Raw genomic sequence first — 113315 nt, forward strand, 5'->3', positions numbered from 1 at the left:
GCGCGACCGCTCACCGTGATGCCGCCCGCCGTCGGGATGTCGACCGTGAGCTCGCCCGGGCGCCCGACGTGGCGCCCCTGCTCGATGACGATCCGGGTCGGCGTGGCGACCGCGCCGAGCGCGCGCAGGTAGCCTCCGACGGCCGCGGCGGCCGACCCCGTCGCCGGGTCCTCCGTGATGCGGCCCACCGGGAACAGGTTGCGCGCCTCGAAGCGGAGCTGGCCCGCGGCATCCGCCTCCTCGTCGCGTTCGCCGTGGCCGGGTGCGATGGGGTGCAGCACCGTGATGGTGGCTGGCCAGCCCTGCTCGTCCATGAGCGCGCGCACGGCGACCGGGTCGAACGCGAACCCGTCGAACGCACTCGCGTCGTCGACCACGAGCACCGGGTGCCAGTTGCCCGCGAAGGCGAGGCGCGGCGGCAGCTCGGTCGAGAGGGCCGACGCCTCGAGCCCGAGCAGCCCGAGCACGCGAGCGAGCGTGGCGGGCTCGAACTCGGCGAGGTCGGTGCCGACGCTCGTGAACGCGGCGGTGATGCCACCCGGTGCACGCTCGGTCGCGATCTCGATCGGCCCGACGGGCGTGCTGAACCGCAGCGCCCCAGCCCCGGCGTCGCCCGCCGTCGAGCGCTCGGCGAGCGCGACCGCGGTGGCGACCGTCGCATGCCCGCAGAACGGCACCTCGGCGATCGGCGAGAAGTACCGCACGACGTAGGCCTCGCCGTCGCGCCCGGTGACGAACGCCGTCTCGGCGTAGTCGACCTCGGCGGCGATGCGCTGCATCTGCGCGTCGTCGAGGCTCGACGCGTCGAGCACGACCCCCGCCGGGTTGCCGCCCGTCGGCAGGTCGGCGAAGGCGGCGTAGCGGAGGATCTCGGGCGCGCTGGTCATACCTCGATCGTCGCACGGGCGGCGCGGCCTCGCCGATCCGGCGGCCACCGCAGGGCTCTCGGGCGAGCGGATGCCGCGGGCGGCCCTCATGCGATGGGCGCGCGCCGCGGCATCCGCTCGCCCGACTGCGCGGGTCAGGGCTGCTGCACGGGCTCCTGCTGTGCGGGCTCCTGCTGCTCCTGCTCGGCGCCGAACCGTTGCCGCGCGTCGACCGGGATGAGCGGTCGAGCCGCCCTGGCCTTGAGCTGCTGCACGGCCCAGGAGTTGCCGTCGGGGTCGGAGAAGCCGAAGAACGTGCCGCCGTCGCGCTCGTCGAACACGGTGATCGGGCCGGCGTCGACCCCGCGCTCGATGAGCTCGGCGCGCGCGGCCTCGGCATCGGCGACGACGAGCTGCACGCCGCGCAGCGAGCCGGGCGCCATCTCGTTCTGCGAGGGCAGGCTGCCGATGACGATCGAGCAACCCGAGCCGCGCGGGGTGAGCTGCGCGATGTGCATGTGCTCGTTGCGGGTGTCGTGGTCGAGCTCGAACCCGACCTGGTCGCGGTAGAAGGCGATCGAGCGGTCGAGGTCGCTGACCGGCACGATGACGACTTCGAGGGTCCAGTCCATGATGTCGGGCCTCAGCTCAGCAGTCCGTCGAGGCGCTGGTACCCCTCGGTGAGGCCCTGCTCCATGTTCGATGCGATCATGCCGTCGCGTGCCTCGACGCTCGGGTACGTCGAGTGGATGCGCAGGCGCGTGCGCCCGCCGCCCAGGTCTTCGAACGCCATCGACTCGATCGCGACGACGTCGGGGAAGCCCTCGTACTCGAAGGTCTGGATGGCGAACTCGTTCTCGCGCACCGTGTGGAAGGTGCCGTTGAACGCGTACGCCTCGCCCGACGGGTCGACGTGCAGGTAGCGGTAGCCGCCCTGCGGGACGAAGTCCCAGCGCTCGACCTGCATGTCGTAGCCGTTCGGGCCGAGCCAGCGCTTGACGAGCTCGGGGTCGCGGTGGGCTTCGAAGAGCGCGCTCACGGGTGCGTCGAAGTCGCGGACGATGTCGATGAAGGGCAGGCCCTCAGGGGCCGTGATGGTCACGGCGTTGGTGGTGGTGCCGGTGTCGGCGGGATCGGTGGTGGTCATGATTCCTGTGCCTTGCGTGCGGGACCGGCGTCATGCGCGGTCGCTGCGGGTGCGGCGGCTGGGTCGTCGTCGCGTTCGGTGGCGAGCAGCGCGTCGAGAGAGCGGAATCGCTGCTCGTGGATCAGCCGGTAGCGGTCGATCCACGCGGTGAGTGCTTCGAGCTGGGCCGGCGCCAGGTGCACGGGGCGACGTTGCGCGTCGCGCGTTCGCGTGACGAGCCCCGCCGCCTCGAGCACCTGGATGTGCTTCGACACGGCCTGCTTCGTGATCCGGAACGGTTCGGCGAGCTCGTTGACGGTCGCCGATCCGCGGCTGAGCCTCGCGATGATGCCCCGGCGGACCGGATCGGCCAGCGCCATGAATGCGCGGTCGAGCCGGTCGTCGGCGCTCGGATCGAGGATCATGCGGTGTAACCAACCGTTCCATTGATCAACTGTTTGATTGATTACAAGGTACGCCGCAACGACGAGCGGGTCAAGTGTTCTTCGAGAATTCCTCGCGTCGCCGCGGCATCCGGAGCAGAATCGACGACGAACCCACGACCGATGACGATCTGGAGCACGCCATGCCCGTCACGCTGAACCCCTACCTCAACTTCCGCGGCACCGCCCGCGAGGCGCTCGAGTTCTACCACGCGATCTTCGGCGGCACGCTGAACATCAGCACGTTCGCCGACTTCCAGGCCTCCGAGAGCCCCGCCGACGCCGACCTCGTGATGCACGGCCAGATCGATGCGCCCGACGGGCTCACGATCATGGCGGCCGACGTGCCGGCGCACATGGAGTACCACGGCATCTCGGGCGTCTCGGTGTCGATCTCGGGCGACGACGACGCGACGATCCGCGGCTACTGGAACGGACTCTCCGACGGCGCGACCGTGCTGCAGCCGCTCGAGGTCGCGCCCTGGGGCGACGCGTTCGGCATGCTGCTCGATCGCTTCGGCGCGAGCTGGCTGGTCAACATCTCCGGCACCGCGGCGTAGCCCTCGCCTCCGGGACCACGGCGGGCGCGTCGCGCACGCTCGTCAGGCCGACGCACGCTCGTCAGGCCGACGCACGCTCGTCAGGCAGACGCACGCTCGTCAGGCCGGCGTTGCCGAGATCGTCCTGAGCCGGCGACGTCCTCCTGAATCACGGGTTTCCTCGGCTCACTGGGCGTGCAATCCGACGGGAGGAGTTCGGCGCGAGCGGAGGACCGTTCGCGCGAAGGCCTCCTCCGCCCGCGCCGATCTCCTCCGCTCCGATGACGGACGACGGACGGGTGCCGCGGCCCGGCGGCGTGCGTCGCGCACCCGTCGCGGGTCGCGGGCGCGTCGCGCACCCGTCCGCCCGTCGTGCACGCGGCGCAGGTCGCGGTCGGGTCCGCACGCGGCGCAGGTCGCGCGGGTCAGCCCGCGGCGACCGGCAGCGCGATCGCGTGCAGCGCCTCGACGACCGGCGCGAGCTCGGGCTGCGCCTGCGCGTCGGCGAGCACGCGCTCGAGCGTCTCGTCGTGGATGGGCCGCGCCTTCTCGTACAGCGCCCGCCCGGCGTGCGTGAGTTCGGTGTAGATGCCGCGCCGGTCGTCGGCGCAGAGCACGCGGGTGAGCAGCGCCCGGTCTTCGAGCCGGTTCACGAGTCGCGTGGTCGCGCTCGGGCTGAGCGCGGTCGCGCGGGCGAGCTGCTGCATGCGCATGTGCCAGCCGTCTTGGCGGTTCAGCGCGTCGAGCACGGTGTACTCGACGACCGAGAGGTCGACGGAGGCCGAGAGCGCCCGCTCGAGCTCGCTCTCGATCAGGCCGTGCAGCGCGGCCAGTGTGCGCCAGCCGTGGGCGCGAACCTCGACGGCGTCGTCGGCGATGCCCATGTCGTCTCCTGATCTCGCGGTGCGGTTCGATGCGGTGCGGTTCGATGCGGTGCTGTTCGATGCGGTTCGATGCGGTGCTGTGCGGTGCGGTTCTGCGCCCCTGACGGGCTCCGGAAGCGCCGTCGCGGCACGCCCGGGAAAAGTAGTTGCTTGCGCTAGGTAATTGCGTGTGCAACTATTGACCCTGCGTTCGCAATAGTCGGCGCGTGCAACTACTTTCCTCAGTGTACAGGAGAACCTCGCAATGCCACTCGGACTGCTCGCCCTCGCGATCGGCGCCTTCGGCATCGGCCTGACCGAGTTCGTCATCATGGGCCTGCTGCCCGACCTCGCCGCCGACTTCGGCGTCACCGAGGCCGCGGCCGGCTGGTTCATCTCGGGCTACGCCCTCGCCGTGGCCGTCGGGGCGATCGCCCTCACGGCGGCCGCCACCCGCCTCCCCCGCAAGCCGGTGCTCATGGGGCTGCTCGGGCTGTTCATCGCGGGCAACGCCATCTCGGCGCTCGCACCGACGTACGAGGCCATGCTCGTCGGGCGCATCGTCGCCGCACTCTGCCACGGCGCCTTCTTCGGCATCGGCGCGGTGCTCGCGGCCGACCTCGTCGCTCCCGCGAAGCGCGCCGGAGCCATCGCGATCATGTTCACCGGCCTCACGGCCGCGAACGTGCTCGGGGTGCCCTTCGGCACGTTCCTCGGGCAGCAGTACGGCTGGCGCTCCACGTTCTGGGTCATCTCGGCGATCGGCGTCGTCGCGCTCATCGGCATCGCCGCGCTCGTGCCGAAGTCGGTCCCGGCAGCGGCGACGGCGACCGCCCCGAGCCTCCGCCGCGAGCTCGGCGCGTTCCGCTCCGGCCAGGTCTGGCTCTCGCTGACCGTCACCGTGCTCGGTTTCGGCGGCATGTTCGGCGCGTTCACGTACATCGCCTACACGCTCACCGAGGTCAGCGGATTCGCCGCGACCGACGTGCCGTGGCTGCTCGTGCTCTTCGGCGCAGGGCTCGTCGTCGGCAACTGGATCGGCGGCAAGCTCGCCGACCGCTCGATCGACGGCACGCTGCTCGGCTTCATCGCCGCGCTCGTCGTCGTGCTGGCCCTGCTCGGCTGGCTCGCGGCATCCCCCGTCGCCGTGATCGTGCTGCTCGTGCTCATGGGCGGGTTCGGGTTCGGCACGGTGCCCGCGCTGCAGAGCCGCGTCATGCGGTACGCCGACCAGGCGCCCACGCTCGCCTCGGGCGCGAACATCGCCGCGTTCAACGTCGGCAACGCCCTCGGCGCCTTCGCGGGCGGCCTCGCGATCTCGGCCGGCCTCGGCTACACCTCGCCCATCTGGGTCGGCGCGATCATCACGGCCGCCGCGCTCCTCGTCATGGTCGTCGCGTGGGCCACGGCCCGGGCCGGTGCGCCGCGCATCGAGCGAGCGGATGCCGCGCCTCGCGTCACGACCACGACCGGGTCCGTCGCGACATCCGCCCTCTGATCCCCCTCCTCAACCCCTCCCGAAAGGAACACCCATGACCGCCACGGTCCCCACCATCACCCTGAACAACGGCGTGCGGATGCCGCAGCTCGGCTTCGGCGTCTTCCAGGTGCCCGACGACGAGACCGCCGCGGCCGTGACCACGGCCCTCGAGGTCGGCTACCGCAGCATCGACACGGCCGCCGTCTACGGCAACGAGGCAGGCGTCGGACGGGCCATCGCCGAGTCGGGCCTCGCGCGCGACGAGCTGTTCGTCACCACGAAGGTCTGGAACTCCGACCAGGGCTACGACGAGACCCTTCGCGCGTTCGACGCGAGCGCCGCGAAGCTCGGGCTGGAGCAGCTCGACCTCTACCTGATCCACTGGCCGACGCCCGACCGCGGCCGCTACCTCGACACGTGGCGTGCGCTCGAGCGCCTGCTCGCCGACGGCCGCACGCGCGCGATCGGCGTCTCGAACTTCGAGCCCGAGCACCTCGACCGACTCGTCGAGGCGAGCACCGTCGTGCCCGCCGTGAACCAGGTCGAGCTGCACCCCGCCATGGCCAACCGCGCCGTGATCGCCGCCGATGCGAGGCACGGCATCGCGACCGAGGCGTGGAGCCCGCTCGCGCAGGGCGCCGTGCTCGGCGAGGCCTCCGTCGTCGAGATCGCCGAGCGCCACGGCCGCACCCCCGCGCAGGTCGTGCTGCGCTGGCACCTGCAGCAGGGGCGCATCGTGATCCCGAAGTCGGTCACGCCCCGCCGCATCGCCGAGAACTTCGACGTGTTCGGCTTCGAGCTCGCGGCCGACGAACTCGCGGCGATCGACGCCCTCGACCGCGACGGACGCACCGGACCGCACCCCGTCGAGTTCCACGCCGCCTGAGCCGGCCCGGCACCTGGCGCAGGCACCTCACGCCGGCGCCGCACGACCCGCACGACCCGCACGACCCGCACGACCCGCACGAGAAGGGAACCACTCCATGAGCGACATCCTCATGATCGTCACCGCCGCCACGAGCCTCACCATGAAGGACGGCACCGAGCACCCCACCGGCTTCTGGGCCGAGGAGCTCGTGACCGCGCACCGCGACCTCGTCGCCGCAGGGCACACCGTGACCATCGCGACCCCGGGAGGCGTCGCGCCCACCGTCGACGCGGGCAGCCTCGACCCGTCGCAGACCGGCGGCGAGGCGCGCGCCCGCGAGTTCGCGGACTACCTCGACGCGATCGCGGGCGAGCTCACCTCCCCCGTCGCGATCGCCGACGTCGACGCGGCCGAGTACGCCGCCGTCGTGCTGCCGGGCGGACACGGCCCCATGAGCGACCTCGCGTCCGACGCCGCGACCGGCCGTGTGCTCGTCGCCGCGAACGAGGCCGGCACGATCATCGCGCCGTTCTGCCACGGACCGGCAGCCCTGCTCTCGGCGAGCCTCGCCGACGGATCCTTCGCGTTCGCAGGCCGCCGTCTCACCGTCTTCACCGACGAGGAGGAGCGCACGGGCGGCACGGGAGAGAACACCCCGTGGTGGGTCGAGAGCCGCCTCCGCGAGCGCGGCGCCCTCATCGACTCGGCCGCACCCTGGAGCGACCACGTCGTCGTCGACGGCAACCTCATCACCGGCCAGAATCCGCAGTCGAGCGCCTCGGTCGCCCGCCGCGTGCTCGAGGCCCTCGCCGCGCGCGGCTGACCTCGGTCCGTCCGGGTCCTCTCGCGGGGCGCCGAGCTCAGGCGAACGGCCGCACCTCAGGACGCGATCCCCGCGATCGTCCTGACCGGCGGCCGTTCGCCTGCCCCGGCGTCGACATCCAGCTGCCGAAGCACCCGGCCGACGACGGATGCCGCGGCGCCGCGCCCGTCATGAGCGCCGCGCCGCGGCATCCGTTCGTCGTCTCGGCCGTGGCCGACCGCCGTCAGTCGAAGAGGTCGGACAGCCAGTTGTCCTTCTTCTTCTTGCGGTAGCCCTGGTCGCCGTAGCCGCGGTTGTCGTACCCGCGACCGTCCTGACCGCGGTTGTCGTACGGCTGCTGGCCGTACGCGGGCTGGCCGTACTGCGGCTGCGCGGGCGGCTGCTGGCCGTACGCGGGCTGGCCGTACTGCGGCTGCGCGGGCGGCTGGTAGGCCGGCGGAGCGGGCTGCTGGAACGCCGGCTGGGCGGGAGCGGGGGCGGCCGGAGCTGCACCGCTGTCGTTCGCGGCGCGCTCGATGATCTTGTCGAGCTCGCCTCGGTCGAGCCACACGCCGCGGCAGGTCGGACAGTAGTCGATCTCGATGCCGCTGCGCTCGCTCATCACGAGCACGGCTCCGTCGTTGGGGCACTGCATGGGGGCTCCTCGTTCGGGGTTGCAAGGGGTCCCGGCCGAGCCTAGGCAGCGAAGCTCCGAGGACGCCCAGACCGGCACCGACCCGCGCCGAGCCCTGCCGTTCGCCCCCGGAAACAGGACGAGCGGATGCCTCGGCGCGCGCCTCACGAAGAGGCGGGCGACCGTGGCATCCGCTCATCGACCGGCGCGAGGCGCCGATCAGTGCGTCGGAGAACTAGCCGATGACTCGGATGTTCTCTGCCTGCGGGCCCTTGGGTCCGCGGGCGGTGTCGAATTCGACCTTCTGGTTCTCGTCGAGCGAGCGGTAGCCGTCTGATGCGATCGCGCTGAAGTGCGCGAAGACGTCAGCCGTGCCGTCGTCGGGAGCGATGAAGCCGAAGCCCTTGTCGGCGTTGAACCACTTGACGGTTCCGGTAGCCATGTTGTATTCCTTCATTCATTCCGCACCCACCGAAGCGGGCGCGGTGTGCACGGCCTGGCCGTGCGTGTTCCGGTCGCGAAATCCGCCACCGGAGGTTCTTGGTCGTCAGACCCGACGGAACTGGTTCACCATCGGGCAGTCGAAGGGGTCGCGGGCCGAGAGGCCCACCTGGTTGAGGTAGCGGATCACGATGCCGTACGACTGCACGAGCGTGGTCTCGGTGTAGGGCACGTCGAGGGTCGCGCAGTGCTCGCGCACGATCTCGCGCGCCTTGGCGAGGTGGGGGCGCGGCATGTTCGGGAACAGGTGGTGCTCGACCTGGTAGTTGAGTCCGCCGAGCAGGGCGCTCGCCCAGAGCCCGCCCGAGATGTTGCGCGAGGTGAGCACCTGCTTCGAGAAGAAGTCGAGCTTCGAATCGGCCGGGATGAGCGCCATGCCCTTGTGGTTCGGCGCGAACGAGGCGCCCATGTAGACGCCGAACACGGCCATCTGCACGCCGATGAAGGCGAACGCCATGCCGAGCGGCAGCACCCAGAACAGGGCGCCGAAGTAGACGATGAAGTGCACGGCGATGAGGCTGAGCTCGATCCAGCGGCCCTTGACCGGGCGGCGCTCCATGAGCGTGGCGATCGAGCGCATGTGCAGGTTGAGGCCCTCGAGCGTGAGCAGCGGGAAGAACAGGTAGCCCTGCTTGCGCGTGATCGCGGCGAGCAGGCCCTTCTGCTTGGCGGCATCGGTCTCGGTGAACGAGATCGTGTCCCACTCGATGTCGGGGTCCTTGCCGATCTTGTTCGGGTTCGCGTGGTGACGCGTGTGCTTCGTCATCCACCACGAGTAGCTGATGCCGACGACGCCGGCGGCGAGGATGCGGCCGACCCGGTCGTTGGCCGGGCCCGACTCGAGCACCTGCCGGTGCGAGGCCTCGTGCGCGAGGAAGGCGAACTGCGTGAGGATCAGGCCGAGGGCTCCGGCCATGAGCAGCTGGAACCACGAGTCACCGAGCAGGATGAACCCGGTGATCACACCGCCGAGGGCCAGAAGGAGCGTGCCGACGAGCGCCGCGTAGAACCAGCGGGTGCGGGCCAGCAGACCGGATTCGCGAACGACCCGGGAGAGGGCGGTGAAGCTGCGGGTGACGTCAAGGGAGCCGGTGCGAGGCTTGGTGGCCCGGATCGCACCGAGGGAATCGGCGTGAGAGATGATGGGGGTCCCAGCTGGTCATCGACTTCCCAGCCGTGGGTCACGGGCGATCACCCGCTGAAGATGGGTCGAACGCTATGGCCTGAGCATGTGAACGGGCTGGGAATACGACCTCGACATATTCCTGACGCGGAATCTATCGGGTAGTCTCTTCGGCTCGATCCCTGGCTGCAAGACTGTTCCGATGCGCATCATCGTCACCGGAGGATCCGGAAAACTCGGCCGCACGGTCGTCGCAACACTCCGCAACGAGGGCCACGAGGTCGTGAACCTCGACCAGCACGGCGAGCGCGGCACCCTCGTGCGCGTCGACCTGACCGACTACGGGCAGGTGATCGACGCCGTCGCGGGCGTCGACGACCAGCACGACGGGGCCGATGCGATCGTGCATCTCGCCGCCGTGCCGGCGCCCGGGCTCATGAGCGACGTCGCGACGTTCCGCAACAACATGCTCGCCACGTTCAACGTCTTCCAGGCCGCCAAGCGCCTCGGCATCACGCGCATCGTCACGGCCTCGAGCGAGACGGTGCTCGGCCTGCCGTTCGACGTGCCGCCGCCGTACATCCCCGTCGACGAGGAGTACCCGGCCCGGCCCGAGTCGACCTACTCCCTCGTGAAGCACCTCGAGGAGACCATGGCGATCGAGCTCGTGCGCTGGAACCCCGAGCTCTCGGTCACCGCACTGCGGTTCTCGAACGTCATGGACCCCGACGACTACGCCGCGTTCCCCGACTTCGACGCCGACGCGACCCTGCGCAAGTGGAACCTCTGGGGCTACATCGACGCCCGCGACGGCGCCCAGGCCGTGAGCCGCGCACTGGCCGCCGCACGCCCCGGATTCGACCGGTTCATCATCGCCGCGGCCGACACCGTCATGTCGCGGCCGAACGCCGAACTCGTCGCCGAGGTCTTCCCCGGCGTCGAGGTGCGCGGCGACCTGGGCACCAACGAGACGCTGCTCTCGATCGACAAGGCCCGTCGCCTGCTCGGCTTCGAACCCGTGCACTCCTGGCGCGATCAGGTCGGGGCGGATGCCGCGGGCGGGCCTCGACCCGCCTGATCCGGCTCGCACGGGTCGCCCGGGGGCCGCCGCCGAGCCCACGTTCAACGGAGGTTCACCGAACGGACACTCCGCATCCGTTCGGGAGAACCGGGTCGCTGGCATGGTGGCCGTGCGTCGCGGTCGCGCGTCGCAGGCCGACGAGGAGGACCCGCCGATGACCCTGATCCACGAACCTGCGAGCAGCCGCGACGAGCGCGTCTCGGCGGCCGACCGCCCCATGCTCCCGCTGCTGGCCATGGACGGGCACACGTTCGGCAAGCGCAGCGCCGTCACCTGCCACCTCAAGTGCGGCGACGCCTGCTTCCACCCCGTGCCGAACACCACCACGAACGAGTACTTCCGCGACATCGCGAGCGCCGGCCTCAGCCGGCGGGCGCTCCTCGGCGGCGGCGTCGCCGCTGCGGCCGCGATCGTGATCGGCGCCGGGGTCGGCGGCGACGCTCCCGCGGCATCCGCGGCCACGCTCGGAACGAAGATCGGGCAGACGATGCCGTTCACGCCGATCGCCCCCGTTGCGGCATCCGTCGACGCCTTCACCGTGCCCGCCGGATACCGCTGGTCGTCGATCATCCGCTGGGGCGACCCGCTGTTCTCGAAGAACGACCGGTTCGACCCGAACGCGCAGACCGCGGCGCTGCAGGCCCGCCAGTTCGGCTACAACAACGACTACCTCGACATCATCGAGGGCCCGCTCGGCCTCACCGCCGTGCTCGTGGCGAACCAGGAGTACACGAACGAGAACATCATGTTCCCGCCGACGACCGACCCGGCCGCGCTGAACGAGCAGCGCCGCATCGGGCAGGCCGCGCACGGCATGGCCGTGGTGCAGCTCTACCGCACGCGCCGCAACGGCCCGTGGAAGTACCTCGTCGGTGCACCGCTCAACCGCCGCATCACCGCGCACACGCCGTTCACCTTCTCGGGCCCGGCCGCCGGTCACGCGCTGCTGCAGACGCAGGACGACCCGACCGGCCGCAGCGCGCTCGGCACGCTCGGCAACTGCGCCGGCGGCACCACGCCGTGGGGCACGGTGCTCTCGGGCGAGGAGAACTTCAACCAGTACTTCGTGAGCCCCGGCGACACCGCAGCCGAGAAGCGCTACGGGGTCGGCACGAGCGGCGACACCCGCGGGTGGCGCGCCGTCGACCCCCGCTTCGACGCGGTGACGAACCCCGGCTACCGCAACGAGCCGAACCGCTTCGGCTGGATCGTCGAGGTCGACCCCCTCGCACCGAACGACCCGCCCGTGAAGCACACGGCGCTCGGCCGCTTCAAGCACGAGGGCGCGAACGTGATCGTCGGTCGCACCGGGCACGTCGCGGCCTACATGGGTGACGACGAGCGCTTCGACTACCTCTACAAGTTCGTCTCCAAGGACAAGTTCAAGAAGGGCGTCGGCGGCGGCGCGCGCAAGCACAACAAGTCGCTGCTCACCGCGGGCACGCTGTACGTCGCGCGGTTCAGCGGTGACTCCCCTGCGGCCGAGATCACCGGCACCGGAGCGCTGCCCTCCGACGGCGCGTTCGACGGCACCGGCACCTGGGTGCCGCTCGTGGTCGACGGCGTGAGCAAGGTGCCGGGCTTCACCGCGGCCGAGGTGCTCATCAACACCCGCCTCGCGGCCGACGCCGTCGGCGCCACCAAGATGGACCGCTGCGAAGACGTCGAGCCGAACCCGAAGACCGGTCGCATCTACGTCGCCTGCACGAACAACACGTCGCGCGGCACGGGAGCGAACGAGACCGCTACCGAGGTGAACCCCCGCAACGTCAACCGCGACGGCCACGTGATCGAGATCACCGAAGCGGGCGACGACGCCACGGCGACGAGTTTCGGATGGAGCATCCTGCTGCTCTGCGGCGACCCCGCGAAGAACCCGACGACCTACTTCGCCGGCTTCCCGCCCGAGCAGGTCTCGCCCATCTCGTGCCCCGACAACGTCGCGTTCGACTCCGAGGGCAACCTCTGGATCTCGACGGATGGCGCGCCGAGCACGATCGCGTACGGCGACGGCCTGTTCAAGGTGCCGCTCGAGGGCCCGGAGCGCGGCCGCGTGCAGCAGTTCCTGTCGGTGCCCGCCGAGGCGGAGACCTGCGGACCGGTCGTGCGCGATCGGCAGAACATGGTCTACGTCGCCGTGCAGCATCCGGGCGAGAACGGCTCGTGGGCGGCGCAGCGTTCGATGTTCCCCGACTACGTCGCTCCCGGAACCCTCGCGAACGGTGCCTGGGGCGGGCCCCGACCCGCGGTCGTGCAGGTCTGGAAGGGCTGATCGGGCGCTGACGGTTCGGGTCGGTCGCGCGTCGGCCGGCCCGGACTCGTCGGTCGGGCGCGGTCAGGCGCGGTCAGGCGCGTCCCGCACACGACGGACATGCCCGGACACGTCAGGCACCCGCCCGGAAACGACGAACGCCGCCGTCCCACGTGAGTGGGGCGGCGGCGTTCGGTGATGCGAACGTCGCGGGTCAGAGACCGCGGATGTTCTCCGCCTGCAGGCCCTTGGGGCCCTGGGCGACCTCGAACTCGACCTTCTGGCCCTCATCGAGCGAACGGTAGCCGTTGCCCGTGATGGCGCTGAAGTGCGCGAAGACGTCGGCCGAGCCGTCGTCCGGAGCGATGAAGCCGAAGCCCTTTTCGGCGTTGAACCACTTGACGGTTCCGGTTGCCATACTGCTGTCCTTCTGTCTTGCGGGCCGCACGTGCGGACCCGATGCGATCGACTCTCGATCGCGACCTCGACGACTCGGTGCCGACGAAGTTTGGGGCGAGGGACGGGGGTGCTTTACGGCATCCGTCGCCTCTAATCGGGTCATGCCACGCGGAAAATCCGCCTCCGGGCAATCAGTCAAAATCACGGGCGAGCGCCCGCTTGATGGAGGAATCGTGTGTTCAGCCTACCGGGTTCTCCCTGAGAGTACAGAGCACGAGACCACTTCGTGATATATGAGGTAACCGGACGGGTTCTGTGAACATGCTCCGGATGGCGCCCGGAACCCGGCGAACGGGTGGAGAATCGTGGGATGAACCGCCGCCCCCTGCGATTCGCCGCCGTCGTGCTGACGTTGGGCGTGCTCTGGCTGACCGTCGGCCCCGCGCCCTGGAGCACGTCGGGGCACGAGTTCGCGGGCGGCGTGCTGAACCCCGAGGCCTGGACCTCCGACGTCACCTGGTCGACCGGGTACATCAGCGAGATCGCCTTCAACGTCGCCATGTTCGTGCCGATCGGCGTCCTCGCCGCGCTCCTGCTGCACCGACGTCACTGGCCGCTCGCGTTCGTCGCGGGCTTCGCGCTCACGACCGTCATCGAGCTCGTGCAGCTCCTGCTGCCCGACCGCGTCTCCGACCCGCGCGACCTCGTGATGAACACGCTCGGGGCGAGCCTCGGCGTGCTGCTCGTGATGGCCGCGCGCGGCGTGCGGCGTGCGGCGGCGGTCGCATCCGGCCCGGCGCTCGGCACGGCCGACGGCAGCACGGCGACGGGCGCGGCCGCCGCGGCCGCGGCATCCGCTCGCTCCGATTCGGCCCCGCACGTGAAGGTGCCGTTCGACGAGCTCGTCGGCGCGGGCGACCGCGCGGCCTGACCTCCCGACCACCGCGGGCGTCGTGCGACCCGGCGACTACAGTGGGCTGGTGCCCTCCCCCGCCACGCCAGACGCGACCGACGCGCCCGCGTCGTCGCGCCGGTACCTGGCACTCGCCCTCGTCGGCGCCGCGGGCGGACTCCTGTCCGGCGCATTCGGCGTGGGCGGCGGCATCCTCATGGTCCCGCTGCTCATCGTGGCCGCCGGCATGGACCAGCGGCGGGCCACCGCGACCTCCCTCGCCGCGATCGTGCCCGCCTCGATCGCCGGCTCGATCACGTACCTCGCGAACGGCCAGGTCGACCTCGTCGCCGCCCTCATCATGGCGCTCGGCGGCATCATCGGGTCATGGTTCGGCGCCTGGCTGCTGCGACGCCTGCCCATCACGTGGCTGAGGTGGCTGTTCATCGCGCTGCTCGTCGCCGTCGCCGTGCGCATGCTGCTCGTGGTGCCCGAGCGCGCGGGCGGGCACGTGGGCTTCGACCTGCTGCCGAACCTCCTGCTCTTCGGCATCGGCATCGTCGTGGGCGTCGCGTCCGGCCTGTTCGGCATCGGCGGCGGAACGATCATGGTGCCCGCGTTCATCGCGTTCTTCGGCATGGGCGACCTCATGGCCAAGGGCACCTCGCTCGCGGTCATGATCCCCACCGCCATCAGCGGCACCGTCTCGAACTCGCGGGCGAAGCTCGTCGACCTGCGCGAGGCCCTCGTCGTCGGCATCGCGGCGACCGTCGCCTCGTTCGCCGGCGTCGCGATCGCGTTCGTGCTCTCGCCCGAATGGTCGGCGCGCCTGTTCGCGGCGTTCATCGTGATCGCCGCGGCGCAGCTCGCCGTTCGTGCGGTGCGCGCGCAGCGACGCGAGTCGGGCCTCACCCGCGGTGACGACCTTGCCTGAGTCGCGACGCGTCGCCGGTTGGTACGACGACGAGGCGGATGCCGCGGCGCTCCGCTACTGGGACGGCGCCTCGTGGACGCCGCACACCGTCGCGCGCGCCGATGCGGCGAGCGCCTTCTCCGACGACACGACGCTCGCCGCCGATGCCCCGCCCGCCGAGACGATGTCGATCGGCGTGACGGCGCTGCGCGGCGCGGGCGCACGAGGCGGCTGCACGGGCGGGCGCGGCGCAGCGCATGGGCGCGGTACGGCGAGAACGCGCGGCGCGAGCACGACCCCCGTGCCCGTCGACACGCTCGTCGACGACTTCTCGATCAGCGAGATGACGAGCATGCGCGCCGGGGTGACGCCGTCCGTCACGCCGATCGCATCGGGACCGGCGCCGGTCGCCACGGCGCCGCCGTCGTTCCCAACGGCACCGTCGTTCCCCGCGGCGCCCTCGTTCGCCGCCGAACCGTCGTTCTCGACCCCACCGTCGTTCGTGCGCATGCCGTCGGCACCGAACGAGCACACGACGGTGCCGCTGCCGCCCACCGGGTTCCGCGCGGCATCCGCCCGTCAGACCACGGCCGGCGATCCGGCGTACGTGCCGGCCGGCCGGCCGTCGTACCGCCGCATCGCGTGGATCGCCTCCGCCGCCGTCGTGCTGGGCGCGGGCGTCGTGGTGCTGCTCGCCAACCTCATCGCGGGTGTCGGCGCGCCCTGATCCCCGTCGGCCCGGCCGGGCGCTCGCACCGGGCGCTTCCGCTCTGGAAGACTCGTCGTGGCGCGGACCGGCGCCTCACAATGCCTCGAGGAGCATGAATGCCAGCCGATTCGCCCACTGCACCTGAGATGGGCGCGGGTCTCGAGCCGGATCCCGTTCGCACGACCGACCGGGTCGCGCGCACCTTCTGGGTGGGTCTCGCCGCGGCCGCCGTCTACGTGCTGCTCGCCGCCGGCCTCGGCAACCTCATGGACGTGCTCGTGCCGACGGACTCGCCCGAGCTCGAGTTCGCCCTGTCGCACCTCGTGCCGCTGCCGGTCGCGATCGCGCTCGGACTCTGGTTCGCCCGCTGGTCCGGATGGTGGAGCGACATCTGGACCCAGACCCCGGTGACGGCCGAGCCGCCACGGCGGCGCTGGATGCTCGCCATCCCGATGCTGCTGCTCGTCGGCCCGGTGCTCGGACTCTTCGACGTGCCGTGGAGCGAGCGCTCGATCGGGCTCGTGCTGCTGCTCGCCCTCGGCTGCCTGCTCGTGGGCCTCGGCGAGGAGCTGTTCTACCGCGGCATCCTGCGCGTCAGCCTGCGCGCGCACCACGGCGAGCTCGTCACCCTCGTCGTCACCTCACTGCTCTTCGGACTCAGCCACTCGCTCGGCAGCCTGCTCAACGGCGTGCCCGCCGGCACGATCGCCTTCCAGGTCGCCGTCACAGCGTTCGACGGCGCGCTGTACTACGTCGCGTTCCGTGCCACCGGACGGCTGTGGGTGCCCGTGCTGATCCACGCGATCACCGACTACGCCCTCTACCTGCAGGGCGACGAGTGGAGCGCGGCGACCGGCCATGCGGCGCCCGACCCCGGCCCGGTCGCCATCGGTGCGCAGTTCGTGCTCTGGGCGCTGATGATGGCGGTCGTGGTCAGCTTCGCCCTCGAGGATGCGCGGGCGCGCCGCCGTCGCCGCGACGCAGCCCCCGAGCCTGGCTCGACCACGACGACGGACGCATGAGGTTCGAATTCACGTCGCCGCTCTGGGAGTGGACGGCGCGCGCCGAGTGGTACTTCGTCACGGTGCCCGACGAGGCGTCGGCCGACATACGGGAGATCCCGCGCCCGCCGCGCGGATTCGGCTCGGTGCGCGTGCGCGTGCAGGTCGGCGGGTCGTCGTGGGCGACCTCGATCTTCCCGGACTCGACGGTCGGCTGCTACGTGCTGCCGATCAAGAAGTCCGTACGCGTGGCCGAGGGGCTGGTCGAGGGCGGCGAGGTCGCGGTCTCGCTGACGGTGCTCGACCTCTGAGCGCGGCGGCCCGAGCGCGGGCGCTCGTCAGGCCATGCGGTCGCGCAGCAGCTCGCCCCACTCGAAGCCGCACTCGCGGCAGTCGAAGAGGGGCGCGTCGTCGCTCAGCGTGACGCCGTCGGCCACGCGGACCGCGGCCGAGCCGCAGCGCGGGCAGAGTTCGACGGCCGGGGCCGGCACGAGGGTCTGCTGCATCAGCTTCGTCATGGCAGACACGGTACGCGCGGCATCCGACATCCTCGGATGCACACGCCCGGAGCCGGCCGACCGCGATCCCCCGTCGACCGTGACGCCACGTGCCCCGGGCCGATTCGCGCGCACGCGTGTCGGCGGCGACGGCTAGCGTGAGCGCATGGTCGAGACGAGCGCGGGCATCCTGCTGCATCGGCGGCGGGCCGCGGCATCCGGCCCTCGCGATGGCGAGCGCGGCGCCGAGCACGGGCTCGAGGTGCTGCTCGGGCACATGGGCGGCCCGTTCTGGCAGGGGCGCGACGAGGCGGCGTGGTCGATCCCCAAGGGCGGCTTCACCGATGAGGCGCCGCTCGACGCGGCCCTGCGCGAGTTCGCCGAGGAGCTCGGCGCGCCGGCGCCCGACGTGCCGTACGTCGAGCTCGGCGTGTTCCGCTACACCTCGGGCAAGACCGTCGCCGTGTTCACCGGCGAGGCCGAGTTCGACGCGTCGGCGATCACGAGCAACACCTTCGAGCTCGAGTGGCCGCCGCGATCCGGTCGCCGCCAGTCGTTCCCCGAGTTCGATTCGGCCGCATGGATGCCGGTGGCCGACGCCCGCGCGCGACTCGTGAAGGGCCAGCGGCCCGCGCTCGACGCGCTGCTCGCCCACCTGGCCTGAGCCGCGGCACCCGTTCGACCCGCTGGCGCGGTGACGTGGCACCATGCAGACGCATGAGTTGCGCTGGCAGCGATATCAGCCGCTCGGGTGATGTCGGCGGTCCCTGAGACGATGCACAATATTGCGATGCAGCCCCGAGCTCTGCTCGGAGATCGCGCACGCTGGCCATCGAGACCCGCTCACCTCGTTCCTTCGGAGAATCATGCTCGGCAGACTTCTGATCCGCTATCTCAAGCCCTATTCGTGGTTGCTCGTCGGGGTGCTGGTCTTCCAGATCCTCTCGGCGATCGCCACATTCAACCTCCCCGACCTCAACGCCAAGATCATCGACAACGGCGTCGCCAAGGGCGACACCGAGTACATCTGGTCGACCGGCGCCGTCATGCTGCTGATCTCCCTCGGGCAGATCACGGCCTCGATCATCGCCACCTACTTCGCCGCGAAGGCCGCGATGCGGCTCGGTCGAGACATCCGCAACGACGTGTTCGAGAAGGTCAGCGGGTTCTCCGAGCGCGAGGTCTCGAAGTTCGGCCCGGGCTCGCTCATCACGCGCAACACGAACGACGTGCAGCAGGTGCAGATGCTCGCGATGATGGGCGCCACGATGCTCGTCACGGCCCCGATCCTCGCGATCGGCGGCATCTACTTCGCGCTCCGTCAAGACGTCGGGCTCGGGTGGATCATCGCGGTCGCCGTGACCGTGCTGCTCGTCATCGCGATCCTCATCATCAGCCGCATGGTGCCGCTGTTCCGCAGCTTCCAGCACAAGCTCGACAACGTGAACCGAATCATGCGCGAGCAGCTCACGGGTGTGCGCGTCGTGCGCGCCTTCGTGCGCGAGCCCATCGAGGAGGAGCGCTTCCGCGAGGCGAACACCGACATCATGATCGTCGGCCGCCGGGTCGGATCCCTGTTCGTGCTGCTCTTCCCGCTCTTCATGCTCGTGCTCAACGTCACGATCGTCGGGGTCGTCTGGTTCGGCGCCTTCGCCGTCGACTCCGGCGATGCGCAGATCGGCACCCTGTTCGCCTTCATGCAGTACGTGATGCTGATCCTCACGGGCGTGCTCATGGCGAGCTTCATGACGATCATGATCCCGCGCGCGGCGGTCTCGGCAGACCGCATCGCCGAGGTGCTCGACAGCACGAGCACGCTCGAGCGCCCGGCGAACCCCATCCACGAACTGCCGACGCCCGGAACGATCGAGCTGACGGATGTCTCGTTCACCTACCCCGGCGCCGAGCACCCCGTGCTCGACGGCATCAGCTTCAGCGCCGCGCGCGGCGAGACCGTCGCCATCGTCGGGTCGACGGGCGCCGGCAAGACGACGCTCGTCTCGCTCATCCCGAGGCTCTTCGACACCACGGGCGGCTCGGTCGCGGTCGGCGGGGTCGACGTGCGCCAGGCCGACCTCGACGTGCTCTGGGACTCGATCGGCCTCGTGCCGCAGCGGCCGTTCCTCTTCAGCGGCACCGTCGCATCGAACCTCAGGTACGGGCGCGAGGAGGCAACCGACGAAGAACTGTGGCACGCGCTCGAGATCGCGCAGGGTCGCGACTTCGTCGAGGAGATGGAGGGCCAGCTCGGCGCGCGCATCGCGCAGGGCGGCACGAACGTCTCCGGCGGCCAGCGGCAGCGCCTCGCGATCGCCCGCGCGATCGTGCACCAGCCCGACGTGCTCGTCTTCGACGACTCCTTCTCGGCGCTCGACCTCACGACCGACGCCAACCTGCGGCACGCGCTCTGGCGCGAGCTGCCCGACGTGACGAAGATCGTCGTCGCCCAGCGCGTCTCGAGCATCACCGATGCCGACCGCATCATCGTGCTCGACGACGGCGCCATGGTCGGCGTCGGCACGCACGAGCAGTTGCTCGAGACATCCGACACCTATCGCGAGATCGTCGAATCCCAGCTCGGCGCGGAGGCAGCCCGATGACCACCGAACCCACCCAGATCTCCGAAGAGGAGCAGTACGAGCTCGAGCTCGCCGAGCAGGCCCGAGTGAACTCGGGCGACTGGGACAGCGTCGCTCCGGGCAAGGCCTCGAAGTTCGGCCCCAGCTTCCGTCGGCTCATCGGGCGGCTGAAGCCGCACGCGGTCGCCTTCACGTTCGTCTCGCTGCTCGGCGCAGCAGGCGTCGTGCTCGCGGTCATCGCGCCGAAGGTGCTCGCAGAGGCCACGAACGTGCTGTTCGCCGGCTTCATCGGCGCCCAGCTTCCCGCCGGCCTCAGCAACGAGCAGGCGGTCGAGATGCTGCGCGCCGAGGGCCAAGACGACTTCGCCAACATCGTTCAGACGGCGAACGCGGTGCCCGGCGAGGGCATCGACTTCGTCAAGCTCAGCCAGATCCTCATCGCCGTGCTGCTGCTCTACGTGGTCTCGGCGATCCTCACGTGGGTGCAGGGCTACGTCGTCAACGTGATCATGGTGCGCACGATGTGGAAGCTGCGCGAAGACGTCGAGGCCAAGCTCAACCGCCTGCCGCTCAGCTACTTCGACAAGGTGCAGCGCGGCGAGCTCATCTCGCGCGTGACCAACGACATCGACAACATCACGCAGACCATGCAGCAGTCCCTGTCGGGGGCCATCACCGCGGTGCTCACCGTGGTCGGCGTGCTCATCATGATGTTCTCGATCTCGTGGCAGCTCGCGATCGTCGCGCTCGTGTCGCTGCCGCTCATGGCCGTGATCTTCGGCGTCATCGGCCCGAAGTCGCAGAAGGCGTTCGGCATCCAGTGGCGAAAGGTCGGTCGGCTCAACGCGCGCGTCGAGGAGTCCTTCTCCGGCCACGCGCTCGTCAAGGTGTTCGGTCGCGAGGCCGACTCGCACGCGAAGTTCAAGGCCGAGAACGAGGAACTCTACGAGGCCTCGTTCAAGGCGCAGTTCCTCTCGGGCATCATCATGCCGGGCATGATGTTCATCGGAAACCTCACCTACGTGGGCATCGCGGTGCTCGGCGGGCTCATGGTCGCGAGCGGCCAGCTGCGCCTCGGCGACGTGCAGGCGTTCATCCAGTACTCGCAGCAGTTCACGCAGCCGCTCTCCGAGCTCGGTGGCATGGCCGCGGTCGTGCAGTCCGGCACCGCCTCGGCCGAGCGCGTGTTCCAGCTGCTCGACGCCGACGAGCAGGACCCCGACGCGGTCGACTCCCCGAAGCCCGCAGAGGGCGACGGCACCATCGAGTTCGAGCACGTCTCGTTCTCGTACAGCCCCGAGCACCCGCTGATCCGCGACCTGTCGTTCCGGGTCGAGCCGGGGCAGACGGTCGCGATCGTCGGGCCCACCGGCGCGGGCAAGACGACGCTCGTGAACCTCATCATGCGGTTCTACGAGCTCGACGGCGGTCGCATCCTGCTCAACGGCCAGGACATCTCCGAGCTCACGCGACGCGACATGCGTGCGAAGACCGGCATGGTGCTCCAGGACCCGTGGCTGTTCGCCGGCTCGATCCGCGAGAACATCCGCTACGGGCGCGAGACGGCGACCGATGAGGAGATCCTCGAGGCGGCCCGCGCGACCTACGTCGACCGCTTCGTGCACTCGCTGCCCGACGGTTACGACACCGTGCTCGACGAAGAGGCGTCCAACGTCTCGGCGGGCGAGAAGCAGCTCGTCACGATCGCCCGCGCCTTCGTGGCGCAGCCGTCGGTGCTGATCCTCGACGAGGCGACGTCCTCGGTCGACACCCGCACCGAGCTGCTGCTGCAGCACGCCATGGCCGCGCTCCGCGAAGGACGCACGTCGTTCGTGATCGCGCACCGGCTCTCGACCATCCGCGACGCCGACCTCATCCTCGTGATGGAGCACGGCGACATCGTCGAGCAGGGCAGCCACGACGAGCTCATCGCTCGCGAGGGCGCGTACTGGCGCCTGTACAACTCGCAGTTCGAGCAGGCCGCGGCCGACTTCGATGCCGAGGCGGCGGCCCTGGTCGCCGACGGCGCGGCCGAGGCCGGCACGAATCCGCTCGAGGCTCGAGTCGAGGCGGCCGCCGAGGCTCTGGAACCCGAGCTCTGATCGGGTAGCCCTCGAACACCACGAGCCCGGGTGGGGCGTCTTCGGATGCCGCACCCGGGCTCCGTCGTTCGCTAGGCTGCCTCGCATGTCAGCCGATCAGCCACTCGTGCTCTGCTGCCTGCTCTGGGCGCACCCCGGCCAGGAGGCCGCGATGACGGCGTACGAGGATCACGTGCTCGCCCTGATCGCCGGTCACGGCGGCGAGGTGCTCACCCGCCTGCGGGGCGACGGCGCGGCCGGGCACCCTCACGAGGTGCAGACGTACCGGTTCGCCTCGCAGGCATCCCTCGACGCATACCTGAACGACCCGGAACGCCTCGCGCTGGCCGACGAGCGCGATCGCGTCGTGGCGCGTACGGAGTTGTTCCCAGTCGAACGGCTCGCGTAGCTCGCGGCCGTTCGGCGACGGCCGCGTCAGGCGCGAGCGTTCGCGCCGAGCGCGGCGTAGACCGCACGCGTGTAGGCGTCGGATCGCGGCGAGCCGATGATGCCCGGCGACATCCGGTTCATCACGTAGGCGAACGTCGTGCGCCGATCGACGTCATTGACGACGATCGACCCGCCCCAGCCACCCCAGAAGGCGACGCGGCCCTCGGGGATCCAGGGCGTGCTGGCCGGGTTCGACACCGCGAACCCGAGGCCGAACCGCAAGGGCAGGCCGAGCACGAGGTCGACGTTGTCGGTGTGCTCGGCGAAGATCCGATCGATCGTCGCGGGCGACAGCAGGCGCACCCCGTCGAGCTCGCCGCCGTTCGAGACGAGTGCGTTGATGCGCGCGACCGAGCGGGCGTTGCCCTGGCCGCCGGCCCCACCGACGCCCGCGGCGCGCCATTCGCGTGTCCAGGTCACCTCGGCATCGAGCGGCGGGCCGCTGTAGGTCTTGAACGCCGGCGACTCGGGCGGCATGGCCGAGACGTCCAACTGGATTGGCGGCGGCGGCACGACGTTGCTCACGCGGTGATCCTCGGAGGCGGGGAGTCCGAGCCAGAAGTCCGCGCCGAGCGGCCCGGCGATCTCGTCGGCGACGAAGCGTCCGAGCGAGCGGCCGGTGATGCGGCGCACGAGCTCGCCGACCAGGTGGCCGTAGTCGAGCAGGTGGTAGCCGGAGGCCGCGCCGGCCGGCCACCACAGCGGCTGCGCGGCCAGGCGCGCGGCCGCGGCATCCGTGTCGAGGATGTCGGCGCCGGTGATCGGCTGCGCCCATCCGGAGACGCCCGACGTGTGCATGAGCACGTGCTTGACGAGCACGCCCTCCTTGCCGGCTGCGGCGAACTCGGGCCAGTAGTGGGCGACCGGGAGTTCGGGGTCGAGTTCGCCGCGGTCGAGGAGCACGAGTGCGGCGAGCGCCGTGACGGTCTTCGAGATCGACCACACGTTCGTGATCGTGTCCTGCTGCCATTCGGCCGCATGCTCGGGGTCGGACCAGCCGCCCCAGAGATCGACGACCGGCTCGCCGTCGACGATCACCGCGAGGGAGGCGCCGAGTTCGGCGCCCGAGGCGAGTCGGCGTTCGAACTCGTCGCGGAGTCCCGCGAAGTCGTCGTGCACGTGTCCGTGGATGGGAAGGCTCATCGTCGAGGCTCCTCGGGTCGAGTGGCGGTCGGGTGCGTGCCGCGAACGGCGGGTTCCCGGTTCGATTCGCGAGCATACCGCGCGGTCGGTATGCTTGTCACGCGCGGTGTCGCCACGACCCGCTCGGCCGTCGAGGAGGACGTGCATGCAGATCATCGGGGCGGTGCTCGAGACATCCGGCGCCGAGGCGCCATTCGCGGTTTCGCGCCCGTTCACGGTCGGGCCGCTCGAGCTCGATCCGCCGGGCCCCGGCGAGCTCCTCGTGCGCATCGAAGCCGCGGGCGTCTGCCACTCCGACCTCAGCGTCGTCGACGGCAACCGCCGCAGGCCGACGCCGATGCTGCTCGGGCACGAGGCATCCGGCATCGTCGAGCAGACGGGCGACGGCGTCACCGACCTCGCCATCGGCACACGCGTGGTCATGACGTTCCTCCCCCGCTGCGGCGACTGCCCCGAATGCGCGAGCGACGGACGCCTGCCCTGCCGAACCGGCAGTGCTGCGAACGCCGTGGGCGCGCTCGTCGGCGGCGGCATCCGCCTGCAGCGCGACGGCACGCCCGTGCACCACCACCTCGGCGTCTCGGCGTTCGCGAGCCACGCGGTCGTCAGCCGCACCTCGGTCGTGCCGGTCGACGACGACGTGCCGGCCGAGATCGCCGCACTCCTCGGCTGCGCGGTGCTCACGGGCGGCGGCGCGGTGATCAACGCCGGCCGCCCCGCACCCGACACGCGCGTGACGATCGTCGGCCTCGGCGGCGTCGGCATGGCCGCGCTGCTCGTCGCCGTCGCCCTCGGCCACGAGGTCGTGGGCGTCGACGCGCTGCCCGCCAAGCTCGCGACCGCGATGGAGCTCGGGGCGAGCGCGGCCTACGCGCCCGACGAGGCGCTGCGCGCGACATCCGAACCCGCCAACGGCAACGGCGACGGCCAGTCGGATGCCGCGGGGCTGGCCCCGCTCGTCATCGAGGCCGCCGGCTCGGCCCGGGCGTTCGAAACCGCGCTCGCGCTCACCGCGCCGGGCGGCACGACGGTCACCGTCGGCCTGCCGGCGGCCGACGCCCGCGCGACGATCTCGCCGCTGACGCTCACGGCCGAGGCGCGCACCGTCATCGGCAGTTACCTCGGCTCGGCCGTTCCGGCACGAGACATCCCGCGCTACGTGGAGCTCTGGCGGGCGGGGCGCCTCCCGCTCGAACGGCTCGTGTCGTCGCGCATCCGCCTCGACGAACTCGACGCGGCCATGGATCGCCTCGCCGCTGGCGGGGAGCTCCGACAGCTCATCACGCTCGACTGAACCCGCTCGACCCGACGTGGTCGACCGCGCTCGCTCACCGCAACCCCCTGAACTTCGCTCGACCGAACTCGACCGAACCCGCTCCACTGCACAGGATCGGCCGGCCCACGGCCGATCACCTCGACGAAAGGAACGTCGCATGACCCGCACCGCCATCGTCACCGGAGCCGCGCGCGGCATCGGAGCCGCCACCGCGAGACGCCTCGCCGCCGACGGGTACGCCGTCGCCGTGCTCGACCTCGACGCGTCGGCCTGCGCCGACACCGTGTCCGCGATCGAGGCCGACGGCGGCCGCGCGATCGCCGTCGGCGCGAACGTGGCCGACGCGGCCGCGGTCGCCGAGGCCGTCGCACGGATCGCCGACGAGCTCGGCGCGCCGACGGTCCTCGTGAACAACGCCGGCATCCTGCGCGACAACCTGCTCTTCAAGATGACCGACGACGACTGGGACGCCGTGCTCGCGGTGCACCTGCGCGGCGCGTTCCTCATGACGCGCGCCGTGCAGGCCCACCAGGTCGAGGCGAAGTGGGGTCGCATCGTGAACCTCTCGAGCACCTCGGCGCTGGGCAACCGCGGCCAGGCGAACTACGCGGCGGCGAAGGCCGGCATGCAGGGCTTCACCAAGACCCTGGCGATCGAGCTCGGACGCTACAACGTGACGGCGAACTCGGTCGCGCCCGGCTTCATCGCGACCGACATGCTGCGCCAGACGGCCGAGCGCATGGGCATCACGAACGAGCAACTGCTCGAGGGCGCGGCCAAGGAGATCCCGGTGGGCCGCGTCGGCCAGCCCGAGGACGTTGCGGCCGCCGTGTCGTTCTTCTGCTCGGATGCCGCGTCGTTCGTCTCGGGCCAGGTGCTCTACGTGGCGGGCGGGCCGAAGGCATGAGCGCGGCGATCGACTCCCCGCTGCGGCTCGCCTCGCCCGAGGCGCTGCTCGACGCCGTCGGCACGGCCATCGGCCCCGGCGAGTGGTTCGAGGTCGACCAGGCGCGCATCGAGCAGTTCGCGGAGGCCACCGACGATCACCAGTGGATCCACGTCGACGTCGACCGAGCCACCGCCGGCCCGTTCGGCGCCCCGATCGCCCACGGGTTCCTCACCCTCTCGCTGCTCACCGCACTCGCGACCCCGCTCATCGAGGTGCAGGGCGTCGCGATGGGCGTCAACTACGGGTTCGAGAAGGTGCGGTTCCTGCAGCCGGTGACGGCGGGCTCGCGCGTGCGAGCCGTCGGAACGCTCGCCTCGGCCGAGCCGACCGGCAGCGGCATCCGGGTGGTGCAGGACCTCACGATCGAGATCGAGGGATCCGAGCGCCCCGCGCTCATCGCCCAGTGGGTCACGCTCCTCGTGCCCGCCTGACCACCGCTTGGCCTCGTGCGCACGAACCGTCCTCAGGTGTGCGGCGCCGGCGTCACACGCGCTCGAGCACGAGGGCCATGCCCTGGCCACCGCCGACGCACATGGTCTCGAGGCCGTAGCGTCCGCCGGTGGCGGCGAGCCCGTTGATGAGCGTCGAGGTGATGCGCGCGCCCGTCATGCCGAAGGGGTGGCCCACGGCGATCGCGCCGCCGTGCACGTTGAGGCGCTCGGGGTCGACGCCGAGCTCGCGCGCCGACGGGATGACCTGCGCGGCGAAGGCCTCGTTGAGCTCGACGAGGTCGATGTCGTCGATCGAGAGTCCGGCGCGGGCGAGTGCCCGGCGCGAGGCCTCGACGGGTCCGAGTCCCATGATCTCGGGCGAGAGCCCGCTGACGCCGGTCGACACGATGCGGGCGAGCGGCTGGAGCCCGAGCTCGTCGACGATGCGGTCGGAGACGACGACCACCGCTGCGGCGCCGTCGTTGAGCGGACAGCAGTTGCCCGCGGTCACGGTGCCGTCGGGCCGGAACACGGGGTCGAGCCCCGCGAGTGCCTCGACCGTGACGCCCGCGCGCGGTCCGTCGTCGGCCGCGACGACCGTGCCGTCGGCGAGGGTCACGGGTGTGATGTCGTTCGCCCAGAAGCCCGAGGCGATCGCCGCCTCGGCACGCTGCTGGCTGCGGGCCGCGAACGCGTCCTGCTCGTCGCGCGTGACACCGCGGAGCTCCGCGACGTTCTCGGCGGTCTGGCCCATGGCGATGTACGCGTCGGGCAGCAGGCCGTCGATGCGGGGGTCGTGCCACGGGCGCAGGCCCGCGGCATCCGCCCCACCGACGGCGCGAGCCTGCGTGCGCGCCTCGGCCTCGTCGAACCTCGGGTTGGTGAGCTTCGCCCCCGGGATGTAGTCGGCCGAGCCGACGCCCATGTTCGACACCGATTCGACGCCCGCCGAGATGAACACGTCGCCCTCACCGGCCTTGATCGCGTGGAAGGCCATGCGCGTCGTCTGCAGGCTCGACGAGCAGTACCGGTTCACGGTCGTGCCGGGCAGCCCGTCGAGTCCGAGCAGCACGGCGACGATGCGCGCCAGGTTCATGCCCTGTTCGCCGCCGGGCTGGCCGCAGCCGAGCAGCAGGTCCTCGATGCGCGCCGGGTCGAGCGCGGGCACCTTCGCGAGCGCGGCCTCGACCATCTGCACGGTCAGGTCGTCGCCCCGGATGCCGGCGAGCGACCCCTTGCGGGCGCGGCCGATGGGCGAGCGGGCGGTGGCGACGATGTACGCCTCGGTCATGCGGTGTTCCTTTCGGGAGTGGTTCGGATGTCGGGGCTCGGCCGGTCGGGTCACGCGGTGAGCGTCGCGAGTGCGCGTGCCATTCGCTGGTCTCGATACGGCGCTGGCGCGCCGACTCGACCGGCGAACCAGCTCAGACGAAGGCGGCGATGCCCGTGATGGCGCGGCCGACGATGAGCGTGTTCATGTCGTACGTGCCCTCGAACGTGTAGACGGCCTCGGCGTCGGCGAAGAAGCGCGCGGCGCCGTGGTCGAGCTGGATGCCGTTGCCGCCCATGAGCTCGCGGCTGCGGGCGACGACCTCGCGCATGCGCTTCGTCGCGAAGGCCTTGGCCATAGCGGAGTGGTGGTCCTTCTGGGCGTCTTCGTCGAGCATCTCGCTGACGCGAACGCAGAGCGCGATCGATGCCGTGATGTCGGCGAGCGAGTCGGCGAGCTTCTGCTGCACGAGCTGGAACGAGGCGATGGGCTTCCCGAACTGCACGCGGGTCTTCGTGTAGGCGAGGGCAGCCTCGTAGGCGCCCACGGCGACGCCGATCGCCTGCCACGCGACATCCGCTCGGGTGAGGCGCAGCACGATCGCGACGTCGCGGAACCCGTGGATCTCCTGGAGCCGATCGGACTCGGGCACGATCACGTCCTCGAGCACGATGTCGGCGTTCTCGACGGCGCGGAGCGACTGCTTGCGCTCGATCTTCGTGGCGGTGAAGCCCGTGGCCGGTTGGCGAACGAGATAGCCCTTGACCTGGTCGTCGGCCGTGTCGCGCGCCCAGATGACGACGACGTCGGCGAAGGTCGCGTTGCCGATCCAGCGCTTGGCGCCGTTCAGCACCCACTCGTCGGTGCCGTCGGCGTTCGTGCGACGAGTGGCCGTGGTCTCGAGGCCCTTCGCGGTGTCGGAGCCGTGCAGCGGTTCGGTGAGTCCGAAGGCGCCGATGAGTTCGCCGCGCGCCATCGGCTCGAGCCACTCGGCCTTCTGCTCGGGCGAACCGCCGACCGCGATCGCGTTCATCGCGAGTCCGGAGTGCACGCCGATGAAGGTCGCCGTCGACGGGTCGACGCGCGCGATCTCGAGGGCGATCCAACCGCGGTAGACGGCGGAGTTCTCGAAGTGCGCGACCTCGGGGATGCCCGAGCCGAAGAGGCCGAGCTCGGCGAAGCCGGGAATCAGGTGCCGCGGGCTCGTCGTCGCCTCCCAGCGGTCGTCGGCGCCGGGCCGCACCTCGCGCTCGAGGTAGTCGCGGATCTCGGCGACCGAGGCCCGCTCGGCCGAGGTGAGCCGACCCATGAAGCCGTAGAAGTCGGCGTCGAGCACGGTGGCGGCCGTCGCGGCCTCGGACTGGGGGTCGAGTGTGAGCGTCATCGCTTCTCCGTTCGTCGGTGAACTCCTCCCACTATGCATCATTTTCGAGAATGTTGCACGCCCGGTGGGCGAGACGAGTAGAGTTCCGGCATGCCGACGACGACCGGAACCACCCACGAGATCGCCGAGGTCGGCCTGCGCGCCGCACCCTCGTGGCTCTCCGACCGCCTGGCCGACGGCGGGCACGCCGACGCGGTCCGCGCGTTCGAGCTCGCACGCGAGACATTCATCAGCGGCCGTCGCATCGACATGGGCTCGCTCGCGACGACCCTCGGCGTCGACCGCACCTCGCTCTTCCGCTGGGTCGGCAACCGCGACGCCCTGCTCTCCGAGGTGCTGTGGTCGCTCGCCGTGCCGACGCTCGTGCTCTCCGAGCACGCGACCGAGAGCCTGCACGGTGCCGAGCGCGTTGCCGAGCAGCTCTCGAGCTTCGCGGGCGCCCTGATCAGTGCGCAGTACTTCCGCGACTTCCTGCGCCGCGAGCCCGCCAGGGCCCTTCGCCTGCTCACGACGACCGAGAGCGAGATCCAGCGCCGCTACGTCGCCACCGCCCGCTGGCTCGTCGAACGCGAACTCGGCGAACGCCCGCTCGGCGGTGCGATCACGGCCGACGAGCTCGCCTACCTGCTCGTGCGCGTCTCGGAATCGTTCACCTACGCCGACCTCATCGCGGGCGACACCCCGAGTGCGGCTCGGGCGCGGCGCGCGTTCCGCATCCTGCTGCGGGCCGACCTCGCCGAGGCGACGGATGCCGCGGCGGAGGATGCCGCGGCGACGAATAGCGCGGAGGATGCCGCGGCCGAGGTCGCGCCGTGACGCACCGCCCCGAGCGCCGCCCGTTCACGACGCGCTGGAACGACAACGACCAGTACGGCCACGTCAACAACACCGTCTACTACGAAGCCATGGACACGGCCGTGAACACGTGGATGATCGAGCACGCCGGCCTCGACCCGCACGGCGAGGAGCCGATCGGCCTCGTGGTGTCGTCGAGCTGCGAGTTCCGCGCATCGGCGTCGTTCCCCGAGCCGCTCGAGGTCGCGATCGGCGTCGAGCGCCTGGGGTCGTCGAGCATCACGTGGTCGCTCGGCATCCACCGCAGCGGCGAGGCCGAGCCCATCGCCGAGGGCCGCTTCGTGCATGTGTTCGTCGACGCCGGGTCGCGTCGCCCCGTGCCGATCCCGACCGGCATCCGCTCCGAGGTCGAGGCTCGCCTGCTCGCGTGAGCCATGGAGGCGAGCGGATGCCGCGGCATCCGTTCCCCAACATACCGACCGCGCGGTATGCTGTCGTGACGGGTCGATGCACGGACCCTCGCGCACCATGGCGGTGCGGGCACCAGGGCGGTGCCGGAAAGGCGATCGACGATGACCGACACCCCAGGGCTGAACCTCGCGGGCTTCTCCGAGTGGCTCTCCGAGGCGCACCCCGACCTCACGGGCTCGCCGAGCGCGAAGCCGACCGCGACACTCATCGCCGGCGGCCGCAGCAACCTCACCTACCGCATCGACGGCCCGCGCGTGCCGCTCATCGTGCGCCGGCCTCCGCTTGGCCACGTGCTCGCGAGCGCCCACGACATGGGGCGCGAGCACCGCGTGATCAGTGCGCTCGAAGGCTCCGGCGTTCCCGTTCCGCCCGCCGTCGACCTCGTCGACGACACCGAGGCCGCACGCGTCACCGGCACCCCGTTCTTCGTGATGCGCGTCGTCGAAGGCGTCGTGCTCGCGAGTCCACGCCAGAACGCCGACTACACGGCATCCGGACTGCACGGCCTCGGACTCGAGTTCGCGGCGACGCTCGCCCGACTGCACACGCTCGACGCGGTATCCGTCGGCCTCGAGGACTTCGGCCGGCCTGACGGATACCTCGACCGCCAGCTGCGCACCTGGCGACGACAGCTCGAGGCCTCGCGCAGCCGGGAGCTGCCCGAACTCGACCGATTGCAGCAGCGACTCGAGGAGCGGATGCCGCCGGCCGGAGACCTGCGCAGCGGCATCGTGCACGGCGACTACCGCCTCGACAACGCGATCATCGCCGGCCCCGGCGACCGCCCACGCATCGCCGCGATCCTCGACTGGGAGATGGCCACCCTCGGCGACCCCCTCGTCGACCTCGGCATGCTCGGCATGTACTGGAACATCGCGTCACTCGCGCCCGACGCCGTCGGGCTCACCCGCAGCGCGGTCGACCCCGCCGCGGGCTACCCGGGGTTCGACGAGCTCGTCGATCACTACGCGCAGGCCGCCGACATCCGCACGCCCGACCTCACCTGGTACCGGGCCTTCGCGGCCTACAAGCTCGCGGTGATCCTCGAGGGCATCCACTACCGCTACCGCCAGGGGCAGACCCTCGGCGAGGGCTTCGACCGCATCGGCCAGCTGGTCGAACCGCTCGCGAGCACCGGTCTCGCGCACGCGACCACGAGCCACGGCATGACGAACCACGGCACCACGAGCCACGCCACCACGAACTCGACGATCACGGGAGCCTGACGCATGGAATTCAGTCACGACGATCGGACGCTCGACCTCATCGATCGGGTCGAGGCGTTCGTGCACGAGCGGGCGATCCCCGCCGAGCCGGTGCTCGACGCACAGCTCGCAGCGACGCCGGGCGAATGGCGGTTCCGGCCGGTCGTCGACGAGCTGCGTGAGGCCGCCCGCGCCGAGGGCCTGTGGAACCTGTTCCTGCCGGGCGAGCTGGGCGCGGGCCTGTCGAACGTGCAGTACGCGCCGCTCGCCGAACGCACCGGCTGGTCGCCGCGGCTGGCCCCGGTGGCGTTCAACTGCGCCGCGCCCGACACCGGGAACATGGAGGTCCTGGCGGACTTCGGCACGCCCGAACAACAGGCCGACTGGCTGCGCCCGTTGCTCGCGGGGAAGATCCGCTCGTCGTTCTGCATGACCGAACCGGAAGTCGCGTCGAGCGACGCCACGAACATCGCCACCCGGATCCGCCGCGATGGCGACCACTACGTGATCACGGGCCGCAAGTGGTGGTCGACCGGGGCGATGAACCCCGACGCGGCGATCTTCATCGTCATGGGGCAGACCGATCCGGATGCCGAGCGCCACCGGCAGCAGTCGATGATCCTCGTGCCCCGCGACTCCCCCGGCCTGAGCATCGTGCGCCCGCTCACGGTGTTCGGGTACGACGACCGCGACCACGGCGGCCACGCCGAGATCGCGTTCGACGAGGTCCGCGTGCCCGCGAGCAACCTCATCGCGGGCGAAGGCGACGGGTTCGCGATCGCGCAGGCCAGGCTCGGACCCGGGCGCATCCACCACTGCATGCGTGCCATCGGCATGGCCGAGCGCGCGCTCGCCCTCGTGACCGAACGGGCGAACGCGCGCGTCGCGTTCGGACGCCCGCTCGCCGACCAGGGCGTCGTGCGCGAGTGGGTCGCCGAGTCCCGCATCCAGGTCGAGTCGCTGCGACTGCTCGTGCTGAAGACCGCGTGGCTCATGGACACCGTCGGCAACCGGAAGGCCATGACCGAGATCCAGGCCATCAAGATCGCCGTGCCCCGTGCCGTGCAGCAGATCCTCGACCGCGCCATCCAGCTGTTCGGCGCCGCCGGCGTCTCGGGCGACCAGCCTCTCGCCGAGATGTTCGCCGGCGCCCGCTCCCTCCGCCTCGCCGACGGACCCGACGAGGTGCACCTCAACGCACTCGGTCGGGCCGAGCTGCGCAAGGCACCGCGCGGCTGACCGCGCACTCGCCGACCCACGAACTCCCGCACCATCAACGACGATGAAAGGACCCCACGCATGACCCCCACGGCTCCCCACCCCGCCGACCCCGCGGTCGACGGCGACGGCTTCGGCACCCTCTCGGTCGCGAGCATGCTCGCCGAGTCGGCCGCCCGCACGCCCGCCCGCGCCGCCCTGCACTTCATGGGCCAGACGATCGACTACGGCACCCTGTGGGACCAGAGCCGCGCGTACGCCGGAGCCCTGCGCGATCAGGGCATCGGCCGCGGCGACCGGGTCGCGATGCTCGTGCCGAACGTGCCCGACTTCGCCCGCGTCTACTACGCCGCGCTCGCGCTCGGGGCGGTCGTGGTGCCCGTGCACCTGCTCTTCAAGGCCGAGGAGATCGGGTACGTGCTGCGCGACTCCGGTGCCGACGTGCTCGTCGCCGCCGGTCCGCTGCTCGGCGAGGCCGTGCCCGCCGCGACGGCCGCCGGCGTGCCGCTCCTGACCGTGCTCACGCCGCCCGTCGAGGCCGGCGGACCCGACCTCCCCCGACTCGAGGCGCTCGCCGCGACATCCGCCCCCATCGAACGCCACGTGTCGGTACGCCCCACGGATGCCGCGACGATCCTCTACACGAGCGGAACCACCGGCACGCCGAAGGGCGCCGTCGGCTCGCACCTCGCGATCGTCGAGCAGGTGCACTGCGCGCTCATCGACGCGTTCGACATGCGCGCCGACGACGTCGTGTTCGGCGGGCTGCCGCTGTTCCACACGTTCGGGCAGACCGCGGTCATGAACATCGCGTTCCGCAAGGGCGCGTCGATCATCCTGCTGCCCAGGTTCGACCCCGACGAGGCGCTCGAGCTCATGAACGAGCACGGCGCGACGGTGTTCACGGCCGTGCCGACGATGTTCGTGGGCATGATCGAGGCGGCGGCCCGCGCCGACGCGCGCCCGCCGCTGCGCTACGCCGTCTCGGGCGGCGCAGCCCTGCCGGTCGCCCTGCTCGAGGCGTTCGAGCGGGCCTACGGCGCCGAGGTGCACGAGGGATACGGCCTCACCGAGACGTCGCCGACGGTGTCGTTCAACATGGTCGGCGAGCCGATCCGCCCGGGCACCGTCGGCCGCACCTATTGGGGCATCGACGCCGCGATCGCCGACTCCGAGGTCGAGGGGCGCATCGAGTTCGTCGACCGGCCCGGCGCGCTCGGCGAGATCGTCGTGCGCGGCCACAACCTCTTCAAGGGCTACCTCGGTCGACCCGATGCCTCGGCCGAGGCCGTCGTCGACGGCTGGTTCCGCACGGGCGACCTCGGCACGATCGTCGACGGCATCATCACGATCGTCGACCGCAAGAAGGACATGATCGTGCGCAACGGCTACAACGTGTACCCGACCGAGGTCGAGGCCGTCATGATGCGGCATCCGGATGTCGCCATGGCCGCCGTCTTCGGCGTCGCCGACGACACCCGCGGCCAGGAGGTGCACGCCGCGGTCGTCGCCCTCGACGGGCACGAGATCGACCCCGAGGCGCTCATCGCCTTCACCCGCGATCGGATCGCCGCCTACAAGTACCCGCGCGTCGTGCACGTCGCCGACGCCCTGCCGCTCGGCGGCAGCGGCAAGGTGCTCAAGCGCCAGCTCGTCGACGAGTACTCGCCCGTGCGCCAGGAGCGGTGAGCGGAGGACGGGCAACGCTCGGGCGGGCCCGCACGACCAGAACCGCGGCGACTACGCCACGGGCTCCGCGAAGAACGTGCGCACACTCGAGATGCGCCCGTCGACTACCGTGATCACATCGATTCCCCGGACGACCGGCGCGTCGACCGGGCCGAACGCCCAGGCGAGCGCGCCGATGCCTGCACCGATGTACCGTTCCCCGTCTTCGGAGAACACGAAGTCGCCTGGGGCCTCGGCGAGGAGCGACTCCACCTTGTCCTCGACGGCCGACCGCCCGCGCACGGTGCCGTCGGGATCCGTGAAGACGACGTCGTCCGAGTAGACGCGCTCGATCGCTTCGCGCCTGGTGACGGCGTCCCGATTGCCGAACACGTCGTGCAGGTTCGCCGCGAGCAGTTCCGAGACGCTGGTCATCCGTCATCCAATCGATTCATGTGATCCGGTGCTCATCTTCAGCGCTGCGGGTTGGAGCAGTATTCCTTCGCCGCGCGATGACGCCTCGCAACCGCCCGGGCTGCGTTCGGATTCACGAGCACGACGGATGCCCCGGACCTCGTGGGTCCGGGGCATCCGCCGCTCACTGCCGGGCGATCACGACGTGGGGAGGCCGTCGTTCTCGAGCGGCACGGCGTCGCCGTCGAAGGGCTCGACGCCGCCGGATCCGTCGCTCACGTAGGTGACGCCGATGAAGTCCTGCACGCCGTCGGCCACCGTGGTGATGGAGACGCCCTTGTAGGCGGCGTGGCTGTCGGCGCCGAACGACAGCGGCACGAGGCCGTTGCCGACGAGGTCGCCCGAGGTGATCGCATCCACGATGCCCTGACGGGTGGGGTTCTCGCCCGCCTTGGCGAGGGCCTCGGCGAAGAGGTATCCGACCGACATCCCGAACACGGTGTTGCCGTCGAACGGGGCGCCGTCGTTGTACTCGTCGTTGATCTGGCGGAACAGGTCGTCCCATTCGTTGCCCGGCGCGTACGGCAGGTAGTTCGTCGTCACGAAGCCCTCGAGCAGCACCGGGGCCGCCTCGCCGAGGAACCCGGCGAGGGTCACGTAGTCGCCGCCCGACGACGACGACATCCACTTCGCCTGATAGCCGAGCTTCGCGGCCGTGCCGATCGCGAGCGCCGTGAAGCCGTTGACCGTGGCGAGCATGTTCACCTCGCAGCCGGCGGCCTGCATGGCGCCGATCTGCGCGACGACGTCTTGATTCGACACCGAGTAGCGCTGCACGCTCGCGAGCGATCCCTCGCCGAGCACGTTCTCGAGGCCCTCGATGAACTCGTCGCCGAAGTCGTCGTCCTGGCCGAGCACGCAGATGCTCTTTCCCGCGAACTCGTCATCGGCGTACTGCGCGAGCGCTTCGGCCTCGGTGACGTAGTCGGCGTTGAACCCGAAGGTCCACGGGTACTTCTCGGGCTGGTTCCAGCTCGTCGAGCCCGAGGCCACGAACAGGTCGGGCACCTCGTTCTGGTTGAGGTAGTCGAGCACCGAGGTGTGCGTCGGCGTGCCGAGCCCGTTGAGGATCGCGAACACCTCGTCGTCCTGCACGAGCTCGCGCACGACCGTCTGCGTGTTCGCCGGGTTGTAGCCGTCGTCCTTCACGAGGTACTCGATCGAGCGGCCGTTCACGCCGCCGTTCTCGTTCAGGTACGCGAAGTACGCCGTCGTCGCGGCCGAGATCGACGAGTAGCCGGCCGCGGCCGGCCCGGTCAGCGGCTGGTGGGTGCCGATCGTCACGGTGTCGTCGGTGACGCCGGGCGCGGCCTCGGCCGGATCGCCGCCGGCCGCCGGGGTGCTGCACGCGCTCATCGCGACGAGCAGTGCGGATGCCGCGGCCACGGCCGCGACGGTGCGGCGGTGCTGTGAGCGGTTTGGTGCATGGGACATGTCGATCACCTCTCTGTTGTGGTGGGGATGGGTTCTGCTGCGGGACTGGTGCGAGGTTCGGGGTCCGGATGCCGCGGGGCGGCGGTCGGCGTGACGGTTGCGGGTTCTGCGGCGGCGACCGTCGACGTCTGCATGGGCGGGGCGCCGCGCCGCGGCATCCGCTTCGTCCGGAGTCGCTTCGGCAGCGCCGCGCGGATACCGCCGGGCCAGGCCGCCGTGACGACGATGAGCAGCACGCCGAACACGAGCACGGGCAGGTTGCCCGTGAGGCGCTGCGCGGCGTCGGCCGAGAGATCGAGCGCACCGGTCGCGGTCTGGATGACCCACGGCAGCAGGACGATCACGATCGAGCCGAGGAACGCGCCGAGCAGGCTGCCGAGTCCGCCGATCACGACGGCGACGACGAGCAGCAGCGAGAACGCGAGCGTGTAGGCACCCGGGCTCACCGACTGGGTCACGAAGCAGAGCACCGCGCCGCCCGCGCCGGCCGCGATCGAGCTCGCCGTGAAGGCGAGCACCTTGACGCGCCCGGCCCGAACGCCCTGCAACCGGGCGGAGGTCTCGTCGTCGCGCACGGCACGCATGCGCAGTCCGGCGGGTCCGTTGCGCAGGACCGCGAGCCAGGTCACGACCGCCGCGGCCACGAGGATCGCGACCCAGGCCTGCCATTGCTCGACCGCGATGAGCGTGCGGAGGGCGGGCGGCACGCCGTCGTACGCGATCTGCACGCCCTGGTCGCCGCGGAACACGCCCGAGAACACCGCGGTGAAGGCGGGCAGCGCGATCACGAGCACGAGCGTCACGCCGGAGAGGTACGGACCCTTGAGTCGCGCCGCGGCGAGCCCGAGGAGCAGACCCAGCAGGGCGGATGCCGCGGCCGCTGCCGCGAGCGACACCACGAAGCGCGGCACGCCGTCGACCCCGGCGTCGGTCAGCGCGTTGGCCGCGAGCGCGTACCCGTAGCCGCCGGCGGCCATGAGCGCGGCGTGTCCGAGTGAGAGCTGACCCGTGAGGCCGATGAGCAGTGTGAGTCCGGCGGTCGCGCAGAACGTCGCGGCGATGAGGGCGAACTGGTAGTTGCGGTACGGGTCGAGCAGGAACGTCGCGCCGATCGCGACGAGCGTGAGCACGAGCGCGGTGGCGAGCAGGCGCGAGGTCGGGCGGCGGGCCGATGCGCCCGGGCGCGCCGCGCGGATGCTCGTCGTGAGCGGTCCGGCGGTGCGGGGCGTCTGCGGGCGGGGCGTCTGCGTGCGGGCGCTCATGCGGTCCTCGCCTCGGTCGCGGCGAAGAGCCCGCCGGGGCGCACGAGCAGCACGGCCACGAGCAGCCCGAGCACCGCGATGGGGGCGACGGTCGCGCCGAGGTATCCGGTCACGAGGCTGATGAGCACGCCGACGACCAGGCCGCCGACGAGCGCACCCGGTGGCGAGTCGAGCCCGCCGACCACGGCGACCGTGAACGCCGAGACGAAGAGCATGTCGGCCGAGTGCGGGTTCAGGCCGAGCTCGGTCGGCACGAGCAGCAGCGCCGCGAGTGCGCCGACCGCGGAGGCGAGCACCCAGCCGGCCGTGACCATGCGGGCCACACGCACGCCGAGCAGGCGCGACACCTCCGGCGCGAAGGCCGAGGCACGCAACTGCAGGCCGAGCGAGGTGCGTGTGAAGATCAGCGCGAGCAGCCCCATGAGCCCGATCGCCACGACGAGCACGAACAGGTCGTACGGCGAGAGCACGGGCACCCCGCCGAGCACGATCGGCGTCTCGGGGAACGGCGCCTCCATGGGGCGTGCGTTCGGCCCGAACGCGATGCCGAGCAGCGACTGCAGCACCATCACCACGCCGATCGCGATGATGACGCCCGACAGCGGCGACGCGTGCGACGCGAAGCGCATGACCCCGCGCTCGACGATGAGGCCCATGAGACCGCCGGCGACGAGGGCGCTCGCGAGGCCGATCCAGTACGAGCCGGTGAGCCCGGTCACGGCGAAGGCGACGTAGGTGGCGACCACGGCCATCGCACCCTGGGCGAAGTTCACGACGCGGGCGGCCCGCCAGATGAGCACGAGGGAGAGCGCGAAGAGGGCGAAGATCGCGCCCCGCGCGAGTCCGGTGGCGAGCAGGAAGAGGAGGCGGTCCATCAGAATCCCAGGTAGGCGTGGCGGAGGGCGGAATCGGTTCGGAGGTCTTCGGCCGGGCGATCGGCGACGACCTCGCCGAGGTTCAGCACGACCCCGTGGTCGGCGACGGCGAGGGCGCTCGTCACGTTCTGCTCGGCGAGCAGCACCGTGAGGCCCCGCTCGTCGCGGAGGGCGCGCAGCACGGCCATGATCTGAGCGACCACGCGGGGCGCGAGCCCGAGCGAGGGCTCGTCGAGCAGCAGCACCCGCGGCTCGGCGATGATCGCCCGGCCGAGGGCGAGCATCTGCCGCTCGCCGCCCGACAGCTGGTGCCCGGCGGCCCGGCGGCGGCGCGCAAGCGGCTCGAACAGGTCGTAGACGCCGTCGACCGCCGATGCGAGCCGGCGCCCGCGGAATCGCTGCAGCCCGCCGAGTCGGAGGTTCTCGTCGACCGTGAGCTCGGCGACGACGCTGCGCCCCTCGGGCACCTGCGCGAGGCCGGCTCGGGCACGGTCCTCGACCCGGACACCCGCGAGATCGACGCCGTCGAACACGATGCGGCCGGATGCCACCGGCACGAGCGCTGAGACGGTGCGCAGCAGCGTGGTCTTGCCCGCCCCGTTCGCCCCCAGCAGCGCCACGATCGCGCCGGCCGGCACTCGGATCGAGACGTCGCGCAGCACGGGCGCCCCGCCGTAGCCGACGGTGAGGCCGTCGAGCTCGAGGGTGCCGCCGGCGCGGGCGCCGGTCGCCGTGGAACCGGTGCCGGCGGCAGGGGATGCGCTCTGCGGCTGCGCGCTCATGCGGCCGGCTCGATCCCGAGGTACGCCTCTTCGACGCGGGGGTCGGCACGCACCTCGTCGGGCGTGCCGCAGGCGATCACGCGCCCGAAGTCGAGCACGATGATGCGGTCGGCGACGCCCATCACGAAGTCGACGTGGTGCTCGACGAGCAGCACCGAGCATCCGGATGCCGCGACCTCGCGCACGACGTCGGCGAGCGCGTCGATGTCGTCCTCACCGAGCCCGCCCGCCGGCTCGTCGAGCAGCAGCAACGCCGGATCCGTCCCGAGCGCCCGGGCGAGTGCGACGCGCTTGCGTTCGGGGTAGGGCAGGGCGGCGACCGGCACGGCGGCGAGGTGCGCGATGCCGAGCCGCTCGAGGCATCCGCTTGCCTGCGCTGCCGCTTCGGCATGCTGCACGCGGCGCACCGTTCCCGACTCGAGCGGAACGAGCACGTTCTCGAGCACGCTCATGGAGTCGAAGAGGCCGAGGCCCTGGAGTGTGCGGGCGACGCCGCGGGCGACGAGCCCGGTCGGCCCGTTGGCGGCCGAGGCACCGTCGAGGCTGATCTCGCCGGCCGCCCGCCGCACGAGCCCGCACACGGCGTTGAAGACTGTGGTCTTGCCGGCGCCGTTGGGGCCGATGAGGGCGACGACCTCGCCCGCACCGACCTCGAACGAGACGTCGTCGAGCGCGGTGAGTCCGCCGAAGCGCACGGTCAGGCGGTCGACCCGCAGTCGCGGAGCGGCGGCGGATGCGGCGGATGCTGCTGCAGGGGATGCGGCGGTGGAGCCCGGCTCCACGCCGACGGGCGTGTGGTTCATCGGCACCTCTTCGTGTCGGTTGCAAGGTCACTGTACAACAGATACCGACCAGACGGTATGCCGAATCGAAGCCCGATCGCGACGCGCCGCGACGGCTGCCTCGACGTCCCTCGCGAGGTGGCGTGCGACGATCGACCGGTGAGCATCCACGTGAACGTCGACAACTTCGCCCGCGCCGAGACCGACCGCATGTTCCACGACCTGCAGCGCAACGCGGGCGGCGTCGGCCGGTTCCTGCACAACCGCGAGCCGGCCTCGGTCGAGGATCAGGCGGTGATCCGCCTGAACCGCGACACGCTCTACAGCTTCGCCGTGGTCGACGCCGCAGCCGGCGCCACGCTGACGCTCCCCGAGCACGGCGATCGCTACCTCTCGGCGATGGTCGTCAACGAGGACCACCACATCGATGCCGTGTTCCACGACCCCGGCGAGTACGAGATCACCGCCGACCGCTTCGGCACGCCGTATGTCGTGCTCGCCGTGCGGATCCTCGTCGACCCCGCCGATACGGCCGATCTCGCCGAGGTCGTCGCCCTCCAGGACGCGATCTCCCTGGCCCCGCTCGCGGAGCCGACCGCCTTCGAGTTCCCCGACTACGACACCGCCTCATTCGACGAGACGCGCGACGCCCTGCTCGCCCTCGCCCGGAATCTCCGCGACTTCGACCACATGTTCGGTTCGAAGGACGAGGTCGACCCGGTGCGCCACCTCATCGGCACTGCCGCCGGATGGGGCGGCCTCCCGAGCAGCGAGGCCGCCTACATCGGCGTCGACCCTCGACTGCCCGTCGGCAGGTACGAGCTCACGGTGACGGACGTCCCCGTCGACGGCTTCTGGTCGATCTCGGTGTACAACGCCAAGGGCTTCTTCGAACCCAACGAGCGCGGCGCGTACACGGTGAACAACATCACCGGAGTGCGCAACGCCGACGGCTCGACGACCGTGCGCTTCGGCGACTTCCCCGCCGACGTGCCGAACGCGATCCCGATCACCGAGGGTTGGAACTACCTCGTGCGGCTCTACCGTCCGCGCCCCGAGATCGCCGACGGCAGCTGGACCTTCCCAGCCTTGAAGGCGTAGCGCTCGCCGGCCTGCGGGGCTCGCCGCGGGTCGCGGGACTCGGCATCCGGATGTCGCGAATCGGCGCTTCGCGACCACTCGGCGTTCCACCACGCGCGTCCTCACCGCGGGGCGGACGCGAATGGTCGCAATCCGGCCTCGATGGCGACCATTCGCGTCCGCGCGTGCAGGCGTGCAGGCGAGGAGCGCGTACAGTCGAGGAAGTGCGTGCAGGCGAGGAAGTGCGTGCAGGCGAGGAGCGCGTGCAGTCAAGGCAGTGCGGCGCCACCCGGCGCGGCTCGCGACGTGAGCACGCGCTCAGTGGTGCGGGATGCCCGCGATCATGCCGCCGTCGACGACGAATTCCGCGCCGCTCGTGAATGCCGAGGCGTCGCTCGCGAGGAACACGATCGTGCCGGCGACCTCGTCGGGAACCGCCGGGCGGCCGAGCGGGATGTCGAGCTTCGACGGATCGATGCGGGTCGTCATGTCGGTGAGGATGAGCCCCGGATGCACCGAGTTCACGCGGATGCCGAAGGTGCCGAGCTCGACGGCGAGCGACTGACTGAGCCCGCGCACGCCGAACTTCGAGGCCGTGTAGCCGTGCAGCCCGGGAGATCCGCGCATGCCCTCCACCGAGGAGATGTTGATGATCGAGCCCGAACCCCGCGCCTTCATCGCAGGCACGACCGCGCGGCATCCGAGGAACACGCCGGTGAGGTTCACGGCGATCACGGCGTCCCACTTCGCGAGCGTGAGGTGCTCGATAGGGGCGGCGTTCGCGATGCCGGCGTTGTTCACGAGCACGTCGATCGACCCGAAGGCGTCGAGCGCCGAGGCGGTCGCGAGCGCCCACGAATCCTCGTCGGTCACGTCGAGGTGCACGTATCGCGCGTCGGATCCGAGCTCGGCGGCGAGCGCCTCGCCCTCATCGCGCAGCAGGTCGGCGATCACCACGCGGGCGCCGGCGGCGTGCAGCGCCCGCACGTAGGCGGCGCCGAGTCCGCGCGCGCCGCCGGTGACGAGGGCGACCCGCCCGTCGAGGTCGATGCTCGTCGTGCGGCTCGTGGTGCGCTCAGACATCCGACGCCCCCACCCGGACGACGAGGCGGCCGACCGTCTGGCCGCCCGCGAGCTCTTGGATCGCGGCCGGCGCCTCGCCGAACTCGACCACTCCGCCCGCGACCGGCGAGATCGCTCCGGTCTCCGCGAGGCGCACGAGCTCGGCATGGGCCTCGCGCACGAGTTCGGGCCGCTGCTGCTGGTAGAGCGCCCAGTGCAACCCGAGCACCGAGTAGTTCTTCACGAGCGCGTGGTTGGCGCGAACGGGCGGCACCTCGCCGCTCGCGAAGCCGACCACGACGATGCGGCCCTCGAACGCGATGCACTTCGTCGTGCGCGTGAACGCGTCGCCGCCGACCGGATCGAACACGACGTCGGCGCCGCGGCCGCCGGTGAGGTCGTTGACGACCGTCGCGAAGTCCTCCTGCTCGGCGCGCACGATCACGGTGTCGGCGCCGGCCGCGCGCGCCGTCTCGGCCTTGGCCGTCGACCCGACGACGGCGATGACCCTGGCGCCGGCCGCGACGCCGAGCTGCACGGCCGCGGTGCCGACCCCGCCGGCCGCCGCGTGCACGAGCAGCGTCTCGCCGGGCTGCAGCGCGGCCCGACGGTGCAGCCCGAACCACGCCGTCTGGTACGCGATCACGAGGCCGGCGGCCTGCACGTCGTCGAGCGAGTCGGGCGCGAGGTGCGCGGCCTCCGCCTGCACGAGCGCGTACTCCGAGAGCACGCCGATGTGCGACGCGACGACACGGTCGCCAGGCACGAAGGGACGGATTCCCGCGACGGCGGCTGCGTCGCTCACGCCGTCGCCCATCGCCACGACCTCGCCGACGAGCTCGATGCCCGGCACGAAGGGCAGCTCGGGCCGCACCTGGTACTCGCCGCGGCAGAGCAGCACGTCGGGGAAGTTCACCGCGACGGCGCCCGTGCGCAGCAGCAGTTCGCCCGGCCCCGGCGACGGCACCGGCACGTCGTGCAGCTCGAGCACATCCACGGGCTCGCCGTGCCGCGCGACGCGCCACGCACGCATCGTTTCGGGCAGCGCCCCGACCTCGACGGCGGCGGTCGCCGCGGCGCTCGCCTGCGGCATCCGCCCACTCATTCCGGTCCGCCGTCGGCCGCCCGCGCATCGATGCCGGCGAGGAACAGGGCGGTCAGTTGTTCGGCGAGCAGCGTCTTGCCCTCCGGCCCCTCGGGCGAGTACCAGTGCGAGAGGTAGTGCACGTCGGCGAAGAAGTTCGCGATGAGCACCGGCCGCGGGATGTCGCTGCGGTAGAGCCCCTCGGCCTGCCCCTGCTCGATGAGCGCCGCGAACGCGTCGTGGTACTCGCGGCGCCGCCGTGTGACCTCGGACTGTCTGGGCGCGGTGAGCATGTGCATGCTGCGGAAGAACACCGTGCCCTCGGGCAGGAAGTCGATCGAGGTCTCGATCACGTCGACGCAGACGGCACGCACGACCTCGTCGACCGCGCCGCCGCGCTCGATGATCGCGTCGAGGTGCTCCTTCTGCAGCGAGAGCATGCGGTCGTAGATGCCGAAGAGCAGATCGTCCTTCGACTGGAAGTAGTGGTACATCGCGCCCTTGGTGACGCCGGCCGCCTCGACGACCTGCTGCACGCTCGTGTTCGCGTACCCGTTCGCGGCGAACAGCTCGACGGCCGCTCGCATCACGTCGTCGGCGACGCTGGTGTCCTTCATGTGGTTCTCGTCTCTGTCGGGTTCGGGAAGTCGGGTTCGGGATGTCGGTGGCGGATGCCGGTGGCGGATGTCGCGGCCGGGCGGGTCGCGACGGCTGCGCTTCAGCCGATCGGCCGCAGGCTCGCCCCGCCGTCGATGAGCAGCGTCTGCCCCGTGATCCACGCTGCATCATCGGAGAGCAGGAACGCCACCGGACCCGCCACGTCGTCGGGAACGCCGAGGCGCTGCAGCGGGTACTCGGCGGCGACCTCGGCCTCGCGGCCCTCGTAGAGCGCACGGGCGAACGCGGTCTTGACGACCGCGGGCGCGACGGCGTTCACGCGGATGCCGGGCGCGAGCTCGTGCGCGAGCTGGATCGTGAGGTTCACGAGCGCCGCCTTCGAGACGCCGTAGAACGCGATGCCCGGGGCCGCCGAGACCGCGGAGATCGAGGAGAGGTTCACGATCGACCGGGTGAGCCCGGCCGCCACGGCGTCACGGGTCCACTCGAGTGCGGCGATGACGTTGACCTCGAGGATCTTGCGGATCGCGGACGGCTCGACCTCGAGCACCGGCCCGTACACCGGGTTGATGCCCGCGTTGTTCACGAGATGGTCGATCCGGCCGTGCTCGTCGGCGATGTGGGCGAAGACCGCCGCGCGATGCGCCGGATCGTCGGCCTTGCCCGCGATGCCGGTGGCGCGCCCGGCCCCGGCGGCGGCGTCGATCTCGGCGACGGCCGTTTGGAGCGACTCCTCGGACCGCCCCGTGATCACGACCTTCGCCCCCTCGGTGGCGAGGCGTTTCGCGATCGCCAGGCCGATGCCCCGGCTGCCGCCCGTGATGAGCGCTACGCTGCTCTCGAACCTCTGCACGCGTCTCCCCTTCGAGTTCGCGGTCGTGTGATGGAGCCAGCATACCGACTAGACGGTATGTCACCAAGCCCGCATCGTCGTGTCCGAAGCTTCCGCTCAGCGGGGTGAAGATGGATGGGTGAGCATTCCCACCCCCGCGGCATCCCCGTTCTCCACGGTGCCGCCGTGGCGGCTCTGGCTCATCTGGGGCGTCGGCGTCGCGGCGTACATGCTCTCGATCACGAACCGCACGTCGCTCTCGGCCGTCGGCGTCGACGCGGCCGTGCGGTTCGACGCCGATGCCTCGACGCTCTCGATGTTCGCCGTCATCCAGCTCGCCGTGTACGGCGGCATGCAGATCCCGGTCGGCGTGCTGCTCGACCGCATCGGCGCCCGACCGATGATCACCATCGGAATGGCGCTCATGGCGATCGGGCAGGCGGTGCTCGCATTCGCTCCCGATGTCGGGTGGGCGATCGTCGCGCGCATGCTCGTCGGTGCGGGCGACGCGGCCGTCTTCCCGAGCGTGCTCCGCGTGGTCGCCGTGTGGTTCCCGGCCCGGCAGGCGCCGTTCCTCGTGCAGATGACCGGCATCCTGGGTCAGTTCGGCCAGCTCGCCGCGATCTTCCCGCTCGCGGCGCTGCTGCACGCGACCACGTGGACGATCGCGTTCGGCAGTCTCGCCGGGCTCGGCGTGCTGTTCACGGTGCTGACGTTCGCCGTGATCCGCAATCGCCCGCCCGACCGCGCCGAGGACGTCTCGGTCGACACGCAGACGGGTGCCATCCAGATCGTCCGGTCGTCGGTCGACTTCCGCGAGGGCTTCCGCCAGTCGTGGGCGCACCCCGCGACCCGGCTCGCGTTCTGGTCGCACTTCACGACGCCGTTCTCGGGCACGGCGTTCATGCTGCTGTGGGGCTTCCCGTTCCTCACGGTCGGCCAAGGGCTCACGCCGCCCGTCGCCTCGCTCGTGTTCAGCGTCTACGTCGTGTGCGGCATGCTCTCGGGGCCGGTGATCGGCGCCCTCTCGAGCCGGCACCCGATGCGCCGCTCCCGCATGCTCGTGCTGCCGATCATCGCGCTGCAGGCCGTGGTCTGGCTCGTCGTCATCGGCTGGCCGGGGCAGGCCCCGCTGTGGCTGCTCTTCGTGCTCGCGTTCGCCATGAGCACGGGCGGCCCCGCGTCGATGATCGGCTTCGACCACGCGCGCACGTTCAACCCGGCGCACCGCCTCAGCACGGCGACCGGCATCGTGAACGTCGGCGGGTTCCTCGCAGCCCTGCTCGCGATCCTCTTCATCGGTCTCGCGATGGACTTCCAGGGCGCCGGAACGCCCGACGCGTACACGCTCGACGCGTTCCGCATCGCTTTCCTCACGCAGGTGCCGCTCTGGGTGCTCGGCGCGACGTTCATCGTCGTCGAACGCCGTCGCACGCGCGTGCACCTCGGCCTCGACGAGCCGCGCGTGAGGCGCCGTCGTCGTGATCCGCTCGCGTCGGCGGGCGACACCCCGGGCGACGAGCTCCCGCTCGACTGAGCCGGCGAGATCGGCGAGACGGCAACGCCCTGAAGACGACGGATGCCGCGTCGAGGCGTCTCGACGCGGCATCCGCTCGGCTCGACAGCGGGGCGAACCCCGCTCCGGTCAGGCCTTCGGGTAGGTGTAGAAGCCCTCGCCCGTGGCGACGCCGAGCTTGCCCTGGTCGATGTAGCGCTCCTTGATGAGGTCGGCGAACGCCTGCTGCTTCGGGCCGCCGGCCTTCGAGATGTTGTAGGCCGTGGTGAGGCCGACGATGTCGTAGATCTGGAACGGGCCCATGGGCGCGCCGGTGCCGATGCGCCAGGTCTTGTCGATCGCCTCGGGCTCGGCGATGCCGTCGACCAGCAGTTCGCCCGCGGCCGAGAGGAACGGCACGAGCAGCGAGTTCAGGAGGTACCCGGCCTTCTCCTTCTTGATCTCGATCGGGACCATGCCGATCTGGCCGGCGAACTCGGCGACGGTCGCGTACACGGCCGGGTCGGTGGCGTCGGTGCCCATGACCTCGGCGGTGTTGTGCGCCCAGACGCGGTTCGCGAAGTGCAGCGCGAGGAACCGGTCGGCGCGGCCGGTGAACGGCGCGAGGTCGCTCGGCAGCAGGGTCGACGAGTTCGTGGCGAAGATGGTGCGCTCGGGGGCGAGCGTCGCGAGTTGCTCGTACGTCGACTGCTTGAGCGCGAGCTGCTCCGGGATCGCCTCGATGACGAGGTCGGCGTTCGCGACGGCCTCGCCGAGGTCGGCGGAGTACGTGATGCGGCCGAGCGCGGCCTGCGCGCCGTCGGCAGCGCCCGCGACGCCCTCCTGCACGTAGGTCTCGGCGAGTCCGGCGAAGCGCTGCTTCGCGGCCTCGAGTGCGGCGTCGCTGATGTCGTAGGCGACGACGTCGAAGCCGCTGAACGCGGTCTGGTAGGCGATCTGCGAGCCGAGCACTCCGGTGCCCAGGACGGTGACGTTCGCGATGGCGGTCATTGCTGTTCCTTCTCTTCTGATGTCCCTTGTGGGGCGTTCTCGTGAGACCCGACCCGGGTCTCGAGCGGATGCCGCGGGCGGGTCTCGCCCGTGCGTCCGACGTTGAATCGCTGCAGGTCGCGCGCGAAGCGGGCGACCTCGGCGTCGCTCCAGCCGTCGAGCTGGCGGCTGACGATGCCGTGCAGGATGCCGATGGCCTCGTCGTAGGCGGCCTGCCCGGTCTCGGTGAGCTCGAGGGGACGACCTCGGCCCGCGGCATCCGCCACCTCGCGGACGACCCCGAGCGAGACGAGGCCCGCGAGCTGCCGCGAGACCGTGGATCGGTTGAGGCGGTAGGCCTGCGCGATGTCGACCGATCGGCAGCCGGGGTTGTCGACGATGAAGCCGAGGATCGACTGGTCGGTCATGCTCAGGCTGAGGTTCGCGGTGCGCGCATCGGCGACGCCCCGCCGGCTGACGACGATGAGCGCGCCGAGGATGTCCGATGTCGCGGTCTCGCGTGGTGCCGTCGTGCCGGTCATGTCGTCCTCCTGTTGCTTGAGACAACGCTACGCTCGTGTGTTGCATTCCGCAACAAAGCGGGAGAAGGGCGTCGGTGCGCGATGAACGGATGACGCGGCATCCGCCGATCGGATCGAAACGGTCGCTTCTCGCACCTTCGACGCATGGCGCACGGTCAGTCCGACGTGATAGTAAAGAAACCTGACGAACTCGCGTCATGATTCGCGGGTTCCGTCGTCTCTCGTAGTGAGGGCCGTTCGCACCCGCGGACCGCGCCCCACGGAGCACGAAGCTGCTCCACCGCGGGATCCGTCGATGACGGGCACCCATCCCGCGGAGTACCGCCCCGACCCGAACGGAGCCAACCGTGCACTCCCCCGCGCCTCGACGCACCCGCCTGCGCAAGAGCCTCAGCCTGCTCGCCGTCACCGGCCTCGCCGCGACCGGCGCCGCCGCGATCTCCGTGATCGGCGCCGCGCCCGCGACCGCCGCCACGCACACCGCGGCCGGCTCGCCCGCCGCGACCTGCCCGCCGAGCGGCGAGATGCCGCCGATGGGCCACCTGCCCGTGTTCACCGACTCGAGCGTCGCGGTCTTCGCCGGCGGCGACTACCGCGCCCAGGGCGGCGCGGCCGAGTCCGAGGGGCTGCTGCTCGTCGCGGGCGACGCGACGTTCGCCAAGACCGGCGGCGGCGTCTTCAACGTCGGCTCGGCCGGCTACGGCTCGGGCATCACGCCCGCAGGCGGCACGCAGATGCTCGCCGTCGGCGGCGACCTCACGACCGAGAACGGCACGCAGCTGCACATCGGCGCGAACCTCGACGGCGGCGGCGACGTCACGGTCGGCGGCGCGATCGCCGACGGCACGACGTTCGACCTCTGGGGCGGCAGCGCCACCGACGAGCTCGGCGCCGCGACGGCGATGAGCCCGAACTCCGGCTTCGCCGCGGTGCTCGAGGGCGCATCCGACGACCTCGCAGCGCTGGCCGCGACCGACATGGCGATCACGGGCGGCAACCAGGTGCTCTTCCGGAGCACCGAGGACCGCGCGCTCTACGTCTTCACCGTCTCGGCCGCCGCGCTCGGCTCGGCGAGCGAGGTCGTGTTCGACCTCGCGTCCGACTCGGCACCCGTGCTCGTCAACGTGACCGGCTCGAGCCTCGCGTGGGCTCCGAACTACTTCGCCGACGGGCCGGTGCGATTCGACGACCCGTCGGGCGCGATGTTCGGCACCTGGTCGTCGCGCCTCGCCTGGAACGTCGCCGACGCGACCACCGTCGAGCTCGGCCTGAACGGCCAGCTCATCGGCACCGTGCTCGCACCCGATGCGAATGCGCAGGTCAAGACCTCGACCAACGGCCGCCTGCTCATCGGCGGCGACCTCACCGTGAGCGGCAGCGGACTCGAACACCACAACTACCCGTGGATCGGCGGACACGGCCTCGACTGCACCCCCGAGGGCGGCACGGATCCGACCGATCCCACCGATCCCACCGACCCGACGGATCCCACCGACCCCACCGACCCCACGACCCCGCTGACGCCGATCGACCCTGCCGATCCGATCGATCCCGCCGACCCGACCGACCCGACCGATCCGACCGACCCGACGCAGCCCGAGGGCGACGACTCGTCGAACGTCGTGCCTCCGGTCGTCACGCCGACGGCGACGCCCGCCGCGACCACCGCGGAGAAGGCCGGACTCGCGTCGACCGGGTTCGACGCGCTCCCGCTGGCGATCGGCGCCGGCGCGCTCATCACCGCCGCCGGCATCACGTTTGTGATCGCGAGACGTCGCACCGCCTGATCGATCTGGTGATCGAGCTCACCTGACCGGTGAACGGATGCCCCGGGCCTCGGCTCGGGGCATCCGTCGTCTCCGCGGCGGTCGACGCCGCCACGGCCCCGACCTCACGCCTCGAGCAGCCCCCGGAGGTCGTCGGCCGTGAGCGCCTCGGCTGCGCGGGGGTCTGCGGCATCGGTGCCCTCGTCGAGGATCGAGGCCACCAGCTCGCCCTTGCGCGCCTTCAGCGCCATGACCTTCTGCTCGATCGTGTCGGCCGCGACGAGGCGGTAGACCATGACCTGCTTCGTCTGGCCGATGCGGTGTGCGCGGTCGACCGCCTGCGCCTCGCTCGCCGGGTTCCACCACGGGTCGAGCAGGAACACGTAGTCGGCCTCGGTGAGGTTCAGGCCGAAGCCGCCGGCCTTCAGGCTGATGAGGAACACGGATGCCTCGCCCGAGCGGAACCGCTCGATCTCGGCGTCGCGACGGCGCACCGGGGTCGAGCCGTCGAGGTAGGCGTACGGCACGCCGGCGGCCTCGAGCCGCGAGCGCGCACGCCCGAGGAACGACGTGAACTGGCTGAACACGAGCGCCCGGTGCCCCTCGGCGAGCACGTCGTCGAGCTGCTCGAACAGCGCGTCGAGCTTGGCGGAGGGCACGTTCGCGTACGCCTCGTCGTCGATGAGGGTCGCGTCGAGCGCGAGCATGCGGAGCAGGGTGAGCGACCGGTAGACGATGAAGCGGTTGCGGTCGAGGTCGTCGATGAGGCCGAGCAGCTTCTGCCGCTCGCGCTGCAGCATCGTGTCGTAGAGCCGCCGGTGCGACGGCGCGAGGGCGACCTCGAGCACCTGCTCCTGCTTCGCGGGCAGCTCGGGCGCGACGTCCTCCTTGGTACGGCGCAGCATGAGCGGCCGGATGCGGCGGCGCAGCCGGTCGCGTCGCTCGAGGTTGCGGTCGAGCTCGATGGGTCGTCGGTACTGCTCGTCGAAGCGGCGACGCGACGGGAAGAGCCCGGGTGCGACGATCTGCAGGATCGCCCACAGCTCGCCCAGGTCGTTCTCGATGGGCGTGCCGGTGACGGCGAGGCGGAACGGCGCGCGGATGCCGCGCGCGGCCGCGTGCACCTTCGTCGCCGCATTCTTCACGAACTGGGCCTCGTCGAGCACGAGCCCGCCCCACTCGAGCGCGCCGAACGCCTCGGCCTCGAGGCGCAGCACGGCGTACGTGGTGATGACGAGATCGGCGTCGGCCGCGGCATCCGCGATGCTGCCCCGACGCTTCGCCTGCGTCGAGATGACGGATGCGACGCGGAGGCCCGGCGTGAACCGCGCCGCCTCGCGCGCCCAGTTCGACGCGACCGAGGTCGGCGCGACGACCAGGAACGGCGCTGTCGAGCCGCGCTCGACGGTGTGCGCGACGAGCGCCAGCGTCTGCGCGGTCTTGCCGAGGCCCATGTCGTCGGCGAGGATGCCGCCCAGCCGGTTGGCCCAGAGGTAGGCGAGCCACCGGAATCCGGCGAGCTGGTAGGGCCGCAGCGGCAGCGCCAACCCGGCGGGCTCGGGCAGCGCCTCGACTCGCCCGTGCTCGAGGGCCGCCACCGTCGCGCGCCACGAGACCGCGGGCTCGGCCTCGTCGGCCAGGTCTTCGAAGTCGGCCCAGAGACTCGTGCGGCTCGCGTGGATGCGAACCCCGGTCTGCCACTCGTCGAGCGTGCCCGCCTCTTCGATGAGCTCCCGCAACGGGTCGAAGACCGGTTGGTTCAGCATGAGGTAGGTCTTGTCGACGAGCAGCAGTCGGCGCTGACCCTTCGCGAGCGCGCGGAACAGCGGCATGAACGGCACCGACCTGCCGTCGATCGTGATGATGACGCCGAGGTCGAACCAGTCGGTCTTGCGCGACTCGACCGTCGTGACGCGCACCTTCGCCGGTTCGGTGAGCAGCCGGTAGTCGGGGCGCTCGCCCTCGACCTCGATGCGCAGCGGATGCCGGTCGGCGAGCGCCTCGAGCTTCGGCAGCCGCTCGGCGCAGAACTCCGCTGCGTCGACCCCGCGGAGCAGCACGGTGTCGAGCGGAACCCAGCCGAGCACGTCGGCGACGCGTGCGAGGAGGTCGTCGTCGAGGTCGGGGTCGTCGACCGCGGCCGCGATCGATGCCGCGACCGCCTCGCTGCTGTCGACCCCGTCGGATGCGCCGACGAGCGTGGTGCGCCCGTCGGCGTGCTCCCAGTGCCACTCGAGGCGCAACACGTCTTTCGGCTCGAACCGGGCGGCGAGCACGAGCACGGCCGGCACCGGTGGAGGCGGGGTGAAGGACCCGTCGCGACTCGTCACGTCGATCGATCGGGCGAGCGACGGGAACGCCCTGAGGAACTCGGCCCGCTCGGCCGCGGGCACCTCGACGGCCCCCGCACCCGCGGGGGCCGACGCGCCGCCGCCCGACACGGCGCCGCCCGACACGGTGCCGCCCGACACGGACTCGAGCAGCGCGCGGCCCGCCGGAGAGACGGGCTCGACGAACGGCGCGAGCTCGAGGCATCCGTCGTCGAAGTCGAAGCGGTAGACGCCGTGCGAGCCCACCGCGCGCACGTCGGCGAGCGCCCTCGGCGAGCCGTCGAACGCGAGCTCCGGCGTGAGCGTCAGCGCGCCGTCGGCCGCCTCGTGCGCGTCGAGCGCGATCGCCGCGGCACCGTGCACGATGACCTCGGGCGTGACATCCGACCCGACGAGCCCGATGCCGAGCCTCTCAGCCTCGGCGAGCAGCGCCCACAGGAGCGGGCTCTCGAACTCGTCGAGCGTCACCCACTCGGACCCGTAGGTCGTGAACACGCTCGGCGAGCTGCCCTTCAGCAGCGCGAACTGCGCGAACCAGCGCGCCTGCACAGGGTCGAAGCCGCCGGCCTCGCCCTGATAGGCGATGTTCTGCCAGGTGAGCGCGCCCTTGATCCAGGCGCCGCGGGCACCCTGCGTGACCGGCCGCACCGCGAGTCGGTCGACGGATGTCGCGCGCCGGGCCGGTTCGTCGCGCGGACCCTGCCACTGGCCGCTGCGGCGCTGCACCTTGCGGCGCAGCTCGAACTGGAGCCCGAGCCGCTTGCCCGGCCCGCCGTCTGCGTCACCCCGGCCGGCACCGGATCCGCGCGCGCCCGCCGTCGAGGGCAGGGCGCCGAGCGGTGCGAGCGCCTCGCGCCAGTCGCCCGCGCGCCGCGAGGGGGTCTGCGGCGGCGAGTCGGTCACCCGTTCATGCTCGCACGTGCCGCCGACGCCCGCCCGCGGCATCCGCCCCCTCAGCGGGCCTCGACGATGCGCACGCCCGTCCCGCGCAGGCGGGCGAGCGAGGTCGGGTCGGCCTCGGCGTCGAGCACGAGGCCCGTGACGGCGTCGAGGGGCAGCACCTGATGCGGCGATGCGGCGCCGATCTTCTCGGCACTGCCGAGCGCGTACGTCTCGCCGGCCCGGGCGGCGAGCACGCGCTTCATGGCGGCCTCGTCGGCGTCACCGGTCGTGAGGCCCGTGATCGGGTGGATGCCCGTGACGCCCAGCAGGAACAGGTCGGCGTTGATGCGGTTCGCCGCCTCGACCGCCGCGGCACCCGAGGCGACCATCGAGTGGCGGAACAGCCGCCCGCCGATGAGGATCACCTCGGCCGCGTGCTCGAGCAGCGCGACGGCGATCGTCGGGCTGTGAGTGACGATCGTGCATTCGAGCGCGCGCGGCAGATGCGCGACGACGGCGAGGGTGGTCGTGCCGCCGTCGAGGATCACCGTCGATCCGGGCTGCACGAGGGCTGCGGCGGCGGCGGCCACCCGCCCCTTGCTGTCGGAGGCGATGGCCGTGCGCGCGGCGTAGTCGGCGACGGCGGGCGACGCCGGCACGGCTCCTCCGTAGACGCGCGTCAGCAGCCCCTCGGCGGCGAGCTCGCGCAGGTCGCGACGGATGCTGTCTTCGGACAGTCCCAGTTCGACCGCGATCTCCTTGGCGACGATGCGCCGATCGCGGTCGAGCCGGTCGAGCAGGAGGGCTCGTCGTGTCGCCGTCAGCATTCGCACTCCTTCACGTTGTTGCACGTTTCTACACATTCTGCACTATTCTGCAGAGCATGACCACCTCGATGATGATCCTGATCGCCGGCCCGTACGCCTCGGGCACCGACGGCGACCCCGCCCTCATGCAGCAGAACCTCGAGCGCCTCGAAGAAGCCGCATGGCCGCTCTTCCGAGCGGGCCACGTGCCGATGATCGGCGAATGGGTCGCACTGCCCGTACTCGCGAGCGCCGGCGCGACCGGCCCGACCGACCCGCTCGCCGAACAGGTCATGTACCCGACGGCCGAACGCCTGCTGCAGCGCTGCGACGCGGTGCTGCGCCTGCCCGGCGAATCCCGGGGCGCAGACCAGGACGTCGCGATCGCCCGTTCGCGCAACCTGCCCGTCTACTTCAGCCTCGACGAGGTGCCCGGCATCGCGGCCTGAGCGGAGAGCGACCGACGGGCGAGCGGATGCCGCGCGCGGGCCGCGCGGAATGCGGCCGCCCGAGGCATCCGCCCGCCCGATCTCCCGAACGGCGATCAGGCGCGCGGCGCGAGCTCGAGCATGCCCGTCGAGCGGTCCCAGAGCTCGCGCGCGAGGTCGACGTCGTCGGCGAGCCGGTTCGCCCGCGCGGGCTTCGAGTTCGTGAAGTACAGCCCGGTCGGGTAGTCGACGCCGGGCTCGCCCTCGGCGAGGTGCACGAGCGTCTCGGCACCGCGCTCGGGCGTCGCGAGCACGAGGTCGCGCAGGCGCCATCGGTACAGCCCCGACATGCCCGACCCCTGCTCGGCCGAGAAGTTCGTCGCGATCGCGCCCGGATGGAACGCGGTCGAGGTCACGCCCTCGCCGCCGTGGCGGCGCTCGAGCTCCTTCGTGAAGAGGATCTGCGCGAGCTTCGCATTGCCGTAGGCGCGCACCGGCCGATACGAGCGCTCGGACTCGAGGTCGTCGATGTCGAACCGGGCGAACAGGCGGTTGGCGAGGCTCGACGTGTTCACGACGGTCGCCTTCGACGCGACGAGCGTCGGCATGAGCTCGGTCGTCAGCAGGAACGGCGCGAGGTAGTTCACCTGGAACGTCGTCTCGTGCCCGTCGCGCGTGAGCGTTCGCTCCTTGCCGAACACGCCTCCGGCGTTGTTCGCGAGCACGTCGATGTGCGGATGCCGCACCGCGAGCTCCGCGGCCAGCTCGCGCACCGAGGCCAGGTCGGCGAAGTCGACGAGATGGTACGGCGCCCCGAGCTCGTCGGCGAGCGCCTGCGTCTTCTGCGGTGAGCGCCCCACGAGCACGACCCGGTGCCCGTCGGCGCTCAGCCTGCGGGCCGCGGCCCGGCCGATGCCGTCGCTCGCGCCGGTGATGACGATGACCTTCTGCGCCACGGATCCTCCTTGGAGTGAGAGGCACCAGCCTAGGTGCGGTCGGTCCCGATCGGGCCCGGCCGCACTCGCTCACGCGTCGACGGCGTGCTCGTACGCGATGCGCCAGCGGTCGGCGTCGCGCCGCAGCCCGATCGTGGTCGCCAGGTGCAGATGCACACGACGGCCGCAGAGCACCCGGTACGACGCCCGCTCGACCGTGCGGCACACCGCGCGGTCGCCCTCGAGCTCCACGGCCTCGACGCGCACCGACCACCGGATGCGCCCCTGCAGCAGCTCGAACCACTCCCAGATGCGCACCGCGTCACGGCCTGCATCGGCGATGCGCGTGATGGGCGGGGTCGGGCCCACCACGGGAGCGCCCGGCACGTAGCGGGCGGCGAGCCAGTCGGCATCCCTCGCGCGCATGGCGGCGGCCCGCTTGGACGCGATCCAGCTGATCTCGGCCACGTCGATGCGGTACTCGCGGGCCAGGGCGGGCGGCAGATCTGCATGCTTCGTCATACCTGTTCGACGAACGCCGCGGCTGCGGATCGACCTCGCCTGCGACATCCACGAGAGATCGGTGCTCCGGATGCCGCGATGCGACACTGGGGCGATGCGCCGACGCCCGAACACGGCGCCCGACTGAGCGGGTCGGCTCACCCGTTCACCGGGGGTCGGGGCATCCGCCCACCGGATGCCGACCGGATGCCCGCCGAAGGAACGGACTACGCGGACTCGCGCACCACGAGCTCGGTCGGCAGCGTCATGCGACCGGCCGGACGCCCGTCGAACACGTCGAGCAGCATGCGCACCATCTCGTGCGCGATGCGGTCGAACGGCTGCCGCATGGTCGTCAGCTGCGGGTCGAGGCGCGTCGCGATCGGCGCGTCGTCGAAGCCGGTGACGGCGACGTCGTCGGGCACCCGGCGTCCGCGTGCGCGGAGCACGTCGAGCGCGCCGGCCGCCATCATGTCGTTCGCCGCGAACACGGCGTCGAGGTCGGGCGCCTGCTCGAGCAGCTGCTCCATGGCGCGTGCGCCGCTCGAGCGCGAGTAGTCGCCGAACGCGACGTACCGCTCGTCGTAGTCGTCGCCGAGCTCTTCGCGGTAGCCCTCGAGTCGGCCGACGCCGCCCGAGGTGTCCTGCGGGCCGGTGATCGTCGCGATCCGCTCGCGACCCCGGTCGCGCAGGTACGACACGACGTCGCGCGCGCCCTCGCGGTCGTCGGCCGAGACGAACCCGATGCGCCGTTCGTACCCGAGCGGCACGCCGCACGAGACGACCGGGACCTCGGCCTCGACGAGCCCCTTGAGGAACCCCTCTCGGCCGCGATGCGAGGACACGAGCAGCACGCCGTCGACGTGGCCGCCCATGATGAAGTCGGTCGCCCGGCGCTGCTCGTCGTCGGACCCGGCCATGAGCAGCACCAGCGGCAGGTCGCGCTCGGCGAGCGCATCGGCGGCCGCACGCATCAGCACCGAGAAGTTCGGGTCCTCGAAGAGCCGGTCGTGCGACTCGGTGAGCAGGAAGGCCACCGAGTTGGCCCGGGCCGTCGCGAGGTTGCGGGCGTGCGGATTGATGCGGTAACCGGTCTTCTTGATGGCCCGCTCGACCGCTTCGCGCGCGGGCGGGCTCACCCAGTGGCCGCCGTTGAGCACACGCGACACGGTGCCGCGCGAGACGCCCGACTCCCGCGCGACATCCTCGATCGTCGGTCGCCGCTTCGGCGCGTGCTCGTTCACGTGGCCAGTGTAGGTGCGCCCGGTGCCCGAGCGCCCGCCCGCGGCATCCGCCCGACTCACGCCTTGACCGCGCCGGCGGCGAGGTCGACCCGCCAGTAGCGCTGCAGCATGAGGAACAGCGCGATGAGCGGCACGATCGACAGCAGCGCGCCGGTGATCACGAGCGTGTACATCGCGGGCAGCGACGCGCCCTGGTTCAGCAGGCCCGAGAGCCCGACCGTGATCGGGAACAGCCGGTCGTCGCCGAGCATGATGTACGGCAGCATGAAGTTGTTCCACACGGCGACGAACTGGAACAGGAAGATCGTCACGAGCCCCGGCCCCATCATCGGCAGCGCGATGCGGTGGAAGATGTACAGCTCGCGTGCGCCCTCGGTGCGGGCCGACTCGACGATCTCGGTCGGCACGGCCGCCGCCGCGTAGATGCGGGCGAGGTAGATGCCGTACGGGCTGATGAGCTGCGGCAGCAGCACCGACCAGTACGTGTTCGTGAGGCCGACCTGCGCGAGCAGCAGGTACTGCGGGATCGCGAGGATCACGCCGGGCACGAGCACGCCCATGAGCAGGATGCGGAACACCGTCGCCTTGCCCGGGAACACGTACTTCGCGAGCGCGAAGCCCGACAGGGCAGAGATGTACGTCGAGATCACGGCGCCGATGCCCGCGTAGAGCGCGGTGTTCAGCATCCACCGCCAGTAGAGGCCGTCGCGGTAGGCCGTGAGGTCGACGATGTTGTCCCAGAGGTGGGTCGACGGTGCGAACGTGAACGTCGAGAACAGCTCGGAGGCGTCCTTCGTCGAGGCGATGAGCACCCAGGCGACGGGCAGCAGGCAGTAGATCGCGCCGAGCAGCAGCACGCCGGTCGAGCCGACGGCGATGGGCACGCGCGCGTCCTTCGGCGCGCGGCGGCTTGCGCTGCCGGCGAGCTCGGGCACGAGGGCGGCCCTGGTCTCGGTGGTGACGGACATGGTTCAGTCCTCCTGACCGAAGGCGCGTCGCTGCACGACGCGGAGGAAGAGGAACGAGATCGCGAAGGTCGCGAGCGCGATGATGATCGAGGTGGCCGCGGCGGAGTAGATGTCGTCGCGCGTGAACGCGTCGCGGTAGACGAACATGAGCGGCGACCAGCTCGTCGAGAGGCTGTTCGTGAGCGGGCGCAGCGTCATCGGCTCGGCGAAGACCTGCAGGGTCGCGATCATCGAGAACAGCGCGGTCATGATGAGCGCGGGCATGATGATCGGCACCTTGATGCGCCACGCGATCTGCACCTCGGATGCCCCGTCGATGCGCGCGGCCTCGTAGATGTCGCTCGGCACGGCCTTGAGCGAGGTGTACATGACGATCATGTTGAAGCCGACGCCGCCCCACAGCCCGATGTTCGCGATCGCGAAGATCACGAGGCCCGGGGAGAGCAAGGAGGGCACGTCGTCCCAGCCGAGCTGTTCGAAGATCCAGTAGAACGGGCTTACGGCCGGAAGGTAGAGGAAGCCCCAGAGCAGCGACGAGATGACGGCCGGCACCGCGTACGGCAGGAAGATCGAGACCCGGCTGAACCCCTTCGCCCCCGTGCGGCGGGCGTCGAGCAGCAGGGCGAAGAGCAGTGCGAGGCCGAGCATGGTCGGCACGAGGATGAGCCCGTAGACGAGCACGCGCCCGACGCTCGCGAGGAACTCGGGGTCGGAGAAGGTCGAGACGTAGTTCTCGAGGCCGGCGAACTCGCGCGTGCGGGAGTCGCCGCCGAGGCCGAGACCCTTCACCTGCTCCTTTTGGAACGACAGCGCGAGCGTGTAGAAGATCGGCGCGGCCATGAACACCGTGAAGAGCACGATGCCGGGGGCGAGCATCATCCAGGGCGTCAGCGCACCCTTCGCACGGCGGCGCTTCGGGCCCTTCGGGCTGCGCGGGGCGAGCGGATGCCGCGGCGCGGGCGTGGTGTCGCCGCGAGGGGCGTCGACCGTGGCGGTCATGTTCGGGTCCTTCCTGACGTGGAACGGATGTGCCGGTCGCCGGTCGAGTAGCGAAGCGTATCGAGACCAGCGTTCGAGGCTGGTCTCGATACGGCGCTGGCGCGCCTACTCGACCGGCGACCGGCGGCTCGGTGTCGGCCTACTCGGAGACCGAGAAGCCGCCGGCCTTCAGGTCGTCGATCGTCGTCGTCTGCATCGCGGTGACGGCGGCGAGGAACGCGTCGACGGTCTTCGCCTCGGCGGCCTTGGCGAACTCGTCGTTGTACGCGCTGAACGCGACGTTGACGTTGGGGCCGTAGGTGAAGGGGGCGACGGCCTGGGCGGCCTCGGCGGCGACGTCGTAGAAGTCGGGCTGGTTGCTGAAGAACTCGGGCGCCTCGGTGAGCACGGATGCCGCGGCATCCGTGTCTGCCGGGTAGATGCCGGTCTGCTCGACGAGCGCGGCGACCGCCTCGGGGTCGGTGTTCAGCCAGGTCGCGAACTCGGTCGCGGCGTCGACGTTCTTCGACTGCGAGGTGACGGCCGTGGAGGATCCGCCCCAGTTGCCGTTGGAGACGTCGCCGTCCCACGTGGGCAGTGTCGCGGCCTTCCAGAGGCCTGCGGTGTCGGCGGCGTTGCCGCTCAGCACGCCGGGGCCCCAGACGGCGCCGAGCCAGCCGGCCTGCGAGCCGTCGTTGAGCGCGGCGTTCCACTCGGGCGTGTACATCGGCTTGTTGTCGATGGCACCTTCGGCGACGAGGCCGCCCCAGTACTCGGCGACCTTCTGCGTGGGCTCCTCGTCGATGCCGACGCCCCAGCTGTCGCCGTCGATCGACCACCATTCGGCCTTCGCCTGCTGCGCGAGGCCCGCGAACCAGCCGGCGTCGTTGGCCGAGAACGTGCCGAGGTACTTGGTGGGGTCTGCGGCGTGGAGTGCACGGGCGGTCTCGGCGTACTCGTCCCACGTGGTGGGCACGGTCAGGCCGTACTGCTCGAAGAGATCTGCGCGGTAGTAGAACATCATGGGGCCGGTGTCCTGCGGCACGGCGTAGAGGGCGTCGCCGCCGAGGGTGACCGACTGCCACACGCCGTCGGGGAACTGGCCGGCCACGTCGTCGCCGATCGAGCCCGAGATGTCGGCGAGCGCGTCGGAGGCGACGAGCGTCGGGATCTTCTGGTACTCGGCCTGGATGAGGTCGGGCGCGCCGACGCCGGCCTTGATGGCGGTGAGCAGCTTGGTGATGGCGGGGTCGCCGCCGTCCTGCTTGTTGACGGTGACCTGGATCTCGGGGTGCTCGGAGTTCCAGATGTCGACGACCTTGTCGAGGTTGGGCGCCCAGGCCCAGTAGGTGAGCTCGATCGGGTCGTCGGCGGTGCCCGTCGAGCCGGTGTCGGCCGAGCAGCCGGTCATGATGAGCGCTGCGGCGGCGATCGCCGCGATCGCACCCGTGCGGATTGCAGAACGCATTCGTCCTCCTTGTCGAAAGCTGTGATTGCGGATGCCCCGTGGGGCCCGCGCGACCAGAAGGACGTCAGCGTGCCTGTGAGCGATCCCAGTAATACACAGGCAGCTATTCGCTGTCAACTCTGGCATTCACGATGTTGCAGGGCTGGCATCCTGTGCTAGAACTGTGAGCGCACACAGATTCGAGGGAGAATGCCCATGCCATTGCAGACCGCGCGTTTCACGGTGGCGCACGAACCGTGGGCCGAGCCGCTCACGCGCCCCGCGATGGGCACCGAGGTCGATCGGCACGAGCGCATCTCGCTCACGAACCGCTACGTCGAGCAGCACGGCATCCCCGTGATCCCGGTCTCGGGCGAGCTGCACTACAGCCGTGTGCCCCGCGCCGAGTGGAGCGAACGCCTGCGCCTCATGCGCTCGGGCGGCGTGACCGTCGTCGCCTCCTACCTGATCTGGAACCACCACCAGCCGACGCCCGACGCCCCGAGCTTCGAGGGCCACCTGGACGCGGCCGAGTTCGTGCGGCTCGCGGCCGACGCCGGCCTCGACGTCGTGCTGCGCATCGGCCCGTGGATCCACGGCGAGACCCGCAACGGAGGGTTCCCCGACTGGGTGCAGCAGGCACCCGTCGCGCACCGCACCGACGACCCCGGCTACCTCGCGCTCGTCGAGCCGTGGTTCGCCGCACTCGGCGAGCAGCTCGCGCCGCTCTGCGGGCCGTCGAGCAACGTCATCGCGATCCAGCTCGACAACGAGCTCTACGACCAGCCCGGCCATCTCACCACGCTCAAGGCCATCGCGCGCCGGCACGGACTCGTCGCCCCCATCTACACGGCGACCGCGTGGGGCGGCGCCGAGCTGCCCGACGGCGAGGTGCTCCCCCTCTACGGCGGCTACGGCGACGGCTTCTGGGTCGACGCCGACCACGACTGGGACACGACGTTCCGCGAGCACTTCTTCTTCTCGCACACGTGGGACGACCCCGGCATCGGCGCCGACCTGCGAGCGCACCCCGGCATCGGGCGCCGCCCCGAGACGCCGCGCCTGCCCTCGGCGTCGTTCCCGGCCGCGACGTGCGAGCTCGGCGGCGGCATGGCGACCGCATACCACCGGCGTCCGCTGCTGGGCGGCGCCGACATCGCGGCCGTCGCGAACACCAAGATCGGCAACGGCTCGGGCTGGCAGGGCTACTACATGTACGCCGGCGGCCTGAACCCGGCGCCCGGCCTCCAGGAGTCCCACGCCACGGGCTACCCCAACGACCTGCCCGAGTTCGACTACGACTTCCACGCGCCGATCGGGGCCGCCGGGCGTCTCGGCCCGAGCCACGCCGCGCTCCGGCGTCAGCACGCGTTCCTCGCCGCGTTCGGCGACCGGCTCGCGCCCATGCCCTCGACGCTGCCCGCGCACCACCCGTCGAACGTCGACGACGCCGAGACGCTGCGCTGGGCGCTGCGCAGCGACGGGGCATCCGGCTGGCTGTTCATCACCTGGCAGCAGCCGCACGTGCCGCTCGAGCCCGTGCACGACGTGCAGTTCGAGATCGGCCTGCAGCCGCACGGTTCGGACGTCGTGGATGCCGCGGCCGAGCGACTCGGCGACGACGCCCCGCCCGCCGGCTCGCTCGTGCTGCCGCACGCGCCCGTCACCGTCGCGCCCGGCACGATCGCACGCTGGCCGCTGCACCTCGAGCTCGGCGGCGTGCACCTCGACTGGGCGACCGCCTCGCCGCTGACGGTGCTGCCGGCCGCCGGATCCGCGCTCGGCGCCGACGGGCTCCTCGACGCGCAGTCGCCGACGCTCGTGCTCGTCGCCGAAGCCGGAATCCCGGTGGAACTCGCGACCACGGCCGAGGTGCTCGGCGCGTTCGCGGTCGACACGACGGCGGATGCCGCAGACACCGGTGGTGTCGTGAGCTCGCCCGCCCCCGGCATCCTGCTCGTCGACGCGTCGCGGCCGCGCCGCGTCGACCTCGCGCAGGGCGAAGGCCGGCTCTCGGTGCTCGTGCTGCCCTCGGCCTCCGCCGACGACACGTGGGTGCTCGAGGCGAGCGGCGGCCGCAGGCTCGTGCTCTCGGCAGAGGCCCTCTTCGAGGACGCCGACGGGTGGATCGCCGCCCGTGCCGTCGAACGGCCCGAGGTGCGCGAGTACCTGCCGCTGCTCGGCCGGTTCGAGCCGCTCGTCGTAGAGGTCGTCGAGTCGTCGACGGGCGGCGCGACGACGATCGACGTCGGCGCCCCGACGCCCGGCGAGGCTCCGCCCGCGAGCTTCGGCGAGCGCCACGGACGCGCTTCGGCACCCTCGCGCGACGAGGTGCTGCGGCACGGCACCGCCTGGACGTTCCGGCTTCCGGCCGGCCGCGACGCGAGCCGCACGCTCGAGATCGAGTGGACGGGCGATGTCGCACGCCTCGAGGTCGACGGTGTCATCGTGGCCGACCGCTTCTGGGACGGCACCACCTGGACCGTCGGACTCGACGCACTCGACCTCGCACCCGGGGCCCGACTGACGCTGCGCATCGTGCCGCTGCACCCCGCGGCATCCGTGCACCTGCCGGATGGCGCCGCCGGCCGACGCGCGACCGCTGAGACGGAGACGCCCGGCACCCCGCTCGTCTCGCTCGAGTCCGTGCGACTCGTCGAGGCCCCGCTCTGGCTGGAGCAGCCGTGAGCTGATCACCCACCCCGCCGGTCGAGGAGGCGCCCCTGCGCCGTCTCGACCGGCACGCAATGCCAGCACCACCGCGCCCCGGCACCGTGTCGGATGCGCATCACCGCAGCGCCGCGGCATCCGTCGATCCGATCGTTCGCCCGCGGCGCCGAACGAGATGGAGTGGCACCATGCAGAACCGATCGATGAGACGAGCGAGGTGGGGCGCGGTCGCGACCGGTGCCGCGCTCACGACAGCGCTGACCGGCGCGGCGCTCACGCCCGCAGCCTGGGCGGCCGATGACCCGGCCGCCGCCGGCCCGGTCGACGCCGGCATCTTCGTGCAGAAGGTCGACGGGCTCTCGCCCGACTTCGTGAACGGCGTCGACGTGTCGTCGGTGCTCTCGCTCGAGGAGAGCGGGGTCGTGTTCCGGGATGCCGCGGGGCAACCGGCCGACCTCTTCGACGTGCTCGCCGACAGCGGCGTGAACACCGTGCGCATCCGCGTGTGGAACGACCCGTTCGATGCCTCGGGTCGCGGGTACGGCGGTGGCAACGTCGATGCCGCCCGCGCCGTCGAGATCGGCGAGCGTGCGACCGCCGCGGGGCTCGGCGTGCTCGTCGACTTCCACTACTCCGACTTCTGGGCCGACCCCGGCCGGCAGCTCGCGCCGAAGGCCTGGGCGGGGCTCGGCATCCCCGAGCTCGAGGAGGCCCTGCACGACTACACGGCCGACACGCTGCAGTCCTTCGAGGACGCGGGCGTCGACGTGACCATGGTGCAGGTCGGCAACGAGACGAACAACGCGATCGCGGGGTACACCCGCGCCGGCACGGCGATCGACGAGACGTTCGCCGACCTGATCCAGGCGGGCAGCAGCGCCGTGCGCGAGGTGCTGCCCGACGCACTCGTGGCCGTGCACTTCACGAACCCCGAGACGCCGAACCGGTACGCGACGTACGCCGCGGGCCTCGACACCTACGGCGTCGACTACGACGTCTTCGCGAGCTCGTACTACCCGTACTGGCACGGCAGCACCGCGAACCTCACGGCTGCGCTGTCGCAGGTGGCGACGACCTACGGCAAGCGGGTCATGGTCGCCGAGACGTCGTGGGCGCACACCCTCGACGACGGCGACGGGTACGGCAACGTGATCGGCGCGGGCACCATCACCGACGACTACCCGGCGAGCGTGCAGGGGCAGGCCACCGAGCTGCGCGAGGTCATCGCGGCCGTCTCGGCCGTGGGCTCCGCCGGCATCGGCGTCTTCTACTGGGAGCCCGCGTGGCTTCCGGTCGGTCCCCCGTCGGATGCCGCGGCGAACGCCGTGCTCTGGGAGCGCGACGGCTCGGGCTGGGCCACTTCGGCCGCGTCCGGCTACGACCCCGTGCACGTGGGCGAGTTCTACGGCGGATCGGCGTGGGACAACCAGGCGCTCTTCGGCTTCGACGGCACGGCCCTCGAGTCGCTGCGCACCTTCGAGTACGTGCGCACGGGCGCGGTCGCACCCCGCGTGATCACGCAGGTCGGCGCGGTCGACGTGACCGTGACCGACGGCTCGCCGGTCGTGCTGCCGAGCACGCTCGACGTGTCGTACAACGACGGCACGGTCGAGCACCCCGCCGTGACGTGGAGCACCGCGGTCTCGTGGATCCGCGGACCCGGCGCGTACGCGATCCCCGGCACGACCGCCGCCGGACTCAAGGTCACCGCAACCGTCACCGTGCTCGCGAAGAACTTCGTGCGCGACCACAGCTTCGAGGACGCCTCGCACAGCGCCTGGACGTTCGGCGGCTACGCCTGGCCCAACCCGACGTCGGATGCCCCCGACGGCGGCACGGCCGTGACCTTCTGGAACGGCACGCCCTACCAGGCGTCGGCGACGCAGACGATCACCGGGGTGCCCGCCGGAACCTACTCGCTGCAGGCGACCACGCAGGGCACGAACAGTCCGGCGACCGACACTCGAACGCTCTCGGCGACCACGTCGAAGGGCACCTGGAGCGCCCCGATGTCGTTCACCGCGTGGAACGAGTTCCACACGGCGACCGTGCCCTCGGTCGTGGTCGGCGCCGACGGCGTGGTCACCGTCTCCGCGGCGTTCAGCCTCTCGGGCGGGGCGTGGGGCGTGTTCGACGACGTGCGGCTCGTCGCCGTCGAGCCCGCGAGCACCGTGAAGACGAAGCTGCTCGACGTCGCACTCGCCGGCGCGGCGCGCATCGACCGCGAGCGGTTCACCGCGGCATCCGTCGCCCGACTCGACGACGCGGTCGCCGTGGGCGAGGTCGTGCTCGACGGCTCGCGTGCGACCCAGCGCGACGTCGTGCTCGCCACGGCGGTCATCGCGAAGGCGGTGCTGCAGCTCAAGCGCGCGAAGTAGGCGCGCCCGTCGGTCGAGGAGCAGCGCAGCAACTCCTCGACCGGCGGCCCGGGTGTCGCCGTTCGAACGTAGGCTCGAACTCCACGGAAGGACCGCCGATGACCGACACCGCAACGTCCGCAGCATCCACCTCGCCCGAGCCCGCGCCGTTCGCGTTCGACGCCGAGAACGAGGTGCACGCCCGAGCCCTCGCGCGTCTCGCGAGCGAACGCATCGCCTGGCTCGGCACCACAAGCCGATCCGGCTACCCGCACGCCGTGCCGGTGTGGTTCCTCTGGCATGACGGCGCCGTGGTCATCCTGAGCGAGCCCGGCGCGGTCAAGGTGCGCAACGCGTCCCGCGATCCGCGTGCGCTCGTGCACCTCGAATCAGGGCACGACGAAGAGCAACTCACGGTGCTGCAGGGCACCGCCGAGGTGCTGGGCGACGCCGCGGCCTCGTGGCTCCCGGCCATCGGCGAGGCCTACCTCGCGAAGTACGAGCACGACCTGCCGCCGCTGAAGCTCACGCTCGAGTCGATGGCGGCCAAGTACAGCACGATCATCCGCGTCACGCCCGAGAAGCTCATCGCCTGGTGAGCTGAGCGGATGCCGCGGGCGTGCCGCGCGGCGATGGTGCGCCGCCCGTCCGGTCGGGCAGCACCCGAAGCGCGGCGGAGACGACAACGCGGCGGCCCCGTTCCCCCGGGAGCCGCCGCGCGCCTGATTCGAGTCGTCAGGCCTTATGCCGCGAGACCTGCAGTGCAGTCCTCGTTGCTGTTGTAGACGAGCCACACAGCCTTGCCGTCGACGACGAAGCCGTCACCGGGCAGCACCGTCGGCAGCAGGTGGTCGGCAGCCGGCGTGAACACGACGCGGTAGCGCGTGGTGTTCGGGTGCTCGGGCGCGTTCACGACCTTGCTCGCGATCTTCCACGTGCCGCCGGTCGCGATGCCGTCCCAGGCGATGCCGTCGTTCGCTGCGCCGCACACGTCGATGCCCTGGGGCGCCGCGGTGATCGTGGAGACGGGAACCGGCTTGTCGCACGGTGCCGGGGCGACCACGTCGAAGCCCTTCGAGGCCTTGAACGTGAAGCCGTCCTTGGCGAAGAGGGTCCAGCCCTCGATGCCGGCGGTGAACGCGTCGGTGCTCTCGTTCTTCACGGTCGCGATGACGTCGTAGTGGCCGGGCGTCAGGTTGGACAGGTCGGTGATGGCCGCGCCGTCCGACTTGCGCTTGACGAGCACCTTCACGCCGTCGGGGTTCGTGATGACGAGGCTCGCGGGCGTGACGACGCCTGCGCCGTAGCCGACGGGCGGGGTGCAGATCGCGTTCGTGAAGACGACCGCGGGCGCGGTCTTGCCGCAGCGGTCGTTGTTCTGCGTCGAGGTCCACTGCTTGCGCGCGCCGGCATTGAAGAGGTAGCCCTCATCGGGGGTGGCGACGACGCCGACCTTGCCGTTCAGCGCCGAGTGGTCGGTGACCTTGTAGGTGTAGCCGACGACCGAGGGCAGCACCCAGTGGCCGTTGTCCGCGACGCCGCAGTCGTCGACCCATGTCGGGGCGACGGGCGTGACGCATGCGGTCGAGAGGCCCTCGAGGTGCGTCGGGGCGCCGTTCCACGAGGTGACGTCGACGGCCCACGCGTTGCGCACGGCCTTGTCGGCGAACGTGATCGTCTTCGCGTAGCTCTCGCCGAACGCGGCGGTCACCTCGGTGACGCCGTTCACGGTCACGGTGACGGTGTTCGGTGCTGCATCGGCGGCGACGTACGCGGGGTTCGCGACCCAGACGGTCGGCGTGCCGACGGCGGGCACCGCGGCCACGCCCGGCACCTCGACGTGCTTCGAGGTCTTGCCCGTGGCGGTCCAGATCTTCCAGTCGTAGAGCACCGCGGCGCCGCTGTTCTTGTGCGCGGTGCGGTACGTCCACGTGATCGGGAACAGGCCCGCGAGCGTCTTGTACTCGTAGTCGGTGTGAGCGACCTCGGCCACGGCGGCGACGGCCGGCACGTAGGCCGGGTTCGCGACCTCGAGCTGCGGTTCGCCCGTGGCCGGCTTCGCGGCGTAGCCGGCGAGGTCGATCGTGAGCACCTCGCAGGTGGCGGATGCCGCGGGTGCGACCTCCGTGGCGGTCGCCGGCGCGGCGGCGGCCAGCACGGCCAGGCCTCCGGCCAGCATCGCCGTGGTGGCGACGCTCGCGATGAGCTTCTTCAAGTGCGTTCCCTTCGATCGCCCCAGGGCCGGGGGCGGAGCGGTGCCGCGAGGGCATGGCGAACACCGCCGGGTCGCCGCGGGTTCGCGCATGGGGCAGCGCGCCAGGGCACCAGGGGTGCGTGACCGACGTCGGGTCCCGCTCGCGGCTCCGACGCCGAAAGCGAGTGTCGGTATGCATTCGAAGCTATACGTCTCGCGGGGTTCGGGAAGGCGCTTTCGTGACCCCAGAAGGGGGCAATCCGAGCGCTTCCCGTCCGTATTCACGGCGAAGCCGCCCCGACGGGCTCAGCAGGTTAGCCGCGGCATCCGCGAACCTGCTCATCGGGTTTCCATGCCGTGCCGCCGGAGGTGTCGGTGGCGGCGAGTAGGTTCGGCGCATGACCGATCCGCAGCGGTCCTCAGTGCAGCCGTTCGAACTGCACGTCGCCGACGAGGTGCTCGACGACCTGCGCGCTCGGCTCGAGCGAAGCCGGCTGCTCGCCGATTCCCCGCGCAAGCCGGCGTCGGGCCTGAGCGCGGGCTACCTGCGCGAACTCGTCGACGCCTGGCTCGCCTGGGACTGGCGCGCCCGCGAGGCGTGGTTGAACGCGCACCCGCAGTTCATCGCGCAGATCGACGACACCGCCCTCCACTTCGCCCACCTGCGTTCCGACCGCGCCGGCGCGCCTGCGCTGCTCGTCATGCACGGCTGGCCGCACACGTTCGCGCTGCAACTCGACTTCGCCGACCGGTTGCCCGACTTCGACGTCGTCGTCGCGAGCCTGCCCGGCTTCGCGTTCTCGTCGCCCTACGCCGACGGCCCGATGAGCGAGACCCGCATCGCCGCGACCATGCACGCCCTGATGACCGAGGTGCTCGGCTACGAGCGGTACTTCACGTACGGCGAAGACGTCACCGCGAACGTCAGCGACCTCATCGCCGCGAGCTACCCCGACCAGGTCGCGGGCATCATGGCGACGCACGCGCACTTCCCGAACGGCGCCGAGCGCGCCGCGCTCACCGACCCCGACGAGATCGCGTTCTTCGCGGGCATCGCGGCGTTCCACGAGGAGCACGGCGCCTACGGTCACGTGCAGTCGACCAGGCCCGACACGCTCGCCGTTGCGCTCAACGACTCCCCCGTCGGCCTCCTCGCCTGGCTGGCCGAGAAACTCGTCGAGTGGAGCGACACGCCTCCCGGCGATCCGTCGGCGGTCGAGCAGCGCATCTCGCGCGAGCGCATCCTCACCGAGGCGATGATCTACTGGATCACGCAGTCGATCGGCACCTCGTTCCGCCCCTACTCCGAGGGCGCCGACCAGCCGGACCCCATCCCGCCGGCCACGGTGCCCGCCGTCGTGTACATCCAGCGCCACGAGTCGGCCTACCCCGAGTCGCTCGCGCGTCGGCACTACCTCGACCTGCGCGACTTCGCCCGCCTCGACGAAGGCGGGCACTTCACGGCCGCCGAGGTGCCCGAGGCGCTCGCCCAGCGCCTGCGCGCGTTCGCGACCTCCCTCGGCGCCCTCGACTGACGGCCTCCGCCGATCGAAGCCGCCTGCCGACGCGAAAGCGGCGACCCCCGGCATCCGGGAGTCGCCGCTCGATGTGCTCCGGGTTACGCGGCGGCAGCGCCCGTGCGCACGCCCTTGGCGAGGTTCGCGACGAGCTCCTCGCGGTTCTGCACGACGACGTAGGCGGGCTGGTCGCGCTCGACGCGCCAGCTGTCGGCGAGCGGGCCCACGTTCACGGTGTCGAAGCCGAAACGGTCGTACAGGTCGGTGACGAGCTGCGCGGCATCCGCGAAGTCGCTCGAGGTCGCGAGCGCCCGACGGCCGGGCGTGCCGGCGGGAGTGCCGGTCGTCGTGATGTCGGCGGCGGCGATGTGGTTGAAGCCCTTGGCGACGCGGCTGGTGGGCAGGTGCTGCTGCAGCAGGCCGCTGACGGTGTCGAGGCCCTCGTCGAGCACGTCGATGCGGCCGTCGCGCTCCCAGTAGTAGTTGTTCGTGTCGATGACGATCTTGCCGGCGAGCGGCTCGACCGGCACGGCCTCGTAGGCCTTGAACGGCACGGTCACGACGGCGAAGTCCGCTGCCGCGGCCGCCTCGGCGGGGGTCGCAGCACGGGCGTTGGGGCCCAGCTCGTCGACGAGCTCGGCGAGGGTCTCAGGGCCGCGCGAGTTCGAGATGACGACCTCGTACCCGTTCGCCACGGCCGCGCGTGCGACCTGGCTGCCGATGTGTCCTGCTCCGATGATTCCGATCGTTGTCATGGTGTGGGACAACGGATGCCGCGCCGCGGGCATTCCCGATTCGCGTTGCAGATTGCAACAATCTGCAACACAGTGCGGTCGGGCGGCCGGCGATCGGCGACGCGGCTAGAAGTCGCGCAGGTTGCCCTGGATGCCACCGCCGCCGAACTCGTTGCGCAGCACGCCCCGGCGGCGCAGGATCGGCACGAGCTCGTCGAGATACTTGTGCACCGTGACGGGGTGCAGATCGCCCGAGAAGATGAAGCCGTCGTTGTCGGCCTCCTCGCCGAACTCCTCGATGAAGTCGGCGACCTGCTCGGCGGTGCCGACGAAGCCCGCGTGGTCGCTGATGCGCCCCTTGCGCGCCTTGGCCACGAGCAGTTCGCGCAGCGTGGCATCCGCGAAGCTCGGCGCGGTCTTGCCGAGCAGGCCCTTGATCGTGCCCTGCGACACGTGGTCGCCGAAGATCGACGGGTCGAGCGGCTGGTCGAGCGGCAGCCCGGTGAGGTCGGTCTCGAGGTCGCTCGACTGGCCCTCGAGGATGGCGGAGAGCACATCGTCGCTCGGGTCGAGCGAGGCGGCCACGACCCGGTCGACCTCCTCTTGGCTCGAGACGATCTCGGGCTTGAACACGAACAGCGTCTTGACGGCGTCGGCCGGGCGGCCGTGCGCGAGCGAGGCGTCGATGATCTTCTGCCGGTAGGCGCGCACGACGTCGAGGTCGAGCGGCGCGTACGCGAGCTGCACGTCGGAGTGCGTACCGGCGAACGCGAGCCCCTTCGGGGACCCGCCGGGCGAGACGATCGCCGGGTCGCCGTCGGTGAACGGGATCGCGTTCAGCGGGCCCGGCACGTCGAAGAACTCGCCCGTGAAGCGGCTCTCGCGGATCTTCGACCCGTCGGCGAAGCGCCCGGTCTCGACATCCTCGATGAGCGCGCCGTCGTCCCAGCTGTGCCACAGGCCGCGCACCGCGGTGAGCCATTCGCTCGCACGGTCGTAGGCCTGGTCGTGCGACACGGGCGGCAGGCCGTTGTGACGCGTGCTCGAGACATCCGTCACCACGTTGATGCCGACGCGGTGCCCGCTCAGGTGGTGCAGCGACGCGAACTGGCGCGCTGCGAGGTAGGGCGGCCAGATGCCGGCGTTGACCGTGGGCGCGACGCCGATGTGCTGGGTCGCGGCGAGCAGGTACGGCGTGAGCGCGACGGGATCGTGCTTGGGCCCGCCGTAGGCCTTGCGCACGCGCAGCTCGATGGTGTCGGGCGTGCCGATCGAGGGGCCGTCCTCGATGATGACGAGGTCGAGCCCCGCCTGCTCGAGCTCGCGCACCGACTGCTGGTAGAGGTGCGGCTCGGTCCAGCGGTAGTTCCACTGATAGGACGGATGCCCCCACCCCTGCGGACCGAATCCGCGGGAGAAGAACCAGCCGAAGTGCTGCAGGCGGGTCATCGGGTGCTCCCTTCGAGCAGTGGGGCGGATGCCGCAGGCCGGCGCTCCTGCGTCGCCGACCGCGTCGATCCGGTCGATCGAGTCGATCGAGTCGATCGCAGTGCGGCGAGACCTCGCTCAAGGTCGCGCACGAGGTCTTCGGGTTCTTCGAGTCCGACCGAGAGGCGCAGGAGCCCGCCCGAGATGCGGCCGCGGGCGCGGGTCTCGTCGTCGAGGTGGGCATGCGTGGTCGTCGCCGGATGCAGGATCAGCGAGCGTGTGTCGCCGATATGGCTCATGCGGCTGAACAGGTCGACCGCGTCGTAGAACGCCTCGGCACTCGGCTCGCCGCCGTCGAGCACGAACGAGAGCACGGCTCCCTGGCCGCGCGGCAGGTACCGCTCGGCGAGGTCGTGCGACGGGCTCGAGGGCAGGCCGGCGTAGTTGACCGAGAGCACCTCGGGCTGGTCTTCGAGCCACGCGGCGAGCGCGGCGGCGGTCGAGGACTGGCGGCCGACGCGCAGCGAGAGCGTCTCGATGCCCTGCTGGATCAGGAACGCGTTGAACGGCGAGAGCACCGGGCCGAAGAGGGCGCCCGTGACACCGCGGATGTACGCCGTGTAGGCGCCCGCGCCGTGGGCTTCGAGGTAGCTCGCGCCCTGCAGGCCGGTGTCGGGCTCGGTCAGGTGCTGGAAGGCGCCCGGCGTGGCCGACCAGTCGAAGGTTCCGGCGTCGATGACGACGCCGCCGAGCGCGGCGCCGTGGCCCGAGAGGAACTTGCTCGCGGAGTGCACGACGAGGTCGGCGCCGTGCTCGATCGGGCGCACGAGGTAGGGCGTGGCGAGCGTGTTGTCGACGATGAACGGCACGCCAGCGGCCTGCGCGACCTCGGAGACGCCCGACAGGTCGATGACGTCGTTCGTGGGGTTCGCGATGGACTCGGCGTAGAGCGCGCGCGTGTTCGGGCGGATGCGGCGGCGCCACTCGTCGAGGTCGCGGGCGTCGTCGACGAACTCGACCTCGATGCCGAACCGGCCGAAGCCCTGCGTGAAGAGCGAGCGCGTGCCCGAGTAGACGCTCTGCGCCGAGAGCACGTGGTCGCCGGCCTTGGCGATGGCGAGCACGGCGACCGTGAGGGCCGCCTGTCCGCTGGCGACGACGACCGCGTCTCGGCCGCGCTCGAGTTCGGCGAGCTTGCGCTCGAGCGCCGAGTTCGTGGGGTTGCCGGCACGTGTGTAGACGTAGCCCTGGTCGTCGCCCGCGAACCGGTCGCGCGCCTGGGCGAAGTTGTCGAAGCGGAACCCGGCGCTCAGGTAGATCGGCGTGATGCGGGCCCCGAACGCGGCCTCGTCGTGCTCGCCGGCGTGCACCTGCTGCGTGGCGAATCCCGGCTCGTGGGCGAGGCCGTGGGCGGGGAAGCCGTGCGCGGGGAAGCCGTGCGTGGCGAAGCCGTCGTCGTGCGCGGCGTAGCCGGGGTGGGATGCGGCGAAGCCCGGCTCGTCGTGCGCTGGTCGGATTGGCATGCCCAATCTTCGGTCGCGCGTTCGCCGGCGTCGAATGGAATGCGACGCGCGATGTCACCGGCGGTCACGCGCCGTCACGTTCGGCCGCCGGTCGAGGAGGGCGCCCCGCGCCCGTATCGAGACCCGCTCCGCGCCGCACCCGCGGATCGAGGAGGCGCGCCGGTGCCCTCTCGAGGCCCGCCCGCGACATCCGCCCACCCTGGTGGAGCCTCTTGCCGCCGGCCCCCTCGCGCGGGAGAGTGGAGGCACGCGCTGGATCGCGCGGCGACGGATGGAGCAATGATGACCAACCCCGACAAGACCCCCGATTCCTACAGCGAGGCCGACACCGTCGGAGATCCCGGCGACTACACCGAGACCGACTTCGGCGACGGCAAGGAGAAGCCGAACGTCGGAGAGGGCGAGTACACCGAGACCGACTTCGGCGACGGCGCGCAGCCGCCCACCGGCGGCAAGGGCGAGTACACCGAGAGCGACCTCGGCAAGGGCGGGAAGCACGCCAAGTAGGGCGTCGCTCCGGCCGATTTCGTCGAGGCGCGGCAGGCTGGCACGCTTGCCGGATGCACGCCGCGCTGACGATCCGACCGAGCCTCCCGATCGATGCCGAGTACGTCGTCGCGCTCAAGGAGCGCACGATGCGTGCAGATCTCGAGCGCCTCGGCCGCTGGGCTTCCGATCGGTCGCGCGCCCGAGTGCTCGCGGCGTTCTCGATCGAGCACACGCGCATCATCGAGCTCGACGGCGAGCCGATCGGCAGCATCTCGCTTCGCCCGGCGGCTGACGGCCGGTGGCTGGAGCTCTTCTACCTCGAGCCGTCGATGCAGGGGCGCGGCCTCGGGTCGACCGTGCTCGAACGCGTGCTCGCTGAGCCGGGCGACGGACTGTTGCGACTCGATGTGCTGCAGGGCAGCCGGGCGCGGGCGCTCTACGAGCGGCACGGGTTCGTGTTCGAGTCCGAGGACGAGATCGACGTCTTCCTGGTGCGCCATCCGGCGCCGGCCCCGCTGACGTAGGCGGGGCAGTCGCGCGCTGCAGGGTGCGCGGCGTCCTGCCCCGCCACGATGTCCGCTGCTAGCGTGTGCCGCATGTCCGCTTCCGTGCAGCACCTCGTCGAGTCGATGCTGGCCGGCGTCGAGGCGCTCGACGTCGAGGCCGCGACCGCAGCCATGTCCGACGACATCGTGCTCTACGACCCGCACTACCCGTATCCCGACATGGTCGGAATCGAGGCGGTGCGCGAGGGTCTCGCGTGGGCGTTCACGCAGATGGCGAGCATGCGCTTCGACATCGATCGGTGGTTCTTCGGTGCCGACGGCACGTCGACCGTCATCGAGACCTCGACGCACCACGTGCTGAAGCTGGGTTCGAAGCACCTCGATTTCCCGCAGGTGTTCGTCATCGACTCCGACGGCGAGCGCATCACGAAGATGCGCGCCTACGAGCCCTATGGCCCGCACGGTTCGACGGGCTTCGGCCTCGGCATCGGTCACCGCGTCTACCGCCTCACACACCGCCGCCCCAGCAGCCGCCGGCCGTAGCCGAGCCGCTTTCGGAACGGATGCCGCGGCATCCGCCCTCAGACCGGCGAATCGCGACCGGCGACCGGCACACGTTCGCGTTCCGGGCCGGCCTCTTCGACACCGCCCGCACTCGTGCGTCAGAACAAGCGGGCCTGCGCGACGACCGGTGCGCCCTCGAGCTCGAGCAGGAACCGCTTGCGCTCGAGCCCGCCCGCATAGCCCGTGAGCGATCCGTCGGCGCCGACCACGCGGTGGCAGGGCACGACGATGCTGATCGGATTGCGTCCGACGGCGTTGCCGACCCGCCGCGCGAGGTTGCGGTCGCCGAGCCGGGCGGCGAGTTCACCGTAGGTCACCGTCTCGCCGAACGGGATCTCGCGCAGCATCGCCCACACCGCATGCTGGAACTCGTCGCCGGTCGGCGCTAGCGGCATGTCGAAGGTCGTGCGCTCCCCCGCGAGGAACTCGGCGAGCTGCACGCCGAACGCGACGACGACCGGGTCGGACGCAGCGTCGACCTCGACCCCGAGGCTGTCCGCCGGCAACGGATGCCAGTGCCCTTCGAACGTGATGCCAGCGAGCGCGTCCCCGTCGGCGACGACGAGCAGCTCGCCGAGCGCGGTCGGCAGGTACGCGTGTCGCCTGGTCATGACTCAATGATCGCGCCCTGCGGGTCGGCCTCGGCCGTTCCCGGCAGCGGGAATCGGACTTGGTGCCCGGGATGCGTGCAACTTCGCAACTCTGCAACCGTCCGTGCTCAGCAGAACGGCTCGCCGACCCAGGTGAGTATCGACGTCAGCTGCAAGCGGCGCGGCTCCTCGGCGGTCGAAACCGCGGAGGCGGCGAACTCGCGCCGCACTGTGGCGAGCGGAGGCTCGGTCGCGGTATCGACGCGGCAGAACGCGAAGTTCACGATGGCCCCGTGCGCATCCTCCGTGCGCCGCACGATGAACGCATTCTCGACATCGACTCGGACCCCGTCCGTCGTCGATCCGAACATCTCCGAGGCGAGGAGCTGTCGGACATCCAGCCCCATCGGAGGCACCGGGATGCTGTTCAGATCTCCAACGTCGGGGTCTCCGTCGCGGGCGACGGAGTGACGCTCGTCGAGGTACTCCTCGAGCGTCGCCACCGCAACGGCGAGTGCATCCTCGTCGTCGGCGAAATATCCGTCGACCAGTTCGACATAGGCCGCATCGCTCCCGCTCGTGACCGTGAGGCCGTCATCGTACTCATCTACGACGGATGCCGGCCGCTCGGCCGGACGAAGGACGGGTGCGGGCACGCAGCCGGACAGGAGGACGGCGAGCAGGGCGGCCGCCGCCGCGCTGACGCGAAGTCGGCGGCCCGGGATCGCGGATTCACAAGACATGCGCAGAACGTATTCACTGCCGCCCGCACGATTCCGTCGCTCGCGAGAACCGCCCGTCGCCGGGTCAGCGTGCCGGACTGTGGAGGAGCAGTCGAACTGCACGCGGGCCGCGTACCTGCCGCTCTCACGAAGCGACGACCCCGCGTGCCGACCGGACTCCGTGCCCGGGATTCATGCAACTTGGCAACTTTGCAACAGCTCGGCGGTCGTGGCCTCCCACCGGGTGTGGACAGCCGAATCGGCCCCGCGCCGCACCCGCCTATGGTGGTCACCATGCCCATCCCCCGTGCGCGTCACCTCGCGCTCGTCGCTACCGCCGCAGCGCTTGCACTCGCTTTGAGCGCGTGCAGCGCTGACGCCGAGCCGACCCCATCGGCAAGCCCCGCCCCGACCGAGGCGGCGCCGATCTTCGCGTCCGACGAGGAGGCACTCGCGGCCGCGGTTGCCGCGTACGATCGCTACCTTGATGTCACGCAACAGATCGGCGAGGACGGTGGGGCTAACGCCGAGCGCATCCTTGAGGTGGCTACCCAGGACTACGCAAATCAAGAGATTCCGAACTACGAGAGTCTCGCTCAGCACGAGTACCGTGTGGTCGGTCGCGGGACTATCGATGCACCGAGATTGATGGAGCGGTCAGGGTCGGTCGTACGTATCTACGGTTGCGTCGGCGTCGGCACAACTCGAGTGCTCGATGCGTCAGGTGTAGACATCACTTCATCGGAGCGTCCGACTACCATCCCGCTCCAACTCTCCTTTGAAGCAAAGAATGACACTTTGCTTGTCGCTGACAGTGACGTATGGTCCGGGGACGATTTCTGCTAACGACCGGCGTCGCCCTTCTGCTCACGGCGACGCTGGTTTCAGCCCCAACCGCGGCGGTTGCTTGTCCAATCTCAGAGATCATCGCAGGAGGGTGCGGAACCGACTCTGGCGCTGAAGTCGGTGAGGGCAAGGCCGACCTCTGGGCCATCGACCATTCGTCCGCTCCCGGTGCCGGTTCCGGCGATTCGAAAGCGGGCGACGCCACCGAGACGATCGACGAAATCGGCAACTTCGAAAAGCCTGTCCGGATCCCGGACCCATGGACCGAGGTGTGCCAGGCCGGGCACGTCGAGTGCGTCGACGTTCCCGTCCCGACGGGACCTCCAGTGGCGCAGGCTCCCGGGGTTGCGCCGACCGTGGTGACGCTGCGAGATATCGCGTCCTTCCGTCCGGCGGTGCCGGGCAACGACATGGAACCGGGCGGGTGGGCCGTGACGGGGCTTCCGGCGAACTTCGTCGCCGCGGCATCCGCCCAGATCGTGACGGGCACGCTGCTCGGTCAACCGGCCGACGTGCGCTTCACGCCCGTCGGCTACCGCTGGACGCACAGCGACGGCGGTTCGGTCACCAGCGCCGGCCCGGGTGCGACGTGGGCCGAACTCGGCAAGCGGGAGTTCACCCCGACGGACACGAGCCACGTCTACGTCGCATCGGGCGAGTACACCGTGACCCTCGAGGTGGCGCTCGAGGCGGAGTACCGATTCGCCGGATCCGGCTGGCTCCCCATCGCCGGCACGCTCAGCGTCGCCAGCGACCCGCGCACCGTGGTGGTCGGCGAGATCGATACCGTCCTCACGCGGGGCGATTGCCTCGCCTCGCCACGCGATCCGGGCTGCTGACCCGCACCACCCCGGCACTCCGGCACTCCGGCACTCCGGCACCCCGGCACTCCGGCACTCCGGCACTCCGGCACCGCATCTTGCGGCGGATGCCACCGTCCGGCGCGCACGTCAGACGCTGAGCGTGTCGACGACCGAGACACCGACAGAGGCCGCGGCGGTTGCAAAAGTCGTTCGTCGAAGGTCGCGAGTTGCGAGCCGGGAACATGGCGTGAAGAGCCGGTCCGGGCGCTCGGCCCGAGGCATCCCGGCGATCTCCGAAGGTCACAACTGGGTCACTTGTCCCACTCAGCCATTGACCGGAGCGAGCGCAGTCCCGATGCTGATCTGACCCGAACCCCCGTCACGATGGAGTGTCATGCGTCAGGCCCGCCGTCCGATCGTCGCTGTCGCCGCGACATCCGCACTCCTCCTGCTTCAGGCGGTGATCGATCCGACCGGGCTCCTCGCACTCGTCGGCTGGCCGGGTGGCCTACCGCTGGTGGAGCTCGGCTGGCCAGTCGCGCGATATCTCGTGTTCGTGCCGGTCATGCTGGCGGTCGTGTGGTGGGCGGCCGTACGGGCCGGCGACCGCTTCTGGACGATGACCGCGGGGGCCGTGCTCGCGGCCCTGCTCGCGCAGGCGGCGGGGTGCTTCGCGATGGCCGGCGACATCGCACTCGCGGCGTGGGCGGGCGGCTTCATCACGGCGAAGGCCGTGCCGTCGGCGCTCATCGTGGCCGCCGTCGTGCGATTCGCGGGCGGCCCGCGCGACCTCCGCGTTCACAGACGCGGCTCGGTGTGGCCCGGCGCGATCGCGTTCGGCGCCATGGCGCCGCTGCTCGCCGGCACCTGGTGGACGGGCGCCGCGTACGCTCCGCTCATCCCGTCACCGCGCGCCGACTCGGGCCCCGTGCTCATGCTCGTCGCGGTCGCACTGCTCGTCGGCGCGGGCTGGATCAGCCTTCGCTGGATGCGCCGACGCGTGCGCGGCTTCCTCGGCGTCTGGCTCGCCGCGCTCGTCGCGGGCGGCCTGTTCGGCCTCGCGCAGTCGCTCATCGGGCTCGTCGTCGACGACGGCTTCGCGGGCGACCTGTGGCCCCTGTTGGCCGCATACCTCCACGTCGCCGACGGCCTCGCGTTCGGCGCCTGCACGGGCTGGATCGTCGCCGTGGTCGCACTCGTCGCCGACCGCGTTCAGGCGAAGCGCACGGTCGCGGATGCCGCGGCGGGCACCCCCGAGGCATCCGCACCGTCCGAAGCCACGACGCCCGAAGCCGCAAGGCCCGCGAAGGTCGTCGCCGCGGCCGGCATCGCCGTGGCCGTGATCGCGGTGACCGCGCTGGCCGCATCGCTCGTCACGGCAGCGTCGGACCCGGCGACCGCGAGCGCAGCCGGCCGCCCCGCGACATCCGCCCCCGCCGAATTCCTGCGCGTCGACCACGGCCGCATCGCCGACGGCGACGGACACCAGGTGCTGCTGCGCGGCGTCAACGTGAACCAGCTCGTCGACTTCTACCAGGCGCGCCCCGAGGTGCCGGTCACGCGCCCGCTCACCGAGGCCGACTTCGCCGACATGGCGTCGTACGGGTTCAACGTGGTGCGCCTGAACCTCTCGTGGTCGGCGCTCGAGCCGGTGCAGGGCGAACTCGACGCCGCCTACCTCGGCACGGTGAAGCGGGCGGTCGGGTGGGCGAAGGCGCACGGCATCCGCACCGTGCTCGACATGCACCAGGACGGGTGGTCGAACGCGGCGACCGCCGAGGGCACCGAGTGCCGCCCGGGCACCGACCCGATGTGGGGATACGACGGCGCACCCGAGTGGGCGACGCGGTTCGACGGCGCCCCGCGCTGCTCGTTCACGGGCCGCGACATCTCCCCCGCTGGCGACCGGGCCTTCGAGCACTTCTACTTCGACACCGACGGCGTGCAGCAGGCGCTCGTGCGCACATGGGGCGAGCTCGCGGGCGAGTTCCGCGACGAGCCGGCGGTCGCGGGCTTCGACCTGCTCAACGAGCCCGGTTTCGGTGAGACGGCGCCCGTCACGACGTCACTGAAGCTCGGCGAGTTCTCGGATGCCGCGATCGACGCCATCCGCGAGGCCGGCGCTCCCCAGATCGTGTTCGTCGAGCCGAGCATCCTCTGGTCGGGTCTCGGCATCGACAGCGGGCCCTCGCTCGGCTTCACCGACGACCCGAACGTCGTGTTCTCGCCGCACCTGTACGCCGAGTCGATCACGATGGACCGTTCGCTCGGCATCCCGACGATCGTCAGCACCGAACGGCAGTTCGAGCTCGCCCAGCGCGTGGCCGACGAGCACGGCATGCCGATGTGGTCGGGCGAGTACGGCTACTGGGGCGACGCGGCCTCCATCGGCTCGCGCCTCACCCGGTACGCCGCCGAGGAGGACCGGCGCATGCAGGGCAGCGCGTACTGGGTGTGGAAGCAGTCGTGCGGCGACCCGCAGAACGGCATCGGCGAGTTCGGCATCGGGCTCGTGCCCGAGGACTGCGCGACCGGTGACGACGCGCCGCGCAACGAGCAGCTCCTCGGCATCCTGAGCCGCGCCTACCCGCAGGCGGCCCCCGGCACGCTCACGAGCCTCAGTGCGGGTGTCGCGGGCGACGACGGCGGGCGGATGTCGCTCACGGGCGTCGTCGACGGGCCCACGTGCGGGCTGACGGTGTGGGTTCCGGGTTCGGCCGAGCCGACGATCGCCGACTCGAGCGGGCTGACCCGTCTCGAGGTCGAGCCGCAGCCCGGCGGATGGGTCGTCACGGCGTGCGCCGAGGGGGCGTACGCGCTGGCGACCGAGGGGTGACGGGTGTCGGCTGACGGTTGACGCCGCGATGTCCGTCGGCTGGCTCGGGAGAGCTCAGCGTCCGAGCCAGCCCCCGTCGACGGGCAGCACGACGCCGTGCACGTAGGCCGCGTCGGCTGAGGCGAGGAACGCCGCAGCGCCCGCGATGTCGTCGGGCGTGGCCCAGCGCGCGGCGGGGATGCGCTCCGAGATCTGGCGGAAACGCACCGGGTCGGCCTGCAGGGCCTCGTTCATGTCGGTCGCGACGTAGCCAGGGGCGACGGCGTTGACGTTCACGCCATGCGCGGCCCACTCGTTCGCGAGCGCCTTCGTGAGCTGGGCGATGCCGCCCTTGCTCGCCGCGTAGCCGGGCACCGTGAGCCCCCCTTGGAAGCTCAGCAGCGAGGCGACGAACACGACCTTGCCGCTACCGCGCTCGACCATGCCACGTCCGAGTTCGCGCGCGAGGATGAACGGCGAGCGCAGGTTCACGCCGAGCACGGCGTCCCAGTCGTCGGTCGGATGCTCCGCGGCGGGCGCCCGGCGGTTGATGCCGGCGGCCTGCACGAGCACGTCGGGCGTTCCGTGACGCTCGGTGATCTGCGCCGCGAGGTCGAGTGCGGCATCCGGATCGGCGAGGTCGGCGGCGAGCGGATCGAAGCGGCGGCCGAGCGCTGCGACCTCTGCCGCGACATCCGTGAGGCCCTCGATCGAGGAGCCGACCCCGACGAGGTCGAAGCCGTCGCGGGCGAACCGCAGGGCGATCGCGCGCCCGATGCCGCGGCTCGCGCCGGTCACGACCGCGAGCCGCGTGACGCCGACCGTGCCGGAATCGGCACCGGAATCGGAACCGGCAGCCGCAACCGCGGCAGCCCCGGCCGCACCGCTCACGACGCCCTCCGCGGCGCCCCCATCGAGGCGGAGATCTCGGCGGCCGTCTCGACGATGTGCGCGCCGAGTTCGTCGGCCGCCTCGGGGAGCACGCGCGTGGCGGGGCCGGCGATGCTGACCGCGGCGATCGCGCGGCCCTGGAAGTCGAAGACCGGCGCGGCGAAGCCCCTGATGCCCTCGCGGTTCTCCTGGTTGTCGATCGCGAAGCCGCGCTCGCGCGTGGCGGCGAGGTCAGTGGCGAGATCGGCCTCGGTCACGAGCGTGTGCGCCGTGCGTGGTTCGAGGTGGCGCGAGATGTGCGCATCGCGGGATTCGTCGGGCGTCCACGCGAGGATCGCCTTGCCGATCGCGGTGGCGTACGCCGGCACCGAGGCGCCGACGCGGCTGAACACGCGCACGGGGTGCGGGCTGTCGACGAGCTCGATGTAGACCACGTCGGTGCCGCTCAGCACGCCGAGGTGCGCGGTCTCCTGCGTGCGCTCGACGAGGCTGCGCATCGACGGCAGCGCGGCGGCGCGCAGGTCGAGGCGGTCGAGGTACTCCGATCCGAGCTGCACGTTCGCGACGCCGAGCGTGTAGACGCCGAGCTCGTCGTCGTAGCGCAGGAACTGCCGCGCCTCGAGCGTGCGCAGGATGCGCAGCGTCGTCGGCTTGGAATACCCGAGGATCGAGCTGCACGCCGCGAGCGTGAGCCCGGGCGGCGGGCTCTCGGCGATCTGCAGCAGCACCTGGAGTGCGCGGTCCACGCTCTGCGTGCCGGCCGTGGCTCCGGCGTCGCGCCGGCTCTCCGACGTGTCGACCATCGAGGCATCCCTTTCGGTATTCAGTGGTGAGCGGATGTCGCAGGGTGGGTGGTGCCCCTACGCTAGCGGCAGCCCGTGGCGGGCCGCGCGGGCGATCCCGGCCGGCCCGGAGGCCGGGCCGGCCGGCGATCACCCGAGCGCGGTGACCGGGATCTGGTCCATGTCGGTGAACGACTGGTTCTCGCCGGCCATGACCCACACGAACGCGTAGTTCGTCGTGCCCGAGCCGAAGTGCACCGACCAGCTCGGCGAGATGACGGCGTCGCGATCCTGGAGCACGAGCGTGCGCGTGTCGTCGGGCTCGCCCATGACGTGCTGGATGCGGTGCCCCTCGGGCAGGCCGAAGTAGAGGTAGACCTCGGTGCGGCGGTCGTGCGTGTGCGGCGGCATGCTGTTCCACACGCTGCCGGGCTCGAGCGAGGTGATGCCGAGCACGAGCTGGTCGCTGCGCACGCCGTCGGCGTGGATGTGCTTGTGCACCGTGCGGCGGTTGGCCGTCGCGGCGTCGCCCGTCTGGGTCGTGTTCGCGTCCTGCAGGCGCACGAGCTTGGTGGGGTGGCCGCCGAACGAGAGCGCGGAGGCCAGGTAGAACGCGGCCTCGGCGCCGTCGGCGCCTGCGGCGAAGGTCACGCTGCGCGTGCCCTGGCCCACGTAGAGCACGTCGCGGTGCTCGAGCGTGTACTCGACGCCGTCGACGGTGACGGTTCCCGACGTGCCGATCTGCACGACCGCGAGTTCGCGGCGCTCGCAGAACCGCTCGGTGCGGAGTTCGGCGGGAGCCTCGAGCTCGATCGGCGAACCGGCGAGCGGCACGACGCCGCCGATGACCATGCGGTCCTCGTGCGTGTAGACGAGCACCTGCTCGCCGGGCACGAAGAGCTGGTCGGCGACGAAGCGCTCGCGCAGGGCGGCCTTGGGCAGCCCACCGACGTCGGCGGGGTGTGAGGCGTGTCGGATCTGCATGTGGTGCTCCAGTTCAGTGGATGACGTTGGTCGGTCGGCCCGCGGCGAACGCGAGGATGTTCTCGGCGGCGAGCCGGAACACTTCGTCGGCCTCGTTCGTGTGGAACCCGATGTGCGGGGTGAGCACGGCGTTGCTCGAGATCGAGGGCAGGCCGTCGACGGCCGGCGGCTCCTCGGTGAAGACGTCGATGCCGGCGCCGAACATGCGTCCCGCGGCGAGCAACTCGTCGAGCGCCTCGCCGTCGACGACCTCGGCACGCGCGGTGTTGACGAAGATCGCGTCGGCGCGAAGGCGCTCGAGCAGGTCGCGGCTCACGAGCTTGTCGGTCTCGGGCGAGTGCGTCAGGTGCACCGAGACCACGCGGGAGGTCGCGACGAGCTCCTCGAGGCTCACCTGCTCGGCGCCCAGCTCGGCACTGCGCTCGGGGTCGACGGTGCGGCTCCAGTAGACGGGCTCCATGCCGAGTCCCTTCGCGAGCCGGATGACGCGGCCGCCGATCGCGCCGGCGCCGATCACGCCGATGCGCTCACCGGCGAGCTTCGCGCCCTGGTGCTTCGCCCAGCCGCCCGAGCGCACGATGCCGTCGCCCTCGACGATGCGGCGCGCGACCGCGAACATGAGCGCGATCGCGTGCTCGGCGACGCTCTGGCTCGCGAAGTCGGGCACGTTCGTGACGGCGACGCCGGCGCGCTCGGCCTCAGCCATGTCGACGAAGCGACGAGCGCCCGTGCCGACGAAGCTCACGAGCTTCAGGCTCGGGTTCTGCTCGAGCAGGCCTGCGGGCAGGGGGCCCTGGTCGCCGATGACGTAGAGCGCGTCGAATCCGCGGGCGGCCGCGATGGCGTCGTCGGGGCGGTCGAACCGGCCGCCCTCGATCCACGCGAACTCGTGGCCCGCGGCGCGCAGCGGCGCCACGACGTCGCGCTCGACGATCTCGCGGTACTGGGCTTCGGTGTCGATGCAGACGATGCGCATCAGGGCGGCTCCTTCGTGTGTCCGGCGGTGGTCAGGTGGTTCAGGTCTTCGTGGTGCGGATGTCTCGTCGTGCAGGTCGTGCAGGCGGTGCGGGCCGCACGAGGCGACCCGGGGGTTCAGCCGAGCGGGTGCCGCGGCCGACGTACGGCCGGCCGCGGCATCCGCTCAGCCGTTGATCACTCGCCCAGCCAGCGGTTGAACTGGTCGAGCACGGCGTCGATGTTCTCGGAGTAGTAGCCGACGTCCTGCTTGATCGAGTTCGTGACGTTGTCGCCGATGGGTAGGAACTGCTGCACGTCGTCGGGGAACGACGAGGGCTCGAGGCCGATGACCGAAGCCGGGATGGGCGTCGGCACCTTGCTCGCGAACGCGATCTGGCCGTCGGTGTTCTCGATGACGTTCGCGAGCAGCTGCTGCGCGGCGGCCGCGTTCGGGGCGTCGGCCGGGATCGACCACACCGAGTTCGAGTAGCCGGCCTCGTTCCAGGTGATGGAGGCCGGGAAGCCGTTCTCGGAGGCCGCGACGAACGCGCGGTTCGCCCAGAGGATGCCGATGTCGCACGACCCGTTCTCGAACGACTCGATCGACTGGGCGCCGCTGGTCCACCAGGTGATGTCACTCTTGATCTCGTCGAGCTTGCCGAGCGCGCGGTCGACGTCGAGCGGGTAGAGCTCGTCGGGCGCGACGCCGTCGGCGAGCAGGGCAGCCTCGAGGGTCCAGCCGTACTGCGGGTTGTTGAAGAAGCAGCGCTTGCCGGGGAACGTGTCGAGGTCCCACAGGTCGGCCATCTCCGACGGCTTCTCGTCGGGGTAGGCCTCGTCGTCCCACGTGAGCACCATGCCGAACGTGCCGACCTCGATGCCGTAGTCGCTGTAGGTGCCCTCGACGAGCTTGTCGACGGGCACGATCGAGGTGTCGATCTTCGCGAGGTAGCCCTCGTCGGCGGCCTTCTCGGCGTCGTTCACGGTGGGCAGGAAGGCGAGGCTCCACGGCACCTGGCCGGCTTCGGAGGCGGCGAAGAACTTCGTCGCGGCCTCGTTGTAGTCGTCGGTGACCGTCACGCCGGTGTCGGCGGTGAAGTCGGCGAACAGGGTCGAGTTCAGCTCCTCCCAGACCTGGCCGCCGCTGGTGTCGTAGAAGAGGATGTCGCCGCTGATGGCGCCGTCCTCCGACGGGGCGCTGGTGCCTTCGGAAGAACACGAGGTGAGGGCGATCGCCGAGGCGATCGTCGCGGCTCCTGCGAACAGGAGGCGGTGACGACGGATGGTTCTCATTGCTGCTCCTAGATTTCTCGTGACGCTGGGGTGGTGCTCGGGCTGTGATGCGGTGCTGGTGATGCTCTGCCGTGGTGCGGTGGTGCCGTTCTGGTGCGGGTGGCGACCTGTGGTGCGTGGTGCCGAAGGTGCTGCGGGAAGGGTCGAGGGGCGGATGCCGCGGCGCGGCGTCAGCGGCTGGTGCGTGTCTGGGCGCTAGGCCGCGGGCGTTAGGCCTTCGGCTCCGGCTCGGCCGCCACGAGGGCGACCTCGCCGGGCCGCACGAGCAGCGACACGTGGTCTCCGACCGCGGGCGCGGGTGCGGCCGGATCGAGGTCGACCGAGCACGCGATGCCCGAGGCGTCGAGGTGGATGCTGCGGCGCTGGCCGAGGAAGCGCACCTCGGTGATGACCGCGCCCGCGAGCCGGGTGAGTCCGGCGGGCACGGGCGTGGCGGCGCCGGCCGCGCCGAGCACGAGCTGCTCGGGGCGTACCGAGCACACGACGTCGTCACCCATGATGGCCGGGTTGGCGCGAGCGACGAGGTCGTGGTCGCCGACCCGCACGGTCGCGGTGCTGCCGTCACTGCTGACGAGGCTTCCTGGGAACAGGTTCGTCTTGCCGAGGAACTTCGCGACGAAGAGATCCTTCGGCTCGCGGTAGAGCTGCTCGGGCGTGCCGAGCTGGCAGATTCGGCCGTCGCGCATGACGCCCATGCGGTCGGAGAGGATGAACGCCTCCTCCTGGTCGTGCGTGACGTAGACGGCGGTCGTGTTCGACTCCTGCTGGATGCGTCGAACCTCGGCGCCGAGCTCCTCGCGGAGTCCGCGGTCGAGGGCGCCGAGCGGCTCGTCGAGCAGCAGCACGCGCGGGTTCTGCGCGAGCGCGCGGCCCAGCGCGACGCGCTGCTGCTGGCCGCCGCTGAGCTGGGCGGGGTATCGGTCGCCGAACCCGCCGAGTGCGACGAGGTCGACCATCTCGGCGACGCGGGCGGCGCGCTTCGCGCCCGGCATCTTGCGCACCTTCAGGCCGTACTCGATGTTCTCGGCGACCGTCAGGTGCGGGAACAGGGCGTAGTTCTGGAAGACGAACCCGATGTCGCGCTTCTGGGTGGGCGTGCGCGTGACATCCGTGCCGTCGATGTGAAGCGTGCCGCGCGCGGGGTCGAGCAGGCCCGCGATGATGCGGAGCAGGGTCGTCTTGCCCGAGCCGCTCGGGCCGAGCAGGGTGAAGAACTCGCCGGCGTGCACGTGCAGGTCGGTGTCGGCGAGGGCTGGCACGCCGTTGTAGTCGAGGCCGATGTCGGAGACGACGACCTCGCCCCGGCGTTCGCCCGAGAGCCCGGGTGCGGTGGTGGCGTCGGCGCCGCGTGTGCGGCGGGCGGTCGAGAGGGTCATGGCTTCTCCTGTCGGGCCGAGAGTTGGGCCGTTCGGCGGCTGGTCGCACGGCTGGTCACGCTGCGCACGACCACGATGGCCACGACGACGAGCACGAGCAGCGAGGCGACGGCGGGCACCGTGGGAACGATGCCGCTCTCGAGGTACTTGTAGATCGTGACGGGCAGGGTCTTGGTCGGGCCGGTCTGGATGAAGAGCGCGAGCACGACCTCGTCCCACGAGGTGACGAACGCGATCGCGAAGGCGCCGATGACGCTCGGCATGATGCCGCGCACGACGATGGTCCAGAAGGCTCTGGCCCGCGAGGCGCCGAGGGTCCAGGCGGCGGCTTCGATGCCGCGGTCGGCCGAGCTCATGGCCGCGACGATGAGCGCGTAGCTGAGCGGCGCCGCGATGATCGTGTGGGCGAGGATCAGGCCGATCACCGAGCCCGTGAGGCCGAGCTTCAGCTGCACGTCGAACATGCCGATCGCGAGCAGGATGGCCGGGGTCACGATGGGCGCGAACGCGAGTCCGCCGATGACCGCCTTCCACGTGGTCGAGGTCATGCGGCTCGTCACCCTCGCGAGAATGAGCGCCATGCCGACCGAGAGCGCCGCGGTGCCGGTCGCCACGATGATGCTCTGCCAGATGGGGCCGAGCCACGCCTGGCTCGTGAACACCTCGCCGAACCAGCGCAGGGTGAACCCGCGCGGCGGGAAGACGACCGTTCCGGTCTCGCCGACCGCGAGCGGGAAGACGAAGAGCACCGGAATGACGAGGAACGCGATCGTGATGAAGCTCACCACCGCCGAGACGGCCATCCACGGCGACCAGCGGAACGGCAGCGAGGTGCTGACGCCCTTGGCCTGCGACGGACCGATGCCGCCGGGCTGGAAGCTGCCGGCCACCTTCACGACGCCGACGTAGCAGATGATCGTCGCGATGAGCAGGAGGATGCCCATGGCGCTCGCGATGCCCCACTGGTACACGTCGATCTGCTGCTGGATGTAGACCGAGATCGTCTGCTCCTGCGGTCCGCCGAGAATCGCCGGCACGAGGAAGAAGCTGAGCCCGAGGATGAACACGAGCAGCGCGCCGCTCACGAGCGATCCGCGCACCATGGGCAGGTAGACGGTGAAGAACGTGCGCACCGACGAAGCCCCGAGCGTGCGGGCCGCGAGCACGAGGTTGTCGTCGACCGAGGTCATGCCCGCGTAGAGCACGAGCACCATGTAGGGCAGCAGGTACATGACCGTGCCGACGAGCGTGCCCGCCTGGGTGTAGAGGAGCGAGGTCTCGCCGAACCCGAGCGCGAGGCTCAACTGGTTGACGATGCCGTTCGGGCTGAGGATCGACGTGACCGCGAAGAGTCGAACGACGATCGAGACCCAGAACGGCACGAGGATCAGCAGGAGCAGCAGGCCCGCGGTGCGCTTCGAGAGCCGCGAGATGAAGTACGCGGTCGGGAACCCGAGCAGCACGGTGAGCAGCGTCGAGTTGATCGCGAGCAGCACCGTGCGCCACTCGATGCGCAGCAGGAAGTCGTCGATGAAGATCTTCTGGTAGTTCGAGAAGTCGATCACGGGCGCCGCGGCGTCGAACTTGCCGTCGGGGCTGAGCGAGCGCAGCAGCACGCTGACGACGGGCCAGACGAAGAAGACCAGGTAGATCGCGACGACGGGGGCGAGCAGTGCGATGCGCCCGGCGATGGTGCCGATGCGTCGCCGGATGACGGGGGCGGCGTTGATCGCCAGGGGGGTCGTGGGGGTCGGGGCGTCCGTCGTCGCGGTCATGTCAGCTCCTCTCGTTCATGATTTTGAAACACCGTACCGAAATCTGATTTCGGTCAGATGTCGGCGGTGTTCCGTTGGGTTTCGGATGCCTCGGAGGAGGCTGCGGCGGGGGTTTCCGTAGCGGCAGCCGGCACCGCGTCGAAGATCGTGTAGACCTTGCGCACCGTCGCGGAGACCCGCCAGGTGCCGGTCCAGCCGGGTTCGAGCACGAGCACCGAGCCGGGCGCGATGCGCGTGACCGACCCGTCGGCGTGCGTGATCGAGCCCTCCCCCGAGAGGAACTGCATGACCTCGCCGCTCGTGGGCTTGGCCGAGGCGAACTCCCCGGGCGTGACCTCCCAGACGCCGATCTCGAGCCCGTCGCGCACGGCGAGCACGTGCTCGGCGGTCTGCGGGTCGCCCGCGAGCACCCGGGCGGGTGCCCCGGTCGGCTCGAGCGCGAGGTCGCGCAGTTCTGCGGGCGTGTAGTCGGCGGCGAGGCTCATGAGTGCTCCAGGGTGGGGACGGCGGTGGCGGCGGTGGCTTCGGTGGTGACGGATGCCGCGTGGCGGCCGGCTGCGGATGATGCGGCGGCAGCGACATCCGCGAGCTGCTGACGGTTGACGAGCGAGGGGATGTCGCGCCCGCGCAGCACCGCCGCGCAGCGTTCGGCGAGGCGCGCGCGCAGGCGCTGCTCGGAGGCCTCGGAGTACCACGCGAGGTGGTTCGTGATGATCGCGTTGGGCGCGGCGAGCAGCGGGTCGTCGGCCGCGGGCGGCTCGGTCTCGAGCACGTCGAGGGCGGCGAACGCGAGGCGCCCGTCGTGCAGGGCCGCGGCGAGCGCGGCGCCGTCGACGAGTCCGCCGCGCGAGACGTTCACGAGCGTCGCGGTCGGCTTCATGCGCGCGATCGCGTCGGCGCCGATGAGGTGATGCGTGGCCGCGCTGAGCGGAAGGTGCAGGCTCACGACGTCGCCCTCGGCGAGCGCGGTGTCGAGGTCGACGAGCTCGACACCCTCGATCGCGCCGGCGTACGGGTCGTGCGCGATGATGCGCCCGACGAACGGACGCATGAGGCGAATCACCTCGCGCCCGATGCGCCCCACCCCGATGAGCGAGAGCGTCGCCGTCGACAGCGGCGCGATGGGCCGCAGCTGCGCCCAGTCGGCCCACTCGCCGCGGCGCACGAGCGCGTCAGCGGCGGTGATGCGCCGGTTCGCGTCGAGCATGAGCGCGGCCGCGTGCGTCGCGACCTCCTCCTCGCAGTAGTCGGGCACGTTCACCACGGCGATCCCCCGAGCGGATGCCGCGGCCAGATCGATCGTGTCGACCCCCACGCCGTACCGGCCGATGACCTTCCACGTGGGGTTCGCGTCCATGACCTCGGCCGTGATGTCGGCGTACTGCACGAGCACGCCGTCGGCGGGGGACGGAGTGTCGCCCGTCGCGCGCTCGTCTCGAGCATCGCGCACGCTGACACCGACGGATGCCGCAGCCGCCGACTCGACGTCGACGCTGCCGTACGACGAGTCGAGCACCTCGAGCAGCGGCGTCACGCCACCCTGTTCCGAACCACCGGTCACTCGTCACCACTCCCTCGTCGTTGCGATTTTGGAATGGTATTCCAAGATTCTCGAAAGCCGCAAGAGTCACTTCAAAAGGCGGGACAAGTGGTCCTGGTGAGCGGGCTCGGCCGGACGAGTCGTTGCGAGCGGCGGCACTGGCGGGGTCAGATGAGCCAACGGCGCGAACGGCCCAGATTTCGCTCGGAGGATCGGCGAGCTCGATCGGGGGAATAGACAGGGCGCTGGACGACCTCCATCGCCCAGCGCCCTCGCGCCCGAAGATCCACTTCGCCGTGAATCCGGTTCGCAACTTCTCCGGGTGCCCCCACCAACCGATTCGCGTGTTCCCTATCAATGCGCGACCCGTGCCGATTTCTGGAATGGTATTCCACCGCAACCAGCACAACAACCCCGACCGAGGATTCCTCTCCGCGTCACTCCCTCGCCGCCGCGATATCACCGCGATATACTCGGCGTGTGACCGCCAGACAGCCGGATGCCGCAACGCTCGTGCGGCGCGCGCGCGAAGACGCCGGGCTCTCGCAGCGCGCGCTGGCGACCCTGGCCGGCATCAAGCAGCCGAACCTCGCGATGATCGAGTCGGGCGCCCGGGTGCCGAGCGACGAACTCCGGGAGCGAATCCTGCGCGCCGCCCGGATGCGGCCATCGATTCCCCTCGAACTCTTCGCCGAGCGCATCCTCGAACTCGCCCCCAAGTACGGCGTCAGTGACATCCGCGTCTTCGGCTCGGCCGCTCGCGGAACCGACACCGCCGACAGCGATGTCGACCTCCTCGTCGAGGCCGGCCCCGAGGTCGACTTCCTGACCCTCGCCGCCTTCCGCCAAGAGGTGGCTGACCTCATCGGTTTCCCGGTCGACGCCGTGGTCGACGATGACTCGGACCCGGTCGTGCGGGCCCTTCGTCGCGAAGCAGTGCCCCTGTGACCGGCGGCGACTCCGATGCACCTCGCGGCCGGTTCACCGCTCGCCCCAGAACCGACGGTGATGGTTCTGAGCGCTCACGTGAACGCCTCGCCGCAGAGGTCGCCCGACTCCGCTCGCGCTTCGAGCGCGCCACTCGTGACGGCCGCGAGGCGTTCGCTGACACCGAATCCGACGCTTACGACATCGGCATGCTCGCGGTCATCCACCTCGCCGATCTGGTGAACCGCCAACTCCCCGACGAGATCGCGGCCGCCCTGCCCCGACTCGCCCGCGACGGCCTCCGAGCCACCCGCAACATCGCCGCGCACAATTACGCCGGCCTCGACAACGCCCGCCTCTGGGAGACCGTCTCGACCCACGCCCCGGCGCTCCTCGACGCGATCGATGCCGCCTCGGTCACGTCGGACGGCCAGGCGTAGTTCTTGTTGGGTGATTGCCCGAGTGAGGCTCGCTCGCTCACCGCGCTTGAGGCGAGCGAGCACATCGGCTTCGCGGGTAAGGCTGGTCAGTGGACCTCGGAGAATCTCCACGCGGGCTCGCCGCTGAACGGAGGATTCAAGAGCCCTGGCTGAGTAGCGAGGTCCTCGAAGAGTGACGCATCGTCGCGGTCCATTGCAGGCTCCGAGAGTGACGGCAGGTATGCCTCGTCGAGCGACCTTCCAGACGCATACTTGACGAGATCTACGACGCCGCAGACACCTCGGAACTCCGAGTAAAGCAGCACCCAACGGAGTGGAGCATCGGGTTCAGCGATCCGTCCAAAGAGTTCATGAAGTCGCGAGTACGTCGCGTTGATTCGGAATCGTTGTCTCAGCGGATCCATGTAGACGCCACCCCAGCCGTGCTGGATGAATGCGGCGATCGGCCCGCTCGTCGTCACGAGATTGAGCCCGTACGAGTTCATACCGTGCCCAGCGTGGCAGAGATCGAACATTGCACCACCTTCAAGCAGCCTGTCCAGCACCGCCTTCACGTGAAACATGTAGAGGTCATCGCCTGCATCGAGGTGTCCGATGCGGTCGGTACTGGCCCAGTTCCACGGCCCGATCTTCGTGATATCGCGAAGGTCGGTGTCGCCCGTCGGCGGCACGACGAGCCCGGCCGAGGCCAGCGTCGCGAGCATCTCCATCGGTTCGACTTCCCGGTCGTCGAAGGTCATGGGACCGCCTATCTCGTCATCGAACTGGTGCCATCCTCAGTCACCCGGACTCCCGCCTCGCGAGCGGTGTGGCTCAGCCTCCCACGGATGCTGCCGTGAATCCATGTCATCACGGTTGCCACCTCTGTATCGAACGATTGCGTTGCCGCGTCGACGTCGGCACGCCGGGGGCGCACCCGTTGGTCTCGCCGCTTTGCGCGCCGCGCGCAGTGAGTCGCGGGCCTTGCGTCGAGTCAGGCGATGCGACAGTGAGCAGCCGAGGCTCCTCTCCGATTCGGGCCGCGTCACTCCGTCATCGCCGCGATGCCGCCCACGCCACGCCGCCGGTCAAAGGCCGAGGGCCGCGATACGTCGGTTACGTGCCTCGATGAATTCGAGCGTCGCACTCCGATACGCGACGTACTCGTCGAGCGCTCCCGGAACCGACCGGCCGCTAAAGTCGTCAAAGCGCATGAGGAATCGGACGCCCGAACCGTCGGCGGACACGAGGTCCTGCAGGAGGAAGAAATCGACGTACCCGGTGAAGTCCTCGAACAGTTCGAAGAAGTCCTCATACCGGGCGAGCACCGCAGCGAGCGGGCTCGGTTCGTCCAAGTAGTACCGACGAATGCACTCCAGAGTAAGGTCGAGCCGATCGGCGATCTTCCTCGTGAAGCCACGGGCGCCGTTGAGAGTCTGCCTCCCGTCGACCTTGTTGCCCGGAAAGACCATCATACCGCCGATGGTGTACGCGGCTCGCCTGAACGCCAGCACCTCCTCCGCGGGAATCTGCTCCAGGATGTGCCGCATCGTCACCCAAGTCGTGAAGGTGGGAATGCACGAGTCACTTGCCAGGACGAACTCACCGAGGTCCGACTTGTGATGCAGGTACGCGCCTTGTGTTGAGTCGTCGAGGTCGAACACACGCCCATTCGGCAGGGGCTTGCTCCAAAGCGCGCGGTGATACCTCCGCAACGTCGGGCTGTACTTGTCGGGGTCCTTGCCCGATGCGTCATTGCGGAAGTCGAACGTGGTGTCGATCATCAGCCGACCTTTCTCCTCTTCGTTGCGCTCCGCGGGCTATACGCCGAGGGCTCTGCCGATCTTCGCATTCGCTGCACTGCGCGCACGGCGATCCCCGAACGCGGCGTGACGAACATCGAGCGACTCCAGGCGCCGGCTCATGGCCATCAGCAGTGCGGCAACTCTCCGGCGATGGTGAGCTTCGAGGTCGCGAGCCTCCTCGAGCACCCTCGCTCTCGAGGCGATCGCGCGCACCTTGGTGAGCGTGTCGCGACGCCAGTCCTGATACGGGCCGTCGGGCCGGCACGCGAGCCGCTCGAACCGGTCGTCGATGATCGCGAGCCGCAGCTCGAGGGCCGCGACATCGGCGAAGAACGCCGTCCGGTCGACCTGGTGCCGTGACACACCGGCCGCCCGGAGCTGCTGCGCCATCGCTGGGCTGAGATACGAGTCCAACACCATGGTCGTCTCCTGAGATGACTCCGGACTCGGCCGAAGATCACAACAGTACGGAGACCCACCGACATTCCCCTCGGAGGCCGTAACGCCCACTCCGGCCGCCGCTAACGATTCCGCCCGCACACCCGTGTGGAAACGGATGAGGAGCGCTATTCCGTGCCTCTCTCGACCAGTGAGCGCGCCAACGGAGCATCAGATCGGCTCGGCGTGCGGCCGTGTGGTCATCACACCTCCCTGTCCGCCTCTACCCCGACGACCCTGCCCGGCAGTCCACCGCCGTCGAGGAACACCAACTGCGCCGAAGCACGCTCACCGGTCGCCGCTTCCAGCGCACGCACATACGCCCGCAGCTGGGGTCCGTAATGCACTGCGCGCTCCTCGAGCGCATCCGCGCCGGCGACTGTGTCGGTCTTGTAGTCGACGATCACGAGCGATCCATCGACGTCGCGGAAGAGCAGGTCGATGAATCCCTCGAGCACAAGGCCGTCGTCTTCCGAGGTGCCGACGTAGAGTTCGCTCCAGTGCTCCGACGCGAACGCCCGCTCCACGACCTCGGTCGCGAGTGCAGACCGTACGTATCCCGCAACGGTCGAAGCAAGCGAAGGAACCCCCTCTGCGAGGGCCTGTGATTCCGCGACCGATTCGACCAGCGAAGCGTTCCCATCGACGGCCTGCAACGTGCCGTGCACCGCCCGCCCGATGAGGTTGCCGTATCGCCCCTTCAGCCAGGGCGCGAGTTCGATGTCGCGCCCGCCCTTCGCCCGACCGGCCGCGATTTCGGCGCCTGGCTCATCTCCCGACTCGAGCGCATCGGAGATCGCCCACACCACCTCAGGCTCGGTTCCCTCGAGGCCTGATGCGGTTCGGGCCGAGGGCTGCTGCGATCGTTCACGGGCAGCGACTGTCTCCTGTGTCCACTCCTCGAACGACGTCCCGGGTTGAGCCGCCGGCGACGGTCGGCCCCCGGCATCACTCGACCCGGCGGTCACATCCGCCGCCGAGAACCCAACGGCTCCTGGCACATCCAACGCTCCGGCATCGACCAGGATCTCGGCGGCCGTCGCGACCACCGGCCGAGCCGCTCGATGCAACGACACTACGAGGTGGTCCCGCGCTCGGGTCGCCGCGACGTATAGGAGGCGGCGCCGCTCCTCGCCGTCCATCTGTTCATCGAGCGGTGCGGCATCGGCGAAGTCGTTCGTCTCGATCGGCCCCGACAGCCTGACGGCATAGCCCACTTCCGCGGTCCAGAGCAGGCGTACGCCCGACGACCGCCGCGGATGGCTGGTCATGCCGGACAGCACGACCATCCCGAATTCCAGCCCCTTCGCCGCGTGCACGGTCATGATCCGCACGACGTCGAGGTCAGTCTCGGGCAGTAGCGACTCGGCGACGCGCGCGGCATCCTGGGCCTGATGCCCGGCCCAGGCGAGGTACTCGCGCAGTCCGCCGTGCTCGACCTCCGACCAGGCCCGCGCCTGATCGATGACGAACCGGATCCTCCCCCAGTGGTCGCGCACGCGCGACGGACGCTCGGTGACGGAAGCCGCCTCGAGCACTCGCCGATCGACCGCGAGGCAGGTCAGCAGATCTGCGGGCGACATCCATCGGCTCCGTCGGGCCAGGCTACCGAGGTACCCCATCGCGCGGCCGACGGCCGTGTCGGTCAGCTCGTCCGGCACCGGCGCACCGACTGTGAAGCTCCCTCCATCGCGCTTGTGCGCGAACAAGTCGTCGTCGCCGCATCCGAACAGCGCCGATCGGAGCGCCGTGACCGCCGAGAGCTGGTCACTCGGATCGGCGATCGCCCGCGCCGCGGCCATGAGCGAGCGGACCTCGATCGACTGGTAGACGAGCGAGCTCGACTCGGCACGGTACGGAATTCCTGCGGCGTCCAAGGCCTCTTCGAGCATCGGCAGCGAGGTGCGCGACGGAATCAAGACCGCGATGTCGCGCGCGGTGAGCGGCCGCCACCGCTTCGCGACCCGGTCAAACACGGTCCACCCCTCGGCGAGCGCGGTCGTGATCACGGCAGCCACATCGGATGCCTCAGCTTCGCGCTGCGGCCCGACCGTCGTCTTCGACGGGTGCGGTTCGACGCCGAGAAGGGTCACAGCGGGCCCCTCGAGGCGGCCGTCGTTCGACCTGGTGGACCGGTGCGCGTCGAGCGACTCATACGGGGGCTGCATCCGCGGCTGCTCACGAATGACCCGACCGAACACCTCATTGATCCAGTCGACGACCGGGGGCACCGTGCGGAAGTTCGTGACCAGGGACAGACGGCGGCCGAACCACTCGCCCGCCTCGAGGTAGGTCGCGATGTTCGCGCGGCGGAAGCGATAGATCGACTGCTTCGGGTCGCCGACGACGAACAGCGATCCTGCCGGCACTTCGATGTCATGCCAGTCCGCGGCATCCGCAGCTCGTCCGCCCGCGATGCGCACCGCAAGCTCGATCTGGATCGGGTCGGTGTCTTGGAACTCATCAAGCAGCAGCCGTGGGTACTCGGCCTGGAGTCGGGCACGCACGTCAGCGTCGCGCCGCAGCAGGTCGCGCGACGCAACCAGCAGGTCGTGGAATTCCAGCGAACCGGATGCCACGCGCTCGCGCGCACCGTCGAGCACGGCCTGTGCGATCCACCGCGCAATGGGCCGCAGCGCAGCATCACCGTATTGCCCGGCGACGGCCGCGGCATTCGCCTTGAGGGCCTTGACCTCGTCTTTGAGGCCCGGCAGGTCCGGCCAGTTCGCGCCCTTGCCGCCCCTACCGATCCCGAGGTCGGCCAGTTCGCGAACGCGCGCGAACTGCTCGCCGTGGTCGACAGCCTGCCGGAATGACTCGACCCACGCTGCAACGTTCCGGATGACGCCGAGGAACAGGTCGGCGTCGTCACGGCAGTCCGCCTCAGCCTCGCTCACGAGCACCGCGTGGCGCAGCAGGCCGTCAGTGTCCGGCAGGACCATCGCGCCCCGCGGCTGCGCGAGCACGTGCGACTCGATCAGGTCCCAGTCGTTGCCGAAGGCGCGGGTGAGTGACCGGAGTTGGTCGGGCGTCGTGCCGACCTCGAGCACGAGCTGCAGCGGGTCGGCGAGATCGTCGTCGTCGAGCATGCGGCGCCACATCGTCGTCCAGCGGTCGTCGAAGGCGACGGATGACCCGACTTCGTCGAGCACCTCGACCAGCGGCGGCATGGCGGCCTGGATCGGGAAAGCCGCGAGGATGCGCTGGGCGAACGAGTGCAGTGTGCCGATCGCAGCGCCGTCGAGGTCGTCGAGGGCCTGCTGGACGATGCGCTCGAGCGATGAACCCACGCCCTGCCCATCCGTACCCGCGACAGCCGACGCCGCGGCCTCGGCGGCCGCCTCACGGTGCACCTTCTCGAACTCGGCGCGCAAACGATCACGGAGCTCGGTGCCCGCTTTCTCGGTGAAGGTCACGACCGCGGTCTTCGCGAGCGGCACGCCGTCGTGCAGCACCGAGTTGACGACACGTGCGACGAGCGCTGAGGTCTTGCCCGTACCCGCGCCAGCGTCGACGAACAGGCTCTCCGCGAGGTTCTCGCGGATCTCCGAGCGAGCCGGATCGTCGGCGAGCGGGAGGCGAGCGGCCGGGGTCATCCGCGCACCCCGTCCGACGCGTCAGAAGGCACCGCCGACGGATCGATCAGCGAGTACAGGCGCCGCAGCGAAGCATCGGTTCGCTTGCGCTCGCTGGGGCCGCGCACGTGACCGTATCCGACGCCGTCAGGGTTGCAGAACGGGCACTGTATCCACGCGAAGTCATCGGCGGACGGAGGCTTCGCAATGAAGTACCCGTCGCGAATGCCGGCGACGAGTGTGGCGAGCGCGGCGACATAGGTTCGCTCAAGCTGTTCGTCGAGCACGACATCGATGCGGTCGCCACGATTCTTGCGCCCGATGAACCAGTAGCCAGCCTCGACCCGCTCGTTTCCGAACGCGTCGCGCGCCGCGTGCGCGTAGAGCGGAAGCTGTAGCTTAGTGCCGGCGACGACGGGATCCTTCGGGATATCGCTGAATCCGCGCGCGCTGCCGGTCTTGAAGTCTGTCACGAGAAGCGTGCCGTCGCGCGTGACGTCGACACGGTCGGCACTGCCACGCATCGCGACCACGCCGCCCTCGACCTCAACCCGCACCGCGGCCTTGCCGTGCATGCCGAACGGCAGTTCGCTCTCGAGGATCCGCGAGTCGCGAGCGGCGTGCGCGGCGTCGTCGAGATCAAGCGCGAGGTCGAGGTCGCGATGCACCTGCACGCGCTCCGGCGCCCAGAGGCGCGGATGTCCCGTGAGCCCTCGCCGCTCGAAGTCGGCCATGACCGCCTCGGCGATCTCGTGCATGCGCGCACGGTGCGCGGCCGTCCACGGCTCCCCGAAATCGGGCAGGCTCGGCGACTCCTCGGTGAGCCGATCGAGCACGGTGTGGATGATCGAGCCGAGGTCCCACGGCCGGATCCGGATGATCTCCTCCGGCGTCTCGAGCGGGCGCACGCCGAGCAGACGCTCGACGAAGAACGCATGTGCGCAATCGGCGTACTTCTCGAGCGCCGTCGGTGAGACGAGGTCGGTCCCGCTCGCATAGTCGGGCAGACCGGTCGTGCCCGCGAGATTGCCGTCGAAGCGGGTGAACGCATCGACGCCACGGGCACGGATGAGGTCGAGCGCGGCGGTCAACGCCGTATCGCCTGGGAGGCCGACTTGTCTGCCGTTTGCGCTCTCCCCCACCAGATGCCGAAGCCGCCACTCCTGCTCGGTTCCGGGCCGGTCGGCGCGCGCGACGCCCTCCCAGTGCGACGCGACCGAACGCATGTGGGTGCCGGATGCCTCACTCCATCGCGTGGCCTCGAGGTCGGGTCTGCCCGTGATCGCGCGAAGCGTCGGCATGAGCCACCGGCTCGGCAGTCGTTCGGCACCGCGCCGGAGGTCGCCCCGCGGGAAGCTCGCCGTGACATCGCCGGCGGCGAACGCCGCGAGCAGTGCGCGATGCCTGCGACGAAGTCGGTCACCCGCGGTATCGAGGGCGCCGGCGGTCTGCACCCTCACCGCGTCAGGCAGGATGGGGTCGACGTGCGCGCGGCCCGGGTACAAATCCTCGGAGAGCCCGACCACGAAGACGTGGTCGGCGTCGAGCGAGAGCGCGGCGTCGATCGGTCCGACGAACACTCCGTCGCCGTACCGGCCGACCCGCGACGTGCGCCCGTCGAGGTCGACCTCGAGGATCTCGACCAGGGAGCCGAGTGTCGGTGGCATCCCGATGCCGTCGAGCTCAGCCAGCCCACCGAGTGTCTGCTCGATCGCCGTCGCGGCGCGCTGCTCTTCCTCGGGGAGCCGGTTCATCGCGTCGGAGCGCCCGAAGTACCGGTGCAACAGCGCGAGCGCCCATTCGCCGAACGCCGCCCAACCTCCGAGCGCGCGACCTTCCTCGAGACGTCGGCGCAACTCGGAGACGAATACTGCGAGTGCCTGCGACTCGGCGATCGAGCGCTCCCGATATGCAATGGAGCCGGGGCTCGCATCGGGATCGTCGCGGTCTGACACGAGCCTCGCCTGGTGGCGCGCCTCGTGATCGGCCAGCCGCCCGGCCCAGTCCCCGCCCGTAATACCGGCCTCGCGACTCAGTCGCTCCCAGCGCGTGCGCGGAACGGATGCCCCGTCCTCGCCGAGCCGGATCGGGGCCCGCCCCAACCAATCGAAGAATGCGACCCGACGCAGGTCGTCTGGATCCAGCATGAGGAGGGTGAGGAACGCATCGGCGACGGCGCGGTCGCGGAGAGGTCGCCCGCCGGGGCCGTTGGCGGCGATCCCGGCGGCCGCGAGATGGTTGTGAAGGAGCCGAGAGTATGGCACCGCTTGCGAATGGAGGACGGCGACCCGATGGGCGGCTGCGCCGTCGGCGAGCAGTGCGCGCACTTCGCGGGTGACGGCGCGGACCTCGTCATCGGAGTCGGAAGCGTGGAGGATGCGGGTGGCGTGGGCTTGATCGGGCTGCTGGGCTGAATCTGTGCCATCTGCCGCCCTGAGTTGGCCGAAGGCTGCGGCGAGCGGCTCGTCGACCTCCGTGAGGTCGGTCATGCCGAGGATCGTCATGACCGGTGGCGCGGCCGAGCCGTCCAACGCCTGGAGGAAGGCGCGTTCGACGGGAGACGGCTCGCCGGGCAAGTACACGATCACCCGCCCGAATGCGAGCGCGACGTCGATATCGCGCTGGCGGAGAAGCTGCACCGCGGCCTCGAGGACCGCGACCTCGTCTCGCCGCCCGTCGAGCGCACGCAGTGTGACCTCGTGATGCAGGCGAACGAGGTCGGCACCGAGCTCACCTGAGGCGGTGATCGCGGCGAATGAGTCCTCGTCCAATCCGCGAAGCTCATGGTGCGCGCGAACCAGCGCCCGAATGGTTGCTGAGTGATGCGCGACCGGCTCGAAACATCCGCCTGCCTGAGCCAGCCGACTCCGCCAGATCGCCGTGAGTCGAGCAGACGTCACGGGTGGCAACGTCGCACTCGCAGCAGCGAGCAGCTGCTCGGCAAGCCGGCGGAGCGTCAGGACGTTGACGGCGGCGACACCAGGGTGATCGCCGATTCCGCTCGCAAGTGCTCGGCGAGCACTGATCGCCGCAATGTTGTCGCGGACGATGATCGTGACGGGGGCGAGCGGGTTGCCCTGCTTCGCCTCCGCGACGACGGCACGAAGCTTCTCGATCGCTGCGGAGCCGAATCCGGTGTGATGTGTTCGCATCGCCGGCTCAGAGCGCCTCGAAGAAGTCCTCGTCGACGCGATACAGGACGATCGGTGCATCCGCCTGAACTCCAACCTCATGCCGCACCATGAGCTGCGCGAGGCGGTCTCCGTCGATGAGTTCGATCCTCGCATTGACCCTGCGAGCTTCCTCGATCGCGCCCTGCGTGAAGCGGCTCGAGGTGATGAAGACTCCGCGATCGCCTTGAGCACCCATCAGCGCGCCGACGAACTTTTGGATCTCCGGGCGCTGTACGACCGTTCCGTTGTAGCGCTTCGCTTGAATGTAGATCCGGTCAAGACCGAGTGGATCCTGGCTGATGATGCCGTCGATCCCACGGTCACCTGGCTGCCCCGAGTGTTCGACGACGCCGTGCTGTCCGTATCCCATCTTGCTCAGGAGCTTGATGACGAGTACTTCGAAGTCTCGAGGCGAGACCGCGAGGACCCGCTCGAGGATTTCGCCCTCGACTGCGGCACGATTCTCGGCCTCCGCAGCCTGCGCGAGCTCGAGCGGTGAGCGGTCGTCGGTCTCTGCGGTCGGGTTGGAGCTCAGGTCGGCTTTTCGAATTCGGGATCGGGACCTGAATGCGACGTACTCCGGGTAGCGCCCAAGCGCCTTCACGTCGATCCGCTCGGGGATCTCTACGAGGGCCTGACGTCCACGATCGGTGATCCTGATGTGCGCCCGCAGTGGGCGCTCGAGCAAACCCGCTTGGAACAGGTGCGACACGGCCCAGTGCGCCTTGTTGTCGAATCGTCGCTGCCCACTCGGGATGAGCTCGGCCCGCTCGTCATCGCTGACGTCGAACTCGGCACCGAGATCGTCGATGACCTGTTTCATCGGATGGACCGCACCATCCGACGTCAGCTCTAGCACGGGACGCATGAGCGCTTGGAAATCGGGAATCACGGAGTTCCTCCTCAGCGAAGCCAGCGTCGTTCGGCGTTCACCGCCGTTCCAAGGCTGGCATACGGCCGATCGATGCGCAGCAAGTCATACGCGTGGGTTGCCGCACAGCCGTCCGGGCCGGAACACTGAGCACATGCCGTCACTCATCGCTTGGCTCGACGCATCGAGCGAGGAGCAGCGTCGGATGCGCGACATCATCCGATTGTTCAGCGACCGCGAAAGCCGCGATGAGCTGGGGCTCGGTCAGATCAGGGATGCGCTCTCCGACGCACTCTTTCCGGGAACGTCGACACTGTTGACCAGGGCCCGATACCTCCTGTTCGTTCCGTGGGCCTATCAGAAGGCAGCTGGGCGCCCGAACCCGAGCGCCGACGCCGATCGCGCTGAGCGCGATGTCATCCACGCGTTGAAGGCCTCCGGGGATTACGCGGGTCTGCTCGGCATGCAGGCCGGCGAGGCGCTCAAGAACCTGCCGTCGCTCATCTACTGGTCGATGCTGCGGCACTATCGGATCCTCGCCGATGAGTCGCTCTCGCGTGCAGACGTGCTTCGATTCGATGGAATGCCGACCGGCGCAGCAGATCTCGGAGCGGCTGCACCGGCACGATTCTCGGCATGGTCGAGCGAGCTGCCCCCTGCCCCTGAGGGATTCCCGAAGACGATCCCCGATGGGTTCAGGCTCTCCACAGACGAAGCCGGCTGGCTACGGGATCGAATTCTCAACGAGGCTCCAGGGACGTTGTTCGCCCATTTCGCGATCGAGCAGCCTTCGCGCGAGAGCTTCGCACCGTGGGCGGACCCTGCGATCCACGGCCTCGGCGGCGACGCGACGCAGGTGCTGAGCGACGCCAGGGCTTTCTCGGCACTCATGCACGGCGCGCAACTCATCTACAACCTCCTGCTCGCGGAGGAGTATGAGGACGCCGGATACGACCGGGTCACCGAGCCGACATCCCGGTTCCGCGAGCAGGTCGCCGACTGGGGAGCGGAACTCCCCTCGCTGGTGGATCTGAACACGTGGAACCTCGACGGCATGCTCGCGCGGGTCGAGCTGGTGCGCGGCACGCCGATCCACTTCAAGACCCGGGCGTTCGTGCGCGACTGGTTCAGCCTGGTGCAGCAGTCGAACCCGGCGGCGCTGGCCGGCCACGAGGCCGCCCGATCCTTTATGGAGCGTCGGGAACGCGAACACAAGGGAGCGCAGGCGCGCATCGGCAATCGGGCGCGACTCGCGAGCTGGGGTGGGAGCTCGGGCGCGGGCGCCCTCGTGTATCGGTGGCCACAGGCCCGGGGCATCCTGCTCGACATCCACGATGGTCTGCAGCGAGAGAACGGTGTGGTCGATGCTTGAGCCACAATCACGTGCGGCGCTGACGGAACAGCTCAGACCTCCGTCGGGGTTCGAGCTTTCGCATGCGGTCGGCACGAGCTTCACGCTCGATCTCGCGACTGCACTCGCGATCCCGCTCTCGTTCGCGTCGCATCGACTCGCAACCGCGGACGACGCACTGGGGGTCCTGGACGCGATCCGACGAGCGGCCGACCGCATCGACGTGTTCGGCCAGGCCGGTGAGATCTCCATGGGCGCACGCTCTGACCTCGTCGCGTTCCTCGAACCAATGGTGCATCCCGTGACCGTTCGGCGCGGCCTCTTCCACCCGAAGGTGTGGTTCCTCGAGTACCGGTCGGGTGATGAGCTCGCATATCGGTTCCTCTGCGCGAGCCGCAATCTCACCGGCGATCGCAGCTGGGACCTCGTCGTGCGCCTCGACGGCCGCCCCGCCGCCGATGGGGAGCGGCGTGAGTCTGCGGCAACGAACAAGCCGTTGTCCGGGCTGCTCCGGGTTCTGCCGACGATGGCAGTGCTCTCACTCCCGGCGGACCGCCAGAAGCGGATCGAGGCCCTCGCCGACCGCTGGCGGTCGGTCGTGTGGGAGCATCCCGACTCGATCAAGCGCATGCAGTTCCATGCCTTCGGCGTTCAAGGGAGCGAAGTGCCGGACCTGCGAGGGCAGCGGGCGTTGATCATCTCACCGTTCGTCACCGACGATGGCCTTCGGATGATCCGCTCCGGCGTGCGCGCGGAGACGCATCTCCTCTCCCGAACCGAGGGCCTCGATCGTCTGTCTCCCGGGTCCCTCGATGCCCGGCTCTCGACGTACGCCCTCGACGATGCCGCGACGCAGGCCGACCTCGACGCCGACGCAGGTGCCGCATCGGCGTACGTCGCCCCGACCGAGCGGCTCGCCGGCCTGCACGCCAAGGCCGTGATCGTGGATCGGATGGACGGCGCCCATCTGTTCCTCGGCTCGGCGAACGCGACGCTCCCGGCGTGGCAGCAGAACGTCGAGGTCATGGTCGAGTTGGTCGGCTCGGTCGCGAAAGTGGGCGTTCAGGCCAGCCTGGTGGCCCTCGGAGACCTGAAGCAGACGTATGAGACCACGGGCGGCCAGGCACCCGACGAGAACGAAGAGGCAAATAGGCGACTCGAGAGATTCATGCGCTCGTTCGCGAGCCTGCGGTTGAACGTCCGGGTGGTATCGGGCGAGCGTCACGACCTGCGTGTCTGGTGTGACGCACCGGAGCACTCGACGAAGCGAGCGACGAAGGCCGCCCGTGCCGCGGCATCCGATGAATTCTCGCTCCGCTGGCACCTGCTCACCCGACCGGACCTCGGGGACACGGCACTCGCTCAGAGCGAGGCCGAGTCGACCGTGATTTCCGGCGTGCCGCTCGCCGATATCACCCCGTTCATCGTGCTCGTCGGCCGCGATGCATCCGGCCGAGAACGGCGCACGATCGTGCTGGCCCGGCTTCTCGACGATGTCGCCACGAGGCGTGACGCGGTGATCGCTCGACAACTCATCGATCGAGCGTCCTTCGTGCGACTCCTCACCCTGCTGCTCGAACTCTCCGGCGGGTGGATCGCAGAATCGGGGTCGGGAGCTGCGGGATTCTTCGGGTCGGCCGACGCATCGGGCGACGGAGCCGGTCTGTTCGAGGCACTCGTCCGAGCCGTCGGCGATGGGCACCGCGGGCTCGCCGACGCGCGCCGGATCGTCGATTTCCTCCGTTCACACGACGAGCAGGCCATCCTCCCCGACGGGTTCGAGGAACTGTGGGAACAGGTCTGGCAAGCACACCTCGAACTGGCAGGGGCAGACGCATGACCGCGGTCGACGCCGACGCCGTCATGGCCGGCCTCAAGGGGTTTCAACGGGACGCCGTCGACCACGTGATCGATCGGTTCTACGGCGAAGGCTCGGGCGCGGCATCCGGTCGCTTCCTCGTCGCCGACGAGACGGGCCTCGGCAAGAGCATCGTCGCGCGCGGCGTGATCGCCCGTGCGATCGAGCAGCTCGAGGTCGACGACTCGGTGCAGCGAATCGACGTCGTCTACGTCTGCAGCAACGCCGACCTCGCAGCGCAGAATCTGCGCCGACTCAACGTCACCGGCGACCGCCATATCGGCATGGCGACCCGCCTCACCCTGCTCGCGAAGGAGAGCTCCCGGCTCGCGGAAGTATCCGACGGCCCGGGCAAGAAGGTCAACCTCGTGTCGTTCACCCCGGGAACCTCGTTCAGCGAGGGCGGATGGCGGCAAGGAAACGCGACCGAACGTGCGATGCTCACGCTCATGCTCGACGAGTTCGCCAACGTCACCGACTCCGACCGCCGAGTCACCCGGCTGCTCATGCACGGCACCGTCCAGAGCCCGAAGCGATTCGACGATTGGTACGTGAAGCCTCTGCGCCGGGAGATCCGCGGTGAGCTGGACCCCCGCATTGTCGGATCGTTCCGGGACCACATCGAGCGAGATGGCTCGCTCGCGCGATTCGTGGAACTCCGCGATGAAGTTCGCCGCAAGCGATCGGTGCCCGACGAGCTCTGGCATCGCAACCATGACCTCATCGCGCAGTTCAGGCAGTCGCTCGCCAAGTCGGGCGTGGACACGCTCGAACCCGACCTCATCATCCTCGATGAGTTCCAGCGGTTCCGGCACCTCCTCGATCCGGAGTCGGGGGATGCCGCCGAGCTCGCCCATGCACTGTTCGAACACCCCAATGCGAAGGTGTTGCTGCTGTCGGCGACGCCGTACAAACCGTTCACGAATCGGGATGACGGAGATGACGACCATGCCCGGGACTTTCTCGCGACGATCCGATTCCTCGCCGGCGGATCACCCGAGATCACCACACAGGTCGCGTCGACATTGGGGGAATACCGTCAAGCTCTGGTGCTCGGTCACGACGCGGATGCCGCGGCGCGACGTGTGCGCGAGGCCCTCCTGCCATACATGAGCCGTTCGGAGCGCCCACCGATCGGCGTGCGTGAAGACCTGGTGCGCGTCCGTGAGCTGGCTACCGCGGCACCCACCGCGACAGACCTCCGCGAATGGGCGTCGCTCCGCGAACTCGGGCGCGCAGTGGGTTCACCGATCGACCTCGAGTACTGGAAGTCGATCCCGTATTTCGCCGGGTTCATGGACGGCTATAAGCCGGCCGAGCGCCTCAAGGCCACGCTTCAGGGGCCGGATGGCGATGCGGTGGCCGCTGCGCTCGCCTCGACCCGATCACTCGATGCCGACCGCGTCGAAGCCTTCGAGCCGGTCGACCTCGGCAACAGCCATCTGCGTGCGCTTGCCGAGGAGACCGTCGGGCAGGGCTGGTGGCGGCTGCTCTGGGTGCCGCCGACGATGCCGTACCTCGACCCGGGCCCGGTCTTCAGCCCGTTCTCGACGGGAAGTGTGACCAAGCAGGTGATCTTCTCAGCCTGGAGCGGGGTGCCCACCGCCGTCGCCGGGCTCCTGAGTTACGAAGCCGACCGTCTCGCGGCCGGCGACCGATCGCTCCTGCGTGCGAACACTCCGGAAGCCCGTCTGAGTGTTCGCCCCCGCTTGATGTACCGCCTCGCCGAGGATTCACGGCCGGCAGCCATGTCGACCTTGGCGCTGTTCTGGCCGCACCCCACCCTGGCGGCACTCGGCGATCCGCTCCGTGCGGCGCGCGAACAGAGTGGCCGTGTCTCGTCGGCCGCACTCGAGTCCGAGCTCGAAGAACGCCTCCTCGCCGGGGAGCCCGCCGACCAAGCAGCGGACGCGTTCTTCGCATACCCCGGTTCGCTCCCCCCTGGTCTGCACCGCCTCGACCCAGAGGCGCTCGTACAGCTCCGGGGCGAAGCCGAACGCATCGGCGGCCTCGTCGAGCACGTCCGCGCTGCACTGGATGCTTCGGCGCACACGCCCACCTCGCATCCAGGCCTCGCGAGGCTCGCCGCCCATGCGCCCGGTGCGATCGCCTGGCGGGCGGTGCGAAGCATCGCCGGACCGAACAGCACCGACGAGGGGGTCTGGGTCGCGGCATTCGCGCTCGTACGAGGCATCCGATCGTTGTTCAACCGAACGGAGTCGACGGCCCTGCTGGTCACCCTCTACGGCGACACGCAGCCGTACTGGCAGAGCGTGCTCGACTATTGCGCTGACGGCAACCTGCAGTCGGTTCTCGACGAGTACCTCTTTCAGCTGCACAGCGAAGAAGGTGGTGGCGACCTCGGCGACGACGGGTTGCTGAGTCTGGCTCGCCGGGCCGTCGAGGCCCTGGAGCTTCGCCCCGCGCGATACCTGGCCCGCGACAACGCACCGGAGCGGAACGAGATTCCGCTCATGGCCCGGTTCGCGCTGAGGTACGGTGGGCGTCTCGCGACCGATGACGACCAGTCGGGTGTTCGCCAAGGTGAGGTTCGGGCCGCCTTCAACAGCCCGTTCGCCCCGTTCGTGCTCGCCTCGACGAGCGTCGGCCAAGAGGGGATCGACTTCCACTGGTGGAGCCATTCAGTGGTGCACTGGAACCTGCCCACGAACCCGGTCGACTTCGAGCAACGTGAAGGACGGGTCAACCGGTTCGCCGGCCACGCGGTACGTAAGAACGTCGCCGAGGCGCATTGGGGTGACGTTCTGGCATCAGACGATCAGTCTGCGTGGGGGGCGGCGTTCAATGCCGCGACCAGGGTCTCCAACGATCTCGGCGAGTTCTCGCCGTGGTGGATGTACCCGGGAAGCACTCGCATCGACCGCGTGCTGGCGCGATACCCCCTCAGCCGGGACATCCAGAAGTACGAGCGGTTGCGCGACGCGCTGACGCTCTACCGGCTGACGCTCGGCCAGCCTCGGCAGGAGGACATGGTCGAGCTGCTCGCGAAGCGCGGAGTCGATAGCGATGGCGTGCCGACGATCGATCTGCGGCCGCCACGGGCGCCGTGTCTTGCGGTATCGCCAGAAGCCTGACCGTCGCGGACTTGCAGGACCGGCGTGTGACCACACCGTCTGCTTACTTGCCGAAAGGCGCACGAGTCGGAAGCGCTTCGGTGATACCCCGAGGAGGAAGTCGCCACAGGAAGAGGGCGCCCGTGCAACCGTGGGCCGCACACGGCTTTCGCTCGGCTACCTCAACCCACGCCAGAACTGGCGCCACTGCCCGACCTCGATCGGATCAACGCCGGTCTTCAAATACTCCCTCAGCCGAACGAGCTCGAGCCTGGGTGTTCGCTCGACGATATCCATCATCATTTCATCGTCGCGATGCGCGTAGATCGAGCCCTTCCAGACCGACCAACTGTCATTCGTCACCCAGCCGTGAGCGCGGGCATCGAGCTCGTCCTCGCACAGCTTCAGCTCCGCGTATCGGACCGCGAACGGAACCACAACGGTGATCGATCCGTTCCAATGCTTGGTGGGCCGCTTTCTGTCCTGCAGGTGCCAATATCGCTCCACGTACCACTGATCGTTCTCCTGCCTGCGCTGCTTCCGGCTCTGGAAGTACGGGACGACCGCGAAAAGCACTGCAAGGCCTGTGACGATCGTTGCCGCATCGGCGAGCAAAGCCAGCATCGGTGCAAGTTGGAGTTCCACGACGAGAACGTATCGCTGAAACGTGCGGGGCCGTGGCCAGAACCGTTGCTCTGTCGGGAATCAGCGAGACTGGTCGAGTGGACGATGGACTGTTTTCGCTCGACGACCCCGGCATCAATAAGAGAAGTACCGATCTCGACCCGATGTCGCCTGCCCAACGTCAGGCGATTCGAGCGCTGTTCGCTCGGCTCGGCGTGAACGATGCCGCCGGACAATTCGCACTCGTCGAAGAACTGACCGGTGTGAGGATCCGGTCGGTCACCGAGCTCGACGAACCAACCGCCCAGCTGGTGATCCGTATGCTCCCGGGCAAGATCGCGACATCGGCCCGCACGCACACCGGCAACTCGTGGGACGACCGAGACGAGCCGACCTGGATCGATCGGCTCTAGGTTCGCGATCGCTTGGCAGACACAACCGCAATGACAGATCCCGCGATGCCGTCGGGGTGTTCGTGCTCCCAGAATCGGAGCACCGTCCATCCGAGTTCCGTCAGCACGGCTGAGGTCTCCGCGTCCCGTTCCTGGTTTCGCGCCTTCTTGTCATCCCAGTACTCCTGATTGCGCCCTGGCCGCTGGTAGTGCTCAGGACATCCATGCCAGAAGCAGCCGTCGATGAAGACCGCGACCCTCGCTCGCGTGAAGACGACGTCAACTGTTCGCCGCAACTCCGGAACCGGGCGAACGTTCACCCGATATCGAAGACCTGCAGCATGAAGCATGCGGCGAACGGCGAGCTCGGGCTTGGTATCGCGTCCGCGATTCGACTGCATCGATCGGCGGGTGCCTTCAGAAGACGCCCACGACTCGGATCCACGCATGCTCCCATCGTGCATCACGTGGCGTCGATGATCGCCTCGTCTTCCTTCGACTTGTCGATCACGCGGAATCCGATCCTTCCTCTGGGAGCGGATTTGAACGGCACCGCGAGCGAGAAGAGCGTCGCCACGTCTTCCGTCGCGATCGGGTCGGTGAGCATCTCGGGGTCGCGCTCGGCTTTCTCCAATGAGACCGGATCGGCCGCGAAGGTGAGGAGCATCGCTCCTCGGGTGGGCGTACTGAGCTTGGCCGCCTCTGGCCCGCCCGGCGCCTTGATCTTCCCCGCGATCCGCTCGATCGCGGCTCGCTGCCGGAACGAGCTGCCCGAGAATCCGCCGCGGTCACCGCGTCGCGACCGGCTGAGGAGCTGGATCGATGCACCGTCGACGTCGCGCCGTCGAATGCCCTTGAGCTCGGGAAGCATCACCGCCCAGTCGACGAGCGTCCCTTTGTCGATCGCCTGCCTCATGAACCGCAACGTCGGTGCGAACGCGTAGTTCTCCGTCCAGGAGAACTTCTCGAGTGCCGAGTACACCGACTCGGCGTCGATGATCGCGACCCGGGCATCGAACGTCTTGATCTTCGGCTCGGTACCGCTGCGGCCCTCCGCATACTCGAACTCGATCGTTTCGCCGAGCTCGTCCAGCCAGCCTCGAACGGCCTTGAAATGGGCGGCGTTCGCCGATCCGTCACCGCGATCGGCCTGTCTGGGGAAGTCGCGAAGTTCGCCACCGTCACCCTCGAAGTCCAGCACGGCGTTGTACATCTTGTTGGCGCCGGTCGGCTTGAGCCATGGAAGCTGCTGGAACACCAGCGGCGGAACATCGACCGGCCGGACCTCGGGGCGACCGTCTTCCTTGAGGTGGGCGAAACGACGGAGCTGCGAGCGGAACGCTTCTTCGTCTTGGATGATCGCGGTGAACGCGTCGTACAAGTCGTAGGTCTTGCCCCGGCCGTCCACGACGTCCCGGGCGATGTAGAGCCGAACAAGATCGCGGTAACCGGGCCGGTAGCCGAACCAGCGCCCCATCTGCATGAGTGTGTCCGCCGCGTTCGCGCGGCGCCGATAGTAGGACACGGTCAGTCCCTCGACGGTGAAGCCGCGGCTGAGCTTCGCCCCTCCGACCATGACCCGCCAGTATCGGCCTGTGGCGAAATCCATCGCCTTGTAGTCGCTCTCTTTCGACCCGTTCACGATGACGACGGGGCTGCCGGCCGAGGTGATGAGATTGAGCGCCTCGCCGATGTAGACCCTCAACTCATCGAAGCTGTGTGGCAGCTCCGCGTCCCAATCGTCCCGTGCGTCATGCACGGGCTTGAAGTCGCTCTCATACAGCCCTCGGAGTCTCGACATCCCGGCTGGATGGCTGTATTGAGCGGTCGCCCAGACGTCTTCGATCAGGTCGGCGAGCTCTTTGTGTTCGGCCTGCCTCACGGATTCGTGCACGAGCATCGTGTGATGCCGGAAGGTGAGGTCCGGGTCATTGTCGGACCGCCACTGTTTGATCGCTCCGCTCAACACGAATGCGTCGAGCGCGTTCCGAATCTCCGCCCGCTCCGCCTCATCCGTCTCCGCGTAGAGGTTTCGAACGAACGCGGCCTCGTTCGAGTTCGATGCATCGATCGGCTCGTCGTCGGGGAGCGGATCGAGATCGTGGAACTTATTGCCCCCCATGTAGGCCGGCGACGGCTCGAGTGCCACGATGAAGTCGCTCGGGAAGATGTCGACGGCGTCTTCAGGAGACACGAAAACGTTCGCGAACGGCGTCGCGGTGTATCCGACGTACTGTGCTCGAGGCATTTCGGAGAGGATCTGCGAGATCAACTTGTTGATGGCAGTCCGCTCCTTCTCTTCCTTGGTCTTCGCCCGGTTGGGGTTGGTCGTGTTCACCGATGCCTGGTCGGCTTCGTCGTCGATCACCAGCACCGGGATCTCTTGGAGCGATGCGTGCACGTCGTGGAGATCGCGAAGGAGCTTCTCGAGCACACTCTTGTTCTTCTTCACGACCGCCAGCCGGACGTCGGTGCCGAACAGGTTCGCGGGGTCGTACATCGGTTTGAGCGGATCCTTGAGTTCACCCGCCCGACGGAAGTCGAGCGTGTCGAGACCGGCCTTCAACGATTTGTAATCGCCCGCCGCGCTGGTGAGTCGCTTGATCGCGGGCACGTCGGGTTGGGAATTGATGTCGATCTCGTGACGTAGGAACTTTCCATCGAGCCAATCGGCATCGCCGTCGCCGATGTAGTCGACGCCGCGAACCGCGTCCGGATTGTTCCGATCACGACCGCCGAGGATGTTCTCTTCGCCGACGAGCTCGCGATCGAGGCGCCGCTGGGTCTGCCCGCGGAGGAGTTCGATCGTGCCGGTCAGCACGATGATCAGGCGATATCCCGCATCGATCGCCTTCGCGGTGATTCCGGTGAAGTTCGCGGTCTTGCCGCTCTGCACGTAGCCGACCACCAACCCCTTGGATTGGTAGGAGGTCTCCCCCGCCGGATCGGCCAGCCGCCCGACGATGTCCGACGTGGACTCGTCGAGGTTCGCGATCGTCTCGGGAGTCCACCCGCTGCGGCTGAGAACGCCTTTGTACGCGTTCCAATAGAAGTCGTGCGCGGTCTTCCGCTCGGCCGTGTACCAGGGGTCCCACGGGCCGGGGTTCGCGATGACGATATCCCGCTGGGCGACGCTCGGGAACGCGTCATCGAGCGCCTCGCGAGCTGTTGTGCTGAGTCCGAGCTTGTCGAACACGAGCACCCGGCGCTCAGGGCTGTGTCGTTCGGTCGCGCCGGCCCACGCGGCATCAGCCTGCGCGTCCCACTTCGCGAGGCTCATGTGCGCGGCTTTCTTCGCACTGGCATTTCCGTCACCGCTCACGATGGCGTGCACGATCTCCGACTCGGTCGCAGCCAGGTCGTCATCCTCCAGGACGACGTTCACTCGCGGCAGGAGTTTGCCCGGCCCGACCTCGCGCATCCCGTCGAATGCGGCACGGATCGCGGTCTCGAGCGCGTCGGTCGGGCTCATGAAGGCTCCTCACAGAAGTCGGCGAGCGGCGCAGGGGGCGACGCGAAGGCGAGGTTGGTGACATCCACACGGTATGAGACGCCACTGACGAGCGTGCGTTGCGGAACGACCTCATCGAGGCGAGGCCCGGTGATCGCCGGGAATCCGTCGTCGACGAGCAACGCCCTGGGGACCGAACGGTATGCGAAGCGCGTGCGGTAGAGATCGGCGTCTTCGTCGGACCACCCGACCCGTTCGACCGCAGCGTCGAACGTTCTGCGCGTTCGATCGAGGCGCCGCCGAGTACGGTCGATGAGCTCGGGGAGCGTGAACCCCTCTACGGCCGCGCCGGCGAGAGTGATCTGGATCGAGACGAGGAACAACGGCCGTCCGGCCGTGGCCTGCAACTGGGACTCGGTCCCGATGACATGGGCACGTGCTTCGGATCGCGTCGTCTTCACCTCGGCATCGAAACCTTCGAATCCGAAGTCGTGTTCTTCTGCCAGCGGGCCCAGCCATGCCTGGATCGCCAGTTCCTCGCCGGCCTGTTCGACGACGTGACCGAGCACCAGGAGTTCGCCGACCAGACCGGCCTCCTTTTCGTCGGTCATTCTCCGGCGGCTGGTCAACAACCCTTTGAGGCCCGAAAGCGACTCCGAGACCGCATGACGGAACGAGGCTCCGCTTTCGAGCTGGTCGACGATCGAGACGAGAAGCACATACGCCTCGTAGTGCATCCGAGTGGCGTCCACCGTCAACCGGAACCAGTCGCCGGGTCTGCCGATGATGTTGATCCGTTCGACACCGATCCGTTCATACGTGGTCACGTCCGGGTCTGCCCCGAGCGCAGGGCTGATCAGACGCAGCTCGTTCCGCGTCGGGTCGATCTCCAACATCGCACCGACGGCATCGCTCAACACGAACGCGGCTTCGACGCCGGCCGTGAAGTACTCCTCGACGGTGTCCGGCGTCAGATCGCGCTCACCCATCTGCATCCCCGATCTCCCGCGCCTGCCGCGCGAGTTCCTCCCGCAACGCTGCGGTGAGCAATTCTTCCCACGCCGCGAGCTCCGACTTCTCCCGCGAGCCGAGGTGTGCACCCTCGAAGTACTTCGAGTACGCGATCATGAGCAACGTTTTCACGAAGGGCGCGTCGGCGGCATCCATGCTGCCCGCGCCCGCGATCACGTCCCGGTATTGCTCGTTGAGCCAGATGGTTCGGCGCTCGAGATCCACCCTGAGCGGCGCCTCCGAGCGATCGACCCGCCACCGGATGTCCACCGGATCGGCGTCGGCTCGGTCGACGGATGCGTCGAACGCCTCGATGAGCTCTGCACCGAATCCTCGACCGGGTTCGACGAGTTGAACGGGACGTTTCGTGTATCTCCTCGATTCCTCGCGAGCCCCGGTGGCTTCTGCGAGGAATCCGGAGAACGTGAGCCCGCGATCCCCCACGGAGCCTTCGAGCAGCGCCTGCTTCAAGTCCGAGTCGAGTTCGAGACCCGCCTTCTCCGGGTTGATGGTGATGTGCGGCACGAGCGCAGGCGAGAGGTCGACCGCGATGCGCGCGTACTCGAGCTCCGGCCGGCTGACGGTGAGCGTGTTCCATCCGCCGACCTGCAGGAGCCGGTCTTCACGGTAGAAGTACATTCCCTGGGCCAGCGAGCCCGGCCTCCCGCCGAGGCGGAACTCCGGTCGACCCGACTGCGCCGCCGGCCAGATATGGGCCGACCCTGTGACCGACATCCCGTCCACCGACACACGGAGCGGAGCCGGGAACTCATCGTTCGGCAGGCCGTCGTAGCCGAACGGGTCGATCGGCGCCACTTTACGGGGTGCGCCGGGTTCCCCGTAGTCGGCATCGAAGATGTCCACCGTGATGCGGATCGAGCCCGATGCCAGCTTTCGGTGGAAGACGACGCCGAGGTGCGACATGAGCGCCGAGACGCGCTCGTCGATCCATCGCGCCCTGTCCCCTGCGTCCGTGCTGCTGAGGAACGTCCGCGGCTCCCCCCATTCGACGACCGTTCCGTTATCGAAGATGAAATCCACGCGGAGGTCTGCCAACAGCGACCCGACCTGGTCGCCTTCGAGTTCCGCGACACGTGTGGGCCGCGACGCTTCGATCATCCGGCCGGCGGGCGGTGCGCCATGGCGAAGCGAGTACACCCGCAGCACGTCGGCCTGGCTCAGCGAGGCGGCCTTGAGCCCGAGCCCGAAATGTCCGAGATCGCCGGAACCGTAGGCGCGCTTCTTGGCGAACGTCATCGCTTCATCGATCGACGAGGCGTCCATGCCTTTGCCGTCGTCGACGACGCGTAGACCGACGATGGCGCCTCCGCGCCCCACGAATCGAACGAGCACGTTGTGTGCCCCTGCGTCGATGCTGTTGTCGATGAGGTCCGCGATCGCGGTCTCGAAGGTGTGGTGGCGCCCGACCGCACGCGCGATCGAAGGGTCGGGAGGGATGTCCCGGGTCCGCGCGATCCGTGGTGC

The 113315-nt window shown here is 70.2% G+C and carries 102 protein-coding genes (2 of these 102 only partly in view); 44 read left to right on the forward strand and 58 right to left on the reverse strand.

Features of this window, described 5'->3' with window-relative positions; translation table 11 throughout:
* The 4 genes from GQR16_RS10550 to GQR16_RS10565 all read right to left on the reverse strand — a co-directional run.
* A protein-coding gene (locus GQR16_RS10550; RefSeq protein WP_157415093.1) for a PhzF family phenazine biosynthesis protein crosses the window boundary here: on the reverse strand, positions 1 to 887 show its 5' portion. Its footprint begins 28 nt before the window's first position; only the first 887 of its 915 coding nucleotides appear in the window; the start codon lies at positions 885 to 887; its stop codon lies beyond the left edge, outside the window.
* A gap of 134 nt (positions 888 to 1021) precedes the next feature.
* Positions 1022 to 1498, reverse strand: coding sequence for a VOC family protein (locus GQR16_RS10555; protein ID WP_157415094.1), 477 nt, complete (start codon positions 1496 to 1498; stop codon positions 1022 to 1024).
* Between the two features lie 11 nt (positions 1499 to 1509).
* Positions 1510 to 2013, reverse strand: coding sequence for an SRPBCC family protein (locus tag GQR16_RS10560; RefSeq protein ID WP_157415095.1), 504 nt, complete (start codon positions 2011 to 2013; stop codon positions 1510 to 1512).
* Positions 2010 to 2417: an ArsR/SmtB family transcription factor gene (locus GQR16_RS10565; protein WP_157415096.1), complete on the reverse strand. Its 408-nt coding sequence runs from the start codon at positions 2415 to 2417 to the stop codon at positions 2010 to 2012. The genes GQR16_RS10560 and GQR16_RS10565 overlap by 4 nt, the downstream gene beginning before the upstream one ends.
* Before the next feature lie 161 nt (positions 2418 to 2578).
* Here GQR16_RS10565 and GQR16_RS10570 point away from each other — a divergent pair, with 161 nt between their 5' ends.
* A complete protein-coding gene (locus GQR16_RS10570; protein WP_157415097.1) occupies positions 2579 to 2995 on the forward strand; it encodes a VOC family protein in 417 nt (138 codons plus the stop codon).
* 404 nt (positions 2996 to 3399) lie between these two features.
* Here the strand turns inward: GQR16_RS10570 and GQR16_RS10575 are convergent, their stop codons facing one another.
* Positions 3400 to 3858, reverse strand: coding sequence for a MarR family winged helix-turn-helix transcriptional regulator (locus GQR16_RS10575; protein ID WP_157415098.1), 459 nt, complete (start codon positions 3856 to 3858; stop codon positions 3400 to 3402).
* 244 nt (positions 3859 to 4102) lie between these two features.
* Here GQR16_RS10575 and GQR16_RS10580 point away from each other — a divergent pair, with 244 nt between their 5' ends.
* The 3 genes from GQR16_RS10580 to GQR16_RS10590 all read left to right on the forward strand — a co-directional run bounded on the left by GQR16_RS10580 (position 4103) and on the right by GQR16_RS10590 (position 7008).
* Entirely contained in the window at positions 4103 to 5335 is a 1233-nt protein-coding gene (locus GQR16_RS10580) for an MFS transporter (RefSeq protein ID WP_157415099.1), read from the forward strand.
* A gap of 34 nt (positions 5336 to 5369) precedes the next feature.
* A complete protein-coding gene (locus tag GQR16_RS10585) occupies positions 5370 to 6203 on the forward strand; it encodes an aldo/keto reductase (RefSeq protein ID WP_157415100.1) in 834 nt (277 codons plus the stop codon).
* Positions 6204 to 6300: 97 nt separating this feature from the next.
* A complete protein-coding gene (locus GQR16_RS10590; protein WP_157415101.1) occupies positions 6301 to 7008 on the forward strand; it encodes a type 1 glutamine amidotransferase domain-containing protein in 708 nt (235 codons plus the stop codon).
* A 223-nt stretch (positions 7009 to 7231) separates the two neighbouring features.
* Here GQR16_RS10590 and GQR16_RS10595 read toward each other — a convergent pair whose 3' ends face one another.
* The 3 genes from GQR16_RS10595 to GQR16_RS10605 all read right to left on the reverse strand — a co-directional run bounded on the left by GQR16_RS10595 (position 7232) and on the right by GQR16_RS10605 (position 9236).
* Positions 7232 to 7642: a TFIIB-type zinc ribbon-containing protein gene (locus GQR16_RS10595; protein ID WP_157415102.1), complete on the reverse strand. Its 411-nt coding sequence runs from the start codon at positions 7640 to 7642 to the stop codon at positions 7232 to 7234.
* 214 nt (positions 7643 to 7856) lie between these two features.
* A complete protein-coding gene (locus tag GQR16_RS10600) occupies positions 7857 to 8063 on the reverse strand; it encodes a cold-shock protein (protein ID WP_157415103.1) in 207 nt (68 codons plus the stop codon).
* 105 nt (positions 8064 to 8168) lie between these two features.
* Positions 8169 to 9236, reverse strand: a complete 1068-nt coding sequence (locus tag GQR16_RS10605; protein ID WP_246200740.1) for a fatty acid desaturase family protein — start codon at positions 9234 to 9236, stop codon at positions 8169 to 8171.
* A 211-nt stretch (positions 9237 to 9447) separates the two neighbouring features.
* Here GQR16_RS10605 and GQR16_RS10610 point away from each other — a divergent pair, with 211 nt between their 5' ends.
* A complete protein-coding gene (locus tag GQR16_RS10610) occupies positions 9448 to 10323 on the forward strand; it encodes an NAD-dependent epimerase/dehydratase family protein (RefSeq protein WP_157415105.1) in 876 nt (291 codons plus the stop codon).
* Positions 10324 to 10543: 220 nt separating this feature from the next.
* On the forward strand, positions 10544 to 12598 hold the full coding sequence (locus GQR16_RS10615) for a PhoX family protein (RefSeq protein ID WP_157415213.1): 2055 nt from the start codon (positions 10544 to 10546) through the stop codon (positions 12596 to 12598).
* A 193-nt stretch (positions 12599 to 12791) separates the two neighbouring features.
* Here the strand turns inward: GQR16_RS10615 and GQR16_RS10620 are convergent, their stop codons facing one another.
* Positions 12792 to 12995 carry a cold-shock protein gene (locus GQR16_RS10620; protein WP_055862240.1) on the reverse strand — a complete coding sequence of 68 codons (204 nt, stop codon included), beginning with the start codon at positions 12993 to 12995 and terminating at the stop codon, positions 12792 to 12794.
* Between the two features lie 351 nt (positions 12996 to 13346).
* On the opposite strand from GQR16_RS10620, the gene GQR16_RS10625 reads away from it, so the two are divergent.
* From GQR16_RS10625 to GQR16_RS10645, 5 genes are all read left to right on the forward strand, one after another.
* On the forward strand, positions 13347 to 13907 hold the full coding sequence (locus GQR16_RS10625) for a VanZ family protein (RefSeq protein WP_157415106.1): 561 nt from the start codon (positions 13347 to 13349) through the stop codon (positions 13905 to 13907).
* Positions 13908 to 13956: 49 nt separating this feature from the next.
* Complete coding sequence (locus tag GQR16_RS10630) at positions 13957 to 14802, forward strand: sulfite exporter TauE/SafE family protein (protein ID WP_170298461.1); 846 nt, start codon at positions 13957 to 13959, stop codon at positions 14800 to 14802.
* Complete coding sequence (locus GQR16_RS10635) at positions 14795 to 15508, forward strand: DUF2510 domain-containing protein (RefSeq protein ID WP_170298462.1); 714 nt, start codon at positions 14795 to 14797, stop codon at positions 15506 to 15508. Before GQR16_RS10630 ends, GQR16_RS10635 begins: the two co-directional genes overlap by 8 nt.
* A 98-nt stretch (positions 15509 to 15606) precedes the next feature.
* Entirely contained in the window at positions 15607 to 16512 is a 906-nt protein-coding gene (locus tag GQR16_RS10640; protein ID WP_157415109.1) for a CPBP family intramembrane glutamic endopeptidase, read from the forward strand.
* Positions 16509 to 16802 carry a DUF1905 domain-containing protein gene (locus GQR16_RS10645; protein WP_157415110.1) on the forward strand — a complete coding sequence of 98 codons (294 nt, stop codon included), beginning with the start codon at positions 16509 to 16511 and terminating at the stop codon, positions 16800 to 16802. Before GQR16_RS10640 ends, GQR16_RS10645 begins: the two co-directional genes overlap by 4 nt.
* Positions 16803 to 16829: 27 nt before the next feature.
* On the opposite strand, the gene GQR16_RS10650 is transcribed toward GQR16_RS10645, so the two are convergent.
* Complete coding sequence (locus GQR16_RS10650; RefSeq protein ID WP_157415111.1) at positions 16830 to 17009, reverse strand: hypothetical protein; 180 nt, start codon at positions 17007 to 17009, stop codon at positions 16830 to 16832.
* Between the two features lie 145 nt (positions 17010 to 17154).
* On the opposite strand from GQR16_RS10650, the gene GQR16_RS10655 reads away from it, so the two are divergent.
* The 4 genes from GQR16_RS10655 (at position 17155) to GQR16_RS10670 (ending at position 22057) form a co-directional block, all read left to right on the forward strand.
* Entirely contained in the window at positions 17155 to 17652 is a 498-nt protein-coding gene (locus tag GQR16_RS10655; RefSeq protein WP_157415112.1) for an NUDIX hydrolase, read from the forward strand.
* Positions 17653 to 17854: 202 nt separating this feature from the next.
* Entirely contained in the window at positions 17855 to 19588 is a 1734-nt protein-coding gene (locus tag GQR16_RS10660) for an ABC transporter ATP-binding protein (protein WP_157415113.1), read from the forward strand.
* Complete coding sequence (locus tag GQR16_RS10665; protein WP_157415114.1) at positions 19585 to 21669, forward strand: ABC transporter ATP-binding protein; 2085 nt, start codon at positions 19585 to 19587, stop codon at positions 21667 to 21669. The genes GQR16_RS10660 and GQR16_RS10665 overlap by 4 nt, the downstream gene beginning before the upstream one ends.
* A gap of 85 nt (positions 21670 to 21754) precedes the next feature.
* Positions 21755 to 22057 carry a putative antibiotic biosynthesis monooxygenase gene (locus tag GQR16_RS10670; RefSeq protein ID WP_157415115.1) on the forward strand — a complete coding sequence of 101 codons (303 nt, stop codon included), beginning with the start codon at positions 21755 to 21757 and terminating at the stop codon, positions 22055 to 22057.
* Between the two features lie 26 nt (positions 22058 to 22083).
* Here the strand turns inward: GQR16_RS10670 and GQR16_RS10675 are convergent, their stop codons facing one another.
* Positions 22084 to 23241 (reverse strand): serine hydrolase domain-containing protein, encoded by a 1158-nt coding sequence (locus GQR16_RS10675; protein ID WP_157415116.1) that lies wholly within the window; start codon positions 23239 to 23241, stop codon positions 22084 to 22086.
* Positions 23242 to 23386: 145 nt separating this feature from the next.
* Here GQR16_RS10675 and GQR16_RS10680 point away from each other — a divergent pair, with 145 nt between their 5' ends.
* From GQR16_RS10680 to GQR16_RS10690, 3 genes are all read left to right on the forward strand, one after another.
* Positions 23387 to 24535, forward strand: coding sequence for an alcohol dehydrogenase catalytic domain-containing protein (locus GQR16_RS10680; protein WP_157415117.1), 1149 nt, complete (start codon positions 23387 to 23389; stop codon positions 24533 to 24535).
* A gap of 139 nt (positions 24536 to 24674) precedes the next feature.
* Positions 24675 to 25424 carry a 3-oxoacyl-ACP reductase FabG gene (gene fabG / locus GQR16_RS10685; protein WP_157415118.1) on the forward strand — a complete coding sequence of 250 codons (750 nt, stop codon included), beginning with the start codon at positions 24675 to 24677 and terminating at the stop codon, positions 25422 to 25424.
* On the forward strand, positions 25421 to 25897 hold the full coding sequence (locus tag GQR16_RS10690) for a MaoC family dehydratase (protein ID WP_157415119.1): 477 nt from the start codon (positions 25421 to 25423) through the stop codon (positions 25895 to 25897). Before fabG ends, GQR16_RS10690 begins: the two co-directional genes overlap by 4 nt.
* Before the next feature lie 52 nt (positions 25898 to 25949).
* Here GQR16_RS10690 and GQR16_RS10695 read toward each other — a convergent pair whose 3' ends face one another.
* Together GQR16_RS10695 and GQR16_RS10700 are read right to left on the reverse strand one after the other, a co-directional pair.
* The gene (locus tag GQR16_RS10695) at positions 25950 to 27188 is read right to left on the reverse strand and encodes an acetyl-CoA C-acetyltransferase (protein WP_157415120.1); all 1239 of its coding nucleotides are present in this window, start codon (positions 27186 to 27188) and stop codon (positions 25950 to 25952) included.
* Positions 27189 to 27321: 133 nt separating this feature from the next.
* Positions 27322 to 28551 carry an acyl-CoA dehydrogenase family protein gene (locus tag GQR16_RS10700; protein WP_157415121.1) on the reverse strand — a complete coding sequence of 410 codons (1230 nt, stop codon included), beginning with the start codon at positions 28549 to 28551 and terminating at the stop codon, positions 27322 to 27324.
* 90 nt (positions 28552 to 28641) lie between these two features.
* Between GQR16_RS10700 and GQR16_RS10705 the strand changes: the two genes are divergently transcribed.
* The 5 genes from GQR16_RS10705 to GQR16_RS10725 all read left to right on the forward strand — a co-directional run bounded on the left by GQR16_RS10705 (position 28642) and on the right by GQR16_RS10725 (position 33929).
* Complete coding sequence (locus tag GQR16_RS10705) at positions 28642 to 29367, forward strand: QsdR family transcriptional regulator (RefSeq protein ID WP_170298463.1); 726 nt, start codon at positions 28642 to 28644, stop codon at positions 29365 to 29367.
* Positions 29364 to 29777: an acyl-CoA thioesterase gene (locus GQR16_RS10710; RefSeq protein ID WP_157415122.1), complete on the forward strand. Its 414-nt coding sequence runs from the start codon at positions 29364 to 29366 to the stop codon at positions 29775 to 29777. The genes GQR16_RS10705 and GQR16_RS10710 overlap by 4 nt, the downstream gene beginning before the upstream one ends.
* Before the next feature lie 141 nt (positions 29778 to 29918).
* Positions 29919 to 31043, forward strand: coding sequence for a phosphotransferase family protein (locus GQR16_RS10715; RefSeq protein ID WP_157415123.1), 1125 nt, complete (start codon positions 29919 to 29921; stop codon positions 31041 to 31043).
* Between the two features lie 3 nt (positions 31044 to 31046).
* Positions 31047 to 32261 carry an acyl-CoA dehydrogenase family protein gene (locus GQR16_RS10720; protein ID WP_157415124.1) on the forward strand — a complete coding sequence of 405 codons (1215 nt, stop codon included), beginning with the start codon at positions 31047 to 31049 and terminating at the stop codon, positions 32259 to 32261.
* A gap of 60 nt (positions 32262 to 32321) precedes the next feature.
* Positions 32322 to 33929 (forward strand): AMP-binding protein, encoded by a 1608-nt coding sequence (locus GQR16_RS10725; protein ID WP_157415125.1) that lies wholly within the window; start codon positions 32322 to 32324, stop codon positions 33927 to 33929.
* A gap of 51 nt (positions 33930 to 33980) precedes the next feature.
* Here the strand turns inward: GQR16_RS10725 and GQR16_RS10730 are convergent, their stop codons facing one another.
* From GQR16_RS10730 to GQR16_RS10755, 6 genes are all read right to left on the reverse strand, one after another.
* Positions 33981 to 34343 (reverse strand): nuclear transport factor 2 family protein, encoded by a 363-nt coding sequence (locus GQR16_RS10730; protein ID WP_157415126.1) that lies wholly within the window; start codon positions 34341 to 34343, stop codon positions 33981 to 33983.
* Between the two features lie 177 nt (positions 34344 to 34520).
* A complete protein-coding gene (locus tag GQR16_RS10735) occupies positions 34521 to 35816 on the reverse strand; it encodes an ABC transporter substrate-binding protein (protein WP_157415127.1) in 1296 nt (431 codons plus the stop codon).
* 5 nt (positions 35817 to 35821) lie between these two features.
* Positions 35822 to 37078, reverse strand: coding sequence for a branched-chain amino acid ABC transporter permease (locus GQR16_RS10740; RefSeq protein WP_157415128.1), 1257 nt, complete (start codon positions 37076 to 37078; stop codon positions 35822 to 35824).
* Complete coding sequence (locus tag GQR16_RS10745) at positions 37075 to 37953, reverse strand: branched-chain amino acid ABC transporter permease (RefSeq protein ID WP_157415129.1); 879 nt, start codon at positions 37951 to 37953, stop codon at positions 37075 to 37077. The genes GQR16_RS10740 and GQR16_RS10745 overlap by 4 nt, the downstream gene beginning before the upstream one ends.
* Positions 37953 to 38735, reverse strand: a complete 783-nt coding sequence (locus tag GQR16_RS10750; protein ID WP_157415130.1) for an ABC transporter ATP-binding protein — start codon at positions 38733 to 38735, stop codon at positions 37953 to 37955. Before GQR16_RS10750 ends, GQR16_RS10745 begins: the two co-directional genes overlap by 1 nt.
* The gene (locus GQR16_RS10755) at positions 38732 to 39538 is read right to left on the reverse strand and encodes an ABC transporter ATP-binding protein (RefSeq protein WP_157415131.1); all 807 of its coding nucleotides are present in this window, start codon (positions 39536 to 39538) and stop codon (positions 38732 to 38734) included. Before GQR16_RS10755 ends, GQR16_RS10750 begins: the two co-directional genes overlap by 4 nt.
* 138 nt (positions 39539 to 39676) lie before the next feature.
* Here GQR16_RS10755 and GQR16_RS10760 point away from each other — a divergent pair, with 138 nt between their 5' ends.
* Positions 39677 to 40618, forward strand: a complete 942-nt coding sequence (locus GQR16_RS10760) for a DUF1214 domain-containing protein (protein WP_246200728.1) — start codon at positions 39677 to 39679, stop codon at positions 40616 to 40618.
* 297 nt (positions 40619 to 40915) lie between these two features.
* On the opposite strand, the gene GQR16_RS10765 is transcribed toward GQR16_RS10760, so the two are convergent.
* The 4 genes from GQR16_RS10765 to GQR16_RS10780 form a co-directional block, all read right to left on the reverse strand.
* Positions 40916 to 41680, reverse strand: coding sequence for a glucose 1-dehydrogenase (locus tag GQR16_RS10765; protein ID WP_157415132.1), 765 nt, complete (start codon positions 41678 to 41680; stop codon positions 40916 to 40918).
* Positions 41673 to 42752, reverse strand: a complete 1080-nt coding sequence (locus GQR16_RS10770) for an NADPH:quinone oxidoreductase family protein (RefSeq protein ID WP_246200729.1) — start codon at positions 42750 to 42752, stop codon at positions 41673 to 41675. The genes GQR16_RS10765 and GQR16_RS10770 overlap by 8 nt, the downstream gene beginning before the upstream one ends.
* 8 nt (positions 42753 to 42760) lie before the next feature.
* Complete coding sequence (locus GQR16_RS10775; RefSeq protein WP_157415133.1) at positions 42761 to 43360, reverse strand: TetR/AcrR family transcriptional regulator; 600 nt, start codon at positions 43358 to 43360, stop codon at positions 42761 to 42763.
* Positions 43361 to 43461: 101 nt separating this feature from the next.
* Positions 43462 to 44214 carry an SDR family oxidoreductase gene (locus GQR16_RS10780; protein ID WP_157415134.1) on the reverse strand — a complete coding sequence of 251 codons (753 nt, stop codon included), beginning with the start codon at positions 44212 to 44214 and terminating at the stop codon, positions 43462 to 43464.
* A 124-nt stretch (positions 44215 to 44338) separates the two neighbouring features.
* On the opposite strand from GQR16_RS10780, the gene GQR16_RS10785 reads away from it, so the two are divergent.
* On the forward strand, positions 44339 to 45730 hold the full coding sequence (locus GQR16_RS10785; protein ID WP_425482621.1) for an MFS transporter: 1392 nt from the start codon (positions 44339 to 44341) through the stop codon (positions 45728 to 45730).
* Between the two features lie 108 nt (positions 45731 to 45838).
* On the opposite strand, the gene GQR16_RS10790 is transcribed toward GQR16_RS10785, so the two are convergent.
* A complete protein-coding gene (locus tag GQR16_RS10790) occupies positions 45839 to 46699 on the reverse strand; it encodes a 3-hydroxyacyl-CoA dehydrogenase (RefSeq protein ID WP_157415135.1) in 861 nt (286 codons plus the stop codon).
* Complete coding sequence (locus tag GQR16_RS10795) at positions 46696 to 47220, reverse strand: MarR family winged helix-turn-helix transcriptional regulator (RefSeq protein WP_157415136.1); 525 nt, start codon at positions 47218 to 47220, stop codon at positions 46696 to 46698. The genes GQR16_RS10790 and GQR16_RS10795 overlap by 4 nt, the downstream gene beginning before the upstream one ends.
* Before the next feature lie 347 nt (positions 47221 to 47567).
* Here GQR16_RS10795 and GQR16_RS19735 point away from each other — a divergent pair, with 347 nt between their 5' ends.
* A complete protein-coding gene (locus tag GQR16_RS19735; RefSeq protein WP_157415137.1) occupies positions 47568 to 49007 on the forward strand; it encodes a choice-of-anchor A family protein in 1440 nt (479 codons plus the stop codon).
* A 104-nt stretch (positions 49008 to 49111) separates the two neighbouring features.
* On the opposite strand, the gene GQR16_RS10805 is transcribed toward GQR16_RS19735, so the two are convergent.
* Both GQR16_RS10805 and GQR16_RS10810 read right to left on the reverse strand, forming a co-directional pair.
* Positions 49112 to 52219 (reverse strand): DEAD/DEAH box helicase, encoded by a 3108-nt coding sequence (locus tag GQR16_RS10805; RefSeq protein WP_157415138.1) that lies wholly within the window; start codon positions 52217 to 52219, stop codon positions 49112 to 49114.
* A gap of 50 nt (positions 52220 to 52269) precedes the next feature.
* A complete protein-coding gene (locus GQR16_RS10810; RefSeq protein WP_157415139.1) occupies positions 52270 to 53025 on the reverse strand; it encodes a DeoR/GlpR family DNA-binding transcription regulator in 756 nt (251 codons plus the stop codon).
* A 56-nt stretch (positions 53026 to 53081) separates the two neighbouring features.
* On the opposite strand from GQR16_RS10810, the gene GQR16_RS10815 reads away from it, so the two are divergent.
* The gene (locus GQR16_RS10815) at positions 53082 to 53453 is read left to right on the forward strand and encodes a DUF4406 domain-containing protein (protein WP_246200731.1); all 372 of its coding nucleotides are present in this window, start codon (positions 53082 to 53084) and stop codon (positions 53451 to 53453) included.
* A gap of 95 nt (positions 53454 to 53548) precedes the next feature.
* Here GQR16_RS10815 and GQR16_RS10820 read toward each other — a convergent pair whose 3' ends face one another.
* The 6 genes from GQR16_RS10820 to GQR16_RS10845 all read right to left on the reverse strand — a co-directional run bounded on the left by GQR16_RS10820 (position 53549) and on the right by GQR16_RS10845 (position 59526).
* Entirely contained in the window at positions 53549 to 54388 is an 840-nt protein-coding gene (locus GQR16_RS10820; RefSeq protein ID WP_157415140.1) for an SDR family NAD(P)-dependent oxidoreductase, read from the reverse strand.
* 69 nt (positions 54389 to 54457) lie between these two features.
* Positions 54458 to 54889 (reverse strand): YybH family protein, encoded by a 432-nt coding sequence (locus tag GQR16_RS10825; protein WP_157415141.1) that lies wholly within the window; start codon positions 54887 to 54889, stop codon positions 54458 to 54460.
* A gap of 206 nt (positions 54890 to 55095) precedes the next feature.
* The gene (locus tag GQR16_RS10830; protein WP_157415142.1) at positions 55096 to 56112 is read right to left on the reverse strand and encodes a LacI family DNA-binding transcriptional regulator; all 1017 of its coding nucleotides are present in this window, start codon (positions 56110 to 56112) and stop codon (positions 55096 to 55098) included.
* A gap of 56 nt (positions 56113 to 56168) precedes the next feature.
* Positions 56169 to 57080 (reverse strand): carbohydrate ABC transporter permease, encoded by a 912-nt coding sequence (locus GQR16_RS10835; RefSeq protein WP_157415143.1) that lies wholly within the window; start codon positions 57078 to 57080, stop codon positions 56169 to 56171.
* A 3-nt stretch (positions 57081 to 57083) separates the two neighbouring features.
* Positions 57084 to 58079: a carbohydrate ABC transporter permease gene (locus tag GQR16_RS10840; protein ID WP_157415144.1), complete on the reverse strand. Its 996-nt coding sequence runs from the start codon at positions 58077 to 58079 to the stop codon at positions 57084 to 57086.
* Positions 58080 to 58218: 139 nt separating this feature from the next.
* Entirely contained in the window at positions 58219 to 59526 is a 1308-nt protein-coding gene (locus GQR16_RS10845; RefSeq protein ID WP_157415145.1) for an ABC transporter substrate-binding protein, read from the reverse strand.
* 195 nt (positions 59527 to 59721) lie between these two features.
* On the opposite strand from GQR16_RS10845, the gene GQR16_RS10850 reads away from it, so the two are divergent.
* From GQR16_RS10850 to GQR16_RS10860, 3 genes are all read left to right on the forward strand, one after another.
* Positions 59722 to 62193, forward strand: a complete 2472-nt coding sequence (locus GQR16_RS10850) for a beta-galactosidase (protein WP_246200733.1) — start codon at positions 59722 to 59724, stop codon at positions 62191 to 62193.
* Between the two features lie 185 nt (positions 62194 to 62378).
* On the forward strand, positions 62379 to 64553 hold the full coding sequence (locus tag GQR16_RS10855; protein ID WP_246200735.1) for a glycosyl hydrolase 53 family protein: 2175 nt from the start codon (positions 62379 to 62381) through the stop codon (positions 64551 to 64553).
* Between the two features lie 98 nt (positions 64554 to 64651).
* Positions 64652 to 65131: a pyridoxamine 5'-phosphate oxidase family protein gene (locus tag GQR16_RS10860; RefSeq protein ID WP_157415148.1), complete on the forward strand. Its 480-nt coding sequence runs from the start codon at positions 64652 to 64654 to the stop codon at positions 65129 to 65131.
* Positions 65132 to 65274: 143 nt separating this feature from the next.
* Here the strand turns inward: GQR16_RS10860 and GQR16_RS10865 are convergent, their stop codons facing one another.
* Positions 65275 to 66747 carry a hypothetical protein gene (locus GQR16_RS10865; protein WP_157415149.1) on the reverse strand — a complete coding sequence of 491 codons (1473 nt, stop codon included), beginning with the start codon at positions 66745 to 66747 and terminating at the stop codon, positions 65275 to 65277.
* 377 nt (positions 66748 to 67124) lie between these two features.
* On the opposite strand from GQR16_RS10865, the gene GQR16_RS10870 reads away from it, so the two are divergent.
* Positions 67125 to 68261 (forward strand): epoxide hydrolase family protein, encoded by a 1137-nt coding sequence (locus GQR16_RS10870; RefSeq protein ID WP_157415150.1) that lies wholly within the window; start codon positions 67125 to 67127, stop codon positions 68259 to 68261.
* Positions 68262 to 68344: 83 nt separating this feature from the next.
* Here the strand turns inward: GQR16_RS10870 and GQR16_RS10875 are convergent, their stop codons facing one another.
* The 3 genes from GQR16_RS10875 to GQR16_RS10885 all read right to left on the reverse strand — a co-directional run bounded on the left by GQR16_RS10875 (position 68345) and on the right by GQR16_RS10885 (position 71928).
* Positions 68345 to 69031: an NADPH-dependent F420 reductase gene (locus GQR16_RS10875; RefSeq protein WP_281351385.1), complete on the reverse strand. Its 687-nt coding sequence runs from the start codon at positions 69029 to 69031 to the stop codon at positions 68345 to 68347.
* Between the two features lie 72 nt (positions 69032 to 69103).
* The gene (locus tag GQR16_RS10880) at positions 69104 to 70426 is read right to left on the reverse strand and encodes an LLM class flavin-dependent oxidoreductase (RefSeq protein WP_157415152.1); all 1323 of its coding nucleotides are present in this window, start codon (positions 70424 to 70426) and stop codon (positions 69104 to 69106) included.
* Positions 70423 to 71928 (reverse strand): O-acetylhomoserine aminocarboxypropyltransferase/cysteine synthase family protein, encoded by a 1506-nt coding sequence (locus GQR16_RS10885; protein ID WP_157415153.1) that lies wholly within the window; start codon positions 71926 to 71928, stop codon positions 70423 to 70425. Before GQR16_RS10885 ends, GQR16_RS10880 begins: the two co-directional genes overlap by 4 nt.
* A 279-nt stretch (positions 71929 to 72207) precedes the next feature.
* Between GQR16_RS10885 and GQR16_RS10890 the strand changes: the two genes are divergently transcribed.
* The 3 genes from GQR16_RS10890 to GQR16_RS10900 all read left to right on the forward strand — a co-directional run bounded on the left by GQR16_RS10890 (position 72208) and on the right by GQR16_RS10900 (position 73466).
* Complete coding sequence (locus tag GQR16_RS10890; RefSeq protein WP_157415154.1) at positions 72208 to 72435, forward strand: hypothetical protein; 228 nt, start codon at positions 72208 to 72210, stop codon at positions 72433 to 72435.
* A 53-nt stretch (positions 72436 to 72488) separates the two neighbouring features.
* Positions 72489 to 72941, forward strand: a complete 453-nt coding sequence (locus GQR16_RS10895; protein ID WP_157415155.1) for a GNAT family N-acetyltransferase — start codon at positions 72489 to 72491, stop codon at positions 72939 to 72941.
* A 72-nt stretch (positions 72942 to 73013) separates the two neighbouring features.
* Positions 73014 to 73466, forward strand: coding sequence for a nuclear transport factor 2 family protein (locus GQR16_RS10900; RefSeq protein WP_170298464.1), 453 nt, complete (start codon positions 73014 to 73016; stop codon positions 73464 to 73466).
* 119 nt (positions 73467 to 73585) lie between these two features.
* Here the strand turns inward: GQR16_RS10900 and GQR16_RS10905 are convergent, their stop codons facing one another.
* Together GQR16_RS10905 and GQR16_RS10910 are read right to left on the reverse strand one after the other, a co-directional pair.
* Positions 73586 to 74098: a methylated-DNA--[protein]-cysteine S-methyltransferase gene (locus tag GQR16_RS10905; protein ID WP_157415157.1), complete on the reverse strand. Its 513-nt coding sequence runs from the start codon at positions 74096 to 74098 to the stop codon at positions 73586 to 73588.
* A 107-nt stretch (positions 74099 to 74205) separates the two neighbouring features.
* Positions 74206 to 74922 (reverse strand): hypothetical protein, encoded by a 717-nt coding sequence (locus GQR16_RS10910; RefSeq protein ID WP_157415158.1) that lies wholly within the window; start codon positions 74920 to 74922, stop codon positions 74206 to 74208.
* 171 nt (positions 74923 to 75093) lie between these two features.
* Here GQR16_RS10910 and GQR16_RS10915 point away from each other — a divergent pair, with 171 nt between their 5' ends.
* The 3 genes from GQR16_RS10915 to GQR16_RS10925 all read left to right on the forward strand — a co-directional run bounded on the left by GQR16_RS10915 (position 75094) and on the right by GQR16_RS10925 (position 79284).
* Positions 75094 to 75645, forward strand: a complete 552-nt coding sequence (locus GQR16_RS10915) for a hypothetical protein (protein ID WP_157415159.1) — start codon at positions 75094 to 75096, stop codon at positions 75643 to 75645.
* A complete protein-coding gene (locus GQR16_RS10920; protein ID WP_157415160.1) occupies positions 75621 to 76484 on the forward strand; it encodes a PKD domain-containing protein in 864 nt (287 codons plus the stop codon). Before GQR16_RS10915 ends, GQR16_RS10920 begins: the two co-directional genes overlap by 25 nt.
* Before the next feature lie 358 nt (positions 76485 to 76842).
* Positions 76843 to 79284: a cellulase family glycosylhydrolase gene (locus GQR16_RS10925; RefSeq protein WP_157415161.1), complete on the forward strand. Its 2442-nt coding sequence runs from the start codon at positions 76843 to 76845 to the stop codon at positions 79282 to 79284.
* 54 nt (positions 79285 to 79338) lie between these two features.
* Here GQR16_RS10925 and GQR16_RS10930 read toward each other — a convergent pair whose 3' ends face one another.
* From GQR16_RS10930 to GQR16_RS10970, 9 genes are all read right to left on the reverse strand, one after another.
* Positions 79339 to 80154 (reverse strand): SDR family oxidoreductase, encoded by an 816-nt coding sequence (locus tag GQR16_RS10930; RefSeq protein ID WP_157415162.1) that lies wholly within the window; start codon positions 80152 to 80154, stop codon positions 79339 to 79341.
* The gene (locus GQR16_RS10935; RefSeq protein ID WP_157415163.1) at positions 80151 to 80957 is read right to left on the reverse strand and encodes an IclR family transcriptional regulator; all 807 of its coding nucleotides are present in this window, start codon (positions 80955 to 80957) and stop codon (positions 80151 to 80153) included. The genes GQR16_RS10930 and GQR16_RS10935 overlap by 4 nt, the downstream gene beginning before the upstream one ends.
* Positions 80958 to 81086: 129 nt before the next feature.
* The gene (gene kduI, locus GQR16_RS10940; protein ID WP_157415164.1) at positions 81087 to 81920 is read right to left on the reverse strand and encodes a 5-dehydro-4-deoxy-D-glucuronate isomerase; all 834 of its coding nucleotides are present in this window, start codon (positions 81918 to 81920) and stop codon (positions 81087 to 81089) included.
* Positions 81921 to 81933: 13 nt separating this feature from the next.
* Positions 81934 to 82896 (reverse strand): 2-hydroxyacid dehydrogenase, encoded by a 963-nt coding sequence (locus tag GQR16_RS10945; protein WP_157415165.1) that lies wholly within the window; start codon positions 82894 to 82896, stop codon positions 81934 to 81936.
* 176 nt (positions 82897 to 83072) lie between these two features.
* Positions 83073 to 84170: an extracellular solute-binding protein gene (locus GQR16_RS10950; RefSeq protein WP_157415166.1), complete on the reverse strand. Its 1098-nt coding sequence runs from the start codon at positions 84168 to 84170 to the stop codon at positions 83073 to 83075.
* Positions 84171 to 84379: 209 nt separating this feature from the next.
* Positions 84380 to 85546, reverse strand: coding sequence for an ABC transporter ATP-binding protein (locus GQR16_RS10955; RefSeq protein WP_157415167.1), 1167 nt, complete (start codon positions 85544 to 85546; stop codon positions 84380 to 84382).
* Positions 85543 to 87321 carry an ABC transporter permease subunit gene (locus GQR16_RS10960; RefSeq protein WP_157415168.1) on the reverse strand — a complete coding sequence of 593 codons (1779 nt, stop codon included), beginning with the start codon at positions 87319 to 87321 and terminating at the stop codon, positions 85543 to 85545. The genes GQR16_RS10955 and GQR16_RS10960 overlap by 4 nt, the downstream gene beginning before the upstream one ends.
* Positions 87322 to 87374: 53 nt before the next feature.
* Positions 87375 to 87806 carry a cupin domain-containing protein gene (locus tag GQR16_RS10965; RefSeq protein WP_157415169.1) on the reverse strand — a complete coding sequence of 144 codons (432 nt, stop codon included), beginning with the start codon at positions 87804 to 87806 and terminating at the stop codon, positions 87375 to 87377.
* A complete protein-coding gene (locus GQR16_RS10970; protein WP_157415170.1) occupies positions 87803 to 88882 on the reverse strand; it encodes a C-terminal binding protein in 1080 nt (359 codons plus the stop codon). The genes GQR16_RS10965 and GQR16_RS10970 overlap by 4 nt, the downstream gene beginning before the upstream one ends.
* Positions 88883 to 89341: 459 nt before the next feature.
* On the opposite strand from GQR16_RS10970, the gene GQR16_RS10975 reads away from it, so the two are divergent.
* Entirely contained in the window at positions 89342 to 89809 is a 468-nt protein-coding gene (locus GQR16_RS10975; RefSeq protein WP_246200738.1) for an XRE family transcriptional regulator, read from the forward strand.
* On the forward strand, positions 89806 to 90228 hold the full coding sequence (locus GQR16_RS10980) for a HepT-like ribonuclease domain-containing protein (protein WP_157415172.1): 423 nt from the start codon (positions 89806 to 89808) through the stop codon (positions 90226 to 90228). Before GQR16_RS10975 ends, GQR16_RS10980 begins: the two co-directional genes overlap by 4 nt.
* A gap of 86 nt (positions 90229 to 90314) precedes the next feature.
* On the opposite strand, the gene GQR16_RS10985 is transcribed toward GQR16_RS10980, so the two are convergent.
* Together GQR16_RS10985 and GQR16_RS10990 are read right to left on the reverse strand one after the other, a co-directional pair.
* Positions 90315 to 90968 carry a hypothetical protein gene (locus GQR16_RS10985; RefSeq protein ID WP_157415173.1) on the reverse strand — a complete coding sequence of 218 codons (654 nt, stop codon included), beginning with the start codon at positions 90966 to 90968 and terminating at the stop codon, positions 90315 to 90317.
* A gap of 327 nt (positions 90969 to 91295) precedes the next feature.
* Positions 91296 to 91991 carry a DUF6994 family protein gene (locus GQR16_RS10990; RefSeq protein WP_157415174.1) on the reverse strand — a complete coding sequence of 232 codons (696 nt, stop codon included), beginning with the start codon at positions 91989 to 91991 and terminating at the stop codon, positions 91296 to 91298.
* Between the two features lie 105 nt (positions 91992 to 92096).
* On the opposite strand from GQR16_RS10990, the gene GQR16_RS10995 reads away from it, so the two are divergent.
* On the forward strand, positions 92097 to 92372 hold the full coding sequence (locus GQR16_RS10995) for a hypothetical protein (RefSeq protein WP_157415175.1): 276 nt from the start codon (positions 92097 to 92099) through the stop codon (positions 92370 to 92372).
* A 281-nt stretch (positions 92373 to 92653) separates the two neighbouring features.
* On the opposite strand, the gene GQR16_RS11000 is transcribed toward GQR16_RS10995, so the two are convergent.
* From GQR16_RS11000 to GQR16_RS11010, 3 genes are read right to left on the reverse strand one after another with little or no spacing between them, the layout of a single operon-like run.
* Positions 92654 to 96046: a UvrD-helicase domain-containing protein gene (locus tag GQR16_RS11000; RefSeq protein ID WP_157415176.1), complete on the reverse strand. Its 3393-nt coding sequence runs from the start codon at positions 96044 to 96046 to the stop codon at positions 92654 to 92656.
* Positions 96043 to 99237, reverse strand: coding sequence for a PD-(D/E)XK nuclease family protein (locus GQR16_RS11005; protein ID WP_170298465.1), 3195 nt, complete (start codon positions 99235 to 99237; stop codon positions 96043 to 96045). Before GQR16_RS11005 ends, GQR16_RS11000 begins: the two co-directional genes overlap by 4 nt.
* On the reverse strand, positions 99185 to 100090 hold the full coding sequence (locus tag GQR16_RS11010) for a restriction endonuclease (RefSeq protein ID WP_211373490.1): 906 nt from the start codon (positions 100088 to 100090) through the stop codon (positions 99185 to 99187). Before GQR16_RS11010 ends, GQR16_RS11005 begins: the two co-directional genes overlap by 53 nt.
* A gap of 133 nt (positions 100091 to 100223) precedes the next feature.
* Between GQR16_RS11010 and GQR16_RS11015 the strand changes: the two genes are divergently transcribed.
* Genes GQR16_RS11015 through GQR16_RS11025 form a run of 3 tightly spaced genes read left to right on the forward strand, consistent with a single transcriptional unit; the run spans position 100224 to position 106373 of the window.
* Positions 100224 to 101441, forward strand: a complete 1218-nt coding sequence (locus GQR16_RS11015; protein WP_157415178.1) for a DUF6361 family protein — start codon at positions 100224 to 100226, stop codon at positions 101439 to 101441.
* Positions 101434 to 103260 carry a phospholipase D family protein gene (locus tag GQR16_RS11020; protein ID WP_157415179.1) on the forward strand — a complete coding sequence of 609 codons (1827 nt, stop codon included), beginning with the start codon at positions 101434 to 101436 and terminating at the stop codon, positions 103258 to 103260. Before GQR16_RS11015 ends, GQR16_RS11020 begins: the two co-directional genes overlap by 8 nt.
* The gene (locus GQR16_RS11025; RefSeq protein ID WP_157415180.1) at positions 103257 to 106373 is read left to right on the forward strand and encodes a helicase-related protein; all 3117 of its coding nucleotides are present in this window, start codon (positions 103257 to 103259) and stop codon (positions 106371 to 106373) included. Before GQR16_RS11020 ends, GQR16_RS11025 begins: the two co-directional genes overlap by 4 nt.
* 156 nt (positions 106374 to 106529) lie before the next feature.
* On the opposite strand, the gene GQR16_RS11030 is transcribed toward GQR16_RS11025, so the two are convergent.
* Complete coding sequence (locus tag GQR16_RS11030; protein WP_157415181.1) at positions 106530 to 106997, reverse strand: hypothetical protein; 468 nt, start codon at positions 106995 to 106997, stop codon at positions 106530 to 106532.
* A gap of 77 nt (positions 106998 to 107074) precedes the next feature.
* On the opposite strand from GQR16_RS11030, the gene GQR16_RS11035 reads away from it, so the two are divergent.
* Positions 107075 to 107389, forward strand: coding sequence for a hypothetical protein (locus GQR16_RS11035; protein WP_157415182.1), 315 nt, complete (start codon positions 107075 to 107077; stop codon positions 107387 to 107389).
* Here GQR16_RS11035 and GQR16_RS11040 read toward each other — a convergent pair.
* The 4 genes in view from GQR16_RS11040 to GQR16_RS11055 are tightly spaced (each overlapping or abutting the next) and all read right to left on the reverse strand, a layout consistent with a single transcriptional unit that may run on beyond the window.
* A complete protein-coding gene (locus GQR16_RS11040; RefSeq protein WP_343032908.1) occupies positions 107386 to 107832 on the reverse strand; it encodes a very short patch repair endonuclease in 447 nt (148 codons plus the stop codon). The genes GQR16_RS11035 and GQR16_RS11040 overlap by 4 nt on opposite strands.
* Positions 107832 to 110840: a Z1 domain-containing protein gene (locus GQR16_RS11045; protein WP_157415184.1), complete on the reverse strand. Its 3009-nt coding sequence runs from the start codon at positions 110838 to 110840 to the stop codon at positions 107832 to 107834. Before GQR16_RS11045 ends, GQR16_RS11040 begins: the two co-directional genes overlap by 1 nt.
* A complete protein-coding gene (locus GQR16_RS11050; protein WP_170298466.1) occupies positions 110837 to 111808 on the reverse strand; it encodes a PD-(D/E)XK motif protein in 972 nt (323 codons plus the stop codon). The genes GQR16_RS11045 and GQR16_RS11050 overlap by 4 nt, the downstream gene beginning before the upstream one ends.
* On the reverse strand, positions 111801 to 113315 hold the 3' portion of the coding sequence (locus tag GQR16_RS11055) for an ATP-binding protein (protein WP_157415186.1). Its footprint extends 12 nt past the window's final position; the window shows 1515 of its 1527 coding nt (coding positions 13-1527); its start codon lies beyond the right edge, outside the window; its stop codon occupies positions 111801 to 111803. Before GQR16_RS11055 ends, GQR16_RS11050 begins: the two co-directional genes overlap by 8 nt.

It is taken from the genome of Agromyces allii (genome assembly GCF_009749385.1).
In the GTDB taxonomy this organism is placed as follows: domain Bacteria; phylum Actinomycetota; class Actinomycetes; order Actinomycetales; family Microbacteriaceae; genus Agromyces; species Agromyces allii.

Excerpts from the sequence above, each read along its gene's own strand:
- GQR16_RS10555 (WP_157415094.1), bottom strand. The coding sequence starts at position 1,498 with ATGGACTGGACCCTCGAAGTCGTCATCGTGCCGGTCAGCGACCTCGAC.
- GQR16_RS10560 (WP_157415095.1), bottom strand. The coding sequence starts at position 2,013 with ATGACCACCACCGATCCCGCCGACACCGGCACCACCACCAACGCCGTG.
- GQR16_RS10565 (WP_157415096.1), bottom strand. The coding sequence starts at position 2,417 with ATGATCCTCGATCCGAGCGCCGACGACCGGCTCGACCGCGCATTCATG.
- GQR16_RS10570 (WP_157415097.1), top strand. The coding sequence starts at position 2,579 with ATGCCCGTCACGCTGAACCCCTACCTCAACTTCCGCGGCACCGCCCGC.
- GQR16_RS10575 (WP_157415098.1), bottom strand. The coding sequence starts at position 3,858 with ATGGGCATCGCCGACGACGCCGTCGAGGTTCGCGCCCACGGCTGGCGC.
- GQR16_RS10580 (WP_157415099.1), top strand. The coding sequence starts at position 4,103 with ATGCCACTCGGACTGCTCGCCCTCGCGATCGGCGCCTTCGGCATCGGC.
- GQR16_RS10585 (WP_157415100.1), top strand. The coding sequence starts at position 5,370 with ATGACCGCCACGGTCCCCACCATCACCCTGAACAACGGCGTGCGGATG.
- GQR16_RS10590 (WP_157415101.1), top strand. The coding sequence starts at position 6,301 with ATGAGCGACATCCTCATGATCGTCACCGCCGCCACGAGCCTCACCATG.
- GQR16_RS10595 (WP_157415102.1), bottom strand. The coding sequence starts at position 7,642 with ATGCAGTGCCCCAACGACGGAGCCGTGCTCGTGATGAGCGAGCGCAGC.
- GQR16_RS10600 (WP_157415103.1), bottom strand. The coding sequence starts at position 8,063 with ATGGCTACCGGAACCGTCAAGTGGTTCAACGCCGACAAGGGCTTCGGC.
- GQR16_RS10610 (WP_157415105.1), top strand. The coding sequence starts at position 9,448 with ATGCGCATCATCGTCACCGGAGGATCCGGAAAACTCGGCCGCACGGTC.
- GQR16_RS10615 (WP_157415213.1), top strand. The coding sequence starts at position 10,544 with ATGCTCCCGCTGCTGGCCATGGACGGGCACACGTTCGGCAAGCGCAGC.
- GQR16_RS10620 (WP_055862240.1), bottom strand. The coding sequence starts at position 12,995 with ATGGCAACCGGAACCGTCAAGTGGTTCAACGCCGAAAAGGGCTTCGGC.
- GQR16_RS10625 (WP_157415106.1), top strand. The coding sequence starts at position 13,347 with ATGAACCGCCGCCCCCTGCGATTCGCCGCCGTCGTGCTGACGTTGGGC.
- GQR16_RS10640 (WP_157415109.1), top strand. The coding sequence starts at position 15,607 with ATGCCAGCCGATTCGCCCACTGCACCTGAGATGGGCGCGGGTCTCGAG.
- GQR16_RS10645 (WP_157415110.1), top strand. The coding sequence starts at position 16,509 with ATGAGGTTCGAATTCACGTCGCCGCTCTGGGAGTGGACGGCGCGCGCC.
- GQR16_RS10650 (WP_157415111.1), bottom strand. The coding sequence starts at position 17,009 with ATGACGAAGCTGATGCAGCAGACCCTCGTGCCGGCCCCGGCCGTCGAA.
- GQR16_RS10655 (WP_157415112.1), top strand. The coding sequence starts at position 17,155 with ATGGTCGAGACGAGCGCGGGCATCCTGCTGCATCGGCGGCGGGCCGCG.
- GQR16_RS10660 (WP_157415113.1), top strand. The coding sequence starts at position 17,855 with ATGCTCGGCAGACTTCTGATCCGCTATCTCAAGCCCTATTCGTGGTTG.
- GQR16_RS10665 (WP_157415114.1), top strand. The coding sequence starts at position 19,585 with ATGACCACCGAACCCACCCAGATCTCCGAAGAGGAGCAGTACGAGCTC.
- GQR16_RS10670 (WP_157415115.1), top strand. The coding sequence starts at position 21,755 with ATGTCAGCCGATCAGCCACTCGTGCTCTGCTGCCTGCTCTGGGCGCAC.
- GQR16_RS10675 (WP_157415116.1), bottom strand. The coding sequence starts at position 23,241 with ATGAGCCTTCCCATCCACGGACACGTGCACGACGACTTCGCGGGACTC.
- GQR16_RS10680 (WP_157415117.1), top strand. The coding sequence starts at position 23,387 with ATGCAGATCATCGGGGCGGTGCTCGAGACATCCGGCGCCGAGGCGCCA.
- fabG (WP_157415118.1), top strand. The coding sequence starts at position 24,675 with ATGACCCGCACCGCCATCGTCACCGGAGCCGCGCGCGGCATCGGAGCC.
- GQR16_RS10690 (WP_157415119.1), top strand. The coding sequence starts at position 25,421 with ATGAGCGCGGCGATCGACTCCCCGCTGCGGCTCGCCTCGCCCGAGGCG.
- GQR16_RS10695 (WP_157415120.1), bottom strand. The coding sequence starts at position 27,188 with ATGACCGAGGCGTACATCGTCGCCACCGCCCGCTCGCCCATCGGCCGC.
- GQR16_RS10700 (WP_157415121.1), bottom strand. The coding sequence starts at position 28,551 with ATGACGCTCACACTCGACCCCCAGTCCGAGGCCGCGACGGCCGCCACC.
- GQR16_RS10705 (WP_170298463.1), top strand. The coding sequence starts at position 28,642 with ATGCCGACGACGACCGGAACCACCCACGAGATCGCCGAGGTCGGCCTG.
- GQR16_RS10715 (WP_157415123.1), top strand. The coding sequence starts at position 29,919 with ATGACCGACACCCCAGGGCTGAACCTCGCGGGCTTCTCCGAGTGGCTC.
- GQR16_RS10720 (WP_157415124.1), top strand. The coding sequence starts at position 31,047 with ATGGAATTCAGTCACGACGATCGGACGCTCGACCTCATCGATCGGGTC.
- GQR16_RS10725 (WP_157415125.1), top strand. The coding sequence starts at position 32,322 with ATGACCCCCACGGCTCCCCACCCCGCCGACCCCGCGGTCGACGGCGAC.
- GQR16_RS10730 (WP_157415126.1), bottom strand. The coding sequence starts at position 34,343 with ATGACCAGCGTCTCGGAACTGCTCGCGGCGAACCTGCACGACGTGTTC.
- GQR16_RS10735 (WP_157415127.1), bottom strand. The coding sequence starts at position 35,816 with ATGTCCCATGCACCAAACCGCTCACAGCACCGCCGCACCGTCGCGGCC.
- GQR16_RS10740 (WP_157415128.1), bottom strand. The coding sequence starts at position 37,078 with ATGAGCGCCCGCACGCAGACGCCCCGCCCGCAGACGCCCCGCACCGCC.
- GQR16_RS10745 (WP_157415129.1), bottom strand. The coding sequence starts at position 37,953 with ATGGACCGCCTCCTCTTCCTGCTCGCCACCGGACTCGCGCGGGGCGCG.
- GQR16_RS10750 (WP_157415130.1), bottom strand. The coding sequence starts at position 38,735 with ATGAGCGCGCAGCCGCAGAGCGCATCCCCTGCCGCCGGCACCGGTTCC.
- GQR16_RS10755 (WP_157415131.1), bottom strand. The coding sequence starts at position 39,538 with ATGAACCACACGCCCGTCGGCGTGGAGCCGGGCTCCACCGCCGCATCC.
- GQR16_RS10765 (WP_157415132.1), bottom strand. The coding sequence starts at position 41,680 with ATGTCTGAGCGCACCACGAGCCGCACGACGAGCATCGACCTCGACGGG.
- GQR16_RS10770 (WP_246200729.1), bottom strand. The coding sequence starts at position 42,752 with ATGCCGCAGGCGAGCGCCGCGGCGACCGCCGCCGTCGAGGTCGGGGCG.
- GQR16_RS10775 (WP_157415133.1), bottom strand. The coding sequence starts at position 43,360 with ATGAAGGACACCAGCGTCGCCGACGACGTGATGCGAGCGGCCGTCGAG.
- GQR16_RS10790 (WP_157415135.1), bottom strand. The coding sequence starts at position 46,699 with ATGACCGCCATCGCGAACGTCACCGTCCTGGGCACCGGAGTGCTCGGC.
- GQR16_RS10795 (WP_157415136.1), bottom strand. The coding sequence starts at position 47,220 with ATGACCGGCACGACGGCACCACGCGAGACCGCGACATCGGACATCCTC.
- GQR16_RS10810 (WP_157415139.1), bottom strand. The coding sequence starts at position 53,025 with ATGCTGACGGCGACACGACGAGCCCTCCTGCTCGACCGGCTCGACCGC.
- GQR16_RS10815 (WP_246200731.1), top strand. The coding sequence starts at position 53,082 with ATGACCACCTCGATGATGATCCTGATCGCCGGCCCGTACGCCTCGGGC.
- GQR16_RS10825 (WP_157415141.1), bottom strand. The coding sequence starts at position 54,889 with ATGACGAAGCATGCAGATCTGCCGCCCGCCCTGGCCCGCGAGTACCGC.
- GQR16_RS10835 (WP_157415143.1), bottom strand. The coding sequence starts at position 57,080 with ATGTCCGTCACCACCGAGACCAGGGCCGCCCTCGTGCCCGAGCTCGCC.
- GQR16_RS10840 (WP_157415144.1), bottom strand. The coding sequence starts at position 58,079 with ATGACCGCCACGGTCGACGCCCCTCGCGGCGACACCACGCCCGCGCCG.
- GQR16_RS10845 (WP_157415145.1), bottom strand. The coding sequence starts at position 59,526 with ATGCGTTCTGCAATCCGCACGGGTGCGATCGCGGCGATCGCCGCCGCA.
- GQR16_RS10850 (WP_246200733.1), top strand. The coding sequence starts at position 59,722 with ATGCCATTGCAGACCGCGCGTTTCACGGTGGCGCACGAACCGTGGGCC.
- GQR16_RS10855 (WP_246200735.1), top strand. The coding sequence starts at position 62,379 with ATGAGACGAGCGAGGTGGGGCGCGGTCGCGACCGGTGCCGCGCTCACG.
- GQR16_RS10860 (WP_157415148.1), top strand. The coding sequence starts at position 64,652 with ATGACCGACACCGCAACGTCCGCAGCATCCACCTCGCCCGAGCCCGCG.
- GQR16_RS10870 (WP_157415150.1), top strand. The coding sequence starts at position 67,125 with ATGACCGATCCGCAGCGGTCCTCAGTGCAGCCGTTCGAACTGCACGTC.
- GQR16_RS10875 (WP_281351385.1), bottom strand. The coding sequence starts at position 69,031 with ATGCCCGCGGCGCGGCATCCGTTGTCCCACACCATGACAACGATCGGA.
- GQR16_RS10880 (WP_157415152.1), bottom strand. The coding sequence starts at position 70,426 with ATGACCCGCCTGCAGCACTTCGGCTGGTTCTTCTCCCGCGGATTCGGT.
- GQR16_RS10885 (WP_157415153.1), bottom strand. The coding sequence starts at position 71,928 with ATGCCAATCCGACCAGCGCACGACGAGCCGGGCTTCGCCGCATCCCAC.
- GQR16_RS10890 (WP_157415154.1), top strand. The coding sequence starts at position 72,208 with ATGATGACCAACCCCGACAAGACCCCCGATTCCTACAGCGAGGCCGAC.
- GQR16_RS10895 (WP_157415155.1), top strand. The coding sequence starts at position 72,489 with ATGCACGCCGCGCTGACGATCCGACCGAGCCTCCCGATCGATGCCGAG.
- GQR16_RS10900 (WP_170298464.1), top strand. The coding sequence starts at position 73,014 with ATGTCCGCTTCCGTGCAGCACCTCGTCGAGTCGATGCTGGCCGGCGTC.
- GQR16_RS10905 (WP_157415157.1), bottom strand. The coding sequence starts at position 74,098 with ATGACCAGGCGACACGCGTACCTGCCGACCGCGCTCGGCGAGCTGCTC.
- GQR16_RS10915 (WP_157415159.1), top strand. The coding sequence starts at position 75,094 with ATGCCCATCCCCCGTGCGCGTCACCTCGCGCTCGTCGCTACCGCCGCA.
- GQR16_RS10920 (WP_157415160.1), top strand. The coding sequence starts at position 75,621 with ATGGTCCGGGGACGATTTCTGCTAACGACCGGCGTCGCCCTTCTGCTC.
- GQR16_RS10925 (WP_157415161.1), top strand. The coding sequence starts at position 76,843 with ATGCGTCAGGCCCGCCGTCCGATCGTCGCTGTCGCCGCGACATCCGCA.
- GQR16_RS10935 (WP_157415163.1), bottom strand. The coding sequence starts at position 80,957 with ATGGTCGACACGTCGGAGAGCCGGCGCGACGCCGGAGCCACGGCCGGC.
- kduI (WP_157415164.1), bottom strand. The coding sequence starts at position 81,920 with ATGCAGATCCGACACGCCTCACACCCCGCCGACGTCGGTGGGCTGCCC.
- GQR16_RS10945 (WP_157415165.1), bottom strand. The coding sequence starts at position 82,896 with ATGCGCATCGTCTGCATCGACACCGAAGCCCAGTACCGCGAGATCGTC.
- GQR16_RS10950 (WP_157415166.1), bottom strand. The coding sequence starts at position 84,170 with ATGAGAACCATCCGTCGTCACCGCCTCCTGTTCGCAGGAGCCGCGACG.
- GQR16_RS10955 (WP_157415167.1), bottom strand. The coding sequence starts at position 85,546 with ATGACCCTCTCGACCGCCCGCCGCACACGCGGCGCCGACGCCACCACC.
- GQR16_RS10960 (WP_157415168.1), bottom strand. The coding sequence starts at position 87,321 with ATGACCGCGACGACGGACGCCCCGACCCCCACGACCCCCCTGGCGATC.
- GQR16_RS10965 (WP_157415169.1), bottom strand. The coding sequence starts at position 87,806 with ATGAGCCTCGCCGCCGACTACACGCCCGCAGAACTGCGCGACCTCGCG.
- GQR16_RS10985 (WP_157415173.1), bottom strand. The coding sequence starts at position 90,968 with ATGACCTTCGACGACCGGGAAGTCGAACCGATGGAGATGCTCGCGACG.
- GQR16_RS10990 (WP_157415174.1), bottom strand. The coding sequence starts at position 91,991 with ATGATCGACACCACGTTCGACTTCCGCAATGACGCATCGGGCAAGGAC.
- GQR16_RS11000 (WP_157415176.1), bottom strand. The coding sequence starts at position 96,046 with ATGACCCCGGCCGCTCGCCTCCCGCTCGCCGACGATCCGGCTCGCTCG.
- GQR16_RS11005 (WP_170298465.1), bottom strand. The coding sequence starts at position 99,237 with ATGCACCGATCGTCCTGTATCGCGTCGACGAGGACTTCTTCGAGGCGC.
- GQR16_RS11015 (WP_157415178.1), top strand. The coding sequence starts at position 100,224 with ATGCCGTCACTCATCGCTTGGCTCGACGCATCGAGCGAGGAGCAGCGT.
- GQR16_RS11020 (WP_157415179.1), top strand. The coding sequence starts at position 101,434 with ATGCTTGAGCCACAATCACGTGCGGCGCTGACGGAACAGCTCAGACCT.
- GQR16_RS11025 (WP_157415180.1), top strand. The coding sequence starts at position 103,257 with ATGACCGCGGTCGACGCCGACGCCGTCATGGCCGGCCTCAAGGGGTTT.
- GQR16_RS11040 (WP_343032908.1), bottom strand. The coding sequence starts at position 107,832 with ATGCACGATGGGAGCATGCGTGGATCCGAGTCGTGGGCGTCTTCTGAA.
- GQR16_RS11045 (WP_157415184.1), bottom strand. The coding sequence starts at position 110,840 with ATGAGCCCGACCGACGCGCTCGAGACCGCGATCCGTGCCGCATTCGAC.
- GQR16_RS11050 (WP_170298466.1), bottom strand. The coding sequence starts at position 111,808 with ATGGGTGAGCGCGATCTGACGCCGGACACCGTCGAGGAGTACTTCACG.